100 protein-coding genes, 1 pseudogene and 1 riboswitch (1 of these 102 running past the window's edge) are annotated in these 113,219 nt (G+C 71.4%); of the genes and pseudogenes, 50 read left to right on the plus strand and 51 right to left on the minus strand.

The features are described from left to right. Window positions 1–159: 159 nt before the first annotated feature. The 4 genes from NMN56_RS13940 to NMN56_RS13955 form a co-directional block, all read right to left on the minus strand. Window positions 160–1,443, minus strand: coding sequence for an amidohydrolase family protein (locus tag NMN56_RS13940; RefSeq protein WP_430542578.1), 1,284 nt, complete (start codon window positions 1,441–1,443; stop codon window positions 160–162). A gap of 32 nt (window positions 1,444–1,475) precedes the next feature. Then, on the minus strand, window positions 1,476–2,765 hold the full coding sequence (locus NMN56_RS13945) for an amidohydrolase family protein (protein ID WP_274044604.1): 1,290 nt from the start codon (window positions 2,763–2,765) through the stop codon (window positions 1,476–1,478). Window positions 2,766–2,856: 91 nt separating this feature from the next. Next, complete coding sequence (locus tag NMN56_RS13950; RefSeq protein ID WP_274044605.1) at window positions 2,857–3,741, minus strand: SDR family NAD(P)-dependent oxidoreductase; 885 nt, start codon at window positions 3,739–3,741, stop codon at window positions 2,857–2,859. Beyond that, window positions 3,741–4,541 carry an acetoacetate decarboxylase family protein gene (locus tag NMN56_RS13955; protein WP_274044791.1) on the minus strand — a complete coding sequence of 267 codons (801 nt, stop codon included), beginning with the start codon at window positions 4,539–4,541 and terminating at the stop codon, window positions 3,741–3,743. The genes NMN56_RS13950 and NMN56_RS13955 overlap by 1 nt, the downstream gene beginning before the upstream one ends. Before the next feature lie 100 nt (window positions 4,542–4,641). Between NMN56_RS13955 and NMN56_RS13960 the strand changes: the two genes are divergently transcribed. The 4 genes from NMN56_RS13960 to NMN56_RS13975 all read left to right on the plus strand — a co-directional run bounded on the left by NMN56_RS13960 (window position 4,642) and on the right by NMN56_RS13975 (window position 8,306). Further along, window positions 4,642–5,307: a TetR/AcrR family transcriptional regulator gene (locus NMN56_RS13960; protein ID WP_274044606.1), complete on the plus strand. Its 666-nt coding sequence runs from the start codon at window positions 4,642–4,644 to the stop codon at window positions 5,305–5,307. Between the two features lie 121 nt (window positions 5,308–5,428). Further along, a complete protein-coding gene (locus NMN56_RS13965) occupies window positions 5,429–6,475 on the plus strand; it encodes a DEDDh family exonuclease (RefSeq protein ID WP_274044607.1) in 1,047 nt (348 codons plus the stop codon). Between the two features lie 25 nt (window positions 6,476–6,500). After that, on the plus strand, window positions 6,501–7,496 hold the full coding sequence (locus NMN56_RS13970) for an SURF1 family cytochrome oxidase biogenesis protein (protein WP_274044608.1): 996 nt from the start codon (window positions 6,501–6,503) through the stop codon (window positions 7,494–7,496). A gap of 33 nt (window positions 7,497–7,529) precedes the next feature. After that, entirely contained in the window at window positions 7,530–8,306 is a 777-nt protein-coding gene (locus tag NMN56_RS13975; RefSeq protein ID WP_274044609.1) for an SDR family oxidoreductase, read from the plus strand. Window positions 8,307–8,412: 106 nt separating this feature from the next. Here the strand turns inward: NMN56_RS13975 and amaP are convergent, their stop codons facing one another. From amaP to NMN56_RS14000, 5 genes are all read right to left on the minus strand, one after another. Further along, window positions 8,413–9,009 (minus strand): alkaline shock response membrane anchor protein AmaP, encoded by a 597-nt coding sequence (amaP, locus tag NMN56_RS13980; protein ID WP_274044610.1) that lies wholly within the window; start codon window positions 9,007–9,009, stop codon window positions 8,413–8,415. A 10-nt stretch (window positions 9,010–9,019) separates the two neighbouring features. After that, window positions 9,020–9,676, minus strand: coding sequence for a DUF6286 domain-containing protein (locus tag NMN56_RS13985; RefSeq protein WP_274044611.1), 657 nt, complete (start codon window positions 9,674–9,676; stop codon window positions 9,020–9,022). Beyond that, window positions 9,673–10,086, minus strand: a complete 414-nt coding sequence (locus NMN56_RS13990) for an Asp23/Gls24 family envelope stress response protein (protein ID WP_274044612.1) — start codon at window positions 10,084–10,086, stop codon at window positions 9,673–9,675. The genes NMN56_RS13985 and NMN56_RS13990 overlap by 4 nt, the downstream gene beginning before the upstream one ends. Beyond that, on the minus strand, window positions 10,070–10,258 hold the full coding sequence (locus NMN56_RS13995) for a hypothetical protein (RefSeq protein ID WP_274044613.1): 189 nt from the start codon (window positions 10,256–10,258) through the stop codon (window positions 10,070–10,072). The genes NMN56_RS13990 and NMN56_RS13995 overlap by 17 nt, the downstream gene beginning before the upstream one ends. A gap of 66 nt (window positions 10,259–10,324) precedes the next feature. Further along, on the minus strand, window positions 10,325–10,843 hold the full coding sequence (locus NMN56_RS14000) for an Asp23/Gls24 family envelope stress response protein (RefSeq protein ID WP_274044614.1): 519 nt from the start codon (window positions 10,841–10,843) through the stop codon (window positions 10,325–10,327). Window positions 10,844–11,043: 200 nt separating this feature from the next. On the opposite strand from NMN56_RS14000, the gene NMN56_RS14005 reads away from it, so the two are divergent. Further along, window positions 11,044–11,883 carry a nucleopolyhedrovirus P10 family protein gene (locus NMN56_RS14005; RefSeq protein WP_274044615.1) on the plus strand — a complete coding sequence of 280 codons (840 nt, stop codon included), beginning with the start codon at window positions 11,044–11,046 and terminating at the stop codon, window positions 11,881–11,883. 11 nt (window positions 11,884–11,894) lie between these two features. On the opposite strand, the gene NMN56_RS14010 is transcribed toward NMN56_RS14005, so the two are convergent. The 5 genes from NMN56_RS14010 to NMN56_RS14030 all read right to left on the minus strand — a co-directional run bounded on the left by NMN56_RS14010 (window position 11,895) and on the right by NMN56_RS14030 (window position 17,814). Further along, on the minus strand, window positions 11,895–12,674 hold the full coding sequence (locus NMN56_RS14010) for an enoyl-CoA hydratase/isomerase family protein (protein WP_274044617.1): 780 nt from the start codon (window positions 12,672–12,674) through the stop codon (window positions 11,895–11,897). A gap of 75 nt (window positions 12,675–12,749) precedes the next feature. Then, window positions 12,750–12,971 (minus strand): helix-turn-helix domain-containing protein, encoded by a 222-nt coding sequence (locus tag NMN56_RS14015; protein ID WP_016907245.1) that lies wholly within the window; start codon window positions 12,969–12,971, stop codon window positions 12,750–12,752. Between the two features lie 347 nt (window positions 12,972–13,318). Beyond that, window positions 13,319–14,917 (minus strand): ABC-F family ATP-binding cassette domain-containing protein, encoded by a 1,599-nt coding sequence (locus tag NMN56_RS14020; RefSeq protein WP_274044618.1) that lies wholly within the window; start codon window positions 14,915–14,917, stop codon window positions 13,319–13,321. 172 nt (window positions 14,918–15,089) lie between these two features. Then, window positions 15,090–16,505, minus strand: a complete 1,416-nt coding sequence (locus NMN56_RS14025) for a hypothetical protein (protein WP_274044619.1) — start codon at window positions 16,503–16,505, stop codon at window positions 15,090–15,092. A gap of 154 nt (window positions 16,506–16,659) precedes the next feature. Further along, a complete protein-coding gene (locus tag NMN56_RS14030) occupies window positions 16,660–17,814 on the minus strand; it encodes an alpha/beta hydrolase (protein WP_274044620.1) in 1,155 nt (384 codons plus the stop codon). 365 nt (window positions 17,815–18,179) lie between these two features. On the opposite strand from NMN56_RS14030, the gene NMN56_RS14035 reads away from it, so the two are divergent. The 10 genes from NMN56_RS14035 to NMN56_RS14080 all read left to right on the plus strand — a co-directional run bounded on the left by NMN56_RS14035 (window position 18,180) and on the right by NMN56_RS14080 (window position 31,539). Continuing rightward, entirely contained in the window at window positions 18,180–18,962 is a 783-nt protein-coding gene (locus NMN56_RS14035; RefSeq protein ID WP_347178594.1) for a lysozyme, read from the plus strand. 160 nt (window positions 18,963–19,122) lie between these two features. After that, entirely contained in the window at window positions 19,123–20,427 is a 1,305-nt protein-coding gene (locus NMN56_RS14040) for an inorganic phosphate transporter (RefSeq protein ID WP_274044621.1), read from the plus strand. A gap of 15 nt (window positions 20,428–20,442) precedes the next feature. Beyond that, complete coding sequence (locus NMN56_RS14045; protein WP_274044622.1) at window positions 20,443–20,655, plus strand: hypothetical protein; 213 nt, start codon at window positions 20,443–20,445, stop codon at window positions 20,653–20,655. Between the two features lie 370 nt (window positions 20,656–21,025). Beyond that, window positions 21,026–21,194: riboswitch (cobalamin riboswitch) on the plus strand. Window positions 21,195–21,325: 131 nt separating this feature from the next. Then, window positions 21,326–22,318 carry a cobalamin biosynthesis protein gene (locus tag NMN56_RS14050; protein WP_274044623.1) on the plus strand — a complete coding sequence of 331 codons (993 nt, stop codon included), beginning with the start codon at window positions 21,326–21,328 and terminating at the stop codon, window positions 22,316–22,318. Continuing rightward, window positions 22,315–23,880 (plus strand): cobyric acid synthase, encoded by a 1,566-nt coding sequence (locus NMN56_RS14055; protein WP_274044624.1) that lies wholly within the window; start codon window positions 22,315–22,317, stop codon window positions 23,878–23,880. The genes NMN56_RS14050 and NMN56_RS14055 overlap by 4 nt, the downstream gene beginning before the upstream one ends. A gap of 169 nt (window positions 23,881–24,049) precedes the next feature. Further along, window positions 24,050–26,173 (plus strand): putative cobaltochelatase, encoded by a 2,124-nt coding sequence (locus NMN56_RS14060; protein ID WP_274044625.1) that lies wholly within the window; start codon window positions 24,050–24,052, stop codon window positions 26,171–26,173. Then, window positions 26,173–26,781, plus strand: a complete 609-nt coding sequence (gene cobO / locus NMN56_RS14065; RefSeq protein WP_274044626.1) for a cob(I)yrinic acid a,c-diamide adenosyltransferase — start codon at window positions 26,173–26,175, stop codon at window positions 26,779–26,781. The genes NMN56_RS14060 and cobO overlap by 1 nt, the downstream gene beginning before the upstream one ends. A gap of 7 nt (window positions 26,782–26,788) precedes the next feature. Next, window positions 26,789–28,267 (plus strand): cobyrinic acid a,c-diamide synthase CobB, encoded by a 1,479-nt coding sequence (locus NMN56_RS14070; RefSeq protein ID WP_274044627.1) that lies wholly within the window; start codon window positions 26,789–26,791, stop codon window positions 28,265–28,267. Further along, window positions 28,264–29,865 carry an Rv2231c family histidinol phosphate aminotransferase CobC gene (gene cobC / locus NMN56_RS14075; RefSeq protein ID WP_274044628.1) on the plus strand — a complete coding sequence of 534 codons (1,602 nt, stop codon included), beginning with the start codon at window positions 28,264–28,266 and terminating at the stop codon, window positions 29,863–29,865. Before NMN56_RS14070 ends, cobC begins: the two co-directional genes overlap by 4 nt. Before the next feature lie 360 nt (window positions 29,866–30,225). Further along, window positions 30,226–31,539 (plus strand): alpha/beta fold hydrolase, encoded by a 1,314-nt coding sequence (locus tag NMN56_RS14080; protein WP_274044629.1) that lies wholly within the window; start codon window positions 30,226–30,228, stop codon window positions 31,537–31,539. A gap of 149 nt (window positions 31,540–31,688) precedes the next feature. Here the strand turns inward: NMN56_RS14080 and NMN56_RS14085 are convergent, their stop codons facing one another. The 5 genes from NMN56_RS14085 to NMN56_RS14105 form a co-directional block, all read right to left on the minus strand. Next, entirely contained in the window at window positions 31,689–32,087 is a 399-nt protein-coding gene (locus NMN56_RS14085; protein WP_274044630.1) for a DnaJ family domain-containing protein, read from the minus strand. 44 nt (window positions 32,088–32,131) lie between these two features. Further along, window positions 32,132–32,860: a DsbA family oxidoreductase gene (locus NMN56_RS14090; RefSeq protein WP_274044632.1), complete on the minus strand. Its 729-nt coding sequence runs from the start codon at window positions 32,858–32,860 to the stop codon at window positions 32,132–32,134. A gap of 37 nt (window positions 32,861–32,897) precedes the next feature. Beyond that, window positions 32,898–34,364, minus strand: coding sequence for a carboxyl transferase domain-containing protein (locus tag NMN56_RS14095; protein ID WP_274044633.1), 1,467 nt, complete (start codon window positions 34,362–34,364; stop codon window positions 32,898–32,900). Between the two features lie 238 nt (window positions 34,365–34,602). After that, window positions 34,603–34,998, minus strand: coding sequence for a YciI family protein (locus NMN56_RS14100; protein ID WP_347178596.1), 396 nt, complete (start codon window positions 34,996–34,998; stop codon window positions 34,603–34,605). A 174-nt stretch (window positions 34,999–35,172) separates the two neighbouring features. Next, window positions 35,173–36,264: an amidohydrolase family protein gene (locus tag NMN56_RS14105; RefSeq protein WP_274044635.1), complete on the minus strand. Its 1,092-nt coding sequence runs from the start codon at window positions 36,262–36,264 to the stop codon at window positions 35,173–35,175. Window positions 36,265–36,875: 611 nt separating this feature from the next. Here NMN56_RS14105 and ectA point away from each other — a divergent pair. The 4 genes from ectA to thpD all read left to right on the plus strand — a co-directional run bounded on the left by ectA (window position 36,876) and on the right by thpD (window position 40,325). Further along, the gene (gene ectA / locus NMN56_RS14110; protein WP_274044793.1) at window positions 36,876–37,394 is read left to right on the plus strand and encodes a diaminobutyrate acetyltransferase; all 519 of its coding nucleotides are present in this window, start codon (window positions 36,876–36,878) and stop codon (window positions 37,392–37,394) included. A 112-nt stretch (window positions 37,395–37,506) separates the two neighbouring features. After that, window positions 37,507–38,775 carry a diaminobutyrate--2-oxoglutarate transaminase gene (ectB, locus tag NMN56_RS14115; protein WP_274044636.1) on the plus strand — a complete coding sequence of 423 codons (1,269 nt, stop codon included), beginning with the start codon at window positions 37,507–37,509 and terminating at the stop codon, window positions 38,773–38,775. 145 nt (window positions 38,776–38,920) lie between these two features. Further along, window positions 38,921–39,325, plus strand: coding sequence for an ectoine synthase (locus tag NMN56_RS14120; protein ID WP_274044637.1), 405 nt, complete (start codon window positions 38,921–38,923; stop codon window positions 39,323–39,325). Between the two features lie 100 nt (window positions 39,326–39,425). After that, window positions 39,426–40,325: an ectoine hydroxylase gene (gene thpD, locus NMN56_RS14125; protein WP_274044638.1), complete on the plus strand. Its 900-nt coding sequence runs from the start codon at window positions 39,426–39,428 to the stop codon at window positions 40,323–40,325. A gap of 190 nt (window positions 40,326–40,515) precedes the next feature. Here thpD and NMN56_RS14130 read toward each other — a convergent pair whose 3' ends face one another. Together NMN56_RS14130 and NMN56_RS14135 are read right to left on the minus strand one after the other, a co-directional pair. Further along, window positions 40,516–41,580, minus strand: coding sequence for an aminotransferase class V-fold PLP-dependent enzyme (locus NMN56_RS14130; protein ID WP_274044639.1), 1,065 nt, complete (start codon window positions 41,578–41,580; stop codon window positions 40,516–40,518). 82 nt (window positions 41,581–41,662) lie between these two features. Further along, window positions 41,663–42,136: a MarR family winged helix-turn-helix transcriptional regulator gene (locus NMN56_RS14135; RefSeq protein ID WP_274044640.1), complete on the minus strand. Its 474-nt coding sequence runs from the start codon at window positions 42,134–42,136 to the stop codon at window positions 41,663–41,665. A gap of 219 nt (window positions 42,137–42,355) precedes the next feature. Here NMN56_RS14135 and NMN56_RS14140 point away from each other — a divergent pair, with 219 nt between their 5' ends. The 4 genes and pseudogenes from NMN56_RS14140 to NMN56_RS14155 all read left to right on the plus strand — a co-directional run bounded on the left by NMN56_RS14140 (window position 42,356) and on the right by NMN56_RS14155 (window position 48,477). Further along, a complete protein-coding gene (locus NMN56_RS14140; RefSeq protein ID WP_274044641.1) occupies window positions 42,356–43,834 on the plus strand; it encodes an MFS transporter in 1,479 nt (492 codons plus the stop codon). A 221-nt stretch (window positions 43,835–44,055) separates the two neighbouring features. Continuing rightward, window positions 44,056–45,972, plus strand: coding sequence for a flavin-containing monooxygenase (locus tag NMN56_RS14145; protein WP_274044642.1), 1,917 nt, complete (start codon window positions 44,056–44,058; stop codon window positions 45,970–45,972). Window positions 45,973–46,049: 77 nt separating this feature from the next. Continuing rightward, window positions 46,050–47,713: pseudogene (locus tag NMN56_RS14150) on the plus strand (hypothetical protein). After that, the gene (locus NMN56_RS14155) at window positions 47,710–48,477 is read left to right on the plus strand and encodes an SDR family NAD(P)-dependent oxidoreductase (RefSeq protein WP_274044643.1); all 768 of its coding nucleotides are present in this window, start codon (window positions 47,710–47,712) and stop codon (window positions 48,475–48,477) included. Before NMN56_RS14150 ends, NMN56_RS14155 begins: the two are co-directional and overlap by 4 nt. A gap of 97 nt (window positions 48,478–48,574) precedes the next feature. Here the strand turns inward: NMN56_RS14155 and NMN56_RS14160 are convergent, their stop codons facing one another. After that, window positions 48,575–49,504 carry a LysR substrate-binding domain-containing protein gene (locus NMN56_RS14160; protein WP_274044644.1) on the minus strand — a complete coding sequence of 310 codons (930 nt, stop codon included), beginning with the start codon at window positions 49,502–49,504 and terminating at the stop codon, window positions 48,575–48,577. 98 nt (window positions 49,505–49,602) lie between these two features. Between NMN56_RS14160 and NMN56_RS14165 the strand changes: the two genes are divergently transcribed. Beyond that, complete coding sequence (locus NMN56_RS14165; protein WP_274044645.1) at window positions 49,603–50,442, plus strand: TauD/TfdA dioxygenase family protein; 840 nt, start codon at window positions 49,603–49,605, stop codon at window positions 50,440–50,442. Window positions 50,443–50,556: 114 nt separating this feature from the next. Here the strand turns inward: NMN56_RS14165 and NMN56_RS14170 are convergent, their stop codons facing one another. After that, window positions 50,557–52,062, minus strand: a complete 1,506-nt coding sequence (locus NMN56_RS14170; protein WP_274044794.1) for an aldehyde dehydrogenase (NADP(+)) — start codon at window positions 52,060–52,062, stop codon at window positions 50,557–50,559. Window positions 52,063–52,220: 158 nt separating this feature from the next. On the opposite strand from NMN56_RS14170, the gene NMN56_RS14175 reads away from it, so the two are divergent. From NMN56_RS14175 to NMN56_RS14195, 5 genes are all read left to right on the plus strand, one after another. After that, window positions 52,221–52,991, plus strand: coding sequence for an IclR family transcriptional regulator (locus NMN56_RS14175; RefSeq protein ID WP_274044646.1), 771 nt, complete (start codon window positions 52,221–52,223; stop codon window positions 52,989–52,991). Between the two features lie 191 nt (window positions 52,992–53,182). After that, window positions 53,183–54,388 (plus strand): endonuclease/exonuclease/phosphatase family protein, encoded by a 1,206-nt coding sequence (locus tag NMN56_RS14180; RefSeq protein WP_274044647.1) that lies wholly within the window; start codon window positions 53,183–53,185, stop codon window positions 54,386–54,388. An 80-nt stretch (window positions 54,389–54,468) separates the two neighbouring features. Next, window positions 54,469–55,521, plus strand: coding sequence for a hypothetical protein (locus NMN56_RS14185; RefSeq protein WP_274044648.1), 1,053 nt, complete (start codon window positions 54,469–54,471; stop codon window positions 55,519–55,521). A 110-nt stretch (window positions 55,522–55,631) separates the two neighbouring features. After that, complete coding sequence (locus NMN56_RS14190; protein WP_274044649.1) at window positions 55,632–57,164, plus strand: sensor histidine kinase; 1,533 nt, start codon at window positions 55,632–55,634, stop codon at window positions 57,162–57,164. Window positions 57,165–57,214: 50 nt separating this feature from the next. Further along, on the plus strand, window positions 57,215–57,859 hold the full coding sequence (locus tag NMN56_RS14195; protein WP_274044795.1) for a response regulator transcription factor: 645 nt from the start codon (window positions 57,215–57,217) through the stop codon (window positions 57,857–57,859). A 45-nt stretch (window positions 57,860–57,904) separates the two neighbouring features. Here NMN56_RS14195 and NMN56_RS14200 read toward each other — a convergent pair whose 3' ends face one another. Next, on the minus strand, window positions 57,905–58,759 hold the full coding sequence (locus NMN56_RS14200) for an NmrA family NAD(P)-binding protein (RefSeq protein WP_274044651.1): 855 nt from the start codon (window positions 58,757–58,759) through the stop codon (window positions 57,905–57,907). A gap of 158 nt (window positions 58,760–58,917) precedes the next feature. Between NMN56_RS14200 and NMN56_RS14205 the strand changes: the two genes are divergently transcribed. Then, window positions 58,918–59,520 carry a TetR/AcrR family transcriptional regulator gene (locus NMN56_RS14205; RefSeq protein ID WP_274044652.1) on the plus strand — a complete coding sequence of 201 codons (603 nt, stop codon included), beginning with the start codon at window positions 58,918–58,920 and terminating at the stop codon, window positions 59,518–59,520. Window positions 59,521–59,646: 126 nt separating this feature from the next. Beyond that, entirely contained in the window at window positions 59,647–60,591 is a 945-nt protein-coding gene (locus tag NMN56_RS14210; RefSeq protein ID WP_274044653.1) for a LysR family transcriptional regulator, read from the plus strand. A gap of 36 nt (window positions 60,592–60,627) precedes the next feature. On the opposite strand, the gene NMN56_RS14215 is transcribed toward NMN56_RS14210, so the two are convergent. After that, window positions 60,628–60,993: a VOC family protein gene (locus tag NMN56_RS14215; protein ID WP_274044655.1), complete on the minus strand. Its 366-nt coding sequence runs from the start codon at window positions 60,991–60,993 to the stop codon at window positions 60,628–60,630. Window positions 60,994–61,214: 221 nt separating this feature from the next. Here NMN56_RS14215 and NMN56_RS14220 point away from each other — a divergent pair, with 221 nt between their 5' ends. Both NMN56_RS14220 and NMN56_RS14225 read left to right on the plus strand, forming a co-directional pair. Continuing rightward, entirely contained in the window at window positions 61,215–62,078 is an 864-nt protein-coding gene (locus NMN56_RS14220) for an alpha/beta fold hydrolase (RefSeq protein WP_274044656.1), read from the plus strand. 147 nt (window positions 62,079–62,225) lie between these two features. Beyond that, window positions 62,226–63,695, plus strand: a complete 1,470-nt coding sequence (locus tag NMN56_RS14225; RefSeq protein WP_274044658.1) for a peptidoglycan D,D-transpeptidase FtsI family protein — start codon at window positions 62,226–62,228, stop codon at window positions 63,693–63,695. A 72-nt stretch (window positions 63,696–63,767) separates the two neighbouring features. On the opposite strand, the gene NMN56_RS14230 is transcribed toward NMN56_RS14225, so the two are convergent. Next, window positions 63,768–65,027 (minus strand): hypothetical protein, encoded by a 1,260-nt coding sequence (locus NMN56_RS14230; RefSeq protein WP_274044659.1) that lies wholly within the window; start codon window positions 65,025–65,027, stop codon window positions 63,768–63,770. Continuing rightward, entirely contained in the window at window positions 65,027–66,022 is a 996-nt protein-coding gene (locus NMN56_RS14235) for a 5-dehydro-4-deoxyglucarate dehydratase (RefSeq protein ID WP_274044660.1), read from the minus strand. The genes NMN56_RS14230 and NMN56_RS14235 overlap by 1 nt, the downstream gene beginning before the upstream one ends. A 260-nt stretch (window positions 66,023–66,282) precedes the next feature. Here NMN56_RS14235 and NMN56_RS14240 point away from each other — a divergent pair, with 260 nt between their 5' ends. The 4 genes from NMN56_RS14240 (at window position 66,283) to NMN56_RS43510 (ending at window position 68,509) form a co-directional block, all read left to right on the plus strand. Next, window positions 66,283–67,098 carry an NAD-dependent epimerase/dehydratase family protein gene (locus NMN56_RS14240; RefSeq protein ID WP_274044661.1) on the plus strand — a complete coding sequence of 272 codons (816 nt, stop codon included), beginning with the start codon at window positions 66,283–66,285 and terminating at the stop codon, window positions 67,096–67,098. 61 nt (window positions 67,099–67,159) lie between these two features. Continuing rightward, a complete protein-coding gene (locus tag NMN56_RS14245) occupies window positions 67,160–67,492 on the plus strand; it encodes a GlsB/YeaQ/YmgE family stress response membrane protein (RefSeq protein ID WP_274044662.1) in 333 nt (110 codons plus the stop codon). Window positions 67,493–67,711: 219 nt separating this feature from the next. Continuing rightward, a complete protein-coding gene (locus NMN56_RS14250; protein ID WP_274044663.1) occupies window positions 67,712–68,191 on the plus strand; it encodes a hypothetical protein in 480 nt (159 codons plus the stop codon). 240 nt (window positions 68,192–68,431) lie between these two features. Next, window positions 68,432–68,509, plus strand: coding sequence for a 50S ribosomal protein bL37 (locus NMN56_RS43510; RefSeq protein WP_488199811.1), 78 nt, complete (start codon window positions 68,432–68,434; stop codon window positions 68,507–68,509). A gap of 104 nt (window positions 68,510–68,613) precedes the next feature. On the opposite strand, the gene NMN56_RS14255 is transcribed toward NMN56_RS43510, so the two are convergent. Together NMN56_RS14255 and NMN56_RS14260 are read right to left on the minus strand one after the other, a co-directional pair. Next, window positions 68,614–69,822, minus strand: a complete 1,209-nt coding sequence (locus NMN56_RS14255; protein ID WP_274044664.1) for a TerD family protein — start codon at window positions 69,820–69,822, stop codon at window positions 68,614–68,616. 108 nt (window positions 69,823–69,930) lie between these two features. Next, the gene (locus NMN56_RS14260) at window positions 69,931–70,599 is read right to left on the minus strand and encodes a class I SAM-dependent methyltransferase (protein ID WP_274044665.1); all 669 of its coding nucleotides are present in this window, start codon (window positions 70,597–70,599) and stop codon (window positions 69,931–69,933) included. A 55-nt stretch (window positions 70,600–70,654) separates the two neighbouring features. On the opposite strand from NMN56_RS14260, the gene NMN56_RS14265 reads away from it, so the two are divergent. Both NMN56_RS14265 and NMN56_RS14270 read left to right on the plus strand, forming a co-directional pair. Beyond that, window positions 70,655–70,870 (plus strand): hypothetical protein, encoded by a 216-nt coding sequence (locus tag NMN56_RS14265; RefSeq protein ID WP_274044666.1) that lies wholly within the window; start codon window positions 70,655–70,657, stop codon window positions 70,868–70,870. Between the two features lie 140 nt (window positions 70,871–71,010). Beyond that, window positions 71,011–71,544 (plus strand): DUF1648 domain-containing protein, encoded by a 534-nt coding sequence (locus tag NMN56_RS14270; RefSeq protein ID WP_274044667.1) that lies wholly within the window; start codon window positions 71,011–71,013, stop codon window positions 71,542–71,544. A gap of 172 nt (window positions 71,545–71,716) precedes the next feature. Here the strand turns inward: NMN56_RS14270 and NMN56_RS14275 are convergent, their stop codons facing one another. Both NMN56_RS14275 and NMN56_RS14280 read right to left on the minus strand, forming a co-directional pair. Beyond that, entirely contained in the window at window positions 71,717–73,306 is a 1,590-nt protein-coding gene (locus NMN56_RS14275; RefSeq protein ID WP_430542569.1) for an MFS transporter, read from the minus strand. Window positions 73,307–73,507: 201 nt separating this feature from the next. After that, window positions 73,508–74,797, minus strand: a complete 1,290-nt coding sequence (locus NMN56_RS14280; RefSeq protein WP_274044669.1) for a YeeE/YedE family protein — start codon at window positions 74,795–74,797, stop codon at window positions 73,508–73,510. Window positions 74,798–75,490: 693 nt separating this feature from the next. Between NMN56_RS14280 and NMN56_RS14285 the strand changes: the two genes are divergently transcribed. After that, complete coding sequence (locus NMN56_RS14285) at window positions 75,491–76,339, plus strand: crotonase/enoyl-CoA hydratase family protein (RefSeq protein WP_274044670.1); 849 nt, start codon at window positions 75,491–75,493, stop codon at window positions 76,337–76,339. A 137-nt stretch (window positions 76,340–76,476) separates the two neighbouring features. On the opposite strand, the gene NMN56_RS14290 is transcribed toward NMN56_RS14285, so the two are convergent. Beyond that, entirely contained in the window at window positions 76,477–78,150 is a 1,674-nt protein-coding gene (locus tag NMN56_RS14290) for a hypothetical protein (RefSeq protein WP_274044796.1), read from the minus strand. Between the two features lie 282 nt (window positions 78,151–78,432). On the opposite strand from NMN56_RS14290, the gene NMN56_RS14295 reads away from it, so the two are divergent. Next, complete coding sequence (locus NMN56_RS14295) at window positions 78,433–80,463, plus strand: endonuclease/exonuclease/phosphatase family protein (protein ID WP_274044671.1); 2,031 nt, start codon at window positions 78,433–78,435, stop codon at window positions 80,461–80,463. A 201-nt stretch (window positions 80,464–80,664) separates the two neighbouring features. On the opposite strand, the gene NMN56_RS14300 is transcribed toward NMN56_RS14295, so the two are convergent. The 12 genes from NMN56_RS14300 to NMN56_RS14355 all read right to left on the minus strand — a co-directional run bounded on the left by NMN56_RS14300 (window position 80,665) and on the right by NMN56_RS14355 (window position 90,471). Beyond that, window positions 80,665–81,471: an EI24 domain-containing protein gene (locus NMN56_RS14300; protein WP_274044672.1), complete on the minus strand. Its 807-nt coding sequence runs from the start codon at window positions 81,469–81,471 to the stop codon at window positions 80,665–80,667. 58 nt (window positions 81,472–81,529) lie between these two features. Continuing rightward, entirely contained in the window at window positions 81,530–82,540 is a 1,011-nt protein-coding gene (gene dapD, locus NMN56_RS14305) for a 2,3,4,5-tetrahydropyridine-2,6-dicarboxylate N-succinyltransferase (RefSeq protein WP_274044673.1), read from the minus strand. A 177-nt stretch (window positions 82,541–82,717) separates the two neighbouring features. After that, entirely contained in the window at window positions 82,718–83,260 is a 543-nt protein-coding gene (locus NMN56_RS14310; protein WP_274044674.1) for a TetR/AcrR family transcriptional regulator, read from the minus strand. Beyond that, window positions 83,260–83,580, minus strand: coding sequence for a DMT family transporter (locus NMN56_RS14315; protein ID WP_274044675.1), 321 nt, complete (start codon window positions 83,578–83,580; stop codon window positions 83,260–83,262). Before NMN56_RS14315 ends, NMN56_RS14310 begins: the two co-directional genes overlap by 1 nt. 188 nt (window positions 83,581–83,768) lie before the next feature. Continuing rightward, the gene (locus NMN56_RS14320; protein WP_274044676.1) at window positions 83,769–84,098 is read right to left on the minus strand and encodes a metal-sulfur cluster assembly factor; all 330 of its coding nucleotides are present in this window, start codon (window positions 84,096–84,098) and stop codon (window positions 83,769–83,771) included. After that, window positions 84,095–84,592 (minus strand): Fe-S cluster assembly sulfur transfer protein SufU, encoded by a 498-nt coding sequence (sufU, locus tag NMN56_RS14325; protein WP_274044677.1) that lies wholly within the window; start codon window positions 84,590–84,592, stop codon window positions 84,095–84,097. Before sufU ends, NMN56_RS14320 begins: the two co-directional genes overlap by 4 nt. Before the next feature lie 9 nt (window positions 84,593–84,601). After that, entirely contained in the window at window positions 84,602–85,867 is a 1,266-nt protein-coding gene (locus NMN56_RS14330) for a cysteine desulfurase (RefSeq protein ID WP_274044678.1), read from the minus strand. Next, window positions 85,864–86,628 (minus strand): Fe-S cluster assembly ATPase SufC, encoded by a 765-nt coding sequence (gene sufC / locus NMN56_RS14335; protein ID WP_274044679.1) that lies wholly within the window; start codon window positions 86,626–86,628, stop codon window positions 85,864–85,866. The genes NMN56_RS14330 and sufC overlap by 4 nt, the downstream gene beginning before the upstream one ends. Window positions 86,629–86,635: 7 nt before the next feature. Then, window positions 86,636–86,962, minus strand: a complete 327-nt coding sequence (locus NMN56_RS14340) for a non-heme iron oxygenase ferredoxin subunit (protein WP_274044680.1) — start codon at window positions 86,960–86,962, stop codon at window positions 86,636–86,638. Further along, window positions 86,959–88,140 carry a Fe-S cluster assembly protein SufD gene (gene sufD / locus NMN56_RS14345; RefSeq protein WP_274044681.1) on the minus strand — a complete coding sequence of 394 codons (1,182 nt, stop codon included), beginning with the start codon at window positions 88,138–88,140 and terminating at the stop codon, window positions 86,959–86,961. Before sufD ends, NMN56_RS14340 begins: the two co-directional genes overlap by 4 nt. Window positions 88,141–88,273: 133 nt before the next feature. Next, on the minus strand, window positions 88,274–89,695 hold the full coding sequence (gene sufB, locus NMN56_RS14350; protein WP_274044682.1) for a Fe-S cluster assembly protein SufB: 1,422 nt from the start codon (window positions 89,693–89,695) through the stop codon (window positions 88,274–88,276). Next, window positions 89,692–90,471: a helix-turn-helix transcriptional regulator gene (locus tag NMN56_RS14355; RefSeq protein WP_274044797.1), complete on the minus strand. Its 780-nt coding sequence runs from the start codon at window positions 90,469–90,471 to the stop codon at window positions 89,692–89,694. The genes sufB and NMN56_RS14355 overlap by 4 nt, the downstream gene beginning before the upstream one ends. Window positions 90,472–90,720: 249 nt before the next feature. Here NMN56_RS14355 and NMN56_RS14360 point away from each other — a divergent pair, with 249 nt between their 5' ends. The 3 genes from NMN56_RS14360 to NMN56_RS14370 all read left to right on the plus strand — a co-directional run bounded on the left by NMN56_RS14360 (window position 90,721) and on the right by NMN56_RS14370 (window position 93,632). After that, window positions 90,721–91,647, plus strand: a complete 927-nt coding sequence (locus tag NMN56_RS14360) for an ABC transporter ATP-binding protein (protein ID WP_274044683.1) — start codon at window positions 90,721–90,723, stop codon at window positions 91,645–91,647. Next, window positions 91,644–92,414 carry an ABC transporter permease gene (locus NMN56_RS14365; protein WP_274044684.1) on the plus strand — a complete coding sequence of 257 codons (771 nt, stop codon included), beginning with the start codon at window positions 91,644–91,646 and terminating at the stop codon, window positions 92,412–92,414. Before NMN56_RS14360 ends, NMN56_RS14365 begins: the two co-directional genes overlap by 4 nt. 96 nt (window positions 92,415–92,510) lie before the next feature. Further along, on the plus strand, window positions 92,511–93,632 hold the full coding sequence (locus NMN56_RS14370) for a COX15/CtaA family protein (RefSeq protein ID WP_274044685.1): 1,122 nt from the start codon (window positions 92,511–92,513) through the stop codon (window positions 93,630–93,632). Here the strand turns inward: NMN56_RS14370 and NMN56_RS14375 are convergent. Further along, entirely contained in the window at window positions 93,515–94,717 is a 1,203-nt protein-coding gene (locus NMN56_RS14375; protein ID WP_274044687.1) for an amidohydrolase, read from the minus strand. The two genes, NMN56_RS14370 and NMN56_RS14375, sit on opposite strands and share 118 nt — an antisense overlap. A gap of 116 nt (window positions 94,718–94,833) precedes the next feature. Here NMN56_RS14375 and NMN56_RS14380 point away from each other — a divergent pair, with 116 nt between their 5' ends. After that, a complete protein-coding gene (locus tag NMN56_RS14380) occupies window positions 94,834–95,172 on the plus strand; it encodes a hypothetical protein (protein ID WP_274044688.1) in 339 nt (112 codons plus the stop codon). Between the two features lie 157 nt (window positions 95,173–95,329). Here the strand turns inward: NMN56_RS14380 and NMN56_RS14385 are convergent, their stop codons facing one another. Further along, complete coding sequence (locus NMN56_RS14385) at window positions 95,330–96,451, minus strand: amidinotransferase (RefSeq protein ID WP_274044689.1); 1,122 nt, start codon at window positions 96,449–96,451, stop codon at window positions 95,330–95,332. A gap of 216 nt (window positions 96,452–96,667) precedes the next feature. Further along, entirely contained in the window at window positions 96,668–97,612 is a 945-nt protein-coding gene (locus tag NMN56_RS14390; protein ID WP_274044690.1) for a heme o synthase, read from the minus strand. A 545-nt stretch (window positions 97,613–98,157) separates the two neighbouring features. Here NMN56_RS14390 and tkt point away from each other — a divergent pair. The 5 genes from tkt to pgl all read left to right on the plus strand — a co-directional run bounded on the left by tkt (window position 98,158) and on the right by pgl (window position 104,890). Continuing rightward, a complete protein-coding gene (tkt, locus tag NMN56_RS14395) occupies window positions 98,158–100,233 on the plus strand; it encodes a transketolase (RefSeq protein ID WP_274044691.1) in 2,076 nt (691 codons plus the stop codon). 61 nt (window positions 100,234–100,294) lie between these two features. Beyond that, window positions 100,295–101,413 (plus strand): transaldolase, encoded by a 1,119-nt coding sequence (tal, locus tag NMN56_RS14400; RefSeq protein ID WP_274044692.1) that lies wholly within the window; start codon window positions 100,295–100,297, stop codon window positions 101,411–101,413. Window positions 101,414–101,418: 5 nt separating this feature from the next. Further along, window positions 101,419–102,954, plus strand: coding sequence for a glucose-6-phosphate dehydrogenase (gene zwf, locus NMN56_RS14405; RefSeq protein ID WP_274044693.1), 1,536 nt, complete (start codon window positions 101,419–101,421; stop codon window positions 102,952–102,954). Then, window positions 102,951–104,108, plus strand: a complete 1,158-nt coding sequence (gene opcA / locus NMN56_RS14410) for a glucose-6-phosphate dehydrogenase assembly protein OpcA (RefSeq protein WP_274044694.1) — start codon at window positions 102,951–102,953, stop codon at window positions 104,106–104,108. Before zwf ends, opcA begins: the two co-directional genes overlap by 4 nt. Continuing rightward, window positions 104,105–104,890 (plus strand): 6-phosphogluconolactonase, encoded by a 786-nt coding sequence (gene pgl / locus NMN56_RS14415; protein WP_274044695.1) that lies wholly within the window; start codon window positions 104,105–104,107, stop codon window positions 104,888–104,890. Before opcA ends, pgl begins: the two co-directional genes overlap by 4 nt. Before the next feature lie 276 nt (window positions 104,891–105,166). On the opposite strand, the gene NMN56_RS14420 is transcribed toward pgl, so the two are convergent. The 4 genes from NMN56_RS14420 to pgi form a co-directional block, all read right to left on the minus strand. Then, complete coding sequence (locus tag NMN56_RS14420) at window positions 105,167–106,471, minus strand: MFS transporter (RefSeq protein ID WP_274044798.1); 1,305 nt, start codon at window positions 106,469–106,471, stop codon at window positions 105,167–105,169. Window positions 106,472–107,196: 725 nt separating this feature from the next. Continuing rightward, entirely contained in the window at window positions 107,197–110,961 is a 3,765-nt protein-coding gene (locus NMN56_RS14425; RefSeq protein WP_274044696.1) for a S8 family serine peptidase, read from the minus strand. Window positions 110,962–111,137: 176 nt separating this feature from the next. Further along, window positions 111,138–112,073: a hypothetical protein gene (locus NMN56_RS14430; RefSeq protein WP_274044697.1), complete on the minus strand. Its 936-nt coding sequence runs from the start codon at window positions 112,071–112,073 to the stop codon at window positions 111,138–111,140. Between the two features lie 65 nt (window positions 112,074–112,138). Then, a protein-coding gene (pgi, locus tag NMN56_RS14435) for a glucose-6-phosphate isomerase (RefSeq protein ID WP_274044698.1) crosses the window boundary here: on the minus strand, window positions 112,139–113,219 show its 3' portion. Its footprint extends 569 nt past the window's final position; 1,081 of the gene's 1,650 nt are visible here — the last part of the coding sequence; the start codon falls outside the window, past its right edge; it ends in the stop codon at window positions 112,139–112,141.

Below are 113,219 nucleotides of genomic sequence, written 5' to 3' on the forward strand. Positions count from 1 at the left end.
TTGGGGGGCAGCGCCCCTCGACGCCCGGCCGGCGAGGCCAACGGGGGACAGGGGGCGAAGCCCCCATAGTGAACGGAAACTGGCTTCAAATGACAGGAACCACAACAGGGGGCACGGGGCGCAGCCAGGAAGCGGTGGGGACCACACGCAGGGTGGGGCTCACCAGACGCGGACTCGCCCGCCTGGGGCGAAGGCAGGGCTGGTGGCGTCAGGAGGTGGCTCAGCCAAGGGCTGGGCCACCTCGGCGACGGTGGGCCCAACCCGCGCCGCGACGGCCGCAAGAGCCGCAAGATCGAAGCCGTACAGGCGCGCCGCGTTGCCCCCCACCATCGCCGCGACCTCACCGGCCGGGACCCCCGAGAACGCCGCGCGCAGTGCCTCACGCGAGTACGGACGCGTCCCCTCGTCGTGGGGGTAGTCGCTCCCCCACATGATCTTCTCCAGGCCGATGCGGCCCCGCAGCGGCACCTCGTGCGGGCGCATGAAGCTGGCTCCCACGTAGCAGTTGGCCTGCCACACCTCGCTGGGGCCGCGTCCCATGGAGGCCGCCAGTCCGGCACCGAACTTGGACTCGGCCGTCGCCGCGCGCGAGGCCGCGGAGACGAGACGGCCGTGGTAGTAGTCGAGCATCTCCAGTACGCCCGGTATCCACCCCGATCCCTGTTCGGTCAGGACGAGTTGGAGGTCCGGGTGGCGGTTGAACGCGCCGCCGAAGACGAGGTGCCACAGCGCCCGGTGCGAGAACCACGTGGTCTCGACCATGAATACCGCCCGAGCCGCCGGCTCTTCGCCCAGGGGCGGCGAGGCGGAGCCGCCATGGTGGTTGACGGGCATGCCCAGTTCGGCGCAGACCGCCCACAGCGGGTCGTACGCCCGCGAGTACAGCTCGGGCACTCCGGAGCCCGGCGGTACTCCGGGGAGCAGGATGCCGCCGTGCAGCCCGTTCTCGCGGGCCCAGCGCACCTCGTCGACCGCGTCCTGGACGTCGTTGAGGAGGATCTGCGCGATGCCGGCCCGCCGCCCCGGCGCCTGCGCGCAGAAGTCGGCCAGCCACCTGTTGTGCGCACGCAGCCCGGCCCAGCGGCGCTCGTACTCCTCGCGGGTGGGGATGGGCGCCATGAGGGAGGCGGCGGGGAAGAAGGGCGGAATGGTGTTGGGGAAGAGGACCTCGGCCACGATGCCGTCCGCCTCCAGCTCCGCGAGGCGCCGCGCGGAGTTCCAGTTGCGGTCAGCGGTGTCGGCGAGCAGGTCCTCGTAGGGGTTCACATAGGTCGCGGCCCAGTCGTCGAACGCGTCGTGGTGCCGCTTCTCCAAGTAGGGCCTGTAGTCGAGGAGATCGGCGCCGGCGTGGCAGTCGGCCGAGATGACGGTGTAGCGGCCGGCGGTACCGGGGTGTCCCTCGTCCCCGGTGTGTACGTCGTTCGCGGTGTGTACGTCCTTCATGGCGTGCCCGCCGTTCCTGTGCTGTCCCTCGTTCATGGTGTGTCCGTCCCCAGGACCGGGAAGTCGCTTCCGGTCAGCCAGTGGCGGCCCGTTTCGCGTGAGCGGCGCCAGGAGTCCTCGACGGGTGCCTGGTCCGCCGGCTGGCCCAGATCGGACGGTGTGGGCCCGATACGGCGCGCGAGCGGGGCGAGTGCCTCGGTGTCGAAGCCGAAGACCTCGGCGGCCGACTCGCCGAGCATCCTGCGGGTCTCGCCGACGGGGATGTCGTGGAAGGTGTTCCGCAGCCATTCGCGGGTCTTGGGCCAGGTGCCCTCGGGGTGCGGGAAGTCGCTGCCCCACAGGATGTTGTCGACGCCGATCTCATAGCGCTGCGCGAGTTCGCGGCGCTTGGTGTTGGTCGCGCAGACGAACAGCTGGCGGTCCAGGTATTCGTGCGGAGGGCGCTTCAGTTCGGCGAAGGGCGAGAGTTTCTTGCCGCCGTGCGCGCCGAGGTAGAGCCTGTCCATGAACCACAGGAGGTTCGGCAGCCACCAGCAGCCGGATTCCGCGATGCCGAAGCGGAGTCCGGGGTGGCGCTCGAAGACGCCCGACCACAGGAGGAACCACAGGGGGCGCGCAGGCCACCAGGTGACCTCGCTGACGTAGATGCCCAAGTGGTCACCGTATTCGTGGCGCGGCGCCGCTCCGGAGTGGGTGACCACAGGCATGCCGGTTTCGGCCGCAGCCGCCCAGACGGGGTCGTAACACCGGTCGTGGTAGGGCGCCTTGTCGACCCACATGGAGGGGATCATCAGCGCGCCGAGCCCGGACTCCTTCGCCCGGTGTATCTCGGCGACGACCTTGCCGACCTCGGCCGTGACGGGCAACAGCGCGACGCCACAGTGCCGTTCGGGGTGCTGGGAGCAGAAGTCGGCGAGCCACCGGTTGTGCGCCTGGGCGCCCGCCATGCCCAGCTCGGGGTCCTGGTCGCCGGAGAGGCCGAGGCCCACGCCGAAGGGCGCGGCCGTGCCGCTGTCCACGGCGTCGGCGTCGGGGAAGACGACCTCGCCGGCCACCCCGTCGCCGTCCAGCTCCTTGACGCGCTGTGCGGCGTCCCAGCCGCCGCGCAGCCCTTCCTCGTTGTCCTCGAACCACTTGCGCGCGAACGTCTCGTTCCTGATGCCCAGCCGCGTGGACTCGGCGACGCGCGCGTCGCGCTGCCCGAGGAACTCGTCGAACTCGCGGTGGTACGCGCTGTCCAGGTAGGGCCGGTACTCCTCGGTGGGCAGTCCTGCGTGGCAGTCGGAGGAGATGATCAGGTACGGGTCCTGGGGCTCCTTCATGGTGTCCTCCCGTAAGTTGTCAGGCGGTCGGGACGCTGCGGCCTCCCGGCCGGGCGCACCCCCCGGGCCCCCGGCCGGGCGCAGCGGCCTCTCAGTCCAGTACGAAGCTTTCCAAGTAGCCCGGGTTCGCGCGCTCCAGCATCGACTGGGAGCGGGCCCGGATCTGCGCGTCGCTGTGCTCGCTCTCGGGGAGCATCCAGAAGCGGTCCTCCCTGATGCCGTCCATGACGTGCTCGGCGACCTCCTCGACGGGCGTGAAGCGCACCTCGTGCCCGGCCTCGCGCATCGCCGTCTCCCACTGGTCGAGCGAGCGGTAGGGCTTCTTGCGCGGCCGGGTCTTCGCGTACTTCTCCGGCCGGTTCCGGTAGGACTCCCACAGGCCCGTACGGAGCATGTGGGGCCCGGGGAAGAGCACCGAGGCGCCCACGGGCGCGCCCTCGGCCCGCAGGTGGGCGTAGAGCGACTCGGTCATGGTGACGACCGCCGACTTGGTCACCGCGTACACGGAGGCGGTCGGCAGCGGCGCGATGCCCCCGTCGCCCGAGGAGGTGTTGACGATGTGTCCTGGCTCGCCCGACTCCAGCATCCGGGGCACGAAGGCGCGGATGCCGTGGAAGACGCCCCACACGTTGACCGCGAAGGCCCACTTCCAGTCGTTGATCTCGTGCTGCCACATCCGGCCCTCGGCGCCCGAGCCGACGCCCGCGTTGTTGCACAGCACATGGACGGCCCCGAAGGCTTCCTGTACGGCGTCGGCAAGTTCCTCGACCGATTCGGGCTCGCTGACGTCGGTGACGTGCGCCAGCACCCGCGCGCCGTCCGCGCGGAGTGCGGCAGCAGCCTTCTCCAGGGGGCCGCTCTCGACGTCGGCGAGCGCGACGTTGAGGCCCTCGGCGGCGAAACGGCGTGCCATGGCCAGTCCGATGCCGCTCGCCGCTCCCGTGACGACTGCGGTCTGCCCGCCGCGCAGCCGCATCAGGCGCTCCCCTCCGGCGGCCCGTCGAGCACCTGCGCCGCGTCGTCGTAGCGCTGGTGCACGTACGGCAGCATCCCCTGGGCGCTGACGCGTTCGACGACGCGGCCCTTCTGGTCGCTGGTCTTCTCCCCGACGGTGATCTCGACGAGGCGCCGCACGGGCAGGTCGGCGACGGGGTCGTAGGGCGACTCCTTCAGCACCACGTCGCCTGCGACGGCCTCCAGCTTGCGGACCCGCTCGTGGCGCAGACAGTGCACGAGTACGGGGTCGACGTCGAAGCCCTCGCCGTCGACGCCGGGCAGGAACTTGAAGTAGAAGTCGAGCTTCCGCACCGGTTCGGGCAGCGGGAGTTCGGCGCCCACCGTGCCGGTGATCTCCACGAAGTCGATGCCGTGCCGGGCGAGCCGCGCGTGCAGCGCGCCGCCGGGACCGCGCTCGACGGTGACCTCGCCGAGCTTCTTGGGCTCGCCGAAGACCTCACGCCCGCCGATGAGGGCACGCTCGTGGGTCATCGGCATCACGAGGGGGTACCACCCCTCGGCGCCCGCGTGCCGCGCCGCCACGGCGACGGAGCCGGCGCCGAGCGGGTACCCGGCGAGGTCGACCTTGCTGATGCTGGCCCGTACGAGGGGTTGTTCCGGTGGTTCGAGCGGCGGCGGCAGCACCGCGGCCACCACCTCGGGGTCGGTCTCCCAGAGCGCGAGCACCCCCGTCGACCAGATGTCCGGGAGCTTCGCTCCCGCCTGCCTCGCCTTGCGGATCTCGCTCTCGTCACGCGGGCCGTACCGTACGCGCGTCATGCCGTACCACCCTTCCTCGGTCACGTCCTGACCCTGTAACACTGTTACAACGTGACCCGCGAAGGGTAAAGACATGCGCACGGTCCAGAATGGAGGGATCATGCCGAGCCCTCAGCCATCTCCCGCCTCGCCTTCGCGCCCGCGCCTGTCGCGCGAGACGGTGCTCGCGGCAGCCGCTTCCCTGGTCAAGCAGCACGGCCCCCAGGCGCTCACGATGCGCAAGCTCGCGGCCGAACTGGGCACGGCCGTCACGTCGATCTACTGGCACGTCGGTAATCGCGAGTCATTGCTGGAGGCCCTTGTCGAGCGCACCGTGCGGGAGTTGGGCGACATCCGGCCGCGCGGACGTACGCCGCACGCCCGCGTCGTCTCGATCGCACGCGCTCTCAGACGCGAACTGCGTGCCCACCCGCACCTGATCGCCATGGTGCACGAACGGGGTCTGACGGAACGGATGTTCCTCTCCGCGCAACAGGCGCTCGTGCACGAGGTGCACGCGGCAGGGCTGCGAGGCGCACGCGCCGCCGAGGCCGTACGCGCCGTGCAGTTCTCGGTGATCGGACACGTCCTCGTGGAACGCAACCGCGAGCGCGCCCCCGTACAGCGCCCAGGGGAGCCGGAACTGTGGGGACCCGAGGCCGCCGAAGAAGATCCGGGGCTCGCGCGTGCGCTGGCCCGCGCACCTGATCCCGAGCGGGTGTTCACCGTCTCGGTGCGCGCACTCGTCGACGGACTGCTCGGATTGCCCGATTCGCCCGCACCGTAGGCCCTTTAGCCCCTTCCTCCGCCTAAGGGACGCTCTCCAGGGGCCCGTGGAGCACCTCTGTCAACCACTGAACCGGGCGTGCCTCCAGCACTGTCAGTACCGACCCGTATTCTCTGGAACCATGCTCGAAGACCAGACGGCACGCCCTGACGGGATGTCCCCGCACATCCCCGCGCAGCCAGCCGCCGAAGCCCCCCGGCCCCACACCTGGCCCGAGGGATACCCGGACGGATACGCGGTGGTGGACGTCGAGACCACGGGACTGGCGCGCGACGACCGGATAGTGTCGGCTGCGGTCTACCGTCTGGACGCGCACGGCGAGGTCGAGGACCACTGGTACACGCCGGTCAACCCGCAGCGCGACCCGGGCCCCACCTGGATCCACGGCCTCACCTCCGAGGCCCTCGCCGACGCGCCCCTGTTCCCGGAGATCGCCGACGACTTCGCGGCACGGCTGAGGGGCCGCGTCCTGGTCGCACACAACGCCATCTTCGACTGGTCGATGATCGCCAGGGAGTACGCACGCGCCCAGCTGGAGGCCCCCGTACGCCAACGCCTGTGCACCATCGCGCTCTCCAAGGAGCTGGCCCTCCCCCTGCCCAACCACAAGCTGGAGTCCCTGGCAGCGCACTACGGCGTGGTGCAGCAGCAGGCGCACCACGCGCTGGACGACGCACGCGTGCTGGCCGAGGCGTTCCGGCCGAGCCTGCATCTGGCGGCGAGCCAGGAGGTGCGGCTGCCGCTGCTCGCCTGCCAGCCGCTCAGCGAGTGGTCGGACGCCGTCGTACCGCGCGGCGGTGGCGGGGCCCCCGGCGGGGGCGGCATGAGCGGCTCGTACGGCAGGTCGTGGCGCCCCTCCCGCAAGCGCCCCGCATGCCCGTATCCGAACCCGGGGCGGTACGAACCCGAGGGCCGGCTGGTGCAGGGAATGCGCGTGGCGATCTCCGGGGACACCTCTGTCGACCGGGACCTGCTGGAGGACCGCGCCATCGAGGCCGGACTGCACATCGCCACCAGCGTCTCCCGCCTCACCAGCCTCCTGGTCACCAACGATCCGGACTCCCCCACCTCCAAGGTCGTCAAAGCCCGCTCGTTCGGCACCCCGGTCATCGACGAGGCCGCCTTCAGCCAGCTGCTCCAGGACGTGGCCCCCGCGCCAGAACGCTGAAGGGCTGCGGGTACCGTCAGTAGGCGTGTACCGCTTCCTGTTGACCCGGCAGTGGGTGTTCCTCACCCTGCTCGGCGTCGTGCTCATCCCCACGATGATCAAGCTGGGGTTCTGGCAGCTTCACCGCCACGAGAGCCGGGTCGCACGCAACGAAGAGGTCTCCGCCAGCCTTTCCGCACCCACCGTCCCGGTCACCGAACTGACGGGGAAGGGCCGCGCACCGGGAGACGACGACAAGTTCCGCTCCGTCACGGCCAGCGGTACCTACGACGAGAAGCACGAGGTCGTCGTGCGGCACCGCACGGCGGCCGACGGCGACACCATCGGCTACTTCGTCGTCACCCCGCTGATCCAGAAGGACGGCTCAGCGCTCCTGGTCAACCGCGGCTGGATCGAGTCGGACCGCGACCTGACCTCCTTCCCCAAGGTCCCGGCCGCACCCGAGGGCAAGGTCAAGGTCACCGGCCGGCTCATGCCCGACGAGACGACCGAGGCCAGCGGCATCAAGGACACCAAGGGCCTGCCTGACAGGCAGGTGATGCTGATCAACAGCAAGCAGCAGGCCAAGGCGCTCGGCCGCCCCGTCTACAGCGGCTTCGTACAGCTCACCAAGACCTCGCCCAAGCCGCACGGCCGCCAGCCCGAGGCGCTTCCGGAACCCGACCACGACGGCATCGGCCCGCACATGGCCTACGCGGTCCAGTGGTGGCTGTTCACCGGCGCCGTACCCGTGGGCTGGGTCTTCCTCGTCCGCCGCGAAGTGGCCGAGCGCGCGGCCGACGCGGCGAAGGCCGCAAAGGAAGCGAAGGACGCCCCCACCGAGCCCCCGGCAGGCACCGATGCCGCCGCCGGCCCGGAAGCCGAATCCGGTGCCGGAGCGGAAGCCGCGAGTCCGGAGACCGCGCCCCCCTCGAAGGCGGCAGCGGACTCGCAGGCCCCTGCGGACCCGGAGACCTCCGGGGAAGCGTCCGAGGAAGCGGGAGAAACGGCGGGCAGGGCCGCCGAACCCGTCTCCGACTGAGACACACGCGTGCCACTGCGGCAGACTGCTCCCATGGATCTTGGACTCACAGACCGCGTCTACGTCATCACCGGCGCCACCCGGGGACTCGGCTTCGCCACGGCGGCCCAACTGCTCGGCGAGGGCGCCAAGGTGGTCATCTCAGGGCGTACGGAGAAGGCGGCCGAGGAAGCCGCCGCACGGCTCGGCGCCGAGACCGGTACCGAGGGCAAAGCCCTCGGTGTGGCGGCCGACAACGCCGACCAGCAAACCCCCGCCCGCCTCATCGGTGCGGCACGCGACGGCTTCGGCCGCTTCGACGGCATCCTCATCAGCGTCGGCGGCCCGCCCGCCGGGGTCTCGGCCGACGCCGTGACCGACGAGCAGTGGCAGTCGGCCTTCGACAGCGTCTTCCTCGGCGCCGTCCGCCTGGCCAGGGCCGCCTCGGGCGAGCTGGAGCAGGGCGGCACCATCGGGTTCGTACTCTCGGGCTCCGTGCACGAGCCGATCCCCGGACTGACCCTCTCCAACGGCCTGCGCCCCGGGCTCGCCGGCTTCGCCAAGACCCTCGCCAACGAGCTGGGCCCGCGCGGCATCCGCGTCCTCGGGCTGGCGCCGGGACGGATCGCCACCGAGCGGATGCAGTACCTCGACTCCACCTCGGGCGACGCGGACGCCGCACGCGAGCGCAACTCCTCCGCGATCCCGCTGCGCCGCTACGGCACCCCGGAGGAGTTCGGCCGCACCGCGGCCTTCGCCCTCTCCCCCGCCGCCTCGTACCTCACCGGCGTGATGCTCCCGGTCGACGGCGGCGCACGCCACGGCTTCTGAACCGTAAGACGGCAGCCGGCAGCCGTACGGCCCCACGCGGGTACGGGCCCCAGCGGGGTACGGGCCCCGCCAGGCACCGTACGGCCTGACAGGCGCCCAGGCGGCGTCAGTTCACGCGCTCCGCGCGGTGCCGGGCGCTGCGCAGCCTGACCTCGGCCGGGAGTTCGTCCAGGCCGGCCGAGGTCCGTGCGTGCTCGATCGCCTCGGCACGCAGCCTGCGCACCTCGGGGCCGGGTTGCGCGTGCGCTGCCAGGGTCAGCCCGATACGGGCCCTCGGCTGGGAGCGCCGCCCCGTCAGCGTGACCCGCGCACGGTCGACGCCGGGCAGCGCCTCGGCCTCGGCCGCGATGACGCCTTCCAGCGCACGCGCACGCAGCATCGCGCCCGAGCCGTCCCCGCTGTCGACCAGCACCTCGCCGATCCTGCGGCGCCTCAGCTGCGCCAGCAGCCACCACAGGGTGAGCACGACCAGTACGCCCAGGACCGCGAAGACGACGGGCCACCACCAGCCCTCGCCCCGCCACTGGAGGCGGTCGGCCCGGGTCAGCAGCACGTCGTCGGGCCCCGTCCAGCGCCACCTGGCCGGCAGCGGGAGGCCCCAGCGGCGGGGCAGGTCGAGGCCGCCGACCAGCGCGGCCAGACCGAGGAGGAGCAGGCCCAGCCCGGCCAGTCCGGTGAGCACCCGGTTCACGATCCGCAGCATCGTCCTCGCCTCACCGTTTCGCCGGTCGTCGTACGTGCACGGACAGCCCCAACCGGTGCGCGAGGCCCAGCTGTTCGACGCCCTCGGCCAGTGCCGCTTCCAGGTCGGAGCGCACCTCGTCCAGGTCGCGGAAGTGCGCCTGGGCCCGTGCGACGGCCTTGCGCCGCTTCACCTTGACCCGTGCGGACCGCACTCCTGAGACCTCCATGGCCCGGTCCCGCAGCACCAGCGCGGCGGCCGAACGCTCCAGCCCCGCGCGCACCTGGGGTGCGTCCCGCCGCATCGTCAGCAGCGAGCGCCGCCCCGGTGTCAGTGCCAGTACGAGCAGCCACAGACCGAGCAGCGCGGCGACGGCCGCGCCCGCGAGAACGGGGGCGCTGTCGAGGCGCGTGCCGGCCAGTTCGCCCGCCAGGTTCCTGCGCCAGGCCATGCCGGGCCGGCCTGCCCGTACGGACACCACGTCGTACAGCAGCACGGCCGCGCCCGCGAGCAGGAGCAGCGCGACGATGCCGCCGGGGCCCCTGCGTACCGACCAGAACCTGCCTGCGTGGCCGCCCGCGCCCTCCTGCGGCCCCCCGGCCGCCGCGCTTGTGGTGTCCTGCCCGCTCCCGGCGGGAGGTTCCTTCTCCAGTGTGGTGCGCCCGGCGGTCTCGTGTGCGTCGCTCACGTCACCCTCCCAGGGGTGTCGCCGTTCTGGTGCGCCGAGTGCAGCCGCTCGATGTCGAGTGCCACGTCCGGCACGTCCATACCGACCAATTCACGTACCCGCAAAGCGACTTGTCGACGCACTGCCCCGCACTGCGCCCCGATGTCCGAGGGGTAGGCCAGCTCCAGCGCGACCCGGACCCGCGCCGACTGCTCGCGCACGGTGACCGTGGCCCTGGGCATGGGGCGGCTGCCGTCGGGCAGGGTGCCGCCGCTGGTCCCGTCGGCACGCAATGCCTCGCGTGCCGCCTGCGAGGCGACCTTGGCGACGACCCGGTCGGCGATCCGCGTCTCGCCACGCTCGACCGGGGGCGTCCGCGCGCCCGTCGCGGGTACGTACGCCTCGGTCACCTGCTCACCTGCGGCGTTCATTGTTGCGGGGCCGGAAGAAGTCCCCCGGTTCCAGGTCTCCGTCCAGGAACCTGCCCGCCACGAAGCCGACGGCGCCCAACGCCGCGACCAGCAGGAAGGCCCCGAAGCCGCCGAAATATCCGGCGAAGCCCAGCGCCATACCGGCGATCAAGCCGACAACGGCCATGCTCATCGTGCGCTCCTTCGCTCGGCACCGCGCCAGCCCTGCGCTGCGCGCGGACCCCTCCCCGTCACCCCGTCACTGGAGGCGCGGCTTGTCCTTGTCGCCCTCGCCCGCGTTCTCGTCGTCCTCGTCCTCTTCGTCGGGCAGCTTCACATCGCTGACCGCGATGTTGACCTCGACGACCTCAAGGCCCGTCATCCGCTCGACGGCGGAGATGACGTTCTCGCGTACGGCGCGTGCCACATCGGCGATGGAGACGCCATAGTCGACCACGATCTCCAGGTCGAGGGCCGTCTGCACCTCGCCGACCTCTGCCTTGACCCCGCGCGAGACGGCCTTGCCGCCACCTGGCACCCGGTCGCGCACGGCGCCGAAGGTGCGTGAGAAGCCGCTGCCCATCGCATGGACCCCGACGACATCGCGCGCGGCCAGGCCCGCGATCTTCTCGACGACGCCGTCCGCGATGGTGGTACGCCCCCGGGACGCCGGGTCACCGCCGCCCTTGCGGCCGGTCCCCGTGCCCCCCGTGCTCTCTTCCGTCTCCTTGCCCCCGCCGGAGGTCTCTGAGCGATTGCGCGCCGTGGTGTCGGACATCTCCTGCACCCCTTTCGGACAGTCGGAACGGCCTGCCGCTCCGCTGCCCACACTAAGCGTGCCCAACCGGACATGAGGCGTGCACGCACGCCGAACGAGTGGCTTCGGGCGGCCCGGGGGCCTCCGGTGAGCGAGGGTGGGGAGGAACGGACCCCGGGAGCGGACGCGAACGGCGAGACGGACGATGAGGAGTGAGGCCCATGGCCGCCGACCGGTTGACCCAGGCCGTACGGCACCAGCTGGGGCTGGGGCGGCTGCTGCCGCTGGGCGGCGCCGACGACGGCGCCTGGCTGACGGAGGAGGCGGCCGTCGCGGCACTGCGCGCGGCCGTCGCCGACAGATTCCCCGGCGTACGGCTCAGCGACGTACGCCTCGGTCTCACGGACCCGGAAGCGGCGGCCGAGCCCGCCGTGCAGCCTCCGCCGACCGCACTGACGCCCGGACCGCTGACGCTCACGGCCGACCTGGCCGTGACGGCGGACGAGCCGCTCCCCACCCTCACGGCATCCCTGCGCCATGCCCTCCTGGCGGCGGCCGAACGGGAGTTGGGGCTGGCGCTGAAGACGGTGGATCTGCGGGTGACGGACCTGCTGGAGGCGCCGGAGTCCCCCGGCCCCGCGAACGGGGAGGCGGACGGGGAGGGCCGACCGCCGGAGGGGGACGGCACATCAGGGGAGTCCGAGGGCCCTGGTGAGTCCGGTGACCCGGCAGCGCGGGTGGCCGCGGCCGTGCTCGGCGTCCCCGGCGTCGCGCGGCTCGCACCCGTACTGGGCTCGCCGCTGGCCCTCACATCCGGTGGAACGGCGGCCCGCGCCGTACGGATCACCGGCCCTGCCGAGGACGCCGGCACCGGCGGCGGCCGTCACGTCCTCGTCCAACTGGCCGTCGCACGCGGCCACCGCGCCCTCGACGTGGCCCGTGCGGCACGAGGAGCCGCACGCGAGGCAGCGGAAGCCGGGGACGGGGCGAACGGAAAGGGACGGAAGCGGCCGGACCCTGTGACCGTGGCGGCCCTGGTGACCGCCGTCGGCCTCCCCTGATCGCGCGTGGCTCAGTCGCCGAGGCCCGCCAGGTCGCGCAGGCGCCGCGCCTGGGCACCGCGCTCGGCGGCACGCTGCTCGTCGTACGTCCGCGAGGAGGCGCCGGCCAGCAGCGCCTTGGTCTCCACCACCGCGTCACGCGGGGCCGCGAGCAGCGCGGCGGACAGGTCGCTCACGGCGGCTTCGAGTTCGCCCGGCGGGACGACGAGATTGGCGAGCCCGAGGCGGTCGGCCTCCTCGGCGTGCACGGAGCGCCCGGTGGCGCAGATCTCCAGGGCGCGTGCGTACCCGACCAGGTTCACCAGCGGGTGCGTACCCGCGAGGTCGGGAACGAGTCCGAGGCTGGTCTCCCGCATGGCGAACTCCGCGTCGTCGGCGCACACCCGCAGGTCGCAGGCGAGCGCCAGTTGGAAGCCGGCACCTATGGCGTGGCCCTGTACGGCGGCGATGCTGATGAGGTCGGGGCGGCGCCACCAGGTGAACGCGCCCTGGAACTCCGTGATGGCGGAATCCAGCACCTCGTCGGAGCTCTGCGCGAGCTTGAGGAACGACAGTTCGCCGTCGATGCCGTCAGGTTCGAAAGCGCGCCTGTCGAGACCGGCGGAGAAGGACTTGCCCTCGCCGCGCAGCACAACGACCCGTACACCGCCCGGCAGTACGCGCCCCGCCTCGGCCAACGCCCGCCACATGGCGGGCGTCTGTGCGTTGCGCTTGGCCGGGTTGGCGAGCGTGACCGTGGCCACGTCACCGTCGGCGACGACGTGCACGCCGTCCTTGTCCAGCAGGGTCATCGAGCATCCTCCGGTGGTTACTCCGCAGTTGGTTAACTGAAGAGTAACCACCGTCGATGATGCTCGGAAGCCTCATCAGGACGAGGCGGACTTCTTTCCCCGCGTAGCGCCGCCGCGACCACGAAGGGTCACGCCGGACTCGCTGAGCATCCGGTGCACGAATCCGTAGGAACGGCCCGTCTCTTCGGCCAGCGCCCGGATGCTCGCTCCGGAGTCGTACTTCTTCTTGAGGTCTGCCGCGAGCTTTTCGCGCGCGGCGCCGGTCACCCGGCTGCCCTTCTTCAGAGTCTCGGCCACCCGTGCCTCCTCGTGGGAAGTGCGCTCTGTGACTCTCATGATCACCCCTCCCCCGCCTTCTGGCCACCCATTCGGCAAGGTCCGTGCGAGGAGCTTGCGCCTCAGGGCAGGCCCCGATTCCCATGGAGGAGCCGATTCCGGTGGCCTGGAAGTGGCCACAGGACGGGCACCCAGCAGGGTGAAGGACCAGAAGCGCCAGGTCAGGGGCGCATGCCCGGCGGAGGGACGGAGCACAGGAGGCGCATGCCACAGATCCGCACGCCCGGCGCGGGACCGCGCCGGGGGTACGAGCCGTCCTCACTCAGATGAAGGATCAACCGTCGGCCGAATGATCCATAAGAGATGGATCAAGCTAGGGCGACGAGATCGGCGTAGCCCTGACTCCACAGGTCCTCGACGCCGTCGGGCAGCAGAATGATGCGTTCCGGCTCCAGCGCCTCGACGGCACCCTCGTCGTGGGTGACGAGGACGACGGCGCCCGTGAAGGTGTGCAGCGCGCCGAGGATCTCCTCGCGGCTGGCCGGGTCGAGGTTGTTCGTGGGCTCGTCGAGCAGCAGCACGTTGGCGGACGAGACAACGAGGGTGGCCAGGGCCAGCCGGGTCTTCTCGCCGCCCGAGAGCACGCTGGCCGGCTTGTCGACGTCGTCACCGGAGAAGAGGAACGAGCCCAGCGTCTTGCGGATCGCCACCAGGTCCATGTCCGGCGCCGCCGAGCGCATGTTCTCCAGAACGGTGCGCTCGGGGTCGAGCGTCTCGTGCTCCTGTGCGTAGTAGCCGAGCTTCAGCCCGTGGCCGGGTACGACCTTGCCGGTGTCCGGCTCCTCGACCCCGCCCAGCAGCCGCAGCAGCGTCGTCTTGCCCGCGCCGTTGAGCCCGAGGATGACCACGCGTGAGCCCTTGTCGATGGCCAGGTCGACGCCGGTGAAGATCTCCAGCGATCCGTACGACTTCGACAGGTCCTCGGCCATCAGCGGGGTGCGTCCGCAGGGTGCGGGCTCGGGGAAGCGGAGCTTGGCGACCTTGTCGGCGCGGCGCTCGCCCTCCAGCCCTGCCATCAGCTTCTCGGCCCTGCGTGCCATGTTCTTCGCCGCTACGGCCTTGGTGGCCTTGGCGCGCATCTTGTCGGCCTGGGAGTTGAGCGCCGCCGCCTTCTTCTCGGCGTTGGAACGCTCACGCTTGCGGCGCTTCTCGTCGTCCTCGCGCTGGGTGAGGTACAGCTTCCAGCTCATGTTGTAGATGTCGATCGCGGCCCGGTTGGCGTCGAGACAGAAGACCTTGTTGACCACGGTCGCCACGAGTTCCTCATCGTGGGAGATCACGACGAGGCCACCGCGGTAGGTCTTGAGGAAGTCACGCAGCCAGGCGACGGAGTCGGCGTCCAGGTGGTTGGTCGGCTCGTCCAGGAGCAGGGTGTCCGCGTCCGAGAAGAGGATGCGGGCCAGCTCGACGCGGCGCCGCTGACCGCCGGAGAGGGTGTGCAGCGGCTGGCCGAGCACCCGGTCGGGCAGGCCCAGGCTCGCCGCGATCGTGGCCGCCTCGGCCTCGGCCGCGTAGCCGCCCTTGGTGACGAACTCCGTCTCAAGGCGCTCGTACTTCTTCATCGCCTTGTCCCGGGTGGCGCCCTGGCCGTTGGCGATCCGCTGCTCGTTCTCCTGCATCTTGCGGATCACCTCGTCCAGGCCGCGCGCTGACAGGATCCGGTCGCGCGCGAGCACGTCGAGGTCGCCGGTGCGCGGGTCCTGCGGGAGGTAGCCGACCTCGCCGCTGCGGGTGATGGTGCCGGCGGCCGGGGTGCCCTCACCGGCGAGGCATTTGGTGAGCGTGGTCTTGCCCGCTCCGTTGCGGCCCACAAGGCCGATGCGGTCGCCCTTGGCGACGCGGAAGGTGGCGGACTCGATGAGGATGCGTGCTCCGGCGCGCAACTCAAGACCGGTGGCGGTGATCACGGGAAAACTCCAAGGCAGGCTGAAGGACGTGCGTACGGACGGTGCGGAGCGGCGTACGCACAGCTAATGCACGAGGAGGTGAGGCATACGACCAGTCTAACGGCGGTACGCAAGCGGATTTCCGCCCCGTCCGGCACCGGCAGCGGGATGCGCTCCGCACCCGGTCAGGCGGTCACTCGCCGCCCGTGTGGACCTGGAAGGCGGCCCTGCGTACGGCCTTGGCGAGGGCCGGGTCCGGGTGCGCAGCCGCGAGCGCCACGAGGACCTGCACGGTGCGCGGGTGCCCCGTGGCGCGTACCTCGCGGATCAGTCCGGGCACCGAACTCTGTACGGCTGTGCCGAGGTGGTCGACCAGGAGCCGTTCCTCGCCGTGGTCGGTGACGGCGGCAGCCGTGTCCACCCACAGCCAGGTGGCCTCCTCGCGGGTGAGCACGCCAGGTGCGCCGCCCGCCAGGTCCTCGGGGTCGGTACCGGCCTGCTCGGCCAGCCACAGCAGCGCGTACGGGCGGAGGGTGGGCTCGTCGGCTGCCGCGTTCACGGCCTCCTCCGCCGGAGCGCCGACGACGCGGAGTGCCTCGAAGGCCAGGCCCCTTATGAGCGCGTCCTGACCGCGTGCGGCCTCCAGCAGTTCGGTGACGGCGGGGCCCGTGGGGCGGGCGGCGAGCCATGCGCGGTACTCGTCGCGGGCGGGGCCCGGCGTCATACGGGCGCAGCCGCGCAGCATCTCCTCGGCGGAGCGTTCGATGTTGCCGGCCGGGCTCTGGGCCGCGACGCAGATCTGCTCCAGCTTCGTCCAGACCGCCCAGTTGCCGAGCGGGGTGAGGACGGCGGAACCCTGGCGTGCCCTTCCGGCCTCGCCGTTGCCCGCGCCCGCTCCCGGGTCCTCGTGGACGTCCTCGTCGGGGCAGCGCGTGAGGGCTCCGACGGCGGAGAGCCCGTCCAGCGCCCACTCCAGGAGCCCGGGAAGGGCGACGCCGACGGCCGTACGGGGCTCGGGGTCGCGCTCGGCGCGCAGTTCGGCGATGCGCTGCGCGAGCAGGTCGTGCAGGAGCGGAAAGGTGACGGGGCCGCCGGACAGGTGCATGACGGAGAGGAACTGCGGTACGGCCTCGACGATTTCGGCGACCAGGCCCTGTTCGTGCGGCGCCGGCGGCGGGTGCGCGAGGGACCAGGCGTCGAAGAGTGCGACCCAGCCGCGCAGTACGGCGCTGTCGTCGCGGTCCCAGGCACGCAGCCGCCACCCGGCGCGCGCGATGTCGCCGTGCAGCTCGACGAGGCCGGCGAGGCGTGCCCTGTCCCAGTGCGCGCGGACGAGGTGCACCGGCATACGGAGCGCGGCTGCCGCGTCCTCGGCCTCGGCCGTGGTCCTGAGGGAGGCGTGGGTGTGGGCCGCCCAGCGCGCGAGGCGTACGGCGTCGGCGAGCGAGGCGCGGGCATGCCGCGCGAGCTGCTCGCGCGGTAGCACCCCGTCAGGCGGCCGGGGCGTGCTCCGGGAGCGCCTGGTGGTCACGGTGCGCCGGGCGGCGGCGACAGGCTGTTGGGGGACGAGGCGGAGCCGGGTGTCTCGCGGTGTACGGGACGACGTCACAGGAGCAGTCTTCACGGTGGGCCGGGGAAACCCAAACCTGGGGTGCCTTTTCCGGTCGTTCACCCCCGTGACACGTCCGCCGGAGGCGTTCCGAACGCGCACGGACGCGGCCACACATGAGGGCGGCTCACCTCGGCGCCACCTCACATGAGACTCACATGAGAGGGGTGAGGAAGCGGCGCAGCGCTTCCTCGTAGCCCTGGGGATCGGCGTTCCACATGGCGGCGTGGGGCGCTTCGGGGACCGTGTGCAGGCTGATGAGGTCCTTGCGTGCGTCCGCCAGCTCGCGGGAGCCGTCCCAGGGCGCGATGTGGTCGTCGGGGCCGTGCAGCAGGAGCGTCGGTACGGTCAGCCGGTCGGGGTCGGCGACGGATGCGAGCCGCCCCCCGGAGAGCCCGGTGCGGCCCTGGACCGCGCGCACGGCGAGCGGGAGCAGTGCGCGGGGCACATGGTGTGCACCGGCGAGTGCGCGCAGGGTCCGCTGCCAGTCGAGCACGGGCGAGTCCAGCACGATCCCCGAGATCCGGTCGCGCAGCGCGGAGTTGGCAGCCGCGTGCAGGGCCATGGAGGCGCCGGACGACCAGCCGTGCAGGACCACGCGCCGGGCGCCGTGGCGTACCGCGTAGCGGATCGCGGCGTCCAGGTCGCGCCACTCCGCGTCGCCCAGGTGGCTGATGCCGTCCAAGGGGCGCGGGGCCCCGGGATCGCCCCGGTAGGCGAGGTCGAGCACGGGCAGATGGTGGCGTTGGTAGAACGGGAACATGACCATGGGGTGTTCCCGTGTGGCGCCCAGGCCGTGCGCGGTGATGACCCATGTGGCGCGCGCTCCGGGCACGAACCAGGCGGGCAGGGAGCCGAGTTCGCCGGGGATCTCGACCTCGGCGTACTCCATGCCGAGGGCTTCGCCGGGGTCTCCGACGTGCACCTGCGGGGTCAGCCGTACGGTGCCGCCGACGGTCAACTGGCCGCGCGACACGCGCCGCAGCTCGCGAACGGTGACATGGACGTGCGCGTCCTCGGCCTCCGCCTCCAGCACGCGTCCGACGGCGGCGTGCGCGCCGCGTCCCGTGAGGCCGTAGACGCCGGGCAGGCGCGCGGCCAGTGAGCGGGTCAGGGCGACCCTGCCTTCGCCGTGCGAGTGCACGGTCAGACGCGTGCCCTGGAACCCGGCGGGCGGCTGACCACCGCCGTGCGGCCTCGGGCGCGGGGGCCGCAGAGCGGCATCGGCCGCGTACCGGCCGGCCGCCAGGACGGCCGCTCCGGCGCTCAGTACGGAGGTGGCGGTCAGGGCCGCCGTTCGCAGACGCATCCCGCCCAGTGTCGGCACGAATCGCGCCGGGGGCCAGTGGAGCGCGTCGCCCGGGTGAGAGTGACCGGCGGCGCTCACGGCGCCCCGGAGCGCGGCTGCGGCCCGGCGCCGGCCTCCCGCCGGCGGTCGGGAACGGGCGCCCTTCCCCAAGTCCGCGCCGGACACGGGGCGTTACGGGCGTGAGGGCCGTGACTCCCGGGGTCTGTCCGCGTTCTGTATATGTCGTGGCTCCATCAGGCGCCGTATCGCGAAGCTTTTACCGACGTAGTACCGGGAATAGACCGGATGACCGTCTTCTAGTTTTTTGGACGGAGAGGGGTCTTCTGGGCTGACTCGTCTCCGCGCTCTCCATAGAGGATTTTGTCATGTACTGCTCCATCACCCGCACGGCGCCACCAGGGGGCGACATGGCCCGTGGTCGCCAACCGGCGGTTCGGCGCACACCCGCGCTGACCCTCGCCGCCGCTGCGCTCGCACTGACCGGTACGGCGCTCGCGGACAGGCCGGTCCAGGCCGACACGACGGCGAAACCAAGGGGACACGACGTGTCCTCGTACCAGGGAAAGGTCAACTGGAAGCGGGCGCGCACCGACGGCGCCCGCTTCGTCTACGTCAAGGCGACCGAAGGCACCGCCTACAAGAACCCGCACTTCAAGCAGCAGTACGGCGGTGCGGGGGCGGCCGGAATCCTGCGCGGGGCCTACCACTTCGCGCGCGCCGACGAGTCGTCGGGCAAGGCGCAGGCCGCCCATCTGGTCCGCAACGGCGGGACGTGGCGCGGCGACGGCGCGACCCTGCCGCCCGCGCTCGACCTGGAAGCGGCATACGGCAAAACGTGTCACGGGCTGAGCAGGGCCGGAATGCGCGGCTGGATCCGCTCCTTCAGCAACGAGGTGCGGCGGTTGACGGGCCGGCGTCCGGTCCTCTACACCAGCACCCGGTGGTGGAGGACCTGTACCGGCGACTCGGCGGCCTTCGCCAGGACGCATCCGCTGTGGCTGGCCGACTGGCGCGGCACCCCCGGACCGCTGCCCGGCGGCTGGCACGCCCGCGCCCTCTGGCAGTACGCCAACAAGGGGCGGCTGCCCGGCGATCAGAACCTGTTCAACGGCACGTTGACCCAGCTCAGAAAATTCGCCCGGGGGTGAACGCACCCAGTGCGCACTGGGCCTGGAACGGGCCGTGAGCGATCACTCACAACAGGCGTCGGGGGGTGACACCTCGATGCCTGTCCCAGTTCACCTTCCGTTCACTCACCGTCTTTACGTTCACGACGTCATTGCCCTTCGAACTGATTGTGCCTGGTGAATGGAACACATCACGCTTCTCATCGGGATCGTGATCGTCACGGCCTTGGTGTTCGACTTCACGAACGGCTTCCACGACACGGCCAACGCCATGGCCACGACCATCTCCACGGGGGCCCTCACCCCCAAGGTCGCGGTGGGCATGTCAGCGGCCCTCAATCTTGTCGGCGCTTTTCTCTCCATCGAGGTCGCCAAGACGATCTCCTCGGGAATCATCGATGAAGGCTCCGGTATCCGGCCCGAAGTGATCTTCGCCGGACTGGTCGGCGCGATCATCTGGAACCTGCTGACCTGGCTCGCCGGGCTCCCCTCCAGTTCCTCGCACGCCCTCATGGGCGGTCTGATCGGCGCGACCGTCGCCTCGGTCGGCATGGGCGCCGTGAACGGCGACGTCGTCGTCATGAAGGTGCTCATCCCGGCGCTCGCCGCCCCGCTCGTCGCGGGCCTCGCCTCGCTCTTCGCCACCAGGCTGACCTACCGGGTCGCCCGGAAGGCCGACGAGGAGCGCACGGCCAAGGGCTACCGCACAGGGCAGATCACCTCGGCGGCGCTCGTCTCCCTGGCGCACGGCACCAACGACGCACAGAAGACCATGGGTGTCATCACCCTGGCGCTGGTGACCGGTGGCGCTCTGGCCCCCGGTTCCGACCCGCCGGTCTGGGTCATCGGTTCCGCCGGCCTGGCCATCGCGCTCGGCACGTACCTCGGTGGCTGGCGCATCATCCGCACCATGGGCAAGGGCATCACCGACATCCAGCCCCCGCAGGGCTTCGCGGCGCAGACCAGCGCGGCGGCCACCATCCTGGCCTCCTCGCACATCGGCTTCTCGCTCTCCACCACCCACGTGTGCTCCGGCGCCGTGATGGGCTCCGGCGTCGGCCGCAAGGGCGGCGTCGTGCGGTGGGGCACAGCGGGCCGCATGGTCGTCGGCTGGGCGCTGACCCTTCCGGCCGCCGGCCTGGTCGCGGCGTGCTCGGCGCTCCTGGCCCAACAGGGGGACTGGGGCGTGGCCGCCGTCGCGATTCTGACCGTGGCCATCTGCGGTGCCATCTGGCTCCGTTCACGCCGCGAGCCCGTCGACCACACCAACGTCAACGACGTCGAGCCCGCGGGTGCGGTCCCCTCCGGGAGCACCGCACCGGAACCCGGGCCCGAGCCCGCCGGGGTCGTCACGACCGCCATGCAGGCCGTGGCCCCTCCCCCGGCACCCTCGGGAGCCGCGCTGGGCGCCTCCTCCGACGACAGTTCCAGCAACCAGGACAGCCACGCGGCCAACCGGCCCGCCTCGGCGACCAGCATCTCCTAGGCAGGAAGGACCGCCATGAGCATCGACTGGGCCTCCCTCGGCCAGGTCTTCGGGATCAGCCTCGTCGCGACCGTAGGTCTCGTGGGCGTCTTCACCCTCGGCATCGTCGGCCACTCGGCCCGCGGCGCCAACGGCACCCCCTCGGCACTCGGCCGCCTCGGCGCCTTCACCTGCTACGCGCTGTGCCTGGCCGCCGTGGCGTACGGCATCTACATCATCGCCGCGTAGCGCACGCACCTCGGCAGCTTCAGCGCGTAAGAACGCCCCCAGGGAGGACTCTGGGGGCGTTCTTCGGTGCCGGGCGCCGGTGCCGGGCGCCGGCGGAGCCGTGCGGCATGTGGCGCGTGGCGTGTGGCGTGCCATGCGGGCGGCTTTGAGCGACGTGACGAAAGCATCCCCCAACCCGTCGCCGCACAGGCGGTGCGAAGGCAAGGACCGGTCCGTTCTCCCGTTCTTCCGTCTGGAGTCCCGCACCTGAGTGGGGACGCGAAGGTGGAGGGGTGGGGGTGTGCGGTGCGTGGGAGGGGTGGGGTGGGGGATCGCACAGTCCGGCGTTGCAGGTCATGGGCGAGTTGACGGGGTCACGCGTGCGTGGTGGACTTCCGTTGCCAAACGGCGGCATGGAGAGGAAGCCGGTGCGAATCCGGCGCGGTCCCGCCACTGTCACCGGGGAGCGCTTCCCTATCAGAGCCACGGCCCGCGGGGCTGGAAGGCAGGGAGAGCGTGGATCCGGGAGCCAGGAGACTCTCGCCGCCGGTCGATTCGAGCCAGGGCGAGGACCCTGAGTGAGGACACCTTCATGCGTGGCTCAGCCGCCGTTTCTGCCTTCTCTGTGAGCGCCTCCGCGCCACCTCGTGTGCGCCCTGTGTCCCTGCCAGGCGCCGCGGCACGCTGAGCCATGCGGGCTTCTCACGCTCATGTGTGTGGCACGGCCCTCGGCTTCGCCGCCGACGCGCTGCTGGGCGATCCCCGGCGCGGGCATCCCGTGGCCGCTTTCGGACGCGCCGCCTCCGCCGCCGAGCGCCTGATGTGGCGCGACCACCGGGGTGTCGGCGTGGTGTACGCGGCGCTGTGTGTGGGCGCCGCAGCCGCTGTCGGGGCCGGTTGCGCCAAGGGCGCGGCGCGTACGGGCACTTCGGTGGCCTCGGTGGCCCTGACGGCTTCCGCGGTGTGGACCGTGCTGGGCGGTACCGGGCTGGCGCGCGAGGCGCGCGCTGTCGGAGCGGCGCTGGACGCGGGTGACCTGGAGGTGGCGCGGGAGCGGCTGCCGGGGCTGTGCGGGCGTGACCCGCAGGCGCTGGACGAGGGCGCGCTCGCGCGTGCCGTGGTCGAGTCGGTCGCTGAGAACACCTCGGACGCCGTCGTGGGCGCCCTCGTGTGGGGCGCGCTCGCGGGGGTCCCGGGGCTGCTGGCGTTCCGCGCGGTGAACACGCTGGACGCGATGGTGGGTCACAGGTCGCCGCGTCACCTCAGGTTCGGCTGGGCAGCCGCGCGGCTGGACGATGTGGCGGGCCGGCCAGGGGCGCGGCTGACGGCCGTGCTCGCCGCCGTCGCGGGACCCGGCCGGCGGGACGCCGTACGGGCGTGGCGGGCCGACGCGCACCGGCATCCGAGCCCCAACGCGGGCCCCGTGGAAGCGTCGTTCGCCGGGGCGCTCGGGGTGCGGCTGGGCGGGACGCTCTCGTACGGAGGCCGCACGGAACACCGGCCGGTGCTGAACGGGGCGGGGCGCGAGGTCCGTGCAATGGACATCGACCGCGCGGTGCGGCTCTCGCGTCGTGTCGGCCTGCTGGCGCTCGCCACCACGGCACTCGCGGGCGCCGCGGTACGGGCCGTGGCGGAGAGGGCCGCCGGGTCGGAGAGCGCCGTATCGGAGAGGGGGGCGCGGTGAACGCGCGTACGGGCGGCGGGTTGCTGGTCGCCGGGACCACGTCGGACGCGGGCAAGAGTGTGGTGACGGCCGGCATCTGCCGGTGGCTGTCCCGCCAGGGCCTCTCCGTCGCGCCGTTCAAGGCGCAGAACATGTCCCTCAACTCGTTCGTCACACGGGACGGCGCCGAGATCGGCCGCGCGCAGGCCATGCAGGCAGCGGCGGCAGGGGTCGAACCGAGCGCGCTGATGAACCCGGTACTGCTGAAGCCGGGGGGCGACAGGACGAGCCAGGTCGTACTGATGGGCAAGGCCGTCGGGGAGATGTCGGCGCGCGGCTACTTCGGTTCCGGCACGGGCGACGGCCGGCTCGGCCGCCGCGAGGACCTGCTGGAGACCGTGGTGGGCTGCCTGGAGGAGCTGCGGCGTACGCACGACGCGGTGATCTGCGAGGGCGCGGGCAGTCCGGCCGAGATCAACCTGCGCCGCAGCGACATCGTCAACATGGGCCTGGCGCGCGCCTGCAGGCTGCCCGTCGTGGTCGTCGGCGACATCGACAGGGGCGGTGTGTTCGCCTCGCTGTTCGGTACGACGGCGCTGCTGGCACCCGAGGACCAGGAGCTGCTGGCGGGCTATCTGATCAACAAGTTCCGGGGCGATGTCTCGCTCCTGGAGCCAGGACTTGAGATGCTGCGCGGGCTGACGGGCCGTCCGACGCTGGGCGTACTGCCGTTCCGGCACGGGCTGGGCATCGACGAGGAGGACGGGCTCCGGCTGTCGCTGCGCGGCGCCGTGCGCGAGTCGTCCCTCGCTCCTCCGCTGGGCGCCGACGTGCTGCGGATCGCGGTGCTTCCCGTGCCGCTGATGTCGAACTTCACCGACGTGGACGCGCTCGCGGCAGAGCCGGGCGTCGTCGTGCGGTTCAGCGACAGGCCCGAGGAACTTGCCGACGCCGACCTCGTGGTGGTGCCCGGTACGCGCGGCACGGTCAAGGCGCTGGAGTGGCTGCGCGCACGCGGCCTGGCCGAAGCGCTGGTACGCCGTGCCGCCGAGGGCAGGCCGGTGCTGGGGATCTGCGGGGGCTACCAGCTGCTCGGCGAGCGCATCGAGGACGAGGTGGAGTCGCGCGCCGGCACCGTGGAAGGGCTCGGGCTGCTGCCCGTACGGGTCAGGTTCGCGCCGGACAAGACGCTCGCCCGTCCGGAGGGCGTCGCGCTGGGCGAGACCGTGGAGGGCTACGAGATCCACCACGGGGTCGCCGGTGTCGAGGGCGGCGAACCGTTCCTGACCGGCACCGACGGCAGGCCGCTCGACGGCTGCCGGGTCGGCACCGTACGGGGCACGCACTGGCACGGCTCCCTGGAGTCCGACGGGTTCAGGCGGGCCTTCCTGCGGCAGGTGGCGGCGGAGGCGGGCCGCGACTTCGTACCGGCGCCCGACACGTGCTTCGCCGCGCTGCGCGAGGAGCAGCTGGACCTCCTGGGGGACCTGATCGGGGAGCACGCCGACACCGCGGCCCTGTTGCGGCTCATCGAGAAGGGCGCTCCCGTGGGGCTGCCCTTCGTCGGGCCGGGGGCGCCATGACCCCGCACAGCCGCGGTGCGGGAACCGCCCGCACGACGGACACCGCACGCACCGCACACGGTGCATGCACCACGGACACCCCACACACCGCACCCGGCACACGCACCGCACAGACCCCACACGTTGCATGCGCCGCACGCACCGCCAGCACCGCACGAAAGGACGACGCGTGAGCACTCCCTATCCCTTCACCGCCATCGTGGGCATGCAGGACCTCCAGCTCGGGTTGCTGCTCAACGCGGTGAACCCGGCCATCGGCGGCGTCCTCGTGCGCGGCGAGAAGGGGACGGCGAAGAGCACGGCTGTCAGAGCCGTGGCCGCGCTCATGCCGCAGGTGCGGGTCGTGCCGGGCTGCCGCTTCTCGTGCGATCCGGCCGCGCCCGATCCCGGGTGCCCGGACGGGCCGCACGAGCCCGGCGCCTCCGGTGAGGCACGCGCTGCGCGGATGGTCGAGCTGCCGGTGGGCGCCTCCGAGGACCGGCTCGTCGGCGCGCTCGACATCGAACGCGCCCTGTCCGAGGGCGTGAAGGCGTTCGAGCCGGGGCTGCTGGCCGACGCGCACCGTGGTGTGCTCTACGTCGACGAGGTCAACCTCCTCAACGACCACCTCGTCGACTTCATGCTCGACGCCGCCGCCATGGGCGCCAGCTACGTGGAGCGCGAAGGCGTCTCCGTGCGGCACGCGGCACGCTTCCTGCTGGTCGGGACGATGAACCCCGAAGAGGGCGAGCTGCGCCCGCAGTTGCTCGACCGCTTCGGGCTGACCGTCGAGGTGTCCGCCTCCCGCGAGACGGACGAGCGCGTGGAGGTCGTCAGGCGGCGCCTGGCGTACGACGACGACCCGGAGGGCTTCGCGGGGCGCTGGGCCGAGGACGAGGGCGCGCTGCGGGACCGTATCGCCACGGCGCGGGCGCTGCTGCCCGAGGTGGTGCTGGGGGAAACGGCGCTCCGTCAGATCGCCGCGACCTGCGCGGCGTTCGAGGTCGACGGCATGCGGGCCGACATCGTGATGGCGCGTACGGCGACGGCGCTGGCCGCCTGGGCCGGGCGCACCGATGTGCTGCCCGAGGACGTACGGCAGGCCGCCCTGCTGGCCCTTCCGCACCGGCGCAGGCGCAACCCGTTCGACTCGCCGGGGCTGGACGAGGACAAGCTGGACGAGACGCTGGAGGAGAACAGCGGGGAGACCACCGGGTCCGCTGAGGACGACGACCCGGACCCCGACCCGCCCGAGGGCCCCGGCGGCGGGACCCCTCCCCCGCAGCGCGGCGACGACGGCGGCGCCGGAGAGCAACCGCAGCCCGAACAGCCTTCCGTGCCCGAGCAGTCCCAGCCGGAGCAGCAGCCGCGGCCCGAGCAGTCACAGCCCGAGGAGGGCCCGGCGGGCCAGGCGCCCGGGGAAACGGACGCCTCGGGCGAGCCCGGTGAGCCCCGGCCCGGAGCGCAGGCGCGGGAGAAAGGCGCGGCGTCGGCTGCCGAGCCGTTCAAGACACGCACCCTCACCGTTCCCGGGCTCGGCGAGGGCGGCGCTGAGGGGCGCCGCTCGCGGGCGCGCACGGCACACGGCCGTACGACGGCAGCCCGGCGGCCACAGGGCTCGCTCGGCAAGCTGCACCTGTCAGCGACCATGCAGGCCGCGGCGCCGCACCAGCACGCGCGCGGGCGGCGGGGCGCCGGGCTGCTCGTGCGCAGGGACGATCTGCGGGAGGCCGTGCGGGAGGGCCGCGAGGGCAACCTCGTACTCTTCGCCGTCGACGCGTCGGGTTCGATGGCGGCACGGCAGCGGATGAGCGCCGTCAAGGGCGCCGTGCTCTCCCTGCTGCTGGACGCCTACCAGCGGCGGGACAAGGTCGGCATGGTCACCTTCAGGCAGGGCGAGGCGCAGGTGGCGCTGCCGCCCACCTCCTCGGTCGACACCGCCGCCACCCGCCTGGAGTCGCTGCCGACGGGGGGCCGCACCCCGCTGGCCGCCGGGCTGGTGCAGGCGCGCGAGGTGCTGCGCATCGAGCGGTTGCGCGACCCCGCGCGCCGCCCGCTGCTCGTCACCGTCACCGACGGCCGCGCCACCGGGGGCCCCGAGCCGGTCGTACGCGCGCACCACGCCGCGCGGTTGCTGGCGGGCGACGGCACCGCCTCCGTCGTCGTCGACTGCGAGACGGGGCCCGTACGGCTCGGCCTCGCGGGGCGGCTCGCCGCCGAACTGGGCGGCACGGCGGTCACGCTGGACGAGCTGCGTGCCGACGCCGTCACCGATCTAGTCCGCAGCGCCACGCACTCACGAAAGGCCGCCTGATGCCACAGGGACAGCCGAGCGTCGTTCCCACCGACGGACTCACGACACGGCAGCGCCGCAACAGGCCGCTGGTGGCCGTGCACACCGGCATCGGCAAGGGCAAGTCGACCGCGGCCTTCGGGCTGGCGCTGCGCGCCTGGAACCAGGGCTGGCCGATCGGGGTGTTCCAGTTCGTGAAGTCCGCCAAGTGGAAGGTCGGCGAGGAGCGGGCGCTGCGGGTGCTCGGCGACTCCGGCGAGGGCGGCACCGTCGCCTGGCACAAGATGGGCGAGGGCTGGTCCTGGATCAAGCGGAACGTCCAGGACGGCGAGCAGAGCAGCGAGGAGGCGGCCCGCGAGGGCTGGGAGCAGGTCAAGCGGGACCTGGCGGCCGAGACGTACAGGCTGCTCGTGCTGGACGAGTTCGCGTATCCGATGCACTGGGGCTGGGTCGACCCGGACGAGGTCGTCTCCGTGCTGCGGGAGCGGCCGGGCAACCAGCACGTCGTCATCACCGGGCGGAACGCGCCCGCGCAGCTCGTCGAGGCCGCCGATCTGGTCACCGACATGTCCAAGGTCAAGCACCCCATGGACGCGGGCCAGAAGGGCCAGCGGGGCATCGAGTGGTGAGCGGCGCATGAGCACGTCCGTGCCGCGCCTCGTCGTCGCGGCGCCCTCCTCCGGCAGCGGCAAGACGACGGTCGCCACCGGGCTGATGGCCGCCTTCGCCGCGCGCGGCCTCGCCGTCTCGCCGCACAAGGTCGGCCCCGACTACATCGACCCCGGCTACCACGCCCTCGCCACCGGACGGCCGGGGCGGAACCTCGACGCGTACCTGTGCGGCCCCGAGCGGATCGCACCGCTGTTCGCGCACGGCGCCGCCGGTGCCGGACTCGCCGTCGTGGAAGGCGTGATGGGGCTCTACGACGGGGCAGCGGGGCAGGGCGAACTGGCGTCGACGGCGCATGTCGCGAAGCTGCTGCGCGCCCCTGTCGTCCTCGTGGTCGACGCCTCGTCGCAGTCCAGGTCCGTCGCCGCGCTCGTGCACGGGTTCGCCTCGTGGGACCCCGAGGTACGGGTCGCCGGCGTGGTGCTCAACAAGGTGGGTTCCGCGCGCCACGAGGAGCTGTTGCGCGATGCGCTGGACGCGTCGGGCGTACCGGTGCTCGGCGTGCTGCACAGGACGCGGGTCGTGCGGACGCCCTCGCGCCATCTCGGGCTGATTCCCGTCGCCGAACGCACGGACGAGGCCGTCGCCTCGGTGCGCGCGCTCGCCGAGCAGGTGCGCGCGGGCTGTGACCTCGACGCGTTGCTGGCCGTCGCCAGGAGCGCGCCACCCCTTGCCGACCCCGCCTGGGACCCGCTGACGGAGGTGGGCGCCGCCGCCCCGTACCTTCCATCCTCCGGCTCCGGCTCCGGTCCTGGCGGCTCCGGCCGCAGTCCTGGCGGCTCCGGCCCTGGCGGCCCCGGTCTCCGGCCGGGTGCGAAGGGCGGCACCGCGCGAACCGGCGCACCGCGCATCGCTGTCGCGGGAGGCGCGGCCTTCACGTTCTCGTACGCGGAGCACGCGGAACTGCTGCGCGCCGCCGGTGCCGAGGTAGCCGTGTTCGACCCCCTCAGGGACGAGGCGCTGCCGGAGAACACGGCGGGCCTCGTCATCGGCGGCGGCTTCCCCGAGGTGTACGCGCCGGAGCTGGCGGAGAACGAGCCGTTGCGCAAGGAGATCGCCGGGTTCGGCGGCCCGGTGGCGGCGGAGTGTGCCGGACTGCTGTACCTGGCAAGGGAGTTGGACGGCAGGCCGATGTGCGGGGTGCTGGACGCTTCGGCGCTGATGGGCGAGCGGCTGACCCTCGGGTACCGGGAGGCCGTCGCCGTGGGCGACAGCGCGCTGGCCGTGGCGGGCACGCGGGTACGGGGGCACGAGTTCCACCGCACGTCGCTGGAGCCGGGCGCCGGCCCCGCACCCGCGTGGGGGCTGGTAAGCCCCGAACGGCGTCTGGAGGGGTTCGTGCAGGGTGACGTGCACGCCTCGTACCTGCATGTGCACTGGGCCGCCGCGCCCGGCATGGCGCCGCGGTTCGCCGAACGGTGCGCCGGGTGGGAGCGCGCCTCATGAGCGCTGAGCAGCCGCTGACCGTGGGCGTGGGCGCCTGCGAGGGCGTGGGAGCGGACGAGGTGCTGGACCTGGTGCGCGCGGTGCTCGAAGCGGTGGGCCCGTCGGCCGAGGCCCGGGTGGCCGCGCTGGCGACGGTGGAGGCGCGTGCCGGTGAGCCCGCGCTGGTGGCCGTCGCGGAGAAGCTCGGGGTACCGCTGCGCGCGTACGGGTCCGCGGAGCTGGCCCGGATACGGGTGCCGCATCCCTCGGACTTCTCGCGCGCCGCCATGGGCACGCCCTCCGTCGCCGAGGCGGCGGCGCTGCTGGCGAGCGGGGGCACGCTGCTGGTGCCGAAGACCCGGTCAGCGCCTGCCGACGGGGCACCCGCGCGGGCAACGGCCGCCGTGGCGCTGGGCACCCCGGGCGCGGGGCGGAACGGACAGGACCGGCGGGACGGGGCACGGCGCGCGCAGCACGCGGGCCCGTACGAGCGGTACGGGATACGGGACGCGCAGCACGCGGGCCCGGACGGGCGGCGTGCGGAACAGGCCGGGCGGGAGCCCGATCTGCGGCATCACGGCGACGCCGAAGTGCGGGGCGCGGGCGCGGGGTTGACGGACCTCGCGGTGAACGTCCGTACGGGCACTCCCCCGGCGTGGCTCAGGTCGCGGCTGGCGGAGTCGCTGGAAGGGCTGGCCGCCTACCCCGACGCCGGGGCAGCGCGGCGTGCCGTCGCGGCGCGGCACGGGGTACCGGTGGATTCGGTACTGCTGACGGCGGGTGCCGCCGAGGCGTTCGTGCTGGTCGCACGCGGTATCGAGGCACGCTGTGCGGCGGTGGTGCACCCGCAGTTCACGGAGCCGGAGGCGGCGTTGCTGGACGCGGGGCACGCGGTGGAACGGGTGCTGCTGCGCGCGGACGAGGACTTCGCGCTGACGCCGGGCGCCGTGCCCGAGGCCGCCGATCTGGTCGTGGTCGGCAACCCGACCAACCCCACGTCCGTGCTGCACCCGGCCGCCGCACTGGCCGGGCTCGCGCGGGAGGGGCGCACGCTGGTGGTGGACGAGGCGTTCATCGACGCCGTTCCGGGCGAACGCGAGTCCCTGGTGCCCTCCCTGGGGCTGCTGCCGGGGCGGACGGTGGTACTGCGCAGCCTGACGAAGACGTGGGGCCTCGCGGGACTGCGGATCGGCTACGTGCTGGCCGACCCCGGTACCGTGCGGGCACTGGCACGGCACCAGCCGCTGTGGCCGGTGTCGGCCCCGGCACTGACGGCCGCCGAGGCGTGCAGCACGCCGGGCGCGCTCGCTGAAGCGGAGGCCGCCGCACGGGAGTTCGCGGCCGACAGGGCGTATCTGAGCGGCAGGCTGGCGGAGTTCGGGCACGGGCACGAAGGCTTGCGTACGGCGACGCCGTACCCCGAGGCGCCGTTCCTGCTCGTACGGCACCCGGAGGCGCGTGCCGTGCGCGAGAGGCTGCGCGGCCTCGGCTTCGCCGTGCGGCGCGGGGACACCTTCCCCGGGCTGGGCGAGGACTGGTTCCGTATGGCCGTGCGGGACCGCGCGACAACGGACCGCTTCCTCACGGCACTGGACACGGCGCTCTCGCACCCGACCTGACGCCCGGCGCCCGGCGGCTGATACCCGACGGCTGACGCTCGACACGGAGGCTGAGGCTGACGGCTGACGCTCGACACGGAGGCTGACGGCTGCGGCTGACGGCTCGTAGACATCACGCGCGCCGGCCGGGGGCGGCGGGGGGCGTGGCGGTTCGTGCCGCACGGACGCATGATCGGATGGGTTCCGGCAGACCCGGCCCGTCCGGCCTGCGCACCCCGTCAGAACCCGTTCTCCTCCGCCCCATCACACAGCCGACCCCGTCAGAACCCGTTCCGTTTCCGCCCAAACACACAGCCGACCCCGTCAGAACCCGTCCGTTCCTGTCCTGACGTGTCCCGCCCGCCACCCGAGGAGGTTTCCGTGTCCGTCACCCTGCGGCACCCCGGCACCGTACTGACCGACCACGTCTTTCCCGTACCGCTGGACCACGAGCTGCCCGAAGGCGAGCAGATCGAGGTGTACGCGCGCGAGGTGGTGGCGGCCGGGCGTGAGCACGAGGAGCTGCCCTGGCTGCTGTTCCTCCAGGGCGGTCCCGGCAACCCCTCGCCCCGGCCGCTCGGGCAGGACGCGTGGCTCGGTGCCGCGCTTCAGCACTACCGCGTGCTGCTGCTGGACCAGCGCGGCACCGGCAGGTCGACGCCCGTCAACCGGCAGTCGCTCGCGCTGCGCGGTTCGGCGCAGCACCAGGCGCAGTACCTCGCGCACTTCCGGTCCGACGCGATCGTGCGGGACGCCGAACTCGTCCGCAGGCGGCTGCTCGGTGAGGGCACACGCTGGTCGACGCTGGGCCAGAGCTACGGCGGTTTCTGCACGCTCGCCTATCTGTCGTACGCGCCGGAGAGCATCCGGGAGTCGTTCGTGACGGGCGGGCTGCCGGGGCTGCGGACGAGCGTGGAGGACGTCTACCGCGCCGCCTATCCCCGGGTCGCGGCCAAGAACCGTGCGCACTACGCCCGTTACCCGCAGGACGTCGATGCCGTACGCGACATCGCAGCGCATCTGGTGGAGCACGATGTGCGGCTGCCTGACGGCAGCCCGTTGAGCGTGGAGCGCTTCCAGTACGTGGGCATGCTGCTGGGCCAGGGCAGCGGTTCGGACACGCTGCACTACCTGCTGGAGAACGCGTGGATCCGGGGTGTCTCGGGCCCCGAGCTGTCCGACGTGTTCCTGGAGACCACGCGCTCCCTGGTCTCGGCCGGCGGGGCACCGCTGTTCGCCGCGCTGCACGAGCCGATCTACGCGCAGCGCTCGGTCGACCCCGGGGGCACCAGGTGGGCGGCGCAGCGGGTACGCGGCGAATTCCCCGGGTTCGACGCGGCGGGCGCGCTGGAGAAGGGCGAACCCGTGCACTTCACGGGCGAGATGATCTACCCGTGGATGTTCGAGCAGGACCCCGCGCTGGCGCCGCTGAGCGAGGCGGCACACCTGCTGGCCGACCGCGGCGACTGGCCCGACCTGTACGACACGGCACGGCTCGCCGCGAACGAGGTACCGGTGTACGCGGCGGTCTACCACGGCGACATGTACGTCGACCGCGACCACTCGCTGGCCACGGCCGACGCCGTGCCGCACGTCCGGACGTGGGTGACCAACGAGTGGGAACACGACGCACTGCGCGTCAGCCGGGGCAAGGTGCTGGAACGGCTCATCGGCATGGCACACGGCGAGGTCTGAACCGGAGCGCGGCGCCGGGCGCCTGGCAGTTGTGAGGCGCGGGGCGCCCGGCGGGCGTGAGGCAGGGTGCCTGGCAGGTGTGAGGCAGGGCGCGGGGCGCCGGGGCGGGCCTGAGGCGGCCGGCCGCACAGGGTGCGGCCGGCGGCGGCTCACTTGCGCGCTGCCCGCCACTCGTTGACGGCGGTCTCGATGTCGAACGGTACGAGGCGGTGCGGCGGCCCTTCCGGAGGGTGCCGGATCGCCTCGGCGATCTTCCTGTTGATCTCGCCGAGGATCTCCCGTACCTGCCGCTCCGACCTGGCCGCCGCCGCCTCCTCCCTGGCCTCCTCGGCCTCCTTGCGCAGGGCGAGCGAAGGCGGCAGGTAGGTGAGGTTCTCGTCGCGCATCTTGCGCTCGATCCACCACTGCTCGGTGTAGGGCTTGTCGAGCGCGGGGAGCGGTTTCCCCGCGCCGGGGAGGTTCGCGAAGTCGCCGCGTTCCTCGGCCTCGCGGATCTGCCGGTCCGCCCATGTCTCGAAGCTGACGCCGGGGGGCTTGCGTTCCGTCATGACGCGTTTCCTCTCAGCTCGCCGGGGGCACGTCCCCCAGTTTCTCAGGGGCGCTCCGCCGGCACGTCGCAGGTCCCGTCCTCGCAGACGGGCGCATCGGCGTCCTGCCCCGCGACCTGGACGAGGCCGCCACTCGCCGTGTGCGCCTGCTCCAGTGCCTGGGTGAAGACCTCGGCCGGCTGGCCTCCCGAGACGCCGAAGCGGCGGTCTATGACGAAGAACGGCACGCCCGTGGCGCCGAGTTCGGCCGCCTCGCGCTCGTCGGCCCGTACGTCGTCGGCGTAGGCGTCCTTGTCGGCGAGGACGGCGCTGGTCTCGGCCTCGTCCAGCCCCGCCAGCCTGGCGACGGTCACCACGGTCTCGGGGTCGCCGAGGGGTAGCAGCTCGGCGAAGTTGGCGCGGTAGAAGGCGTCCAGCAGCGCGGCGTGCGCCTCGGGGCCGCGCTTCTTGGCGTGGTGCAGCAGCCGGTGCAGGTCGAAGGTGGAGCCGTTCATCAGGCGGCCGGACTCGTACCCCAGGCCCTCGCTCCTGGCGGCGTCCGCGACGCGTGCCTCAGCTGCCTCGGCCTGCTCGGGCGCGAGGCCGTACTTGTCCGCGAGGAGCTGGACGACGGGCTTGCCGCTGGGCTCTCCCGCCGACGGGTCCAGCTCGAAGGAACGGTGCACCACCTCCACCTCGTCGCGGTGTGCGAAGGACGCGAGGCCCTTCTCGAAGCGTGCCTTGCCGATGTAGCACCACGGGCAGGCGATGTCGGACCAGATCTCTACGCGCATACCGGGAGCAACGGCCCGTACACGCGGCCTATTCCCCTCACGCACCCCCCACCTGCCGCTCCGTGCCGCCCGTCCCGCCCTCGGCGGTGCCGGGGTCACCGGCACCGCCCACGTCGCCCTCCGCGGGCGCCATTCCGCGTGCGACGCCCAGTTCGACCGCGTCCTGGGGGCGCAGCCGCAGCTCCTCCGCCGTCTCAGGGACACGGTCGGCCGCCCGCTTGAGGATGGCGGCTGCGGCCTCGGGCGCGATGACGGAGAAGTAGCTGTCGGGTGTGACCCACAGCCTGCCGGGGGCGGCGAGCGCGAGGGCACCGCCCGAGCCGCCCTCTCCGATGAGCAGCGAGGTGACGGGAACGGGCGCCTCGGCGAGAGCGGTGAAGGCGTCAGCGATGGCGGGCCCCGCGCCCGCGCGCTCGGCCTCGGGCCCGTTGGCTGCTCCGGGGGTGTCGATGAGCGTGAGGACCGGGATGCCGAGGCGCCCGGCCAGGCGGACGAGCCGCGCGGCCGTGCGGTAGCCGGCGGGCAGGGTCGGGGTGCCGCACTGCGCTGCGTAGGCGATCGTGCGCCCGTCACGCAACCCGAAGCCGCACTGGACGCCCGCGTCCACACCGCCGCAGCGGTCGCCCCTGATCTGTTCGCGCAGCTCGAAGTAGGCGTCCAGGTAGGCGGCGGCGCCTGGCCTGCGGTCCGAGCGGGCACGCCGTACCGCCTCCGTACCGGTTTCCGGCGGCCGGGTCCCGTGCGCGCTGCCCGCGACGTGCAGCGCGTAGGGGACGGGCGCGGGCTCGGGCGCCGGGCCACCGCCGACGAGCAGCCCGAGCCAGTGCGCCAGGGTGGAGCCGAGCGCGTGCTCCGGCACGATCTGGTCGATGTGGCCCGCGGCGTGCTGGCCCTCCGCCGTGTAGGCGTCGGGGTCGAGGCCGGCGTCGGACGGCCGTACGCGGGATCCCGCGAACCCGGCCTGCGCGCCGGGCAGTCCGAGCACGACATCGGCGCCGGCCGCGAGGGTGGCCCAGCCGCCGCCCGTCGTCGGATCGCGGACGACGGCGAGCTGGGGCAGTCCCGCACGCCGGGTCAGCGCGGTCTGCCGGGTGACGCGCTGGAGCTGGGTGAGCGCCCGCATGCCCTCCTGCATCCTGCTGCCGCCGGTGGCGACGAGCGAGACGACGGGCAACCTCAGCTCGCGCGCCCTGGTGTACGCCGCCTCGATGCGGTCGCCCGTACGTTCGCCGAGCGAGCCGCCGAGGTAGCCGAACTCGAAGGCGAGCAGCACCACTTCGGACGCGCCGACCCAGCCCGTGCCCCACACGACGGACTCGCTCTCGCCCGTACGTACCTGTGCCCGCGTCCTGGCCTCGTCGTAGCCCTCCCAGCCGAGCGGTCCTCCGTACGGCCCTTCCCCCTCGGGTACGGGACAGGGGAACTCGCTGAAGTCGCGCGCCACCCGCGCGAGTACCGTGCGCGCTGAGCGGACGGGCTCGTCCGTGTGCTGGCTGGGGCTCATGGGTCCAGGCTGCGGTACGCGGTGGGCCCGTGTCAGCCCGGCCGGTCCGCGCGTGCCGGCAGGTAGCGGCGTTCGGGCAGGTTCAGGGTGAGGGTGTCGTCCTCGGCGGGCGCGCGGCTCCCGCCGGGCGGCGTCGAGGTGCCCGCATCCGCGGACGAGCGTGAGCGCGCCGGGGGCCTGCGGCGCCAGGCGGCGCAGCAGGTACTCGGTGGTCTCTCCGCCCGTTACCGGTGCGCGCTCACATCTCGGCGCCGCCGTCCGGGATGGGCCGCACGACGACGGGCGGGTCGACGAAGCCCTCAGGTACGGGGCAGGAGTGGACACGGGCTGCGATCTCGATGGCGCGGGCCTCGTCGGCGACGTCGACGACCCAGTACCCGGCCAGCACCTCCGTGGACTCTCCGTAGAGGCCGTCCGAGACGAGGGGCTTGCCGTCCTCCGCGGTGACGAACTTGGCCTCGGAGGGCGCCGTGAGGCCCTGTGCGTCGACCAGTTCGCCCTTCTCGGCCAGTTCGCTGTTGAGGGCGCCCATGTGCGCGAACATCCCCCGCATCAGCTCCTCGGTCCAGGGTGAATCCGCCGACTTGCCGCTCATGGCGTCGTAGGTGGCCTGGTCGCCCATGATCATCAACATGTACTTCACGGGGATCTCCTCGGTCGTGTGCCGGGTGGCACCCGGGCTGGGCGCCTCCTGCCCGAGACGTCGGAGCCGGAGGCCGTTTCTCGACATCCTCCGCGAGAATGCGCCGCCCGGCGTCCGGAAGAGGCCCGCTCTACGTCCGCTCTACGCCGACTCGACACCCGCTGCCTACCGCATCACGCGCCCCCGCAGCACCACGTGGCGCGGAGCCGTGAGGACGCGGACGTCCGCGCGCGGGTCGGCCGCGTAGACGACGAGGTCGGCCGGGGCGCCCTCGGCCAGCCCCGCGCGTCCCAGCCAGTCGCGGGCCGCCCAGGTGCCGGCGGAGAGCGCGTCCAGTACCGGTATGCCGGCCTTGACCAGCTCGCCGACCTCCTGGCCCACGAGGCCGTGCGCGAGCGAACCGCCCGCGTCGGTGCCGGTGAAGACGGGGATGCCGGCGTCCCATGCGGCGCGCACCGTGTCGTACCGCCGTGCGTGCAGGGAGCGCATGTGCGCCGACCAGCGGGGGAACTTGGCCTCTCCGCCGTCGGCGAGCGCGGGGAAGGTGGCGATGTTGACGAGCGTGGGGACGATGGCGACACCGCGTTCGGCGAAGAGCGGGATGGTGTCCTCGGTCAGGCCCGTGGCGTGCTCGATGCAGTCGATGCCCGCCTCGACCAGGTCGTACAGGGAGTCCTCGGCGAAGCAGTGCGCGGTGACACGGGCGCCCTCCTCGTGTGCCGCCGCAATGGCTTCCTCGATCGCCCAGCGCGGCCAGCAGGCCGTCAGGTCGCCCTCTTCCCTGTCGATCCAGTCCCCGACGAGCTTGACCCAGCCGTCCCCGCGCCGGGCCTCAGCGCGTACGTAGGCGGCGAGGTCGCCGGGTTCGATCTCGTGCGCGTAGTTGCGGATGTAACGGCGCGTACGGGCGATGTGCCGGCCCGCACGGATGATGCGGGGCAGGTCCTCGCGCTCGTCGATCCAGCGGGTGTCGGAGGGCGAGCCCGCGTCGCGGAGCAGGAGCGCGCCCGCCTCCCGGTCGGTGAGCGCCTGCTTCTCGCTGGTGGAGTCGTCGACAGGGCCGTGCGCGTCGAGCCCGACGTGGCAGTGCGCGTCCACGAGGCCGGGCAGGACCCAGCCCTCCAGGGTCGGCGGATCCCCCTGCCCACCGGGGCGTTCATAGGTGATCCGCCCGTCCACGACCCACAGTTCGTCCCTGATGTCCTCGGGCCCCACCAGCACCCGCCCCTTGATGTGCAGATCCGCGCGCTCACTCATGAACCGCACTGTACGAGCCGCCCTCCGCGTGCCGTCCAGAGCGCCCGGCGGGGCCCGCCGGCAGGAGGGGGCAGGAGGGCGGCAAAGGAGGATCGCTCGGGTTCGCGCAGAGTACGGAAACGCATACGGAACACGAACATGTACCGGTTCACGGAAGGTCCGGGGCAATGAACGGAAGACCGCGAGAACGTGAACCCGGGATAAGCATGAACACGCGAAAACACGAAACGGTGAACGCAGCGTAGTGTCGTGGATTAGGCTGCAATTCAGGCAGGTTTTCGAGCACAGGTTCCCGTATTCTTCTGCCCGCTTTCCGTCACCTCAAACGCAAAGATTTCGCTAGCCCCAACCACCGTAATTCGGGCACATCTCGGGACCGTTACGTCACTGTGATGTACTCCACAGCCAGCCCTTAATGCCCGGAAAAAAGCGGATACTCCAGGGCCAAATTGCGAGGCGATGCGCGCCTGCGCGCCCCCGCGCGGTAACACAACACACCTCCCTCATGTAACCCCACACCCCCGTGCGGTTTCGGATTCTGCTGGGTAAATTGAATCCGCATGACCGCCGCACAAGCAGACCATGCACGTGCCCATAGCGATTTCCTGGAAATGCCGGAGGGACTGAAGCTCGACACTCCTCGCGTGGAGGACGGAGCCGCGATCTGGCGCATCGCCCGCGACTCCGGGACGCTCGACCTCAACTCCTCCTACGGCTACCTGCTGTGGTGCCGCGACTTCGCGGCCACCTCGGTCGTCGCCCGTGGCGACGGCGGCGAGCCCGTCGGTTTCATCACCGGCTATGTCCGCCCCGAGCAGCCCCGCACCCTCGTCGTCTGGCAGGTGGCCGTCGACGAAGCCGCGCGCGGTCGCGGCCTGGCGGCGGCGATGCTCGACGGGCTGACGCTCCGTGTCGCCGAGGACTCCGGCATCGACAGCATCGAGACCACGGTCACTCCGGACAACACACCCTCGAACCGCCTGTTCGCCTCCTACGTTCAGCGGCACTCGGCCGCCGTCGTCAAGGACGTGCTGTTCGACGCCGGGCTCTTCCCCGAGGACGGGCACGAGCCCGAGGTGCTGTACCGGATAGGCCCGGTCGTGTTTCCCGGCTCCGCACCGCGGCGCTGACGTACACGGCCATCACCCCCAGGGGCACGCCATCGGCGCCGTGCCCGCACCTCAACAGACTTCTCGCCTACCCCGCGTGATCCTTCACGCGACTCACTCCCAGGAGCAAGCTGTGACCATCACCCAGCCGGACCTCAGTGTCTTCGAGACCGTGGAGTCGGAGGTGCGCAGCTACTGCCGTGGCTGGCCGACGATCTTCGACCGGGCCCAGGGCGCGCACATGTACGACGAGGACGGCCACACCTACCTCGACTTCTTCGCCGGAGCCGGCACGCTCAACTACGGCCACAACAACCCCGTCCTCAAACGCGCTCTGCTCGACTACCTGGAGCGGGACGGCGTCGTGCACGGGCTGGACATGTCCACCAGCGCCAAGCGTGCCTTCCTGGAGACGTTCTCCGAGACGGTCCTCAGCCCGCGCGGCATGAACCACAAGGTGATGTTCCCCGGCCCGACCGGGACCAACGCCGTGGAGGCCGCGCTGAAGCTGGCCCGTAAGGTCAAGGGCCGCGAGTCGATCGTCTCGTTCACCAACGCCTTCCACGGCATGTCGCTGGGCTCGCTCGCCGTCACCGGCAACGCCTTCAAGCGCGCCGGAGCCGGCATCCCGCTGGTGCACGGCACGCCGATGCCGTTCGACGACTATCTCGACGGCGCCACCCCGGACTTCATCTGGTTCGAGCGCCTGCTGGAGGACCAGGGCTCGGGCCTCAACAAGCCCGCGGCCGTGATCGTGGAGACCGTGCAGGGCGAGGGCGGCATCAACGTCGCCCGCGCCTCCTGGCTGCGCGCGCTCGCCGACCTGTGCCAGCGGCACGACATGCTGCTGATCGTCGACGACATCCAGATGGGCTGCGGCCGTACGGGCCCCTTCTTCTCCTTCGAGGAGGCGGGCATCCAGCCGGACATCATCACGCTGTCCAAGTCCATCAGCGGCTACGGCATGCCGCTCGCGCTCACCCTGTTCAAGCCGGAGCTGGACATCTGGGAGCCGGGCGAGCACAACGGCACCTTCCGCGGCAACAACCCGGCCTTCGTGACGGCGACCGCGACGCTGCAGACCTACTGGGCCGACGGCCAGATGGAGAAGCAGACGCTCTCGCGCGGCGAGCAGGTCGAGTCCGCGCTGCGCGCCATCGCCGAGGAGCACACCTCCGACGTGGCCGACTTCCGTGGCCGCGGCCTGGTGTGGGGCCTGGAGTTCCACAACAAGGACCGTGCCAACGCCGTCGCCAAGCGCTGCTTCGAGCTGGGCATGCTGATCGAGACCTCCGGCCCCCAGAGCGAGGTCGTCAAGCTGCTGCCCTCGCTGACCATCAGCCCGGAGGAGCTCGACGAGGGCCTCCGCATCCTCGCCAGGGCGGTGCGCGAGACCGCCTGAGCGGCTGGCGGGTCACCGCGCGGTCGCCACCGCGCGCCAGGTGACCGCCCCACGAACTCGGCCCGCTCCGGTTGCTGCCGGGGCGGGCCGCGTCCGTAATGACAGACCCCTATGGGGTACACAGAGAGAAAGGCACCATCAGACCGTGATCGTTCGTTCCTTCAAGGACATCGAAGACACCGACCGCCACGTCAAGGCGGCTTCGGGCACCTGGGAAAGCAAGCGGATCGTGCTCGCCAAGGAGCGCGTGGGCTTCTCCCTGCACGAAACAACGCTCTACGCGGGCACGGAGACATCGATGTGGTACGCGAACCACATCGAAGCCGTACTCTGCGTGGAGGGCGAGGCCGAACTCACCAACGAAGAGACCGGTGAGAAGCACTGGATCTCTCCCGGCACGATGTACCTCCTCGACGGGCACGAGAAGCACACGATGCGCCCGAAGACCGACTTCCGGTGCGTGTGCGTCTTCAACCCGCCCGTCACGGGCCGGGAAGACCACGACGAGAACGGCGTCTACCCGCTGCTCACCGAGCCCGACGGGGACTGAGCCACAGTTCCAGCCGCGGCTACGGGCCAGTCCACTGGCCCGTTTTCGGCTGTTTCGCCCAATAGGACAGGGCCGTACGAGAGGAGAGGAAGGCACATCCATGACCACCGCACCCGAGCGCACCGCCGACCTGTACCCGACTCGCGGAACCACCGAGGTGGCGACTCCGCGTATGGACCCCGTTGTGTGGTCCGAACCGGGTGCTCCGGGGCCGATCGAGGCCGCGGATCTGGCGGGCTTCGAGCGGGACGGGTTCCTCGCGATCGACCAACTCGTCACACCTGACGAGGTGGACGCGTACCGCGCGGAACTGGAACGGCTCACCTCGGATCCGGAGATCCGCTCCGACGAACGCTCGATCGTCGAGCCGAAGTCAGGGGAGATCCGGTCCGTGTTCGAGGTGCACAAACTCAGCGAGGTCTTCGCCGAACTGGTGCGGGACCCGCGTGTCGTGGGCAGGGCACGGCAGATCCTGGGCTCGGACGTGTACGTCCACCAGTCCCGGATCAATGTGAAGCCGGGCTTCGGCGCCACGGGATTCTACTGGCACTCCGACTTCGAGACCTGGCACGCGGAGGACGGTCTGCCGCGTATGCGGACCGTGTCGGTCTCGATCGCGCTGACAGAGAACTACGACACCAACGGCGGCTTGATGATCATGCCGGGGTCGCACAAGACCTTCCTCGGCTGCTCCGGCGAGACGCCGAAGGACAACTACAAGAAGTCGCTTCAGATGCAGGACGCGGGGACTCCCTCGGACGAGTCCCTCACCAAGTTCGCCGAGGCGCACGGGATCCGGCTGTTCACCGGCAAGCCCGGCTCGGCGACCTGGTTCGACTGCAACTGCATGCACGGAAGCGGTGACAACATCACTCCGTACGCGCGGAGCAATGTCTTCATCGTCTTCAACAGCGTGGAGAACGAGGCGGTGGAACCCTTCGCAGCGCCCGTCCGGCGTCCCGAGTTCGTCGGGGCACGGGACTTCACCCCCGTGAAGTAGTGACGCGGCCGGCCCACTGACCGGGGGCGGGATCGCAGGGCGGTCCCGCCCCTTCGTCATGAGTCACCGTTCGCCGTTCGTCGCGAACCACCTGTCGTCGCGAACCATCTGTCGTCGCGAACCACAGATTGTCCTGAACCGCCGCGCCGCTGCTCTCGCACGGCCACGTTCACCGCACGGCCGCCAACGGCTATGCGGCGTCGAGCAGATCGAGCAGCAGGTCCACGTCGGCCTCCGTGTTGTAGAGGTGGAAGGCGGCGCGCAGGTTGCCGTCCCGCGCCGAGACCACGACACCGGCGTCCTGGAGCCGCGCCGACGCGGCCCCGAGCCCTGGCACGGCGGCGATGGCCGAATCCCCCGGCACCGCCTCGTATCCCTGGCCGATCCTGGCGACGCCCGCACGGAAGCGCGCGGCGAGCGCCCTGTCGTGGGCAGCGATGGCGTCCCTGCCCAGTTCCTCGACCAGTTGGAGCGACCGTACGGCGCCGAGGTACGGGAGGAAGGCGGGGCTCTCCTCGTAGCGCAGCGCGCCGGGCGCCAGCGTGCGGACGGTGCCGTAACACTCCGCCCAGCGGTCCTCCCCCGCGACCCAGCCCGCGTGCCGCGCCAGCAGTGCGCCCGACTCCTGTGCCTCTCGCGAGACGACCAGGAACGAGGTGCCGCGCGGGCACAGCAGCCACTTGTAGGCGCCGCAGACCACGTAGTCGTAGTCGTCGGCCGAGAACGGGAGCCAGCCCGCTGCCTGCGTCACATCCAGCAGCACCCGCGCTCCCGCGCCCCGCGCGGCCTCGCGGATCGCCGCCAGGTCGGCGACCCTGCCGTCGGCCGACTGCACCGCGCTGACCGCGACCAGCGCCGTCGTCGGCTCCACCGCCTCGGCCAGCGACTCCAGCGGGGCCGTACGCAGCTTGAGGTCGTCGCGCATGGCGAACGGATTGACGACGGAGCTGAAGTCGCCCTCGGCGACCAGGACTTCGGCGTCTGCGGGCAGCGAGGTGGCGACCAGTCCCGTGTGCGTCGAGACGGCGCTGCCCGTGGCCACGCGCTCCGGGGTCGTACCGGCGATCCGCGCGAAGGCGGACCGCACCTCGTCGACGGCGGCGAAGTAGGCGGGCTGGCGTATGTGTCCGGCCGCCATCCCGGCGACGGCCTCGCGTACGGCCTCGACCGTACGGGCGGGCAGCAGACCGTGCGAGGCGGTGTTGAGGTAGGTCAGTTCGGGCGCGAACTCGGCGGTGAGCAGGGCAGCATCCATGCCCCAAGTCTCATCCGGCGCACGGCGGTCCGTCCATCGCCTTACGCTTCCCAGCCCTGCAAGGAAGCCTTATCACCCCAGGTCACGCGGGACTTGAAGGCTCAGAGCGCGGCCAGGGACGGCCGCCGAGACGTTCGATGTCAGTGTTGAAGCGCCTCAGGTAGGAGGCGAAGGCCGCGATGTCCTCGTCGGGCCAGCCCACCAGGATCTGGTCCAGGGCGCGGATGATCCCCTCCCGTTCCTCGTCGAGCATCCGCTCGCCCTTGGCGGTGATACGGAATTTACGGGCCATTCCGCCCTCGGGGTCCGGGATGCGTTCCACCAGTCCTGACCGCATCGCCGCCGCCGTCTGCCGGTTGAGCGTGGAGGAGTCGAGCCCGAACGCCTCGCTCAGCTCGCCGATCGACATCGGACCCTCCACGTGGATCCGGCTGAGGAGGATGTAGGCGCTGCGCTCCAGCGCCCCGTCCTTGCGTCGCCCTCCTCGCTGGTGCATGAACGTATGGCGACTGAGCATCATCTGCTCGTATTCGACCTCGTGCGTCGGCCTGGCCATGTGCCCCGCCACCTCCCGCTTCCTGTGTACCGCCGAAGCATTGTGCCCGAAGGTCCGGCCTCCTCACCTTCTCATGCGTATGCATCGACCACACAATAGGCTCGATGCACATGATATGCATGATGCACATCGGCTGATCGGACCCGGCACGGCCGCACTCGGCACGAGTGCACTCGGTTCGGTCGCCCTCGGCCTGAACGCACCCAAGGAGTCCCCGGCATGAACGCCTCCCGGTCCCCGTCCCGCCCAGGCGGCGCCGTCGCCACGCTGGCGTTCGCCGGCATCACTGCGGCGATCATGCAGACACTGGTCACTCCGCTCATCGCGGAGCTGCCGAAGATCCTCAACACCGCGCCCTCGAACGCCGCTTGGGTGATCACCATCACGCTGCTCGTCTCGGCGGTCTGCGTACCGGTCTCCGGGCGGCTGGGCGATCTGCTCGGCAAGCGCAGGATGCTGCTCGTGTGCGCCGTGCCGCTGATGGGTGGCTCAGTGGTGTGCGCGCTCTCGTCCTCCGTCGGCCCCATGCTCGTCGGGCGCGGTCTGCAGGGCATGGGGATGGGCATGGTGCCGCTGGGCATAGCGCTGCTGCGGGACGTCGTACCCCCGGAGAAGCTCAGCTCCTCCATCGCGCTGGTCAGCGCGTCCATGGGCATCGGCGGTGGCCTCGGTCTGCCGATCGCCGCAGCCGTCGCGCAGTACACGAACTGGCGGGTGCTCTTCTGGGGTTCCGCCGTCCTGGCCGCTGCGGTCGCCGTACTGATCTGGTTCCTGATCCCCGACGTCCCGGCCGGCGCCAGGGGTCAGCGCTTCGATGTGCCCGGCGCGCTCGGCCTCGGCGCTGGGCTGGTCTGTCTGCTGCTCGCGGTCTCCAAGGGCGCCGACTGGGGCTGGAGTTCGGGCACCACGCTGGGCCTGTTCGCGGCCACCGTCGTGGTGCTGCCGGCCTGGGGACTGTGGGAGCTGCGCACGAAGGAGCCGCTGGTCGACCTGCGTACCGCGGCCCGTCCCCGCGTGCTGCTGACCAACATGGCCTCGGTCTTCGTCGGCTTCGGCATGTACGCGGGCATGCTGATCATGCCGCAGCTGCTGCAGTTTCCCGAGGCCACCGGCTACGGTCTTGGCCAGTCGATGCTGGCTGCCGGACTGTGGATGGCGCCGGGCGGCATCATGATGATGATCGTCTCCCCGCTCGGCGGGAAGCTCACCGACGCACGCGGCCCGAAGTTCACGCTGATCTGCGGCGTCCTGGTCATCGCGCTGGGCTACGGCCTGTCACTGGCGCTGATGGGCACCGCCTGGGGTCTGATGCTCGTCGGCATGGTGATCAACAGCGGTGTGGGCCTCGCCTACGGCTCGATGCCCGCGTTGATCATGGGTTCCGTACCGCTCTCCGAGACCGCGGCGGCCAACGGCTTCAACACGCTCATGCGTTCGCTCGGCACCTCGGTCGGCGCCGCCGTCGTCGGTGTCGTCCTCGCCCAGATGACCACCACGCTCGGCGGCCACAGCTTCACCTCCGAGAACGGCTTCCGCACCGGCCTGCTCATCGGCTGTGGTGTCGCCCTGGTCGCGGCGGCGATCGCGGCCGTCATCCCCGCCGGACGGCGCGCGAAGGCCGGGACGGAAGAAGAGGGCGACACCGGGGGAGAGACCGGCACGCCCGCGCTGACAGGCCAGTCCGAGGCGCGGGTCTGACGGCCGCGGCGCGGACGGGGCGCCGGCGGCGGGTCCCGCTTCCGGCATTCCGCTCCCAGCTCCCAGCTCCCAGCTCCCGACACACCTTCCGCGATGGGCGAGCCACAGGCACACATCCGCGCTGAACGAGCCCACGCCACATGTCCGCGCTCAGCGACCCCAACACCACCGCACGGCAACGCAGTCCGCAGAGCAGTCCACAGAGAGGAAGAGGCACGTCGATGTCCTCCCCCCACGGCGCAGCGGCACCCACCTCCGCCGCCTCGGCCACCGCCACCTCGGCCACAACCGCCGCTTCGGCCACCGCCACCAACACCTCAGCCACCGTCCCGCAGGAAGCTGGGTTCGACCCCGAAGCGCTGCGGGCCCGCTACCGCGCCGAGCGGGAGCGCCGGATACGGCCCGAGGGCAGCGCTCAATACCAGGGCGCCACCGGCCGGTTCGGGTACTACGACGAGGATCCGTACGCCGGGCCTGCTCCGTTCCGTGAGCCGCTGCATGACGCGGTCGACGTGCTGATCGTCGGCGGCGGTTTCGGCGGACTGCTCGCGGGTGCGCGGCTGCGGCAGGCCGGTGTCGAGTCCATCCGGGTCATCGAGAAGGGCGGCGACTTCGGCGGTACGTGGTACTGGAACCGGTACCCGGGCATCCACTGCGACATCGAGTCGTACATCTACATGCCGCTGCTGGAAGAGCTGGGCTACATCCCGAAGTGGCGGTACGCGCCGGGTGAGGAGATCCGGCAGCACGCGCGGGCGGTGGGCCGGGAGTTCGATCTGTACCGCGACGCCTGCTTCCAGACGCAGGCCACCGAACTGCGCTGGGACGAGGCCGCGTCGGAGTGGCTGGTGAGCACGGACCGGGGCGACCGCGTACGGGCACGGTACGTGGTGACGGCCAGCGGCACGCTGAGCCAGACCAAGCTCCCGGGCATTCCGGGGATCGAGACCTTCAGGGGACACACGTTCCACACCAGCCGCTGGGACTACGCCTACACAGGCGGTGACGCGGGCGGCGGCCTGCACAAGCTCGCGGACAAGCGTGTGGCCCTGATCGGCACGGGTGCGACCGCCATCCAGTGCGTACCCCATCTGGGCGCCGACGCACGGGAGTTGTACGTCTTCCAGCGCACCCCCTCCTCGGTCGACGCGCGCCGCAACCGGCCGACGGACCCCGAGTGGGCCGCCTCCCTGGCCCCGGGCTGGCAGCGGCGCCGCAGGGAGAACTTCCTCCGCCTCATCACCGGCGGCCGGGTCGAGGAGGACCTCGTCGACGACGGCTGGACCAGCAGCGCCCGCCTCCAGCAGAAGCTGATCCCGAGCGACAGCTACCGTGACATGGCGCCCGAGGAGCGGGAACGGGCCTATGAGCTGGCCGACTTCCAGAAGATGAACGAGATCAGGGAGCGGGTCGAGGCACTCGTCACCGACCCGGAAACGGCCGAGAAGCTCAAGCCCTGGTACCGCTACATGTGCAAGCGGCCCACGTTCAGCGACAGTTACCTCCAGACCTTCAACCGGCCCAACGTCACCCTGGTCGACACCGCCGACAGCCACGGCGTGGAGAGGATCACGGAGAACGCCGTCGTCGTGGGCGGCACCGCGTACGAGGTCGACTGCGTCATCTTCGCCACCGGCTTCGATGTCGGTGTCTCGGGGGTCACCTCGGGGCGTCTCCCCGTACACGGCAGGGACGGTCTCACCCTCACCGAGGCGTGGAAGCACGGCCCCCGCACCCTCCACGGCTTCTGCACACACGGCTTCCCCAACCTCTTCCAGCTCGGGCCCGTACAGAACGCCAGCTCTGTCAACTACCTTCACGTGCTGGACGAGCAGGCGACCCATGTCGCGGAGGTCGTGGCCGAGGCGCGCAGGACAGGGGCCAGGTATGTGGAGCCCACGGCACAGGCCGAGGCCGACTGGGTCACGACGATCCGGGAGAAGGCAGCCGACCTGTACCGGTTCCACGCCGAGTGCACGCCCGGCTACTACAACAACGAGGGCAGGCCCAGGCAGCGCAGCGAGTCCTACGGGGACGGGCCCGTCGCCTTCCACTCCCTGCTGCGCGAGTGGCGTGCCGACGGCGGCATGCGCGACGTCCTCGTCGATCCCGTCCGTACGGGACGAGGCGGGGTCTGAGCGTGGAGGAGGCAGCGAAGGACCACCCCAGCCGCTACGGGCCCGCTTCGGCTCCGCTCTCCCGTACCCGCTGGGACATCCGCAGGCTCAACGCGCCCAATCCGCTGTGGGGTTCGAACGGGGTCGCGTTCGGGCCCGACGGGCGGCTGTACGCGGCGCAGTTCCTGGCGGGCGTGATCAGCGCGGTGGACACCGCCACGGGAGAGACCGAGGTGGTGGTGCCGGGGGACGGGCCGGTGCAGTCACCCGACGACCTCGCCTTCGGCGCCGACGGGTCCATGTACATCGCGGACCTGGTGCCGGGGCGCGTGTGGCGCCGCAGCCCCGAGGGCGCGTACACGCTGGTGTCCGACCAGGTGAAGGTGCCCAACGGCATCACCTGTGTCGGGGACCGGCTCTTCGTCAACGAGATGAGGATGAACGGCAGGCTGCTGGAGCTGTTCCCCGGCGGCGGCGAACCGGTGGTGCTCACCGAGGGCCTGGCGCTGGGCAACGCGATGCAGCTCGGGCCCGACGGGCGGCTGTACTACCCGCACATGGTGACCGGCGAGATCTGGTGCGTGCCTCCCGACGGCGGGGACCCGGAGCTGGTCGCGCGCGATGTGCACGAACCGGTCGCCGTCCGCTTCGACCAGGGCGGCGCCCTGCTGGTGCTGTCCCGGGGGCAGGCCGGCCTGGTGACCCGTGTGGATCTGTACGGGACCGGCTCCAGGACCGTACTGACCAGCGGTCTCGCCGGGTTGGACAACGCGGCGTTCGACGCGGAGAACCGGATGTTCGTCTCCAGCTTCGCCAGCGGCGGTGTCACCGAGCTGCACCCCGACGGCCGGACGCGGGAGATCGTGCCCCGTGGCCTCGACGGCCCGTTCGGGGTGACCGTCGACCTGGCGGGCACGGTGCACGCGGCCGACCACTACCGGCTCGCGGCGGCCGACCGCCCGGCGGGCAGCACGGACGACGGGGCGGCGGGCGGGGCTGACGGCGGGCGGCGCACGCGCTGCGGCCGTTCACCCATGGCGTCGCAGCCGACGGCCGGCTGCTGCATCTCACGTCGCAGTACGGCGAGGTGCGGACCTACGACACCGAGAGCGGGTCGACCCGCGTACGCGCGAGTGGGCTGCGGCAGCCCGCCGGCGTCTCCGTAGGCCCCCAAGGAGCGCTGGCCGTCGCCGAGACGGGTGCCGGCCGTGTGCTCGCGCTCGAAGCGGACGACACCGTCACCGTGCTCGCCGAGGGACTTGAGCATCCCGTGGACGTGGCACACGACGCCGCGGGCCGCTGCTACGTGAGCGACGACCGGCTCGGTGCGGTGCTCAGGATCGAGGACGGGCACGCGGTCACCCTCGCCGACGGGCTCGAAGCGCCGCAGGGCCTCGCGGTGTTGGGCGACGAGGTGTTCACGGTGGAGACCGGCGCACGGCGGCTGCTGGCGCTCTCGCTCACCACGGGAGAGCGCAGGACCGACGCCGAGAACCTGGCCGTGGGGCCACCCCCGGGCACGGGCCACCGCACCCAGCCGGCGCTGTTCACCCACGGCATGCCCGGTGTGCCGGTCCCGTTCGCCGGTCTCAGCGCGGCTCCCGACGGCTCCCTGCTCCTCTCGGCCAACGGGGAGGGGACCGTACTGCGCCTCTCGCCCCGGAACACGGGAGCGCCCCGGAACACAGAGGTGCCCAGGAACACAGAGGCGGCTCGCGCTGACCCGCGCACACAACGCACAACGGAGAGGCAGAAGTCATGACGAGCACAGGTATGGCAGGACGCGGCGTCGTCGTCACCGGGGCAGCTTCCGGTATCGGACGGGCCACGGCCCTGATGTTCGCGCGGGAACACGCCAGGGTCCTGGTCGCCGACCTCGACACGGCCGGAGCGCGGAAGGTCGCCGACGAGATCGAGTCGGGCGGGGGCACGGCCCTCGCCGTCGGGGGCGACCTGAGCGAGCAGCACGTGGTGGACACGGTGGTCGAGCGGGCCGTCGAGACCTTCGGGGCGCTGGACGTCCTGGTGAACAACGCCGGGGTCATGGACCGTATGTCGGCGCTCGGGGAGACCGAGGACGCCGAGTGGGAGCGCGTCATCCGCGTCAACCTCACGGCGCCCTTCCAGCTGACCCGTGCGGCGCTGCCCCACATGCTGGCCGCGGGGCGTGGCTCGATCGTCTTCACCGCCTCCGAGGCGAGCCTGCGGGGCGGCGCCGCCGGTGCCGCCTACACCGCCTCCAAGCACGGCGTGGCCGGCCTGGTCAAAAGCCTCGCGGTCACCTACCGCAAGCAGGGCATACGGGCCAACGCGATAGCTCCGGGCCCCACCCGCACCGGCATCCAGGTCGACGCGGACCCGGAAGCTCAAGGGCCGCCCCTGATCGGCCAGTTGATCGGCGCGACCATCGGACGGCTGGGCAGCGCCGAGGAACAGGCGGCTGCCGTGCTCTTCCTGGCCTCCGACGCCGCGGCGTTCGTCAACGGCGCCATCCTCCCGGTCGACGACGGCTGGTCAGCCGTCTGACCCGACGCCGGCCCACTGTGCGCCCGGTGCCGAGGACATGGGCCGGCCTTCCGGCACCGGGCCCGCACCCGGGTGCGGGTGCGGGCCCGCACCACGCCTAGCGCCGGACGTCTTCCTCCCCTTGGCTGGAGACCGTTTCCCTCAGCCATGCCCTGAAGCGCTGGAACCCGGCGTCGCGCGTGAGCGCGGGAGGCCACTGCAGGAAGTAGCCCCGGCCCGGCACCGTGACCACGGGGCCCACTTCGCGCAGCAGTCCGCGCCGCAGGTGATCACCCATGAGCGTGCGCCAGCTCAGCAGCACGCCGTTGCCGCTGATGGCGAGCGGGACCGCGCTCCCGTACGTCGGGTAGACGACGGTGTGGGCTGGAGCGGTGTGGGCCAGCCCGTTCCCGGCGAACCACGAGGCCCAGTCCTGCCAGCTCCGGCCTGTCTGGTCCACGTGCAGCAGGGGCGCGGAGAGCAGAGCTTCGGCCTCGGAGCGCGGTGTGAGGCCCAGCCTGCCGGCCAGCTCGGGCGAGGCGACAGGGACCACCGCCTCGGTGACCAGCTGCTCCGAGCGCAACCCGGGCGAGGGGCCGTCTCCGAACCGCACGCTCACATCGTGGTCGATGTCGGCGGGCTCGTGCTCGGAGTCGAAGATGGTGAGTTGTACGTCCGTCGGTGCCACCGCGGCCCGCATGTCCGCCAGGCGCGGCACGAACCAGCTCTCGGCAACCGACGGCTGTACCGCGACGCGCAACTGGTCGGCGCGCCCCCGCAGCCGGGACAGCCGGGCCTCCAGGATGTCGAACGCCTCGGTGACGGTCTGGTGGAGCAACGCACCGTCACGTGTCATCCGCGACCGGTTGGTCCCCCGCTCGAAGAGCCCCGTACGCAACGAGCCTTCCAGCGCCTTCATCTGCTTGGAGACCGCGGGCTGGGACATGCCCAGCTCGGCGGCTGCGGCGGTGAAGCTGCCCAGACGCCCCACCGCTTCGAGAACGACGAGCCGCTGCAGCTGTCGGACATCGCGGACCAGCAGGCGCACAGCACCCTCCCATCTGACGTTCACCCCAACCTCTGGTTGGGCCAGGCCAGCCAACCGATGTCTGTCGGTGCCGCCACCGGCCTCCTAGCGTCCACATCATGAAGCTTTCCTGTACTCGACTCACACCCGCACTCGGCGCTACCGCGACACTGCCGCCGCTGGAGAACGGCGACATCACCGAAGAGGCAGCCGACATGGTGCACTCCGCCCTCACCGAGCACTCCGTCCTGGTCTTCCCGGACGCCGGCCTCGACGCGCGGCGCATGGTGCGGCTCGGAGAGGCACTGGGCACCCTCGGCGCCCGCCACCACTCCTACACGACCCATCCGGACTTCGAGGACGTCGTCGTACTGACGTGGGGAGGCGAAGCGAAGCCGGACGCCGCCGAGTGGCACTCCGACATGACCTACCGGCGCCAACCGCCGTTCGCCTCGATATTGAAGGCGGTCGAGGTTCCTCCCGTGGGCGGCGACACACTCTGGGCGAGCATGTTCGCCGTGCACGACGCCCTGGACCCGGGGCTGCGGCGCGACCTCGAACAGCTCGAAGCCGTCCACGACATGGGCGCCTTCAGGACCGGCGCGTACCGGCAGGGCGGCGACGAGGGGATCAGCGAGGCACTCACGCGGGCCGGAACGGCCGTGCATCCGGTGATCGCGCACCACCCCGTGAGCGGACGCCCCTACGTCAACGTGAGCGAGTCGCTCACGCGGTTCGTGATCGGCCTTTCGGCTCCCGAGAGCGCCAGGATCCTGACCTACCTGTTCGACCTCATCAACCGGCCCGACTTCCACGTCCGCGTCAAGTGGGAAGCGGGCACGGTCGTCCTCTGGGACAACCGCGGAACGCAGCACTACGCGGTCGCCGACTACCTGCCCCACCGGCGGGTCATGCACCGCGTCGCGGTGACGACCGACACACGCACACCGGTCGGCTGAACCCTCGGCCCTCCACTGACGCCGGCCTCGGAGGTGTCCCCGGCGTCCGGCGGTCTCCCCTGCCCCTCGGCGGCCGTGGGAGACCGCCGGACGACTGCGGCTTCCTCTACGCTCCTAGTCCACCCGGCGGGGCAGGCCCAGCGGGTTGGCGTCGCGCAGTTCCGGGGGGAGCAGCGGCTCGGGGGTGTCCTGGTAGGCGACGGGACGCAGCCAGCGTTCGACGGCGGTGGCGCCGACCGAGGTGGAGGTCGAGGTCGTGGCGGGGTAGGGCCCGCCGTGGTGCTGTGCGGGCGCGACGGCGACGCCGGTGGGCCAGCCGTTGACGAGCACGCGCCCCGCGAGCAGCGTCAACCGGGACAGCAGCGCGGCGGCGGCGCCCCCGGTACCGTCCTGCGCCTCGGAGGAGGCGACATGCAGCGTCGCGGTGAGGCTTCCCGCGAGCCGGCCGAGTACGGCGTCGACGTCCTCTTCGCCGCCGTAGCGCACGGCCACGGTCACCGGTCCGAAGCACTCTTCGAGCAACAGCTCGTGCTTTCCGTCGAGTTCGCGCGCTGAGACGGTGAGAAGCCCGGGGCGCACGCTGCGCGGGTCCTCGTCCCCCACCCCCGCCGCCACGGGCACCTCGACCTTGTCGAGCGCGCCGCGCGCCGCGACCCCGCTGAGATACGCGTCGCGCATCCGGTCGTCGAGGAGATATCCGGGCGCCGTGGCCCTGAGGCTGTCGGCGAGTACGCCGAGCATCCGGTCGCCGTCGTCGCCCTCGGGAACGAGGACGAGTCCTGGCTTGACGCAGAACTGGCCGGTGCCGAGCGTCATGGAGCCGCCGAGACCCGTGCCGATCTCCTCGGCACGTTCCGCGGCTGCCGCCGGGGTGACGACGACGGGGTTGAGGGAGCCGAGTTCACCGTGGAAGGGGATGGGGCGGGGGCGTGCCGCCGCGGCGTCGTAGAGGGCGCGGCCTCCGCGTACGGACCCGGTGAATCCGGCGGCGGCGACGAGGGGGTGCTTGACGAGTTCGACGCCCGCCTCGAAGCCGTGCACGACGGAGACGGTGTCCTCGGGAAGCCCGGTGGCGACGGCTGCGGCACGCAGTGCGGCGGCGCACAGTTCGGAGGTCGCGGGGTGGTCGGGGTGCGCCTTGACGACGACGGGGCAGCCGGCGGCCAGGGCGCTGGCGGTGTCGCCGCCGGGCACGGAGAAGGCGAGGGGGAAGTTGGACGCCGCGTAGACGGCGACGACACCGAGCGGCACCTTGTAGCGGCGCAGGTCGGGGCGGGGCGGCGTGAGGGAGGGGTCGGCGTGGTCGATGATGACGCCGAGGTAGCCGCCGTCCTCGATCTCGTCGGCGAAGGCACGCAGTTGGGCCGTGGTGCGGCCGAGTTCGCCGGTGATACGGGGTATGCCGAGGGCGCTCTCCTCGTCGGCGACGCGGATGATGTCCTCTCCCCCGGCCTCCAGCCTGGTGGCGGCCTCGCGGAGGAAGGCGGCACGCCGGGTGCGCTCGGCGAGCGCGGGAAGCGCTTCGTGCGCGGCCCGTACGGCGGCGTCGACGGTTGCGGGCGTGGCCTCGTCGGTCACGCGCTCTCGGCGCTTCCCGGTACGGGGGTCCACGCTCCACACTGGTACTGCCGTCACGGGGGTCCTCCTGCCGGGCTGTCTGTTCCGCGCATTCCGTGCTCTCATCCGGAGAGCGTTCGGTATGCTGAACACCATCCCTGTAAGTGAATTCAGCGATCAGCAGGGACTCTAGGACTGCGCGAACAGAGGGGTCAAGGTCGATGTCTGGTGCCGAGGCGGGGGGTTCGCAGGTCAAATCGGCCGTGCGGACGGTGGAGTTGCTGGAGTTCTTCGCCGGAAGGCCGGGCATGCACGCGCTCGCCGCCGTCCAAGAGGCGGTCGGATACCCGAAGTCGAGCCTCTACATGCTGCTGCGCACGCTGGTGGACCTCGGCTGGGTGGAGACGGACGCCACGGGCACGCGCTACGGGATCGGGGTAAGGGCGCTGCTCGTCGGCACCTCGTACATCGACGGCGACGAGGTGGTGGCAGCCGCCAGGCCGACACTCGACCGGCTCTCGGACGACACGACCGAGACCATCCACCTGGCACGCCTGGACGGCACCAACGTCGTCTATCTCGCCACCCGCCAGTCGCAGCACTATCTGCGCCCGTTCACACGCGTCGGACGCCGCCTGCCCGCGCACTCCACCTCGCTGGGCAAGGCGCTGCTGGCGACGTACTCCGACGAGCAGGTGCGCAAGATGCTGCCGGAGACCCTGCCGCAGCTGACCGAACACACGCTCACCGACCGCGAGAAGCTGATCGAGGAGCTGCACGTCGTACGGGAGAGCGGCTGCGCCGTCGACCGCGAGGAGAACACGCTGGGGCTGCGCTGCTTCGGTGTGGCGATCCCGTACCGGACCCCCGCGCGGGACGCGATCAGCTGCTCCGTCCCGGTGGCCCGGCTGACGCCCGCACACGAGCAGATGATCAAGGACGCCCTCTTCGACGCACGGGACCGCCTCCTGCACGCCACCCGGAGGCTGTGACACATCCCCGGCGGCCCGGACACGGTTCAGCGGCCCGGGCGGACTCGGCGGCCCGGGCGGACTCGGCGGCTCGGGCCGGGCTCGGAGGCCCGGGCAGGCTCGGAGGCTCAGGCGACGTGGGCTGCTCCGACGGCCTCGGCGGCTCGGCGCGGAACCTTTTCTTCGGGTTTGTCCGCTGATCCAATCCCGGTATGCGGAAACCAGACAGGAAGACGGGCACGTCGCGTGCCCGCTGCACCGTCGTGGGCTGCGCGCTCGCGCTCCTCGGCACCGCGCTGCTCCCGGCACACGCCACAGCAGGCCCCGCAGGCCCCTCCCCCGCCGCAAGGCCCGGCACACAGCCACCCGCGGCTGCGCCCGCTGCGGCTCCGGCACCCACGGCGATGCGGGGCGCCGAGGGGGCACGGGACGCCGAGAAGGTGCGGGGCGCCGAAGACGTGCGGGTGCTGTCCTGGAACATCCGCCACGGCGGCAAGGACAAGAAGCTGGGCGGGGCGCGGAACCTCCCGCTCCTTCTCGACCAGCTCGTCAGCCTCGCCCCCGACGTGTTCTTCGCGATCGAGACCTACGGCGCGGGCGACGCCATCCGCAGGGCGCTGACGGAGCGCGCGGGCAAGGGCACGTACCGGGCCGTGCAGGTCACCCCCGGCAAGCACGGGCCGAGCCGGGACAACCTGTGGATCTTCACCCGGTACCGGGTGGTGAAGAGGTTCCCCGTCCAGCGCAAAGACGACGACGAGCACGAGCACGACGACGACCGCGTGTCCGTCAGCGGCTTCAACACCGGCGGCGCCCGCGTCCGGCTGCCGGGCGGACAGCATCTGAACCTCTTCGACACCTGGCTGTCCTTCTCGCACCCCTGGATCGGCCACATGATCAACGCCAACGCCAGAGCCGCGAAGAAGGGCGCTTCGCTGCCTCACTCGCGCGAGGACATCACCGAGGCCGAACAGGAGCGCCAGGTACCGCAGTTGCGCGAGATCCTCGACCGGCGTGTCCCCGCTATGCTCGACGGCGACACCTCGCCCACGCTGCTCGCCGGTGACCTCAACACCGTTCCGGCCTCCGACTGGAGCGGGGCCTGGGCCCGGTGCCCGCGCAAGTACGGGCTCTCCTACGACCTGCGCACGACCCGCATGATCGAGGAGGCGGGCTTCCGCGACACCTACCGCGAGGCTCACCCCGACGTGTGCGCGGAACCGGGCAGCACCTGGAGCCCCCTCGCCAGGAACCGCAGCGCCACGCCTGCGCGCATCGACTTCGTCTTCGCCAGAGGGCGGCAGCTCGCGGTGAACCGCTCGTTCACGGTCGGCGAGCGGCTCGCCTCCCACCCGCCGGGGCGGTTCTACTCCGACCACGCCGCCGTCGTCACCGATCTGAAGGTGGCGCGGGTCTGAGACCGTCTCCGCCGCGCGGCGTAGGCGGATCGTCACCCGGCAGGAAGCGCGGGACGGCAGCGGCGGGAAACGTGGTGCGCATGCGAAGGACCAAGACTCTCCTCGCGGCGCTCACCGTGGCCGCCTGCCTCCCCTATCTGGCGCTCAAACTCACCTGGCTGTCCGGAGGAACGACCGGCATCCCGGAGGGAAGCACGCTGCGGGACAGCGGCGACACCCTGTGGGTGCTCAACGCGGTGACCGTCGCGATGGACGCCACCGTCGTCCTCCTGGTGTTCGCACTCACCCGCGCCTGGGGCAGGCGCCTCCCCGCCGCACTGCTCGCACTCCCGCTCTGGGCCGCCACCGGACTGCTGGGACCGATCGTGGTCGCCTTTCCGGCACAGGCGCTGTACGGCGCGGTCTCCGGCGCGGACAGCACGGGCGGTGTGCGCGGTACGGACGCCGCCGACATGCTCGACGGCTGGGTGTGGACGGTGGTCTATACGGGCTTCTCCGTCCAGGCGCTCGCCCTGGGCGGGCTGTTCGTGCTGTACGTGCGCGATCGCTGGGGCACCCTGCTCCGTACCCGCCTCGGCGCGCTGCCCGTGCCCCCACGCGTACGGGCGATCTGGCGTCCCGCCTTCGCGGCCGGCGCACTCCTCGCGCTGGCCTCGGCCGTACCGCACCTCCTGTGGGCCGTCGGCGCCGGCGCCGACGTGGGCCCGTGCCCGACGCGCGGTGCGGAGCAGAGCGCCGACAGCCGCCTCGTGGAGGGGGCGTTCGCCCTGTTCACGCTGGTCGCCGTCGCGGGCCTCCGGCAGCTCACCCGGGGGAACCCGCAGCTCACCCCGGGGGAAACGGGGCGGCGGAGTCCCCGGCTGGGCATGCCGCTGGCCGCCGCGTGGATCGGTACGGGCGTCATGACGTGCTGGGCGCTCTGGCTGCTCGTCGGCGCGCTCACGGGAGGCGGCCGGGCGGTCGGCCAGCGCGCGTCCGGCTGCACGGAGCTGGTCACCACGGGCCAACTGGTCGCCGGCCTGCTGCTGACGCTGCTCGGCGCGCACGCGCTGCGGCAGCGCGCGAACGCCTCCGGCACGGCCCAGGACCGCACGGCCCCGGACCGCACGGGAGGCGGCGACGTGACGGTGTGACACGGTCGCGGGACGATACGGGCGCGGCCGTACGGGACGCCGGCACAGAGGCGGTACCGGGCAGCACTGATGCCGGCCTGCGAGGCCGAACGGGGAAAGCGGGGTGGCGGATGGGGTGGCGAGGGCGCGTGGCGCTGCTGGGTTCGCGGTGGCTGCATCTGTTGCAGGGCGGCGCGCTGTTCATGCCGTTCTTCCTGCTGGCCGCGGTGGGGGTAAGCCTCGTGTACCCGCGGACGAGGCCGTTCGGGCCGCCGATGAGCGGGCAGTTCACGGCGTACGCGCTCGCGCTGCCGATCGTGGCACTCGCCGGGCTGCTGCCGCTCATCCGGTCCCTGGAGACGGCGGCCGTGCGGACCCTGTGCGGTGTACCGGCGAGTGCGCTGGCCCCTGGCCCCGCCGTCTCGTGGGCGGCGCGACGGCGTACGACGGTGTGGTTCACGCTGCATGCGGGCCTCGGCGCGCTCGTCAGCGGCGCCTCGCTCGCCGTACCGCCGATGGCGATCGCCCTGCTCGCCTTCCCCCTCTCGCCCTGGCTGCGGGAGCACACGCGGGCCTGGCCTTGGGACCACGGCGGCAGCGCACTGTGGACGGCACCCGTCGCCGGACTGGCGCTGCTCGCCGCCCTGGTGACCGTCGTGCACGGTGCGGGGACCGTGCTCGCGCGCTGCGCCCCCGTACTGCTGGGGCCCACGCCCGCCGACCGGCTCGCGGCGGCCGAGCGCCGCGCGGCGGAGCTGGCCGCCCGCAACCGCGTCGCACGCGAGCTGCACGACTCCGTGGGCCACGCGCTCAGCGCTGCCTCGCTCCAGGCGAGCGCGGCACAACGGGTCCTGGACTCCGACCCGGACTTCGTACGGGAGGCGCTGGCCGCCATCGAGGAGACCACCCGCGGGGCCGTCGCCGAACTCGACACCGTGCTGGGCGCCCTGCGCGAGGACGGCCCAGGCGACGACGGGCCACGGGAGGACAGCCCACGCGGCGCCGGCCCACGTGGTACCGGCCCGCACGACCCCCCGCACGCGACGGCGGCCGGCGGGACGGGCCCGGACACGTCAGCCGCGACGGGCGCGACAGCCACGACAGGCACGAACGGCACGGGCGGCCCGACAAGCACAGGCAGCCCAGACCCAGCCCCAGACCCGGCCCCAAGCCAAGGCCAAGGCCCAGACCCCCAACCCGACCCAGGACCCGGACCCGGCCAGGACCGCGCGCCCACCCTCGGCACGGGCCTCGCCGCGCTCCTGGCCCGCTGTCGGGCGACGGGTACCGAGGTGGAGCTGTACGAGGGCGAGGGCCTCGGCCCGCTGGGGCTGCTGCCGCCGGGGCTCTCGTCGGCGGCCTTCCGTATCGTGCAGGAGGGCCTCAGCAACGCACTGCGCCATGCGCCCGGCGCCCCCGTACGGGCCTGGCTGGAGCGTCAACAGGCCCCGGAAAACGAGGAGTTGGTGATCACCGTGGAGAACCGGGTCGCGCCGCCCGAAGCGCGGGCCCGCACGCGTACGCAGCCCCGTACGGCGGGCGGGCGCGGGCTGTCCGGCGTCAGCGAGCGTGCCGCGCTCCTCGGTGGCACCGCACACGCGCACGACCGGGACGGCGTATGGCGCCTCACCGCACGCCTCCCGCTGACGGCGGCCGGCCGGTGAGCCCCGCAGGAGAAGCCGCGCGACCGGCCGCCCACGGTTCGGACACGGGGCTGCGCGTCGTGATCGCGGACGACGAGCGCATGGTGCGTACGGCGCTCCGCGCGATCCTCGGGGCCGAGACCGGCATCGAGATCGTGGGCGAGGCGGCGAGCGGCAGCGAGGCCGTCTCCACCGTGCGGGAACTGCGGCCCGACCTCGTCCTGATGGACGTACGGATGCCCGGGGTGGACGGCATCCGCGCGACCGAGCTGATTCTCGCCACGATGGGCGATGCGGCACCGCGCGTCCTGGTGCTGACCACCTTCGAGAACGACTCCTACGTCTACGACGCGCTGCGCGCCGGGGCACACGGCTTCCTGCTGAAGCGATCCACGGCGGACGAACTGGTGGCCGCCGTACGGGCGTTGGCGCACGGGGACTCGCTGCTCTACCCCTCGGCGCTGCGCGCGCTCGCGGCGCACCACGCGAGGGACCGGCGTGCCGCCCGGCTCACGGAGCGGCTGACCGAGCGGGAGACGGCGGTGCTGCGGCTGATGGCCGAGGGCCTGACGAACGCCGAGATCGCGGCGCGGGCTTCCGTCGCACCCGCGACGGCCAAGACGCATGTCGCCGCCGTCCTCACCAAGCTCGGCGCCAGGGACCGCACCCAGGCCGTGATCATGGCGTACGAGCACGGCTTCGTGACCCCGCGCTGAGGTGCCACGGAACGCCGCGGTTCCCCGGGACGGCGGGGACGGGGATCACTGCCCGATGTGGGCTGCGAGCCGGTCGGCGGCGGAGCGGGGCTCGCGGCCGAGGAGTTCGGCCAACAGCGGGTCCGCTTCGGCGAAGTAGCCGGCGCGGGCCGCCTGGTACCAGGTGAGCAGGAGTCGGGCCATCTGCTCCGGGACGCCGACCGCGATCTGTTCGGCGACCCACTGCTCGTCGTCCACGACGATGCGCTTGATGGTGCGGCCTGTGAGGTCAGAGACGATCTTGGCGAAATCGTCGAAGGTGACGGCGGTCGGCGCGGTCAGGGTGACAGGACCGTCGAAGGAGCGGTCACCGGCGAGGATGACCGCGGTGGCCTCGGCGATCTCGTCACGGTCGGTGAACGGGATGGGACCGTCTTCCGGCTGAGCGATCACGCCGGTCCGCTGCCACGGGCCGAGCACCTGGTCGAGCGGACCGTAGGCGCCGTTGCGCAGTGCGGTCCAGTCGGTGCCGGAGTCGCGGAGGATCGCCTCGGTGGCGATGTGGAATTCCGACGGCCCGTACGGGTTGCCGGGGACGGCGGCCTGCTGGCTGGTGTAGAGGATCCGCCGGGCGCCGGCCGCGACCGCGGCTTCGACGGCATTGCGGTGCAGGCCGACCATGTCGGCGGCCGGGTCGTTGCCGGACACCACAAGGACCTGCTCGGCACCGGCGAATGAGTCGCGCAGCGCTGCCGGGTCCTCGTAGGAGCCCTGCCGCACGCGCACGCCGCGGTCGGCGAGGTGCTGCGCCTTGGCGGTGTCGCGGACGCTGACGCCGATCCGGTCGGCGGGTACGCGGTTGAGGAGGTGCTCGACGGTGGCGCCGCCCAGCCCACCGGTAGCGCCGGTGACAACAATCATGTTCTTGACCTTCCTGAGAGCCCACGGTGCCCGTCTTGGCGGTGGGCGGAACCATAAATTGACCAAGCAGGTCAGTTTCTCTTCCGACTGCGACCGTAGGTAAACTGACCCTGCGAGTCAAATTCGACGGTGAGCGACAGGAAGAGACGGTGAGAGCCATGGCCGGTGCGGTGCCTTCGCAATCCCCGCTGCGCGCCGACGCCCGGCGCAATTCCCAGCAGATCCGCTCGGCCGCGATCGGCGCCTTCCAGGGAGAGGGCCTGACGGTGCCGCTGGAGGAGGTCGCGAAGGCAGCGGGGGTGAGCAAGGCCACGATCTTCAACCGGTTCGGCGGGCGGATCGGCCTCATCGAAGCCGTCATCGAAGAGGTCGTGGCGAGTGAGCTGTTCGCCGTCATCGACCGCGCTCGGACCGTCGACGACGACGGCGAGCGGATCGCGTACTACCTCACCGCGATCCGCGACCTCCAGTACCGCCAGCCCGCCTTCAACGACGTCCTGTTGCAGACATATCCGCACTCGCAGCAGCTCATGGAGATCTGCCGGGTCGGAAGCGAGGCCAACGAAGAGCTGATCGCGGCGGCACGGACCTCCGGCGCGCTGCGGCCGGAGTTCACGGCTGACGACCTCCACGCACTCGTCCTCGACAACGCCCTCGCACTCAAGCACGGCAAGCGGCCCTCCCGGGACGACTACGACCGCCGCACCATGTACCTCCTGGACGGAATCCGAGGGCCCTCCTCCGCCTCCGGCGGACACTGACAGCGCCCTCGCCCTGGTGACCCGCGTCGTCCTCCGGGGCTCGTCTCGCTCCGGGACAGCACGAAGACCGTGCGTAGGCCGCGAGAGCACTCTCGGGCCGCCGCTCCGCCGATGCGATGATCAGGCATGCCCGAGCCCATGAAGCACACGCCGTGGACACTGCTGAACGTCCGCCAGCTCGCCTACCTCCTCGCCGTCGTGGACGAGGGCTCGTTCACGGCGGCGGCGCAGCGGCTGCACCTGTCGCAGCCCGCACTCTCGCGCCAGGTGCGCGAGCTGGAGCAGCACATCGGGGGTGCGCTGCTGGAGCGCAGGCGCGGAGGTCTCGTGCCGACGGCGACGGGGCGTGCCTTCCTGCCCGAGGCGCGTGCGGTCGTGGCGGCGGCCGAGCGTGCCATGCGGGTGGCCCGCGACTCGCTGGGCCTTGAGGGCGGCACGCTGGAACTGGCGACGCTGGCCACGCTCGCGAGCGGCAGACTGCTGCCGGCGCTCAGCGAGTGGCGGCGGCTACACCCCCATGTGCGCACGCGGCTGCGGGAGTTCACGTTCCGCGGGGAGCTGGAGGAGTACGTCGCGGGCGGCGGCGGTGACCTGGCCATCGGCACCCTCTCGCAGCCGTGGGACGGACCGGCCGTCTCGCTGGGCTGGGAGGAGTTCGTCCTGGTGCTGCCGCCGGGCGACCCGCTGCTGGAGCGGCCGGGAGCCGTGGCGCTCGACGCGCTCGCCGAGCGTGACTGGGTGGGCTACGACCCGCAGCAGGGCCTCGCCCGGCTGATGGGCGCCGCCTGCGCCGCCGCCGGGTTCGAGCCGCGCGAGGCGGTGCGTACCAGCCAGGTCGAGGCGGCTGCACGGTTCGCTGCCGCCGGGCTGGGGCTTGCCCTGGTCCCCGCCGGCACGGTGCCGGGCGACCTCGCCGCGTGCGCGCGGCGGCTGGACCCGCCGGTGGCCTGGGAGATATCGGCGTACGCGCGAACCGAACTGGACCACGCCGCCCAGTCGTTCATCGCCCTGGCCACCGCCACCGCCTCCTCCCCGCGTCCCCACGGAGCGCTGGAACTGACCGACCGGTGATCCGGTCAGGGGAGAGCGGCAAAGCGCGGGCGGGGTCTACTCGGTGTGGCAGACGGCCTCGACGTTGTTCCCGTCCGGGTCCCGTACGAACGCGCCGTAGTACGAGGCGTGGTACTCCGGCCGCACACGTGGCGCGTGCAGCGACTCAGCGCCGGCCTCCACCGCCGCAGCGTGGAAGGAGTCGACGGCCGCGCGGTCGGCAGCCGTGAACGCCAAGTGCAGCTCACGGGGCTGCCCCTCCCCCGTCATGGGGATGAGCCACAGCGTGTGTCCGGTGGTGCCGAAGCTGACGAACTCGCCGAACTCCTTCGTCCTGCCTGCCCCGAGCGGGGCGAGAACCGTTTCGTAGAACGCCGCACTCGTGGCGACGTCCCGTACCTGGACCGCGATGTGATCGAGCATGCCGCCACCCTTCCATCGCCGCCCGGACCTGTCGCCACGTTTTCCCCGCCCCCCCGCCTGTCTCCTGGGCCCTGTCCCTGCCTCGCCCGTGCCCGGCCCATGCTCTCCGAGCATGGAAAGCATGAGGAAGATGTCTTGGACACATCCTCCGAACCCGGCCTAGTTTTCCGGGAGTTCACCGTCGGCAGGCGGCGGCGTCTTCGGCAGGGAAGAGAGCCACCATGCGCAGTCACAGCGTCCGTCACGGCTACCTCGTCGGACCCGGCGGTGGGCGGCTGCACTACCTCGACCACTGTTCCGACCACGACGGCACCAGCAGTACCGGCAGCACTGACGGGACCGGCGGAACCGGCGGCCCCCGCGAGACGCTCGTCTGCCTGCACGGGGTCACCGACTCCGCCTGGGTCTGGCACGACGTCGCTGCCGCGCTCACAGGGCGCTGCAGGGTCATCGCGCTCGACCTGCGCGGGCATGGCGACAGCCAGTGGTCTGCCGCGCACGAGTACGGCACGGCCGAGCACGCCGCCGATCTCGCCGCGCTGCTCGGCCACCTCGGCGGCGGCCCCTTCCACCTCGCGGGTTCGTCCTGGGGCGCGCTGATCGCGCTGTCCCACGCGGCGGCGCTGCCCGAGCAGGTGCGTTCGCTCACGCTCGTCGACATCGAGCCGTCCTCCGGGCGGAGCGAGACGGACGTACCGCCCCGCCCCGCCTCCTTCGTGCGGCACTCCGCCGTCGCCGCCTGGGAACGCGCGTACGCTCCGCACGCGCCGGCCCTGCTCACCGAGCTGATCGCCGCACAGAGCGTGCGGCCGGGGCCACGCGGGCTGCTCTACCGCAAGCACAACCCGTACTTCCTGTCGCGCTGGCCCTTCCGCTCCGACGACCACTGGGCGGAGCTGGACGCGGTCACCTGTCCTGCGCTGGTCGTCCAGGCCGGCAAGACGTCCGTACGCCCGTCCGTCACCCGGCGCATGGCCGCACGCCTGCGGCACGGCGCCCACACCGAGATCCCCGAGTCCAACCACACCGTCCCCACCGACGCACCGGACGCCCTGGCCGGCGCCCTGCGCGCCTTCCTCGCGTAGGCCCGGCGTGCTCGTGCGGGCGCGGCGCCCTGTCCTCTCGGCCCCCGTGGTGACGCGCGGTGGTCGGGCAGGGCCGCGACATGAGAATGACCTGAGAAACACCACAGAACGGAACCTGTCGCCGCGCGCGACGCGTTCTTGTACAGGATGAACAGGACAATCAGACGGGCGGGCACCGTCACTCTGCTCCTGGTGATGGCGCTGATGGTGCGGCTCACCTGGGTGCAGGTGGTGCACGGCGAGGCGCTCGCGGACAGCGAAGACAACCGGCGGAACACCATCGAGCAGTACGCGAACCCGTTCGGCGACATCATCGTCGGCGGCAAGCCCGTCACGGGCTCGAAGCGTACGGACGACGGTGACCTGCACTATCAGCGCACGTACACGGACGGGCCGCTGTACGCGCCGGTGACCGGCTTCAGCTCACAGGTGCGCGGGTCGACCCAGCTGGAGGGCATCTACCAGAGCGTGCTGGACGGCACGGACGACCGGCTCAAGAACCCGGCCGACCTGCTGATGGGCAAGAAGGCCAAGCCCGGCAACGTCCTGACCACGATCGACCCGGGCGTACAGCGCGCCGGCTACAAGGCGCTCGGCGGCAAGAAGGGCGCGGCCGTCGCGATCGACCCGGCCAACGGCAAGATCCTCGGTGTGGTGAGCACGCCGTCCTTCGACCCGTCCACCTTCGCGGGCAGCGGCAAGGACGACGCGAAGGCGTGGAACAAGCTGAACGCGCGCAGCGGCGGCGACAAGAACGACGACCAGCCGACGCTGAACCGCGCGCTGCGCCAGCCCGTACCGCCCGGCTCGACGTTCAAGCTGGTCGTCGCGGCGGCGGCGCTGGAGGACGGGCTGTACTCGTCGGTCGACGTACCGACCCGCAGCCCCGACCCGTACACGCTCAAGGGCACCTCCACAGTGCTCAAGAACGAGAACGAGGCCGCGCCCTGCAAGAACGCCACCCTGCGTGACGCGCTGCGGTACTCGTGCAACAACGTGTTCGCGAAGCTGGCCACCGACCTGGGCAAGGACAAGGTACGCGCGCAGGCCGAGAAGTTCGGCTTCAACGACAGCAAGCAGGACGTGCCCGTACGCGCGACGAAGAGCGGCTACCCGGAGAAGATGGACGAGGCGCAGACCGGCCTGTCGGGCATCGGGCAGTACGACGTGACCGCGACACCGCTCCAGATGGCGATGGTCACGCAGGCCATCGCGCACGGCGGCGAACTGGTCGATCCGCACATGGTCTCGCAGGTCCAGGACTCGGGCGGCGGCGCACTGCGCTCGTTCGAGGACCCGGCCTCGCACCGCGTCATGAGCGAGTCGAACGCCGAACAGTTGCGCTCCGCGATGGAGACGGTCGTCGAGCAGGGCACAGGCAGCAACGCGAAGATCCCGGGCGCCACGGTCGGCGGCAAGACCGGCACGGCCCAGCACGGGGTCGACAACAGCGGTACGCCGTATGCCTGGTTCACGTCCTACGGCGAAAGCTCCTCGGGCAAGCAGGTCGCTGTGGCCGTCGTGGTGGAGGACTCGGACGCGGCCCGCGCCGAGGTCAGCGGCAACGGACTGGCTGCGCCCATCGCCAAGAGCATGATGGGGGCCGCGCTGGGCTAGCCTGCCCGTCCTGCCGGTGGGCTGCGCCCCTGTCCACGCCCCTCTCGGGCCCTCTCAGGCCGCAGGCCGCCGTTACGCCTTCAGGTGGTCCCGTACCGTCTCCAGGTCCAGGGCCGAGGCGAGGCCCGCGTGGTAGAGGCGTAGTTCGGTGGCGCCGAGTGTGCGGGCGTGTGCGGCGTCTTCCGCGAGGGTGTGCGGGGAGCCGCCCATGCCGGTGACGACGCCGAAGTTGGCCGCGAGGGTGCTCGCTGTGCCGGTGTGCACGGCGAACGGTCCGAGGGCTGCGGCCCGTTCGGTCGCCCCGCCGGGGCCTCCGGGGCACGGGACGACGACGCCGTCGGCGTGGGCGAGCACATCGGCGGGGTCGGCGCCCGCGTTGGCGCCCGTACGGTGCGGCGCGGGGTCGGCGTGCAGCAGTACGCGGAAGTCCGGTCCCGCCTCGGCACGTACGGCGGCCACCGCCTCCCGCTGGAGGGTGCGTGCCGCGCTGTCGCGCCACGCGGCGAACAGTGCGGCGTCGGCCGTGCCGAGCAGCGCGTCGATGGCGGTGCGCTCCCCCGCCCTGACGCCCCGCATCCCTGCGCCGGCGCTCGCGGCTGCCCCCTCGGCTGCCCCCGTACCGGTGGCCTCACCGCGCCACACGGGCTCCAGCGCGCCCCGTACGGCGGCGCGCAGCCGCGCGGGGTCGGCGCCCAGCGCCGCGTACCCCTGCTCGCAGGTGTCGCAGAAGCACAGGGACATCAGGTAGGCGGCGGCGCCGCTGAGGCCCACACCCGCGATCTTGTCGTGTGCGTGCAGATGCGCGAGCCCGTACCAGCCGCAGGACTCCAGCTCGGTGCCGCGCGTCCCGGTTCCGGGGCGTACGGCGGCCTCGGCGGCGAGCGCGGTGAGGTAGCCGCGCACGTCCCGGCGTGCCGCACAGGGCGCCCACGGGTAGCGGTCGCCGTAGGCGTTGCGGACGCTGGTGTGCGGAAAGTCCTCGCCCATACGGGAGTTGTGCGCGAGGACGACCCAGGAGTGCACCTCCAGGCCGGCGCCGGTGAGCGCCAGCGCGGCCTCGGCGTACGGCCCGCCGGGGTCGTCGCTCACGGTCCAGCTCTGCTCGTACGGGTGCGGCGCCGTGCGTGGCCAGCGTGCGGGGTCGGGCGGGTAGAGCACAGCCGAGTGCCGCGCGGTGACGACGCGGTGGTGGGGGTGGCGCGGGGTGAGGGCGCGCGTGGAGTGGTAGGCGGAGGCGAGGGTGACCTGCTCGACGCCGAGCGCGGCCAGGCGCGCGGGTGCCTCGGGGTCGCCCACGACGTCCCAGGGGTAGACGAACGCTGAGGCCCGCATCAGCCGTTGCCGTCCCGCACCGCGTCGGCGGGTGCGCCGACCAGCTCAAGGCCCCTGTCGATGAGCGCGGCCAGCTCCTTGAGGTGTTCCGGCGTCGGCTCGGACAGCGGCGCGCGCACCCCGCCCACGTCGAGCCCCCGCAGCCGCACACCGGCCTTGACGAGCGAGACGGCATAGCCGTTGCCCTGGTTGCGCAGTTCGACCAGGGGCACGTAGAAGCCGTCGAGCAGTTCGCGCACGGTCTCGTCGTCACCCGTCGCGAGTGCCCTGTGGAAGGCGAGCGCGATCTCCGGCGCGAAGCAGAAGACGGCGGAGGAGTAGAGGAGCACGCCGAGGACGCGGTAGGCGAGCCCCGTCAGTTCCGCCGTGGGCAGGCCGTTGAAGTACAGGAAGTCCCGGTCCAGGCCCGCGCTCCGCACGGCGGTGATGATGCGCTGCATCAGGTCCGGGTCGCCGTGCCCGTCCTTGAGCCCGACGATGCCGGGGTGCCTGGCCAGCTCGACGACGGTACGGGGCGTGAAGACGGCGTTGTCGCGCTGGTAGACGACGACGTCGAGCGACGTGGCCTCGGCGAGCGCCGTGTAGTGCCGTACGAGCCCTTCCTGGCTGGGCACGACGAGGTAGGGCGGCATCGCCAACAGCCCGTCGGCGCCCGCCTGTTCGGCCCGCAGGGCGAACTCCCTGGCGAGCGCGGGCCCGTACCCCGTACCGGCGACGACGGGCACTCTCCCCTCCGCCTCCTCGACGGCGGCGGCGACGCAGCCCTGGAACTCCTCCGGGGAGAGCGCGTGGAACTCTCCCGTTCCGCAGCAGGCGAAGACGGCTCCCGCACCTGCCTGGACACCGCGTCGCACGTGGGTGCGGAAGGTGTCGAGGTCGAGGGAGCCGTCCGGTGCGAAGGCCGTGACCGGGAAGAAGAGCAGCCCGTCGAGCCGCTCGGCGAGCGGCGGAGCTGACGGGGAAGCGGGGTGGGGCGAGGGCTCGGACGAGGGCATGCAGCGCTCCTTGGAGGGCCGGGTGACGCATCAGCCCCCGACCGTGCACGTTTCTGATTCACGTCTATATTCCTGAACGATCGCCACGCTAAGGCAGCGCCTCATCACCGGTCAAGGCCGAAGTCCCGCCACAGCGAGCGGATTTCGGCACTCCACAGCATCCGCCGCGCGCTGTGGCGCCGCTCCCTTGACGGCACGGAGGGCGCTCCCTAGCGTCTCTCCTCATATATGAATCGCGTCTACGAATGGAGACCGTGCCGATGCCCGCACCCCGTACCGTCCTGCTCACAGGCGCCACAGGCGGCCTCGGCACCCTGATGCGCGGCCTGCTGCCCTCGTACGGATACGCGCTGCGGTCACTCGACCTGCGACCGGTCGAGGGCGACCCCGAGGCGGTCGCCCTCGACCTCGGCACGGCGGACGAGGAGGCCCTGCGCGCGGCGGTGAGCGGCGTCGACGCGATCGTGCACCTCGCGGGCATCTCACTGGAGGCCCCGTTCGAGAAGATCCTCGCCGCCAACATCCGGGGCACGTACGCGCTGTACGAGGCCGCACGGGCCGAGGGGGTGCGCCGCATCGTGTTCGCCTCGTCCAACCACGCGGTCGGCTTCACCCCCGTGCCCGCCGAGGGAGCGCCGCCGATCCCGCTCGGCACCCCGCGCCGCCCCGACACCTTCTACGGGCTGTCCAAGTCCTTCGGCGAGGACCTCGCACAGCTCTACTGGGACCGGCACGGCATCGAAACCGTCTCCGTACGCATCGGCTCCTGCTTCCCCGAGCCGACCTCCGTACGGATGCTCTCGATCTGGATGAGCCCGGCCGACGGCGCGCGCCTCTTCCACGCGGCGCTCACGGCCGCTGACGTCGGCCACACCGTCGTCTACGGCTCCTCGGCCAACACCCGCCTGTGGTGGGACCTCTCCTCGGCGCGCGCCCTCGGCTACGAGCCGCAGGACGACTCCGAACCGTACGCCGCCGAACTCATCGACAAGTATGGAGAGTTGGACCCCGCCGATCCGGACCAGGCCCACCTGGGCGGCCACTTCTGCACGCACCCGCCCCTCTGGCCACACTGACCCGAACGGCACCAGGCATGATGGGACCGCAACCGATCAACCACGGGGAGGCCCCTGCCGTATGCTCGCCGCTCAACTCGCCGAATCGGAAACGGACACGAAGCTCTCGGACCTCGCCAGCTCGGGCGTCGTGAGCTGGATCATTCTGGGCCTGGTCGCGGGCACCATAGCCAAGATCCTGCTACCGGGCCGCGATCCGGGCGGCATCGTCGGCACGGTGCTCATCGGTATCGCGGGTGCCTTCCTCGGCGGCTGGCTCTCCGCGACCTTCCTCGACCGCCCGATAGAGAACAACTTCGTCGACCCCAGCCTCTGGGTCGCCGCCGTCGCCGGCTCCCTCGTCCTCCTCATCGCCTACCGCATCTTCTTCGGCAACAGCCGCGGCCGGCGCTGACGCCTGGCCCCGTCGGCCCCGGGCCGGGGCCGGGAACGCCCGGCCGCTCCCGTGCGGCCGAGGCTCCGCCCGCCGGGCAAGGCCACTGCCGCACACGCTGTTTCGGGCACGGCCGAAACCCTGGCGAGGCGGAGCGCGCACCCCCCACTGTGGGTGGCGATCTGCTGTACGGGGGATGCGTCGCCCCCGGGGAAGCGGCGCGGAATCGGGGGAAGACAGATGCGTGCGCGACGACTGTTCGTCACGGCGGCCGGCACCGGGATCATGGCGCTGGCCATCGCGGGACCCGCTGCGGCCCAGCCCGCCGGCGCGGCGAGCCAGGCCCGGCCCGCCGGTACAGCCGAAGAGGTCAGGCCCATGGACGGATGCACCTTCTTCTGGTGCGGCACCGTCGGCAATGGGACCAAGACCCGCGTCAAGATCTGCGAGTCCTGGGGCAAGGACGGCGCCAACCAGGCATACCAGAAGAAGGCGGCCTGCAAGTCCGGCCGCACGTCGTACGTGAAGCCCGGGCAGACCCGCGGCACGGACACCGACGAGGACCTGGACGCCCTCTACGTACCGAAGGGCAAGACGTTCAAGGGCTCCTACGTGTGCACGTTCGGCGGCTCCAAGGGGAAGATGACCTGGACCCACAAGAAGAGCGGCTGGTGGAAGTTCGGCACCGACTGCGAGGTACTCGTCCGCTCGGTCTCCTAGCTCAGGCACCAGCGGCTTTCACCGCTTTGACGTGCGGCTTCGCGGATGACATTGCCGCACGTCAGAGCGGTGGAAGGCGCGTTGTGCCACTGGTCAGGCAGCCGTCCAGGCACGCGTCGGCGCGCGGACCCACGGCGGTGGGCCGCACGTGTGATCGCGTCGGACGGGGCGCTTGTGAAAGGGTGGACAAGCGGTGCTGGACACCGTGGCACGAGTACCCCGATGTGTAAGGAGGCGCCCATGTCGTCCAAGCGACGCCGTAAGAAGAAGGCCCGCCGTAGCAACGCGGCCAACCACGGTAAGCGGCCTCAGTCCTGAACGCCGTTCCCGCGTGCCCCACTTCCGTGCGGCACGCGGGAACCGCTTCCCCCCGCCGGGAACGGCAGCCGGACCGGCGCAGCGGGGCCCCGTCATGAGACGGGCTACAGCACGGAAGCACCCGGCTTCACCATGCCGCGCACCGTGCGCGAATCGACGTACTCGCCGAGCGCCGTCATCTCCCACTCTCCGGAGAACTGGCGGATCAGCTTGGCCATCAGCACGCCCGTACGGGACTCGGACTGCGTGAGGTCGAAGCGGACCAGCTCGGCCCCCGCGCCGTCGAGGAGCCGGCAGTACGCCTTGGCGACATCGGTGAACTTCTGGCCCGAGAACGAGTTCACCGTAAAGACGAGCCCCGTGACCTGCGGCGGGAGGTCGCCGAGGTGGACGGTGATGGCCTCGTCGTCGCCGGCGCCCTCTCCCGTGAGGTTGTCGCCCGAGTGCTGGATGACGCCACCGAGGATGGCGAGCTTCCCGAAGTAACAGGCGTCGATCTTCTTGCGGTTGGAGTCGTACGCGATGACCGAGGCATCGAGGTCGATGTCCTTGGCCCGCTTGCCCGCGCGGAAGACCGGCTCCCAGCCGAGGCCCATACGTACGGACGACAGCAGCGGCTGGCCGCCCTTGACCAGCGAAACGGTCTGGTTCTTCTGGAGGCTGACCTTGCCCTTGTCGAGATTGATCTTGCCGCTCGCGGCGGGAGGCGCGGGAGCAGCAGGCGCCACCGGAGCAGCGGGGGCCGCCGGGGCCGGCGCGGGTGTGGGCGCTGCGGGTGTGGGGGCAGCGGGTGTGGGGGCAGCGGGCGCTGCGGCGGGCGGCGGCTCTTCGACGTTGACGCCGAAGTCGGCGGCGATACCGCCGAGCCCGTTCGCGTACCCCTGGCCCACGGCGCGCACCTTCCACGCGTCGCCCCTGCGGTACAGCTCGACCACGAGCAGCGCGGTCTCCGTGCCGAGCTGGGGCGGCGTGAAGGTGGCCAGCACCGCGTTCGTCGCGGTGTCGCGGACCGTTGCCGTGGGCACCGTGCCCGCGAAGGTGGCGCCGGTGTCCAGGCTGGCGGTGACGACGACCTTGGCGATCTCGGCGGGGACCGCGCCGGTCTCCACGGTGATGGTGTCGGCGGGACCGGTGCCGTGCGTCACGCCGGGCGCGCTCGGCTGGTTGTAGAAGACGAAGTCGTCGTCCGAGCGCACCTTGCCCTCGGGACCCAGCAGGAGCGCCGAGATGTCGAGCTTGTTGGGTGCGGTCACATCCACCGCCACGCGCTGCGCGGTGAGTGGAAGGTTCGAGCCGGGAGTCATTGCCGTCATGACGGGGGTAACGACCGGCTTCGCTTTGCGGTTCCTTTGCCGAGCCGGGGGTCCTGCTGCGCCGCTCCCCCGGAACGGCCCCGGCCGGCCTGCGTCCCGCCGCCCCGACTACGCGGCCACGCGCCGGTGGGCGACGAGCTGGAGGTTCTCGGCGCGGAACCCATGGAGCGTGGGGGCCGTACCGGGGCGCTCCTCGGTGACGGTGAAGCCGTGGTCGTCCAGGAGCGCCCGCAGGTGTTCCGGCGTGTGGTGGCGGAAGAGACCGCCGTCGGGCGTGGTGAACGTGCCGTGCGGGCCGGAGCCGGGCCCGCGGTCGTAGGCGTCGTAGCGCTCCGCGTTGCGTGCGTCGCGCTGGATCGGGACCTCGCTCACGTACAGCACACCACCGGGCCGCAGCACCCGGGCCAGCTCGGCGACGGTCGCGTGCTGCGCCGCGTCGTCCGGCATGCAGGTGAGGACGGCGAACAGCAGCGCCGCGTCGAACGTCCCGTCCCGCTCCCGCAGCGGAAGCTCCACCTGGTGCACCAGCTCAAGGCCGGGGTGCTCCCCGAGCCCGCGCTCGATCATCGCGCGCGAGGGGTCGACACCGACCACCCGCGCGTACCCGGCCTCCGTGAGCCGCGCGGTCAGGCGCCCGTATCCGCACCCGTAGTCCAGAATGCGGGCGCCATGTGAGACGTACGCCTGCAGCAGGGCGGGGTCGAGCTCGTGGGTGAACGTCTTCGTCGCGCCTTCGGCTTCCCAGAAGCCGTGCACGTCGGGGCGGACAGCTGCCATGGACCGACCGTACCCCCGACATGCGGCGCCGCCGTGCCTGTCGCAGCCTGGAAACATGAGTGCGCCCATCGTCGTCCATCCCCCAGCGCCCGAGGGCGGTCGCCACGTCACCGCGTACGGCGAGTCGCTGGGCACCGCCTACGGCCTGACCGACCTCATCGAGTTCCTGGAACGCACCGATATCGACGTCGCCTCCCTCGACCTGGAGGACGAGACCGTCATCGAGTGGAAGGGCGGCACCCACGAGGTGTGGGGGCGGCTCGCGGGCTGACCCGTTCCCGTCCGGTCAGGACCGTTTCGTCCACCGCAGTCGGGGCAGGCGACTCTTGATCATCAACGGGTGATCATCAACGGGCCGGGCGGGCGCCCCGGATCAGCGGCGCCGGCCCACGAGGGAGCAGGGGGCATCACGTGGGTGGGGGCGCGAACGGGAGATTCCCGTGGGGGTGGCTGGCGGCAGGGCTCGTCATCCTGGCAGGGCTGACGGTGTGGGGGGTCGTGGCGTATCCGGACCTGCCGGACCGGGTTCCCCAGCACATGGGGAGCGGAGGGGTCGACGAATGGGCGGACAAAACCGTCGGCAGCGTCTTCCTCCCCGTGTTCGTGTACGCGGGCACCCTGGCCGTGATGGCGGCCACGACGGTTCTCACGCTCCGGGTACGCCCGACCTCCGAACTCGCCCCAGGTGAGCAGGTGTCCAGTCTGATCAACCGCCCGAGCACACCCGCCGGAGCGCTGCTCCTCGCGCGGGCCCAGATGCTCCTCGCCTGCGGCGTAGGCGCGGGCCTCGCGGGCGCGTGCACGGCGATGTGGAGCACCACACCCCAGAAGGACGCCGACTCCCCCTGGACACTGCCCCTCACCCTCGCCCCCATCGCCCTGGGCACATTCGCGGTCCTAGGAGCAGCGCTGAAGGACAAGAGCACAGGCCGGAAGACCACCTGATACGCCCTACGCCCCGTCAGGGGCGTCAGGGGCGCGGGGAACTGCGCGACAAGCCACGAACAACCCGCGGCCCGCAACGCACGACCAGAGGCACGACCTCCCCGGCGACGCAAGGACGCGGGGACGCGGGGACTCACGGCCACGGCGGCCGGTCGGCCGGCCGCCGGAACCGTCAACTCTGCGAAGACGACCCGGAGTCGCGGGACGACGACGACCCGGACCCGCGTCCGAGCGTCTCAAGCTGCTCGGACGTGGAGATCAGCTCCTGCGCCTCCTCCTCGGAACTCACCATCGGCTGCGACCCGTGCAACGGCACGCCCGCGCTCTCCGGCATGAAGTGCACCGCGACCAGGCCGATCAGGCCGCTGGCGATCAGATAGACGCCGGGCGTCAGGTTGTTCTGCGAGGAGGCCACAAGGCTCTCCGTGACCAGCGGCGTCGTACCGCCGAAGGCAGCGACGGAGAAGTTGAAGCCGATGCCCATGGCGGCGTACCGCACGCTGGTCGGGAAGAGCGCGGGCAGCGTGGAGGCCGAGGGCGCGGCGAAGCCGGCGAGGAGGGTGGCGAGTACCAGCACGCCGAGCCCCGGCAGCACCAGCCCGTCCGAGCGCAGCAGCATGAAGGCGGGGACGCCGAGAACGATCTGGCCGATCGCGGCAGCGCGGTAGACCGGGCGGCGTCCGACATGGTCGCTGAGCCTGCCGATGAAGGTGATCAGCAGTACGACCCACACCATGCCGACCAGTACGAGCACGTCGGCGGTATGGCTGGAGCGGCCGAGCACCTCGGTCTGGTAGGTGGGCAGATAGCCGGTGACCATGTAGTTGGTGACGTTGTAGAGCAGGACGAGTCCCACGCAGATCAGCAGGGGCTGCCACTGGCGCGTGAGGATCGTACGGAACTCGTGGCGGCTGGTCTCGCGTTGGGCGACGAGTTGGTCGTGCTCGTCCAACTGCTGCTGGAAGGCCGGGGATTCCTCCAGTTTGAGCCGCATGTAGAGGCCGATGATGCCGAGCGGGCCCGCGACGAGGAACGGAATACGCCAGCCCCAGCTGATCATCTCGCTCTCCGTCAACAGGAAGTTGAGCAGGGTGACGAGCGCGGAGCCGAGCGCGTAGCCGGTGAACGTGCCGAAGTCGAGCCAGCTGCCGAGGAACCCACGCCTGCGGTCCGGTGAGTACTCCGCGATGAAGGTGGTGGCGCCGCCGTACTCGCCCCCGGTCGAGAAGCCCTGGAGCATACGGGCGAAGAGCAGCAGTACGGGAGCGGCCAGGCCGATCGTGGCGTAGCTGGGGATGAAGCCGATCATAAAGGTGCCGCAGGCCATCAGGATCATGGTGGTCGCGAGCACCTTCTGCCGTCCGACCTTGTCGCCGAGCGGCCCGAAGAAGAGGCCGCCGAGTGGTCGCACGACAAAGGCGGCTGCGAAGGTCGCGAAGGAGGCGAGAAGCTGCGCGGCATCGGAGGCGCCGGGGTAGAAGACCTTGCCGATGACGGCGGCGAGATAGCTGTAGACGCCGAAGTCGAACCACTCCATGCAGTTGCCGAGCGCCGAGGCCGTGACGGCCCGCTTGAGCATGGGCTCCTTGACGACCTGCACATCGCCCTCGGTGAACGCGCCGCCCTTGCGCCGCAGCCGCCGCACCAGCTCGTCGCGCACCTGGCGGGGCAGCGCGGCGACGGCACGCGGCACCTGCTTCGCCGCCGTCGCCCTGCTGCCTCCCGAACCTTTTCCAGGCGTCTCTGTCACGTCGGCCCTCACACCCTTTTGTTCCCTATGACCGAAAAGCTGGATCTGCCCGATCGTACGGAGCAGGTCCCGGAACCGGGTTGCCGGACTCGCCGGACCACACACACGGCGGCGGAGGTGCGGATTCAGCGCGGGTTCGGTGCGGGTGACAGGTGGGGGTCCCCCGGCCGGGGAGAGGGCTGGAAGACCCCGGACGGAGGCAGGGAGAGAGGGTCAGCAGACCCCGTCCCCCGGCTTGGGGTTGCCCAGGCCGAAGTACGGGCGCAGCCGCAGCCCCACCCATGTGCCGCCCAGCGCGACGGCGCCCCAGACCCAGCCGTGCAGGCTGCCGGAGCCGATACCGGCGAGGTAGGCCCCGATGTTGCAGCCGCCCGCCAGCCGCGCGCCGATGCCCATCAGCACGCCGCCGAGCACCGCTGCGCCCGCCGTACGGAGCGCGACACCCCTGTGCAGCGTCCAGACCCCGCCGGCGGCGGCGGCCACCGCGGCGCCGATCATGATGCCGAAGTCGGTGAGGCTGGTCTTGTCGGCCAGTACGGGCCCCGCGAGCTGCTGCGCGTTCTTCGGCTCCTGCCAGAACGCCCAGGTCTCGGGCGAACCGCCCAGCGCGCCCACCAACTTGGAACCCCACAGCGCGAAGGCGCTGGTGATGCCCCACGCGCCACCCGAAACCAGCAGCACGGCAGCACCGAGCACCGCCAGCGCCAGCGCGCCTGCCGCCAGCGGCCACGAGCCCCGCACGACGCGGGCCCACGTGCCACGCGCCGACGGCGGGGCGCCCACGGGCGGCGGGTTGCGCCGCGCCTGCACCCGCCGCGAGACCAGCACCACGAGCGCGAGCAGCACCAGCGTCACGACGAGGGAGCCGCCCCAGCCGACATGGTCGGAGAAGAGCACGGGGTCGAAGGCGGGCAGCTCGCTCCACAGCCCGTACTGCCAGGCCGCGAGGGTCGAACCGACGATGAAGCCGCCGAGCGTGAGCACGATGGTGCTCTGCCCCGAGCCCACAGCGAACAGCGTGCCCGAGGCGCAGGCACCGCCGAGCTGCATGCCGACGGCGAAGAGGAAGGCCCCGATCAGCAGGCCGACGCCGAGCGGCCCCGCACTGGGCGCGGGCGCCGAGCCGAACAGCCCGGTGCCCGTACCGATGATCAGCGCGAAGAGCGCGGCCGTCGCACCGAGCAGCAGCGCGTGGGCCCGCAGCCCCGTGCCGTTGCCGACCGCGATCAACTGCCGCCAGGCGGAGGTGAATCCGAACCGGGAGTGGAAGAGGCCGACACCGAGCCCGATGCCGAGCAGCAGCAGGACGCCGGGCTTGGCGCCGTGCGCCGACCACACGTACGCGGTCAGCGCCAACCCGGCCACCAGCGCGACACCGAGCGGCAACCACCGCACAGCGGGCGCCGGCGCGGCCTCGGGCCGGGGCGAACGGGTGGGCGAGGGGGCCAACGCACCCCGCGAGGGGGGTTGCTGCTGCGCCTCTGCGGGTGGAGCAGTCGTCACGTGGATCTCCGAGGGGGGTACGTACGCGGGCGGTTGCTCCGCCTGCACGGAGTGCTCTTCCGCCTGCGCGGAACGGGGGTGGCTCCGCCATGCGCGGAACGGGTGGCTCCGCCTGTGCGGAACGGGGTGCCGGAGTGCTGCGGGGCAGCGGGCAGGGGCGGCCGAGGCCGCGGATACGGGGTACCGGGGAGCCCCCCGGAGAAGAGTCAGCGGCGACAGAGCGCGTCGTCGACGCTCCACGCCGTGGCCGCGAAGAGCGCGAGTGCCAGCAGGCGTGCGGGTCCGAACATGCATGTCACGGTAATCCACTTCCGGCCCCCGACAACCTCCCGTCTCACATCCCGAGACCCCATTCTGAGACGCCCTGTCTGTCCGCGTACGCCGCCAGGGGCGAGTCCGGGGGCTGGGGGCGGTGGCGGACCGCTCCTCCAAACCGCCGCAACGGCGAGACGCCCCACGGCGCAGCCCGGCGGTGCCACATCCACGGGAACGGCCGGTTCGGCACCGCCGGATACGTCTCGCGTGGTGCGCGCCGTCGCGGCGGGAAGAGATGGCGGGAAGAGGCGGCGCGCAGAGGCGGCGGGAAAAGGTGGCGGGGCCGTGGGGCGCAGCAACGTAGCCGGGGCCGCGCGGTCGCGCCTAGGCTCGCTGCCTCAGGACCGTACGCGCCGCTCCCGGGAGGGCCGATTCGCCGTGACCAGTTCGTCCGTACGTTCCGTGCGCTCCGAGCGCGCCGGCGCCGTCACCACCGTCGTACTCTCACGTCCCGAGGCCCGTAACGCGGTGGACGGGCCGTCGGCCGCCGCGCTCGCCGACGCGTTCCGCGCCTTCGAGGCCGACCCCGAGGCCCGTGCGGCCGTGCTGTGGGGCGAAGGCGGCACGTTCAGCTCCGGCGCCGACCTCAAGGCGTTCGGGACCGAACGGGGCAACCGGCTCGCCCCGGACGGCGACGGGCCCATGGGGCCCACCCGCCTCAAGCTCACCAAGCCCGTGATCGCGGCGGTCAGCGGACACGCGGTCGCGGGCGGTCTCGAACTCGCGCTCTGGTGCGATCTCCGCGTGGCCGAGGAGGACGCCGTCTTCGGCGTCTTCTGCCGGCGCTGGGGCGTACCGCTCATCGACGGCGGCACCGTACGCCTCCCCCGCCTCGTCGGCGCGAGCCGCGCGGCCGACATGGTGCTCACGGGGCGCGCCGTGCCCGCCGTCGAGGCGTACGACATGGGGCTCGCCAACCGCCTGGTACCGACAGGCGAGGCACGCGCGGCGGCCGAGGAACTGGCCGCGACCCTCGCGCGCTTCCCGCAGACGTGCCTGCGAACCGACCTCGCGTCGCTGCGCGCGCAGGAAGGGCTGACCGAAAAGGACGCCATGCTGGGCGAGTTCGCGCACAGCCAAGCGGCACTGGCCGAGGCGGGGGACGGCGTGGCCCGTTTCACCGCAGGCGCGGGCAGGCACGGCGACTTCGCAGAAGACCCCGACAACACAGATAACGCAGACAGCGCAGACGGCTCGGACGGCTCGGACGGCGCCGAGCTTCACTGACTCCACCGACCGACAGCACCGACCGCACCGACCGCACCGACCGCCCGGTCACATCAACACAGGGCATCCCGCACGGGAACCCGCACAAGGCACCCTGCACGGGCACCCCGCATAGGGAACCCGCACGGGGAACCGGTTCAGCGGGAGCGTGCCTTGAAGGCTGCCTTGCGGGCGGCCTTGGCGACCTGCTTGTCGGGGTGCACCCTGCCCATGGCCTCCAACACCTCGCCCGTGGCGGGGTGTTCGACGCGCCACGCCTTGTCGAAGAAGCCCGTGTGCTGATCCACCAGGCCCCGTACGAGGTCCTGGAGTTCCTCGGGTTCACCGGCGGTGGCGAGCTGCGCAGCGATGGTGTCGACGGTCAGCCAGAAGACCATCTCCTCGTCGGGCTGCGGCACATCGGCCGCGCCGCGCTCGGCGAGCCACACCCGCGCGAGCCCGCCGAGCTGCCGGTCCTCCAGGACCTCACGCAGCGCGGGCTCCGCCTCGGGCCCTGCGAGCGAGAGCGCCTGCTGACAGGCGAGGCGGCGTACGGGGCCTTCCTCGTCGCCCCCGCGCGCAGCGGCCAGCAGTTCGCGTGCCGCGCCGACGGTCGCGCTCTCCGCGCTCCCCGAGCCTCCGGGGCCACCGGACTCGCCGGAGTCACCCGAGACGCCGGGCCGCGCGGCGAACCAGCTCTCGATCTCCGTACGCGCGTTGTCCTCCGTGTACGCGGGCAGCGCTGCCAGCAGCACGTCAGCGCCGGCGCCCGCCAGGTCGCCCACGGCCGGCGCCTCGATCCCGGCGTCCTTCATGCGGACGCGCACGCCGTGCAGACCGAGCGGGGTCAGCCGCACCATCCCATAACGTGAGACGTCTTCTTCCAGCTCGGCATCCAGCTCGGATCCCAACCCGTCGCCTTCCAGGCCCTCTTCACCCTCCTCGGCCTCACGGGTGAGGGCCTCGTCCACGGGCTGGTACGCGACGAGGCCCGTCGGCTCCAGCATCCTGAACTGCTCGTCGAGCCGCATCATCGCCGAGGAGACCTCCTCAAGGATCTCGTCGGTCGGCTCGTCCATCCCCTCGGGGACGATCATCGAGGCGGCCAGCACCGGCAGCGGCACCATCGCGCCGCCCGCGACGGCGGCGTCGGTGGCGGTCAGCAGATAGAGGTTGCCGAGCGCGTTGTCGAGGAAGTCGGCCTCGTCCTCGGGGTTCCAGTCCATCGCGTCGAGGTCGATGGAGTCCGGGTCGATCTGGCCGTCCTCGCCGAACGCGTTCTCGATCCCGCCGAGCAGGTCCTCGAAGCTGGGCGTGGCGGCGTCGGCGAGCACGGTCTCCAGACCGTTCTGCCACACCTCCAGCACCTCGGCGGGAACGGGGGTGCTGCCCGTGCCCGCCCCGCCGGTCAGGCCGTCCATCTCCTCCTCGGGCAGGGCGACGCCCACGGGCTCGTCGCTGCCGGGGCCGCCGTCCTCGCTCGTGCCGTCGTTGTCGGCGCTTCCTTCGTCGCTCTCGTCCTCTTCGTACTCGTCCACGGCCAACAGGCCCGTGTCAACGGCGAAGTTCCAGGCGTCGGCCGCGAGCACGGGCGCGTCCTCGTCGCCTTCCAGGCCGAGGTGTGCCGCGGCCTCCTTGAGCTGTTCGGACAGCAGCTCGCCGCCCGCTCCGACCGGGATCCCCGCGCCTTCTGTGCCGCCCCCTTCGCGCGCCCAGCGCGTGAGCTTCACCGCGCGCGAGAAGAGCGGCGCGGCCAGCGCGTCCCGCGCCAGTTCGGCGTCGGAGGGCAGCCTTACGGGCGGCATGGTGGGACGGTCGTCGTCACCGGTCATGTGCGCGTTCATCTCCTACGAGTCCTACGGTGTGCCGGACGGTGCAAGGCCCCCAGCGTAGACGGGTTCTGTCCCCGGCTGCCCGAATCGTGCACCCCACACGTAACGGGAGCGCGCCGCGTCCCGCTCCCCCTGCGACACACGGTTGACAACTCCCGTTCCCCCGCCAGACTTTACGCGCGTAGAGAATGCCGTCCAGCCGTCCGGCGGTACCCCGGTGCCGCCGTCCCGCAGCCCTTCCCTCCGCCACCGTACGGAAGGGCCAGATCTCCGGAGGCTTCCGTGCCGATACGTACCCCTCAGCGCCCCGGCGCCCGCACCCCCAGACCGACCCGCACCGCCGGCCCGACCCGGCCTGCCCGTACCGCGGCGCTGACCGTGGCGGCCGTCTGTTCCACCCTTCTCGTCCTGCCCGCCACCCCGGCAGGCGCCGGCACATCTGCCTCGGGCGGCGGCACATCTGCCTCCGGCGGCGGCACGTCCGCCTCCGGCGGCGGCACGTCCGCCTCCGGCACCGGCACGGAGGCGCGCGCCGCAGCGGGCGCCGTCCGTATCCACGACATCCAGGGCGCCACCCGCCTCTCCCCGTACGCGGGCGAGCGCGTCACGGACGTACCCGGGATCGTCACGGGCGTACGGGACTTCGGTGCCGCGCGCGGGTTCTGGCTCCAGGACGCCAGGCCGGACAAGGGTCCGGGAAGCGAGGCCACCAGCGAGGGACTCTTCGTCTTCACCGGCAAGGAGTCCCCGGGAGTCGCAGCGGGTGACGACCTGCGGGTGACGGGCAAGGTCAGTGAGTTCTACCCGGGCGGCAAGGAGGCGGGCGGCCAGTCCGTCACCCAGCTGACGGGCGCCACCTGGAAGGTCGCGGCACCCTCAGCCGAGCGCGGCGGCAAGCTGCCGCCCGCTTTCAGGCTGACCCCGCGCACCGTGCCGAGCGCCTACGCGCCCCGTGCGGGCGGCGACAGCATCGAGAACCGCCGCCTGCGCCCCGGCCGTTACGCGCTGGACCGCTACGAGTCGCTGGAGGGCATGCGCGCCTCGGTCTCCGACGTACGGGTCACGGGCCCCACCTCGCGCTACCACGACCTGTGGGTCACCACGGATCCGCGCCAGAACCCGACCCCGCGCGGCGGCACGCTCTACGGCGGTTACGACGAGCACAACGGCGCGCGCGTCAAGGTCTCCTCGCTGCTCGACCTCGACGAGCACCCCTTCCCCGTGGCGAACGTCGGCGACCGGCTGCGCGGTACCACCGAAGGGCCCCTGGACTACGAGCAGTTCGGCGGCTACACCCTGCGGGCCACCACGCTGGGCGAACACCAGGACAGGGGCCTCCAGCGCGAACGCACGCGCCCGCAGCGCCCCGACGAGCTGTCGGTGGCCACGTACAACGTCGAGAACCTCTCCCCCAAGACCGAGCCCGCCAAGTTCGACCGGCTGGCCGAGGGGCTGACCACCAACCTGTCCTCGCCCGACATCGTCACCGTCGAGGAGGTGCAGGACGACACGGGCCCCACCGACGACGGCACGGTCGGCGCAGGCAAGACCCTGGACATGCTCACCGAGGCCATACGGAAGAAGGGCGGCCCCTCCTACAAGTGGCGGCAGATCGACCCGGCCGACAAGGAGGACGGGGGCCAGCCGGGCGGCAACATCCGCGTCGCGTTCCTCTACAACCCCGAACGCGTCTCCTTCACCGACAGGCCAGGCGGCGACGCGACCACCCCCGTCGAGGTCACGGAGAAGGACGGCAAGCCCGCACTCTCCGCCTCACCGGGCCGCATCGCACCGCAGGACCCCGCGTGGAAGGCCAGCCGCAAGCCGCTGGCCGGGGAGTTCCGCTTCAAGGGACGTCAAGTCTTCGTCGTCGCCAACCACTTCAGCTCCAAGGGCGGCGGCGACCTGGAGGGCGATCAGCCCATGGAGGGCCGGTTCCAGCCCCCGGCCCGGCACTCCGAGCCGCAGCGTGTCGAGCAGGCGAAGCTGCTCAACTCCTTCGTACGGGACGTACGCGCGCTCGACCGGGACGCGGTCGTCGTCGCGGGCGGGGACTTCAACGACTTCCCCTTCTCCCCCGCACTCGAAGCGCTGCGCTCGGGCCGCGCGCTCACCAGCCCGATGGACCGGCTGCCACGGAACGAGCGCTACGGCTACGTCTTCAACGGCAACTCACAGACGCTGGACCACCTGCTGACCAGTCCGGGCGCGGGTCGTCCCGAGTACGACATCGTGCACATCAACGCCGAGTTCGCCGATCAGTCCAGCGACCACGACCCCTCGGTCGTACGGGTGTCAGCGCCCTGGCGTTGAGCGGTTCCTTGTTGGAACGTCGCGTTGAGCGGTTCGGAGCGTCGCGTTGAGCGGTCCGTGAGTGCCCCTGTCGGAGCGTCGCAGGGTGCGGCTGTCCCCGCCCTCGCGCTGAGCGGTCCGTGAGTGCCCCTGTCGGAGCGTCGCGGGACGCGGGTCGGACGTGGTTTGTCGCGCAGTTCCCCGCGCCCCTTCGGAGGCGCGTCAGGCCGGGGCGCCGTAGTGGTTCTGCGGTGCCCCGGGACGCGTCCGGGCGGGGGGCTGTGGGGTGTTTTCGCCCATGAGGTCTCGTACGAGGAGCGCGGCGCCTGCTACCGCGCCGGGCATCAGGGGGACGGCCAGGAAGGGGACCAGGAAGCACAGCACCAGGGGGACGCCGAATCCGAGCGCGAGGGCCTTGCGGCGGCGCAGCATGCGGAGGCGTTCGCGTACGGGGATGCCCCTGCGCTGCATGGCGACCGAGGCCAGTTCCAGGGTGAGGAAGAAGCCCGAAACGCAGAAGCCGACCACGGGAACGATCGTCTGCCCGACGAAGGGCACGAAGCCCAGGAAGAAGAGCGGCACCGTGAACAGCAGGGCGCGGCCCACGACATAGAGGCTGTCGCACAGGGAGATCCACAGCTCGCGCCAGAGGGGAAGATCGAGCGCGCCCTCGGGCAGCCCGCCCTCGGACTCCTCGACCTGCTCCGACAGCTTCTCGTAGAACGGGTCACCGATCAGCAGCGCGACGGCGGCGAAGCTGATCACCGCGAGCAGCAGCACACCGAGCCACAGCAGGACGGCGAACACCGTCCGCAGCACGCCCTGCCACGGCGAGCCCCAGTCGTCGGCGAACGGAGTCGCCCACGTGGCGAGGTCGTCGGCCCAGAAGGCCAGTCCCGTCAGCGCCGCCGCGTAGAGGATGAGCGCGATCAGCGCGGGCAGCAGCCCGAACCCGAACCACCGTCCGTGCCCCAGCACCCACCGCTGTCCCCGCCCCAAGTACCGCACACCGGCCACAAGATCGCGCATGCCCGTAAGCCTATGGCCTACGGGCATGCGCGGAGAGCCGGTCGTGGGGGGCCGGGACTCAGTTGTGACTGTGCAGTGCCGCGTTGAGACCGCCCCAGGAACCGCTGCGCTGAAGGGCCTCGACGGCGCCGGTCACGGAGTTCCTGCGGAAGAGCAGGTTGGTGGCGCCTGACAGGTCCAGCGCCTTGGCGATCTTGCCGTCGGGCAGCGTGACGCGGGTGCCCGCCGTGACGTACAGCCCGGCCTCCACCACGCAGTCGTCGCCCAGCGAGATGCCGATACCGGCCTCGGCGCCGATCAGGCAGCGCTCGCCGATGGCGATCGTCTGCTTGCCGCCGCCGGAGAGGGTGCCCATGATCGAGGCGCCGCCGCCGAGGTCGGTGCCGTCGCCCAGTACGACACCCGCGCTGATACGGCCCTCGACCATGGAGGTGCCCAGGGTGCCGGCGTTGAAGTTGCAGAAGCCCTCGTGCATGACCGTGGTGCCCTCGGCGAGGTGGGCGCCCAGGCGCACGCGGTCCGCGTCGCCGATGCGCACGCCCTTGGGCATGACGTAGTCGGTCATGCGCGGGAACTTGTCGACGCTGGTGACGCTCAGGTGGGTGCCGCTCGCGCGTGCGGCGAGGCGGACCTTGTCCAGGGAGTCGACGGGCACGGGCCCGAGGTTGGTCCAGGCGACGTTCGCCAGGAACGCGAACTGGCCCTCCAGGCTCAGCCCGTGCGGGCGGACGAGGCGGTTGCTGAGCAGATGCAGCCGGAGGTACACGTCGTGCGCGTCCAGCGGCTTGTCGTCCAGCGCCCCGATGACCGTGCGGACGGCGACGACCTCGACACCGCGGCGCGGGTCCGCACCGAGTGCCTGCGGCGCCGTCTCACCGAGCAGCTCGGCCGCGCGCTCGGCGCTCAGCCGCTCGGTGCCCGCGGGGCCGGGGTCCTCCACGAGTTCGGGGTTGGGGAACCAGGTGTCGAGGACAACGCCTCCCCCGGACTGGGGGGAGTCCCCGACGGCGATGGTGGCGAGCCCGGCGGCGACGGCGCCGGTGGTACGGGATGTGGGTGCATCGGTCATGCTCGAACGCTATCCGGATTTTCCCCGCGATGACGAACCGGTCCCGCACCGCGAAACCGCCCCGCGCGCCCCCGTTCCGTGCCGGACAAGCGCGTCAGCGCCGGCGCCCCCACGCGCCCCCGTTCCGTGCCCAGTGAGCGCGCCGGCCCCGGCGGCCCCCGTGCCCCGCGAACGGCGTCAGCGCTCGCCCATGGCCCGGGCGAGCGCCGAGCGCACTTCCTCGCGGTCGAAGGGCCGGTCCGTGAGCAGGAACTGCAGCAGAAGTCCGTCGATCAGGCCGACCAGCGCACGCGCCGTGCGGACGTCGGTGTGCCGGGACAGCAGCGTGACCATGCCGTCGATCCACTCGGCCGCGAGCGGCTGGAGCAGCGGGCGGCGCAGCGCGGCGAGGTACAGCTCGTACTCCAGCCTGATGCGTCCGCTGTCGCCCGACGCGTAGTCCTCCATGATCCGGGTCAGCGCGTCCACCAGCGGCGCCTCGCCCTCCAGCCCGTCGCTCCAGCACTGGATGGCGGTCTGCGGCTCGCAGTTGACCTGTTCCAGCGCGGCGACGAGCAGGTCGTCCAGGCTCGCGAAGTGGTACGTCGTGGAACCCAGCGGAACATCTGCCTCAGCGGCCACGGTGCGGTGGCTGAGGGCGTCGATGCCCTTCAGCTCCACGAGCCTGATCGCGGCGTCGATGATCCGCTGCCGCCGCTCCGGGTCGTACCGGCGTGCCATCAATGCGCTCCTCCCAGGTTCAGCACCACGACCCCCGCGATCACCAGGAGCAGGCCCAGGATCCTCGCCATGGTGACCGCCTCGCCGATGAACACCATCCCGATCAGCGCCACCACGGCCGTCCCTGCCCCGGACCAGATCGCGTAGGCGGTGCCGACGGACATGGTCTTCAGCGTATGCGCGAGCAGCACGAACGCGATCACGTAACCCACCGCCGTGAACAGCGACGGCCACAGCTTGCTGAAGCCGTCGCTGTACTTCATCGAGGTAGTCGCCAGAATTTCGGCGAAAATCGCTCCTCCGAGCGTTACGTAGACCATGAGTACGAGCGTACACAACGTTGCGTACGCCCGTACATAGATCCCTGCCCGCAACGAGCCCGAAGCCGCCGGCCGGGCTCGACGGGCGGGGCGCCCCGGGTCCTGCGACGGAAAACAGTCATGCCCGCCGGCATCGCTGGCGGGCATGACTGTTTCGAGCGGTCTTGCCGACGGGGCGCGCGCTCGGCTCAGACGTTGAAGCCCAGCGCCCTGAGCTGCTCGCGGCCGTCGTCGGTGATCTTGTCCGGGCCCCACGGGGGCATCCAGACCCAGTTGATCTTGAGTTCGTTGACGATGCCCTCGGTCGCGGACATGGCCTGGTCCTCGATGACGTCGGTCAGCGGACAGGCCGCCGAGGTGAGCGTCATGTCGATGGTCGCGATGTTCCCGTCATCGACGTGGATCCCGTAGATGAGGCCCAGATTGACGACGTCGATACCCAGCTCGGGGTCGACGACATCCATCAGCGCCTCGCGGACCTCTTCCTCGCTGGCGGGCTTGATGCTCGTCTCGGTCATGGTGTCGTCTCCTTGGTCGGCGGGTCGCCCAGTGCCTGCGTCGCGGCCTCCGCCTCGCCGAACGCCTGCGCCGTAGCGTCCTTCCAGGCCATCCAGCTCAGCAGGGCGCACTTCACCCGTGCCGGGTACTTGGAGACCCCGGCGAACGCGACGGCGTCCTCCAGAAGGTCTTCCATGGTGTCGTCGGGCTCAAGCCGGCCCCGGGACTGCATCAGTTCCAGGAAGCTCTCCTGGATCTTCCGCGCCTCGCTCAGCTCCTTGCCGACCAGCAGGTCGTTCAGCACCGAGGCGCTGGCCTGGCTGATCGAGCAGCCCTGGCCCTCGTACGACACATCCCGGATCGTGTCGCCCTCGTACCGCACACGCAAGGTGATCTCGTCACCACACGTCGGGTTGACGTGGTGCACCTCGGCATCGCCGTCGCGCAGCCCGCGCCCGTGCGGATGTTTGTAGTGGTCCAGGATCACTTCCTGGTACATCGAGTCCAGCTTCACCGACAGCCCCTAAGCGAAGAAGTTCCGTACGTGCTCCAGCCCATCCGCCAGGGCATCGACCTCGGCGGGCGTGGAGTACAGATAGAACGACGCTCGCGTCGTCGCGGGAATTCCGTACCGCAGGCAGACGGGCCGTGCGCAGTGGTGTCCCACGCGGACCGCGACGCCCTGCTCGTCCAGGACCTGCCCCACGTCGTGGGGGTGGATGTCACCGAGCGTGAAAGAGATCGTGGCTCCGCGGTCCTCGGCCGTGGGAGGGCCGATGATCCGCAGACCCGGGATGTCCTGGAGCCGTCCCACCGCGTACTCGGTCAGCGCGTGCTCGTGCTCCTGGATACGGTCCATGCCGATCGCCGTCAGATAGTCGACGGCCGCACCGAGCCCGACCGCCTGCGCGATCGGCGGGGTGCCCGCCTCGAACTTGTGCGGCGCCGGAGCGTACGTCGACGAGTTCATCGTCACGGTCTCGATCATCTCGCCGCCGCCGAGGAACGGCGGCAGGTCGTTGAGCAGCTCCTGCCGTCCCCACAGCACGCCGATGCCGGTGGGCCCGCACATCTTGTGCCCGGTGAAGGCCACGAAGTCGGCCTGGAGCGCCTGTACGTCCAGCGCCATGTGCGGGGCCGCCTGCGAGGCGTCGATGACGACGAGCGCCCCGACCTCCTGCGCACGGCGCACGATCGACTCGATCGGGTTGAACGTGCCCATGATGTTGGAGACCAGCGTCAGCGAGACGACCTTGGTCTTCTCCGTGATGAGCTGCTCGGTGCCCGTCAGGTCGAGCCGGCCGTCGTCGGTCAGCCCGAACCACTTCAGCTTCGCGCCGGTGCGCTGCGAGAGCAGCTGCCACGGAACGATGTTGGAGTGGTGCTCCATCTCCGTGATGACGATCTCGGTGTCACGCTCGACCCGGTAGGGCTCGTCGGCCCAACCCAGCATGTTGGCCACGAGGTTGAGCGATTCCGAGGCGTTCTTGGTGAAGATCACCTCATCGCGGCTGGGCGCGTTGATGAACGCGGCGACCTTGTCGCGCGCGCCCTCGTACAGCGCCGTGGCCTCCTCGGCGAGTACGTGCACGCCGCGGTGGACGTTGGCGTTGTGCCGCTCGTAGTAGCCGGAGAGCGCGTCGAGCACCTGGGTCGGCTTCTGCGAGGTCGCCGCGTTGTCCAGGTAGACGAGCTTGTGCTCTTCATGGACCAGGCGGTCCAGGATCGGGAAGTCCTTGCGGATCGCGTCCGTGTCGAGGAGACCGGAGAGCTGAGGGGAGGCTGTCACGCAGTGGCACCACCCTTCACGTACTCCTCGTAGCCCTCTTCCTCCAGCTTGTCGGCCAGCTCGGCGCCGCCGGACTCGGCGATGCGGCCCTTGGCGAAGACGTGGACGAAGTCGGGCTTGATGTACCGCAGGATGCGCGTGTAGTGGGTGATCAGCAGGGTGCCGACGTCGCCGCCCTCACGGACCCGGTTGACGCCCTCGGAGACCACGCGCAGCGCGTCGACGTCGAGGCCGGAGTCGGTCTCGTCGAGGATCGCGAACTGCGGCTTCAGCAGCTCCAGCTGGAGGATCTCGTGGCGCTTCTTCTCACCGCCGGAGAAGCCCTCGTTCACGTTGCGCTCCGCGAAGGCCGGGTCGATGGAGAGGCGCTCCATGGCCTCCCTGACCTCCTTGACCCAGGTGCGCAGCTTCGGGGCCTCGCCACGGATCGCGGTGGCCGACGTACGCAGGAAGTTGGAGACCGAGACGCCGGGGACCTCGACCGGGTACTGCATGGCGAGGAAGACGCCGGCGCGGGCGCGCTCGTCGACGGACATCTCCAGGACGTCCTCGCCGTCGAGCTTCACGGAGCCGCCGGTGACGGTGTACTTCGGGTGACCCGCGAGCGAGTAGGCGAGCGTGGACTTGCCCGAGCCGTTGGGGCCCATGATCGCGTGCGTTTCGCCCTGCTTCACGGTCAGGTCGACGCCGCGCAGGATTTCGGTGGGGCCGCCGTCGGTCTCGACGGTGACGTGCAGGTCGTTGATCTCAAGCGTTGCCATGGGGACTTCAGGACTCCTGTGTGACGGAGACGAGAACATCGTCCCCTTCGATCTTTACGGGGTATACGGGTACGGGCCGGGTGGCGGGCAGTCCGGAAGGCTTGCCCGTCCGCAGGTCGAAGCGCGAGCCGTGCAGCCAGCACTCGATGGTGCAGTCCTCCACCTCGCCCTCGGAGAGCGAGACGTTGGCGTGCGAGCAGATGTCGTTGATCGCGAACACCCCGTCCTCCGTGCGGACGACGGAGACCGGCACACCGGCCAGCTCCACCCGCAGCGGAACGTCCTCTTCGAGGTCGCTCAGCGTCGCGGCGCGTACGAAACCTTCGGCACTCATGCGACCGACGCCGCCAGCTCGGTCTCGATCTTGGTGATGAGGCGCTCCTCCAGCTCGGGCAGCCCGATCTGCTGGACCAGCTCGGCGAAGAAGCCGCGCACGACGATGCGGCGTGCCTCGCTCTCCGGAAGGCCGCGCGCCATCAGGTAGAAGAGCTGCTCGTCGTCGAAGCGGCCGGTCGCCGAGGCGTGCCCGGCGCCGACGATCTCGCCGGTCTCGATCTCCAGGTTGGGCACCGAGTCGACGCGCGCGCCGTCGGTGAGCACGAGGTTCCGGTTCAGCTCGTAGGTGTCCGTACCGGTGGCCGCCGCCTGGATGAGCACGTCGCCGATCCACACCGCGTGCGCGTCCTCGCCCTGGAGCGCGCCCTTGTACGCCACATTGCTGCGGCAGTTGGGCGCGTCGTGGTCCACCATGAGGCGGTGCTCCTGGTGCTGGCCGCTGTCGGTGAAGTACAGCCCGTACAGCTCGGCCTCGCCACCGGGCCCGGCGTAGTTGACGCGCGGGTTGAGGCGCACGACGCCGCCGCCGAAGGTCACGACGACCGACTTGAAGGTGGCGTCCCGGCCGATCAGCGCGTTGTGCTGCGAACAGTGGACGGCGGAGTCGTCCCAGTCCTGCACGGACACGAAGGTCACCTTGGCGCCGTCACCGAGCACGAACTCGACGTTGGCCGAGCGCACGGCGTCACCTGTGTGGTCGATGACGATGACGGCCTCGGCGAAGGCGCCGATGTCGAAGACGGTGTGCCCGTAGGTCACGCCGCCCTCACCGTGCAGATGCACCGTGACCGGCTCGGTGAGCACGGCCTCCTTGGGCACCGTGACAACGGTGGCCTTCTCGAACGAGGAGAACGCCTGCGCCGCGACCCTGTCGATGGGCTTGCCGGCACGCCCGATTCGCGCGTCGTCGCGGGGGACGGACTCCACCGTCACGCCGTCGGGCGCCGACACGTCGGTCTTGATCGTGCCGGTCGCCTGCGCCGTGCCGTCGTGCAGGCCCTTGAGCCGGTCGAGAGGAGTGAACCGCCACTCCTCCTCGCGGCCGTGCGGTACCGGGAAGTCCGCCACGTCGAAGGACGGCGGTGCGCTCATCCTCGTGGCGGTGGTGGACTCAGCGGCCACCGCGATCGCTCCGGTGGTGTTCGAGCCAACCGGAAGGTTCTGGGCCTCAGCCATGGCTGTCGTAGTGCTCGCTTTCTGGGTCAAGTCCAAATCTTTCCCCGGCCGCGGCGGCGACCAGCCGCCGCGGCGAGGGTTCGGCCGCATGCACACGGCCCTCGGAAGGAGTGTTCGGTACCAGCCGGAACGGCTAGCCCACCGCACCTTCCATCTGCAACTCGATCAGCCGGTTCAGCTCCAGCGCGTACTCCATGGGCAGCTCCTTGGCGATCGGCTCGACGAAGCCGCGCACGATCATCGCCATCGCCTCGTCCTCGGACAGGCCGCGGCTCATGAGGTAGAAGAGCTGCTCGTCGCTCACCCGGGAGACGGTCGCCTCGTGGCCCATCGTCACGTCGTCCTCGCGGACGTCGACGTACGGGTACGTGTCCGAACGCGAGATCGTGTCCACGAGCAGCGCGTCGCACAGCACGTTGGACTTGGAGCCCTCGGCGCCCTCACCGATCTCGATCAGACCGCGGTAGGACGTACGGCCACCGCCGCGCGCCACCGACTTGGAGACGATGTTCGAGGACGTACGGGGCGCCATGTGCACCATCTTGGCGCCGGCGTCCTGGTGCTGGCCCTCGCCCGCGAAGGCGACGGAGAGCGTCTCGCCCTTGGCGTGCTCACCCATGAGGTAGACCGCCGGGTACTTCATCGTGACCTTGGAGCCGAGGTTGCCGTCGACCCACTCCATGGTCGCGCCCTCGTAGGCCACGGCGCGCTTGGTGACCAGGTTGTAGACGTTGTTCGACCAGTTCTGGATCGTCGTGTAGCGGCAGCGGCCACCCTTCTTCACGATGATCTCGACAACGGCCGAGTGCAGCGAGTCCGAGTCGTAGATCGGCGCCGTGCAGCCCTCGACGTAGTGGACGTAGGCGTCCTCGTCGACGATGATCAGCGTCCGCTCGAACTGGCCCATGTTCTCGGTGTTGATCCGGAAGTACGCCTGGAGCGGGATGTCGACGTGCACGCCCGGCGGCACGTAGATGAAGGAACCGCCCGACCACACCGAGGTGTTGAGCGCGGCGAACTTGTTGTCACCGGCCGGGATGACGGTGCCGAAGTGCTCCTGGAACAGCTCCGGGTGCTCACGCAGCGCCGTGTCGGTGTCCAGGAAGAGGACACCCTTCTCCTCCAGGTCCTCGCGGATCTGGTGGTACACGACCTCGGACTCGTACTGCGCGGCGACACCGGCGACGAGGCGCTGCTTCTCCGCCTCGGGGATGCCGAGCCTGTCGTACGTGTTCTTGATGTCCTCGGGCAGGTCCTCCCAGGACTGGGCCTGCTTCTCGGTGGACCGGACGAAGTACTTGATGTTGTCGAAGTCGATGCCCGACAGGTCCGAGCCCCAGTTCGGCATGGGCTTCTTGCGGAAGAGCTTGAGGCCCTTCAGCCGCAGCTTCAGCATCCAGTCGGGCTCGTTCTTCTTCCCCGAGATGTCTCGCACGACATCCTCGGAGAGGCCGCGCTTGGCCGCGGCTCCGGCGGCGTCGGAGTCGGCCCAGCCGTACTCATACTTGCCCAGCCCGTCGAGCTCGGGGTGAGCAGTCTCCGTAGGAGCGGTCATGCGGGGTTCCTCCCGGCCTCGTTCACATTGGTGGCGTTGCTGGTGTTGCTGTTCTTCACAGTTCGCCCTGGTTTCTTCGGCTGCGCCGTAGGGATGAACGTGGTGCACACCCCGTCCCCGTGCGCGATGGTCGCCAGCCGCTGGACGTGGGTGCCGAGCAGCTGGGAGAAGACCTCGGTCTCCGCCTCGCACAGCTGCGGGAACTTCTCAGCGGTGTGCGCGACGGGGCAGTGGTGCTGGCACAGCTGCTCCCCGGCCGAGGACGGTGCGCCGCGCGCGGTGGCAGCGTACCCGTCCTCTGTCAGGGCCGCGGCAAGGGCGCTGGTGCGTTCCTCGGGAGGGACGCTCTCCAGCGCCGCGTGGTACTTCTCCGCCTGTGCCGTGATGCGCGCTCGCGCGAAGGCGGCAACGGCCGCCTCTCCGACCTCTCCGCCGCCCGCTGTCTGGGCGATCCAGTGGAGAGCTTCGGCCGCGAGCTGGTCGTATGCCTGGTCGAAGGCGTCCCTGCCGCAGTCCGTGAGGGCGAAGACCTTGGCGGGCCTGCCCCTTCCACGCGAGCCGTAGACCCGCTGGTCACGGGGCTCCACGATGCCGTCGGCCGCGAGCGCGTCGAGGTGGCGGCGCACCGCTGCCTGCGTCAGCTCCAGCCGGAGCGCCAGCTCGGCCGCCGTGGACGGGCCGTGGTCGAGAATGGAACGTACGACCTTGTTCCTCGTGCCGTTCTGTTCGTCGGGGACCTGCGCAGCGGTCGGTGTGCCGGTGACCTGTGCGGCCATCGTGCGGTCCTCCCGAGCTGCGTCCCTGTTTTTCACAACGCCATTGTTGCTTAATTCATCGGAGCCCGGCAAGCGGGGTCGGTGACCAGCGTCGATGGGGTACGTCACGTAAGGCGCCCCTTACCGGCCGTGCTCGCGGAACCCCGCCGTCCGTGCGAGCGGGCTCCAGCGCCCGTGCGAGCGGGTCTCACCAGGGAGGCGAGCGGGCCCCGGGGCAGGGGGTCCGGCGCGGCTCCTTAGACTTCCCCCATGCGAAGTTCAGCGGCTGTGGAAGTCGCGGGGCTGGTGAAGAGGTACGGAAGCAGGACCGCGGTGGACGGGCTCGACCTGACCGTCGCACGCGGCACCGTCACCGCCTTTCTCGGCCCCAATGGAGCGGGTAAGACCACCACCATCGAGACCTGCGAGGGCTACCGGCGCGCGGACGCGGGCACCGTACGCGTCCTCGGTCTCGACCCCGTCGCCCAGAGCGCGGAGCTGCGCCCCCGTATCGGGGTGATGCTCCAGAGCGGCGGGATCTACCCCACGGCGCGCGTCGGGGAGACGCTGCGCCACATGGCGACGCTCCACGCGCACCCGCTGGACGTGCCCGCGCTCATCGAGCGCCTCGGCCTGGGCGGCTGCGGACGTACGCCCTACCGCAGGCTGTCCGGCGGCCAGCAGCAGCGGCTCGCGCTCGCGCTCGCCCTGGTGGGCCGGCCCGAGCTGGTCTTCCTCGACGAGCCGACCGCGGGCCTCGACCCCCAGGCCCGGCACGCCACCTGGGACCTGGTGCGCGACCTGCGCGCCGACGGCGTGACGGTGCTGCTGACCACGCACCACATGGACGAGGCCGAGGAACTGTCCGACGACGTGGCCATCGTGGACGGCGGAAAGGTCATCGCGCAGGGCGCACCCGAGGTGCTGTGCAAGGGCGGCGCCGAGAACACCCTGCGCTTCGGCGGTCGCCCGGGGCTCGACCTCAAGTCCCTGCTGAAGGCGCTCCCTTCGGACACCCTCGCCGTCGAACTCAGCCCCGGCAGCTACCGCCTGACCGGCACCGTCAACCCCCAGCTCCTCGCCACCGTCACCTCCTGGTGCGCACAGAACGGCGTCATGCCCGACCGCATCTCGGTCGAACGCCGCACCCTGGAGGACGTCTTCTTGGAACTCACAGGGAAGGAGCTGCGCTCATGAGTGCCACGGGTACGTACGCACCGGCGCCCGGTGGTGCGCCGCTGTCGCGGATGGTGCGGGCGCAGGCGGCGCTGGAGACCAGGACGCAGCTGCGCAACGGTGAGCAGCTGCTGCTCACCGTCGTCATTCCCACACTGCTGCTGGTGCTCTTCAGCGCCGTCGACATCGTCGACACGGGCGCGGGCTCACGGGTGGACTTCCTGGCGCCCGGCATCCTCGCGCTGGCCGTGCTCTCGACGGCGTTCACGGGGCAGGCCATCTCCACGGGGTTCGAACGGCGCTACGGGGTGCTCAAGCGGCTCGGTTCCTCGCCGCTTCCCCGGTGGGGGCTGATGACGGCGAAGACGTGCTCCGTCCTGGTGATCGAGGTCCTCCAGGTCGCCCTGCTGACCGTCGTCGCGCTCGCTCTGGGCTGGTCCCCGCACGGGAACCCGGCGACGGTTGCGCTGCTGCTCCTGCTGGGCACGGCCACGTTCTCCGGGCTCGGGCTGCTGATGGCCGGGACGCTCAAGGCCGAGGCGACGCTGGCCGCCGCGAACCTCGTGTTCATCCTGCTGCTGGTCGGCGGCGGCGTGATCGTTCCCCTGGACAAGTTCCCCGGGGCGGCGCAGAGCGTGCTGCACCTGCTGCCGATCTCGGCGCTCTCCGACGGCCTGCGTGACGTGCTCCAGCACGGCGCCGGCTTCCCCTGGGGCGACCTCGGCATCCTCGCGGTGTGGTCGGTGCTGGGACTGACGGCGGCTGCGCGCTTCTTCAAATGGGAGTAGCAGCTTCAAGTGGGAGCAACGGCACGCGAGTAGTGCGTGCCAGGCCCGGACGATGCGCGCCGGGGCCCGAACGGGGCGGATCGGGCCCCCTCGTGAATGCTTGCACAAGCGTCGGCCTACGATGTCCCCGTGCCGAAACTGCTCGAACTCGTACGCAACCCCATCGCGTACATCGCCGCGCGCTGGACCCCTACGCAGCGCACCCTCCAGCGTGCTGCCTTCACCGCGCTCCTGATGAGCGTCTTCATCGTGGTGACCGGCGGGGCCGTGCGGCTCACCGGGTCAGGGCTCGGATGTGACACCTGGCCCAAGTGCAGCAGCGAGAGCCTCACCGCCACCTCCGAGATGGGCATCCACGGCGCCATCGAGTTCGGCAACCGCATGCTCACCTGGGTGCTGTCGGCCGCCGTCGGCTGGACGATCATCGCCGTACGCTCGGCCAAGCCCGCGCGCAAGGGGCTCAGCAAGCTGGCGTGGGCACAGTTCTGGCTCGTGATGAGCAACGGCATCGTCGGCGGTGTCACGGTCCTCACGGAGCTGAACCCGTACACCGTCGCGGGGCACTTCATCGCCGCGACCGCTCTGCTGACCGTCACCACGGTCACCTGGCTGCGTACGCGCGAGGGCGACGCGCCGCCGCGCCCCCTGGTCGGCAAGCCGGTGAAGAAGCTCGGCGCGGCGCTCGTCTTCTTCTCGGCCTGCCTCGTGGTGGCGGGCACCGTCGTCACGGGCGCCGGGCCGCACGCGGGTGACAGCAGCGAGGTGCCGCGCATGCCGGTCGAGGTGAAGCTCGCCGCGCAGACGCACGCGACCTTCGCCTGGATCGTTGTCGTACTCGCCGTGGCCCTGTGGTTCATCCTCCGTGCCATGGACGCTCCCGCCGGACCGCGCCGTGTCACGGGTGCCTTCGTCCTCGTCCTGCTCTCGCAGGGCGTGATCGGGTACGTGCAGTACTTCACGGACATGCCCGAACTCCTCGTCGGGCTGCATCTGTTGGGCTCGACACTGGTGTGGGCCGGGGTGCTGCACGTCGTGCTCTCGATGCGGGAACGCGGCCTGCCGCAACCTATGGAGGCACCCGTTCCGGTGACCGCCTCCGCTCAGGGCCCGTCCACGCCGGCACCCACACCCGAAGGCCCCACGCCCGAAGGCCCCTCGTCCGGCCCGTCAGCACCCGCGCCCGGCGAGGAAGCCCCCTCCCCCGCGCCCAGCCGGTAGAGGCGCCGCGCGTTCGCGTACCCGACGCACCCGGCGATACGGGCCGCGTCGGCGCCGGAGCACACACCCTCCCTTGTCCACTCGGCCAGCAACCGTTCCAGCGCGCCCGTGAACGCGCGCGCCCGCACGACGTACAGCTCGGGCAGGGCGCGGGCGCGGGTCGTGAAGAGGAGCTTCGCGAAGGGTGCCTCGGCCAGCGTCTCGGCCGGGCGGGGCCCGATGTCCGCGTACACGTGGGGGAAGGCGGCGGCGAGCCGCGCCGCCGCGGCGTGATGCGGGTTCTCCGGCAGCAGCACCAGTCTGGTGCGCGGCCCCGCGGCCTCGCGCAGGAAACCGGCCAGCGGTACGGGGTCGGCGCAGCGCAGCTGGAGCGGTCGGCCGGTCACCAGCGCGCTCCACAGCAGGTGACGGACGAGCGCGGGCTCGCGGCCCAGCCCGCTCCCCCGTATCGGCTCGCCGCCGCGTGCCCGGTGCGGCGCGCGTGCCCTGAACCACCGGTCGGCCGCCCTGTGCACCTCGCGCAGATCGGGCGGCTCGCGCTCGCGGAAGGCCGCCTCGCACACGAAGGCGGCGGCACGGCATGCCGCCCCGTGCAGCGCCTCGGCTGTGTTGGTGACGAAGGAGCGAACGGTCCCCGAGGTGTCCGCGATCTGCGCGGCGAGCACCTCCAGCCCGACCGTCTCCCGTACGGACGCCTCGCAGAGCGTGGCCAGCTCGGCGGGTGAGGTGAGACCGGGTGTGCAGGCGCCGGGCGCGTGCGGTGCGCTCTCCGTCAGGAAGCAGCCGATACCGCTCCCCCGCAGCAGCGCGCGGGCACTGGTGTACGCACCGAGTTCGCGGCGCCGTGCGAGATAGCGGGCAGGCGCGCAGTGCGGTTCGAGACCGAGGAGCGGAGGGCACCAGCGGCGCAGCGCCAGCCCCGCGCCGCTGTCGTAGAAGGTGCCGTGCGCGGGCGGGCGGGCACCGAGCGCGGCTGCCAGGTGCGTCTCGAACGTGCCGAGGCCCAGTTCAGCGTGGAGCACCCCGTGTCCGTGCTGGTCGACCAGCGGGACCGGAGCGCGCGCTCCCCGTGGGTCACCGGCCATGCGCTGTCTCCTCTCCCCCTGCCGGGTCTAACGCCCGGAAGGGGCCCGGGTGGCGGTCGACGGGAGATCGCGGGGGCCCGTCGCCAGAACGCTTACCCGCCGGTAGCATCAGCGCCATGGCAGCAGACACGAGCAAGCGTGCGGCCCGGCTCGCCCGGCAGATCGAGACCTTCGCGCGCAAGAACGGCGGCAGCGCCGAGGGACAGATCTCCTACGTGGGCCAGGTCGGCTTCCGTATCGTCCTGGTCGGCTCCGACGGGGGCTGGGGCGACCTGATGGCACCGTCCAAGGAGGTCGCGGACGAGGCCGTGGAGCGCGCCGGCATCCCGCTGCGCGAGAACTTCGACGGCGAGATGGCGGACCGGGTCCTTACCGGCCCCTACGAGTGGGACCGGATGGCAGGCGTCCAGCTCGGCGGCCCGGCCAACGCCGCGCAGGCCGCGCAGGCCGCATAGGCCGCGTTCGCGGAACATGCGCGGGAAGGGTGTGCCTCTGCCCTCCGTGCCTGGCGGGCTGCGGGCTGCGGGCTGCGGGCTGCCCGGAGCCTCTTCGAGCAGGGCGAGGCACACCCCGGTGGCTGGTCACGCCCGCACGGCGATCGCACCGCCCTGATCAGTCGACGTACGACTGGAGCGTGCCGCGGCGGCGGATGTCGAGCGTCGCGCAGTGGAACGAGCCGCCGAACGGCGCGTAGTGCAGCAGGTCGCACGGGATGGGCTCGAAGCCCCATCCTTCGAGCGCGCGCAGCATGTTCGTGTGGTGCCGCTCGGCGATCACCCGTTTGTCGTCGATCATGAGAATGTTCATGCTGAGCCACTTCCCGCACATCGACGTGATCCTCAGCAGGCGCTCCTCCACCGGATCGGGCTCGGGGGCGACCAGGATGTCCCAGGAGTTCAGGACCTCGGGCAGCCGGTCCACGTCGATGTACTCGGGATTGACCAGCGCCTTGCCCGGCGCGAGCACGAGGAACGTCGTGTCGATGTGCATGGGCGTGCGGCAGCGGCTCTCGATCTCGTGGATGCGGTAGCCGGGGCCGAGATGGCGGCGCAACCAGTCGATGCCCATGCGGTTGGTGACATTGCTCCGGGTGACGAACAGGTCGCGTCCTGCGCGTACGAAATCGGCCGCGTCGAAGACCGGCTCGAACTCGGTGAGGATGTAGCGCATGGGCTCGCCGGCCCCGGGGACGCGGTAGTCCGGGTCGAACAGCGCGTCGGTGAGCTGCGGTCTGGGCGCCGCCGTCCAGCGGGCGCCGCGCCGGAAGTAGTCCTTGAGAACCGCCCGGTAGGAATGGGTCTCGAAGTACCGGCACGGCCAGGCCATCGGGGCCTCGATGATCTCGTCGCCGATCACGAGCATGCTGTCGCGGGGACAGGTGTTGCAGAACCCGCGCGACGACCAGTCGGGGGCACCGAAGTGCTGCCCGTGGTCGACAACGTCCGGGCGCGTGACCGTGATGCCGAGGGAGCGCAGGAGAGCGATGAACTGATCGAGTTCGTGCTGCGCCCGCTCGATCAGCACACGCGGATAGCGGAAGCCTGCGGCAAGCCCCTGCAAGCGCGCAGCCCACGGTGGGATGTTGCAGGCCACGACCGGATGGTGGGAGGGAATCCGCGCGCCGTCGAGACGCCCGACGAGGATCTCCTCCAGCGGATCCCACTCGTTGTGGGAGTTGACCGGCGAAACGAGAGGTTCCGCGGCGTTGGCCTTCTCATCAGGGGATGCGGACATGACCGCTTTCGCTCGCAGAAATGAGTGACTCGGGACCCCCGATACGTTACCCAAAGCGCACGTAAGGGGCCGGACGGTAGCGGGCGAGCGGCCTCTCACGACGTGGCCATCGCGCGGAAGGGCCCCTTCCCTCCCGCTCGGCGGGGGAGGAAAGGGGCCTTTCTCGTATGCGGCGGGTCTCGGTGCGCGGCTGGTGCGGAGACGGCGGAGCGGGGCTCAGCGCAGGAACGGGTCCACGGCTACGGCCACGAACACCAGCGACACGTAGGTGATCGACCAGTGGAAGAGCCGCATCTCCTTGAGCTTCGCGCCCGTCAGACCGGCACGGGCGCGGGCACGCAGCGCGTGCGCCTCCCACAGCCACCAGCCGCCCGCGATCAGAGCGACCACCGGGTAGAACCAGCCGACGTAACCCAGCGGCCACAGCAGCAGGGAGACGAGGACCATCGCCCAGCTGTAGACGACGATCTGGGTGGCGACGGTGACGTTGCTGGCGATGGCCGGGAGCATCGGCACGCCGGCCCGCTGGTAGTCCTCCTTGACCTTCATCGACAGCGGCCAGTAGTGCGGCGGCGTCCAGAAGAACATGACGAGGAAGAGGATCACGGAGGCCCAGCTGACCTCGTTGGTGACCGAGGACCAGCCGATGAAGACGGGCATGCAGCCGGCGATGCCGCCCCACACGATGTTCTGCGACGTGCGCCGCTTGAGGATCATCGTGTAGACGACGACGTAGAAGAGGAGCGCGCCCAACGCCAGTGCGGCGGAAAGCCAGTTGACGAGGAAGCCGAACAGCAGGGTGGAGACGATGGCGAGGCTGATGCCGAAGACGAGGCACTCACGCGGACTGACCATGCCGGTGACCAGCGGTCGCCGCTCGGTCCTGTGCATCAGCGCGTCGATGTCCCGGTCGAGGTACATGTTCAGCGCGCTGGCGCCACCGGCCGACAGATAGCCGCTGAAGCAAGTGATCAGCACCAGCTTCAGGTCGGGGACACCCTGCGCCGCCAGGAACATGACCGGGATCGTGGTCATGAGAAGCAGCTCGATGATCCGTGGCTTGGTCAGTTCGATGAACGCCTTCACACGGGCCCCGAACGGTCGGTGGCTGCTGTTGTCCAGCGCCCCCGCAGGACGGGATTCGACGGCCGTCACGGACACCCCTGATCGCCTAAGGAACCTGCGAGCCGTCAGGCATGCGGCCAGTTGTGCAGGCCCGGTCAAGCTCGCGCGTACCACGCCACTTTAGACGTTGGCGATACATCGCCAGTCATGGGGGGTCGCTCGTGTTGGGCCCCGTTGTCCCCGGGTCCCCGCTGGTCGGCGCGCTCCCGCGCGGCCGGCGCGGGAGCGCGCCGGAGGCACGGAAAGGTGCCCGGACGGGGCCGGGACCGGGCGGGGAGGGGACACGGCACAGGGATTCGGCGGATGTTCGCGGTCGCTCACCGTGTTCGGGAGGCGGATCGGGTGCACACGCGGCAGCCTGGAGGTGCGCACCGGTGGACACCCGTCCCCTGTCCCCCGCGGGCGCTCGCAGGGAATAGCACATATCAGTCGTTAGTTGCCGCGAAAGAGGGCCGACAGGCGGGGACGGCCAGACAGTGAACGCGCGAAAACCGCACGTCCCACCAGAGGTACGCTCGACACCGCCCGGTGAGCGCACACGCACCGGCCATCGAACATGTGGAGAGGAGCCCTGACGCAGGGTGAGCAGCAAGCCGACCACCACAGATCTTGAGTGGACCGATCTGGATCAGCAGGCCGTGGACACGGTAAGAGTCCTGGCCATGGATTCCGTGCAGAAGGTCGGCAACGGCCATCCCGGAACGGCCATGAGCCTCGCTCCCGTCGCGTACCTGCTCTATCAGAAGCTGATGCGCCACGACCCGACCGATCCCGAGTGGGCGGGACGCGACCGCTTCGTCCTCTCGGCCGGGCACTCCAGCCTGACGCAGTACATCCAGCTGTTCCTCGCGGGCTACGGCCTGGAGATGGACGACCTCAAGGCGTTCCGTACCTGGGGCAGCCGCACGCCGGGCCACCCGGAGTACGGGCACACCGTCGGGGTCGAGACGACCACGGGCCCGCTGGGCCAGGGTGTCGCCAACGCCGTGGGCATGGCGATGGCGGCGCGTTACGAGCGCGGCCTGTTCGACCCCGAGGCGCCGCAGGGCGAGTCCCCGTTCGACCACACCATCTGGGTCATCGCCGGTGACGGCGACCTGGAGGAGGGCATCTCCTCCGAGGCGTCGTCGCTCGCGGGACACCAGAAGCTCGGCAACCTCGTGATGCTGTGGGACGACAACCACATCTCCATCGAGGGCGACACCGAGACCGCCATCTCCGAGGACACCCTCAAGCGTTACGAGGCGTACGGCTGGCACGTTCAGCGTGTCGAGCAGCTGGAGAACGGCGACCTGGACCCCAAGGCGCTCTACACGGCGCTGCGTGCCGCGCAGGCCGAGACCGAACGCCCCTCGTTCATCGCGGCCCGCTCGATCATCGCCTGGCCCGCGCCCAACGCGCAGGACACCGAGGCGGCGCACGGCTCGGCACTGGGTGCCGAAGAGGTCGCCGCGACCAAGAAGATCCTGGGCTTCGACCCGGAAAAGGACTTCTTCATCTCGGACGAGATCCTCTCCCACGTACGCGAGGCCGGCGACCGCGGCCGTGCAGCGCACGCGGAGTGGGACAAGCGGCTCGCCGAGTGGCGCGCCGCCAACCCGGAGCGCGCCGCCGAGTTCGACCGCATCGCGGCGGGCAAGCTGCCCGAGGGCTGGGAGAAGGCGCTTCCCGCCTTCCCCGCAGGCGAGTCGGTCGCGACCCGTAAGGCGTCGGGCAGCGTCCTCAAGGCGCTCGGCCCCGTCCTTCCCGAGCTGTGGGGCGGCTCGGCCGACCTCGCGGGCTCGAACAACACGACGTTCGCCGACACCTCCTTCCTCCCGGAGGGCAATCCGCTCCCGAACGCCGACAAGTACGGCCGTACGGTGCACTTCGGCATCCGTGAGCACGCCATGGGCTCGACCATGAACGGCATCGCGCTGCACGGCAACACCCGTGTGTACGGCGGCACCTTCCTGGTGTTCTCCGACTACATGCGCCCGGCCGTGCGGCTCGCCGCTCTGATGAAGGCGCCCGTGACGTACGTGTGGACGCACGACTCCATCGGCCTCGGTGAGGACGGCCCGACGCACCAGCCGGTCGAGCACCTCTCGGCGCTGCGCGCCATTCCGGGCCTGAACATCGTCCGCCCCGCCGACGCCAACGAGACGGCGATCGCCTGGGGCGAGATCGTGCGCCGCCACGAGACCAATCCGGCGCCGCACGGCATCGCGCTCACCCGCCAGGGTGTGCCGACGTACGAGGCCAACCAGGCGGCGGCGAAGGGCGGTTACGTCCTGTTCGAGGCCGAGGGCGGGCACCCGCAGGTGATCCTGATCGGCACGGGTTCCGAGGTGCAGCTCGCCGTCGAGGCGCGTGAGCGGCTGCAGGAGCAGGGCGTACCCACGCGGGTCGTCTCGATGCCGTCCGTCGAGTGGTTCGAGGAGCAGGAGCAGGCGTACCGCGACAGCGTGCTGCCGCCCGCCGTCAGGGCGCGGGTGGCTGTCGAGGCCGGTATCGGCCTGACCTGGCACCGGTTCGTGGGCGAGGCCGGCCGGATCGTATCGCTGGAGCACTTCGGCGCCTCGGCCGACGGCAAGGTCCTCTTCCGGGAGTTCGGCCTCACCGCCGAGGCCGTGCACCTGGCGGCCAAGGAGTCCCTGGAAGCCGCAGCGCGGTGACATCGGTGCCGGGAAACCGGCACCACCACAAGCCTCAACAAGCACTGGAGATGCAAATCCCATGACAGACGCACTCAAGCGCCTCTCCGACGAAGGCGTCGCGATCTGGCTGGACGACCTGTCGCGCAAGCGCATCACCTCGGGCAACCTCGGCGAACTCGTCGACGAGCAGCACGTGGTGGGTGTCACGACGAACCCGTCGATCTTCCAGAAGGCCATCTCGGCCGGCGACGGCTACGAGCAGCAGGTCACCGACCTGGCCACCCGCGGCGTCTCGGTCGACGAGGCCGTCCGCATGATCACGACCGCCGATGTACGGGACGCGGCCGACATCCTCCGCCCGGTCTTCGACGCGACCGAGGGCAAGGACGGCCGCGTCTCCATCGAGGTGGACCCGCGCCTGGCGCACAACACGCGTGCCACGATCGCCGAGGCCCGCCAGCTCGCGTGGCTGGTGGACCGCCCCAATACGCTGATCAAGATCCCGGCCACCGAGGCGGGGCTTCCGGCGATCACGGAGACGATCGGCAAGGGCATCAGCGTCAACGTCACGCTGATCTTCTCGCTGGAGCGCTACCGCGCGGTCATGGACGCCTACATGGCGGGCCTGGAGAAGGCGAAGGCCCTGGGCATCGACCTTTCGCAGATCCACTCGGTGGCCTCGTTCTTCGTCTCCCGCGTGGACACCGAGATCGACAAGCGGCTCGCCGCCGTCGGCACGGACCAGGCCAAGGAGCTGAAGAGCAAGTCCGGTATCGCCAACGCGCGGCTGGCCTACCAGGAGTACGAGAAGGTCGTCGCCTCCGACCGCTGGCAGGAGCTGGAGAAGGCCGGTGCGAACGCGCAGCGTCCGCTGTGGGCCTCGACCGGCGTGAAGGACCCCGCGCTGCCCGACACCCTGTACGTCACCGAGCTGGTCGCGCCGAACACGGTCAACACCATGCCGGAGGCCACGCTGGAGGCCACGGGCGACCACGGCGAGATCACCGGCGACCGGGTGCGCGGCACCTACAAGGACGCCCAGGCCGTACTGGACGACATCGCCCACCTGGGCATCTCCTACGACGACGTCGTGAAGGTGCTGGAGGACGAGGGCGTGCAGAAGTTCGCGGACTCCTGGGACGACCTGCTCAAGTCCACCGAGGCAGAGCTTCAGCGCCTCGCTCCGAAGGAGGCGTAAAGGCATTGAGCATCGTCAGCAGCACGGGCAACCCGCTGCGTGACGCTCAGGACCGACGGCTCCCGCGTATCGCGGGGCCGTCGGGCCTGGTCATCTTTGGCGTCACGGGTGATTTGTCACGTAAAAAGCTGATGCCTGCCGTCTACGATCTCGCGAACCGCGGCCTCCTCCCCCCGGGGTTCTCGCTCGTCGGCTTCGCGCGGCGTGACTGGGAGGACGAGGACTTCGCCCAGGTGGTGCACGACGCGGTCAAGGAGCACGCGCGTACGCCCTTCCGCGAGGAGGTCTGGGAGCAGCTGGCCCAGGGCATGCGGTTCGTACCCGGCGAGTTCCACGACGACGAGGCGTTCGAGACGCTCAGGTCGACCATCGAGGAGCTGGACAAGTCCCGTGGCACGGGCGGCAACTTCGCCTTCTACCTCTCCGTTCCCCCCAAGTTCTTCCCCACGGTCGTCTCGCAGCTCAAGAAGCACGGGCTGTCCGACGCCGGCACCGACTCCTGGCGCCGCGCCGTCATCGAGAAGCCGTTCGGGCACGACCTGAAGTCGGCGCAGGAGCTGAACGCGGTCGTCCACGAGGTCTTCCGCGCCAGCGAGGTCTTCCGTATCGACCACTACCTCGGCAAGGAGACCGTCCAGAACATCCTGGCCGTGCGCTTCGCCAACACGCTCTTCGAGCCGCTGTGGAACCGCAGTTACGTCGACCACGTACAGATCACGATGGCCGAGGACATCGGCATCGGCGGCCGTGCCGGCTACTACGACGGCATCGGCTCGGCCCGCGACGTCATCCAGAACCATCTGCTCCAGCTGCTCGCGCTGACCGCCATGGAGGAGCCCACCTCCTTCGACGCCAAGGCGCTGGTCACCGAGAAGCTGAAGGTACTCAACTCCGTCCGCCTCCCCGACGACCTGGGCAAGCACACCGTGCGCGGCCAGTACGCCGCGGGCTGGCAGGGCGGCGAGAAGGTGCAGGGCTACCTCGACGAGGAGGGCATCGACCCCAAGTCGAACACCGACACCTACGCCGCGATCAAGCTGGAGATCGACAACCGCCGCTGGGCGGGCGTCCCCTTCTACCTGCGTACGGGCAAGCGTCTGGGGCGCCGCGTCACCGAGATCGCGGTCGTCTTCCAGCGCGCGCCGCACTCGCCCTTCGACGCGACCGACACCCAGGAACTGGGCCAGAACGCGCTCGTCATCCGCGTCCAGCCGGACGAGGGCGTGACGATCCGCTTCGGCTCCAAGGTGCCGGGCACGCAGATGGAGATCCGGGACGTGACCATGGACTTCGCCTATGGCGAGTCCTTCACCGAATCCAGCCCCGAGGCGTACGAACGCCTCATCCTCGACGTGCTGCTGGGTGACGCGAACCTCTTCCCGCGGCACCAGGAGGTCGAGCGGTCCTGGGAGATCCTCGACCCCGTCGAGGAGTACTGGGACAAGCACGGCAAGCCCGAGCAGTACCCCGCCGGGACCTGGGGTCCCCAGGCCGCCGACGAGATGCTCGCACGCGACGGACGGAGCTGGCGTCGGCCATGAACATCGACCTCACGGACACCACGTCCAGCCGCATCAACGCCGAACTGGTCAAGGCACGCAGAGCCCTCGGCTCGCCGGCCACCGGCATGGTGCTGACCCTCGTCATCGTCACCGACGAGGGCAACCACTACGACGCGCTGAAGGCCGCCAGCGGCGCTTCCAAGGAACACCCCTCACGCATCCTCGTGGTCGTACGCCGTCCAGGGCGCTCCCCGCGTGACCGCGCACAGCACAGGCTCGACGCCGAGCTGCGGATGGGCAGCGAGGCCGGTTCCGGCGAGATCGTCATCCTGCGGCTGCACGGCGAACTGTCCTCGCACTCGCACAGCGTGGTCCTCCCACTGCTGCTGCCCGACGCACCCGTGGTGGTGTGGTGGCCAGAGGACGCGCCCGAGAACCCTTACCAGGACATGCTCGGCAAGCTGGCGCAGCGCCGTATCACCGACGCCGCGGCGACCGAGGACCCGGTGGGCGCGCTCGGCCTGCGTGCCGAGACCTACGCGCCCGGCGACACGGACCTGTCCTGGACCCGCATCACGCCCTGGCGCAGCATGCTCGCCGCCTCGCTCGACCAGAAGCACTCCACGCTGGAGTCCGCCGTCGTCGAGGGCGAGGAGTACAACCCGTCGAGCGAACTGCTCGCGCTGTGGCTGGCAGAGCGGCTGCGGATCCCGGTGGAGCGCAAGATCTCCGACGGGCCCGGCATCACGGCCGTACGGCTGGAGACGGCCGACGGACAGATCTGTCTGGACCGCGCCGAGGGCGACCTGGCTGAGCTGGCCGTACCCGGCCAGCCCGACCGGCATGTGGCGCTCCAGCGGCGCAGCACCGTCGAGTTGATCTCCGAGGAGCTGCGCCGTCTGGACCCGGACGAGGCGTACGCGGAAGCGATCGGCTACGGCGTGAACAAGCTCGCCACGCCAGATCCCGTACACCCCACCCCGGCGGCGACGCCCTCGGCCGGCACCGAGGCGCAGGCTCAGCAGCAGACGCAGGAGCAGGCCCAGGCGCAGACCGCCGAAGCGGTGCCGGCGAAGGGGAAGGACGCCAAGGGGGCAGGTCCGGCGAAGAAGCCGGCGGCCAAGCAGCAGGCGCCCGCGAAGAAGTCCCCCGCCAAGGGGCAGCCGACCGCGAAGAAGGCGGCAGGACAGTGACCTCCGAACCCCAGGTCCTCGTCCACCGGGACAAGGAGGAGCTGGCCGAAGCCGTCGCGGCACGCCTGATCACCCGCGTCGTGGACGCGCAGTCCGCACGCGGCAGCGCCTCGGTGGTCCTCACCGGCGGCAGGAACGGCAACGGCCTGCTCGCCGCGCTCGCCTCCTCCAAGGCACGCGGCGCGATCGACTGGTCCCGGCTGGACCTGTGGTGGGGCGACGAGCGTTTCCTCCCCGAGGGCGACCCGGAGCGCAACGCCACCCAGGCACACGAGGCGCTGCTCGACGCCGTTCCGCTGGACCCCGCGCGGGTGCACACCATGGCGGCCTCCGACGGGGCCTACGCAGGTGACGTGGAGGCGGCGGCCGAGGCGTACGCCACCGAACTGGCCGCCGCCGCACGTCCCGAGGACCACGCGCGCGTGCCCTCCTTCGATGTGCTCCTGCTCGGCGTCGGCCCGGACACCCATGTCGCCTCGCTCTTCCCCGAGCACCCGGCGCTCCACGAGACGGAGCGCACGGTCGTCGGCGTACACGGTGCTCCCAAGCCGCCGCCCACGCGGATCACCCTCACGCTCCCCGCGATCCGCGCGGCGCAGGAGGTCTGGCTGCTGGCCGCCGGCGAGGACAAGGCCGACGCCACGGCACTCGCCCTCACCGGCGCGGGTGAGCTGCAGGCCCCCGCAGCCGCTGCTCACGGCCGTCGCCGCACACTCTGGCTGCTGGACGAGGCCGCCGCGGGGCGGCTGCCCCGCGCTCTGTATCCGCGGGCGCTCTCGTAGCACGCCGGTGCCCTGCCCGTGCGCGGCACGCGCAGGGACCAGGGGCGCGGCAGGCGCCCGGACACGTAACGCGGCAGGCGCCGGTTGCCGCCGGTAGGGCGTGACCGTACGCCAGGGCCCGGCCGTACGTTTCCCGTTCACGGGGGCGTACGGCCGGGCCCTCAGCGTTGGCCGCCGGACTCCCTGAGCCCGTCGGCCGGTTCGGGGAACGCCTCGCGCTCGTAGCATGCCCCGCCGCGGCGAGCGCCTGTGCGAAGGCCGAGCCCGTGAACCGGCCTACGACGAGGCCGGGTCGGCTGCCTGAGCGGCAGGTGGCGGGGCCGGCAGGGTCTTCCCGAGACGGGCGAGCGGAGACAGGGCCAGGCACAGCGGGGACAGCGCCACACCGGCCGCAGCCGCCACCAGGCCGGCGCGCAGCCCCCACTGCTCGGCCAGAAAGCCGCCGAGCAGCGAACCGAACGGCATCGTCCCCATACCGGCGACGTTGATGGTCGCCACCACACGGCCCTGCATACGGACCGGTGTGAGGACCTGCCGTACGGCCATGATCGTGACGTTGACCGTCTGGCTGAAGACCCCGAACGCGAAGTTGACCGCCATGAGCGCGCAGACCGTCACGGCGGAGGAGCCGTGCAGCGCGGGAACGAGGAACAGCACGGCGTCAGCGAGCGCGGCCGAGGTGACCAGCACGACGCCGTGGCCGAGCCGGCCCGGCAACCTCGCGGCCAGCAGCGAGCCCACGATCGCGCCCGGTCCCATCGCCGCGAGCACCAGTCCGACGGCAGCACCCGACAGGTGCAGTCCGCGCGGCAGGAAGAGCAGGTAGACGGTCATCAGCGCGGCGAACGAGAACTGGTAGGCGGCCGAGGCCAGCCCCACGGCCCGCAACGAGGTGTCACGGGCGACGAAACGGAGCCCCTCCCGAATCCGCGGCCAGATCCGCGCCGACCGCTCACCCCCGCCCCCGGCACCGGCGCCAACGCCCCCGCCGCCGCCCTCCCCGTCGGCCGCCGCCTCAGCGCCGCGGATGCGGCGGATCGACACGAAGGAGAGCACGAAGAAGAGCGCCCCGGCCACGACGGCGACCGGAGCCGAGAACAGCGAGACCAGCCCGCCACCGAGCGCCGGACCACCGACCTGCGCCGCTGACCTGCTGCCCTCAAGCGCGCTGTTGCCCGCGACCAACCGCTCGCGCTTCACCAGCCGTACGAGTGAGGCGTGGTACGCCACATCGAAGAACACGGAGAGCACACCGACGAGGAACGCCACAACGAGCAGCAGGGGAACGCCCAGCACCCCGAACAGATACGCCACGGGAATCGCTGCCAGAGCGAGCGCCCGTCCCGCGTCCGCCAGCACCATCACGTCGCGGGTCCGCCTGCGGTCCACCCAGGCGCCGACCAGGAGCGAGAACAGCAGGATCGGCGCCTGTTCGACGGCGCGCAGCGCACCGAGTTGGCCCGCGCTCGCGTCCAGTGCCAGAACGGCGATGAGCGGCAGAGTGGTCAGACTGGCCTGCTCCCCGAGCTGGGAGGCGGTCTGCCCCGCCCAGAGCCTCCGGAAGTCGGCGTCACGCCACAGGCCGGCCGAGGAAGCCGGACGCCCCGAACGGGCGCGCCCGGCCGCCGAGTTCGTACGGGTGTGGCGGCTGTTACCGGCACGACTGCGGGCACTGCGGACGGGCAGGCGGACACGACCGCGGGCACGGCTGCGGGCGCGGAGAAAGAGGCGGGACGGCACAGGGACCCCTTGATACGGAGGAAGACGCCCGCGCCGGGCACGCGAGAAGCGCACCGGCGACGCAGGCGGAAGAAGGTTCGCTGTGCCGCGGAACAAGGGCAGCACGCGATGACGGGCCGCTCAGCGGCCCACAACGTCAGCGCGTGCGGGCGTAACCGGGCATTCCTCAGCTCCTCAAGGTCCGGCAAGGGGTCCTTCGCTGTCGGAGGCTAGCCGTCGGCCGCCCCTCGCGGAAGCGATTTACGACGCCAACGAGGAGGGGAGGAAGGGAGGAGGGGAGGAGGAGCCGCCGCCGCCCGAGGCTCAGCCCCCGTAAAAACCTCAACGCCCACGCGGCTCACCCGCACGCTCCCAGCCGTCCGCCGGCAGAGGCACGGCCCCGGCCTACCCACGTACGGCGCAGGCACGGCAGCGACCTGCCCACGTACGGCGGAGGCACGGCAGCGGCCAACTCACGTACGGCGCAGGCACGTTGGCGGCACGACGCCCCCGCTGGACCGCGCACGCACGGGCGGGTGAGGGCACAGCCGGCCCTCACCCGCCCGCCCGTCGTCACACCGCCGAGGTCACTTCACCCCGACGGCCCTGACGAGTTCCTGCTTCACCGCTCCGCCGCGGTCGTCCGTGACGGAGGCGCGCAGGGAGACATGGTCGGCGCCCTTCGGCACGGACAGCTTCCCCTTCCACGACGCCTTCCCATGGGATGCCTTGAGCTTCACGCTCTGCCATGTGGCGCCGTCGTCGTAGGAGACCTCCAGGGTGCCCGCCTTGATCGTGCCGGTGTCCGCGGCTCCCTCCACGTACTCAGCGAAGATCCGTACGGGCAGCTTCCGGCCGCCGCGCACGTCGCCGTAGCCGTCCGTCTCCACGTCGTAGCCGAGGTTGAGCAGTGGCAGCTTCGTCTCGGACGTCGCCGGGGTCTCGGCCGACCGGAAGGTCCACTCGGAGTGGCCCTTGGTGGCCAGCCGCCATCTGTCCGCGTCCATCGTGGTGTCGGTGGTGACCTTGTACGTGCGCTCCTCGGGCGAGGCGTCCCAGGCGTAGGCGCCCGAGCCCTTGGACTTTCCGACCAGTTCGCCGTCCGCGTAGACGGCGGTCTCCTGGGTCATGGAGTCGCCGCTCCACACGTCGCCGAAGCCGGTGTGGTCGGGCCCGGAGTCGCCCCAGCCCGGGGTGTTGAACTTCAGGTCGTTGCCCGAGCGCGTCTGTCCCCAGCCCAGGCCCGTGCCGAGCCAGGGATGCCACACGGGCTTCAACCAGTCCAGCGAGTGCCGGCTGCCCGCCTTGTAGGCGGGAACACCGCTGCGCTGTTCGATGTCGCTGGGCCCGGTGTACACGGTCTCGTGCCATCGCTGCCCCTTGTCGGCCGTGACGTAGTCCGTGCGCTTCGCCGGATACCGCACCGCCTCGGGGCCGCCGACGCCCACCGGGAAGGTGTCGGTGATGCCGTAGCGGAACTCGCCGCCGTCCTCGGTACGGCCCGAGGGCGCGTGGAACGAGGTGTCCAGCGTGGCGAGTTCCTTCTTGCCGGGCGCGTAGGTGAGCGGCCTGTCCGGTATGCCCTGGGTGTAGGCGTGCGAGAGGTCATAGACGTACGGCGTGAACCGTGTCCCCTCCAGCCTGAGCTTCTTACGTCCGGAGGCGGCGGCGGTCAGGAGCTTCGCGTCGGCCTGGCCGACCGTCGCCACCTGAAGAGGGCTGTCCCCGTCTTCGCCACCGAAGTACTTCATCAGCCGTCCGGGTTCCCCGTCGGTGACGAACAGCGCGGCGGCACCCGCCTTCTGAGCCGCGTCGGCGAGCTGCGGCGGTGTCGGTGAGTCCCCGCCGCCCCGGCGTACGAGAACGGCTTTGCCCTTCACGTTCTTGCCCGCGTACTCACCGGGCGTACCGGTTCCCACGTCGACGACGGACAGGGTCCGCCGCCCCTCCAGCATGGTGGATCCGGCCTGCATCGCCGGGTCGCTGAGGCGCTTGCCGCCCGCCTCCACATCCAGGAACGGCTTGCCCAGGCGCCAGTTGGTGCGGTACTCGAAGGAGCCGCGCGCCGGCTTCTTCAACGGCTGCGCGAACACGCTGTCGTACGTGAGCGGCACCTGATAGGTACTCGTCAAGGCGACGTCGTTCAACTCGCGCTTGTAGCGCATCAGAAGCTGCCGCGTCCCGGTGTCCCTCGGCACCCGCGCGGTGATCTCGCGCAGCGTGCGCGCGTCCAGGGTGATCTCGCGGTCACGGTCGAGGGTGATCTCCGGCTCACCGAGCATCCCGACCCCGAGCGAGTCGGCGCCGTGGCTGCCCGGTACGTCCAGGAAGGACATCGCGGAGTACGTGCCCGGCGCGAGCCGCAGCTTCAGCGTGCCGCTCCCGCCGACCTCCGCGACATACGGATCGCTGTTCTTCGCGTACCGCTGCATCTGAAGCTGCCCGGAAGTGGGCTTCCCCGCACGGTCCTTGAGGCGGACGGTGAGCGTGTAACGCTCCTCCTCCTTGATCATGCCGTACGCCGTGTGCGCGACCACCTTCCCGTCCGCATCGCTCGCGGTGACGGCGCCGCCGGTCCTGCCGACCGCCGCCTTGGCACCGTCCCCGGTGAGCGTGGTGGAGGCGGTGCCGTGCGCGGGCACGGTCAGGCTGCTGTCCGCGAGCTTCACGACGCCGTCGGGCGCCTTACCCGTGTCGGCCAGTGCGAGGGTGACGGGCTCGTCGCCGTGGTTGGTGTAGGTCAGCTTCCGGCTGACGGGCTCGTTGCCGCCGTAGGGCCAGCGGTAGAAGCCGAGGTCGGCGCTGCCGGTCGCGGTGACCTGCGCGGAGACTGCTGAGGCCGCGTCCAGCCTGCCGGCGCCGAGTGTGTAGGGCGAGTCGCCGAGCCGCTGGGACGTGCTCATCAGCGCGGTCTTGAGCTGTTCGCCGTTCCAGTCGGTGTGCCGCTGAGCGAGCAGCGCGGCGACGCCCGCGACGTGCGGGGTGGCCATCGACGTGCCGCTCATCTCCTGGTAATAGCCGCTGCCCTCGGTGAGCTGGGAGCGCGCTGCGAGGATGTCGACGCCGGGCGCCGAGAGGTCGGGCTTGAGCGCGTTGTCCGAGATCCGGGGTCCCTGGCTGGTGAAGGGCGCCGCCTTGTCACCCGCGTCCACGGCGCCGATGGTGAGCGCCGCGTCAGCCGCTCCGGGCGAGCCTATGGAGGAGGGTGCTCCGGTGTTGCCGGCCGCGATGACGAACAGCGCTCCGGTCTCCGCCGAGAGCTGGTCGACGGCCACCGCCATCGGGTCGGTGCCGTCGCTGGCCTCCCGCGAGCCCAGGCTCATGCTGACGACCTTGGCACCGATGTCACGCGAGGCCCACTCCATGCCGGCGATGACCTCGGACTCGGTGCCGGAACCCTGGTCGTTGAGTACCTTGCCCGCGTAGAGCCGCGCGTCCGGCGCCACGCCCTTCTCCTTGCCGTCGGAAGCGGTGCCGCTGCCGCCGACCGTGGAGAGGACATGGGTGCCGTGCCCATTACGGTCCGCGATGTCCTCGCCCGCGATGAAGCTCTTCGAGCCCGCCATACGTTCCGCGAGGTCGGGGTGGGTGGCGTCCACGCCGGAGTCCAGCACGGCGACCTTGACGTCCTTGCCCGTGTACCCGGCCTCCCAGGCCTTCGGGGCGCCGATCTGCGCGTTGCTCTCCGCCATGTCGGCCTCGACCCGGCCGTCGAGCCACAGCTTCTCCAGGCCACCGGCGAGCTTGCCGTCCTTGTCGGTCGCGGCGTCCCAGAAGCCGGTGGCGCTCTTGGCGCCCCTGCCCACACTCAGCGCGGCGCCGTCAACGCTCGGCAGAGCGCGCTCGCGTGCGGCCCCGCGCGGAACGGCCTGCCGCGCGGCACTCCCGCGCTTGCCGTATGTGGCGATCAGGGGCAGCCGCTTCACCGAGCCGTCGTCCAGCCCTTGCGCGATCAGCGCGCTCACGTCGAACAACCGCCTGTCCAGCGCACCGCTCGCGAGGTACGGGCGTGCCTCGTCGGGCACCACCGTGATACCGCCCCCGGCCGTGTCCGTACGGACGCCTCCCGTGGCGCCGTCCGGGCGGTCGACGGCAACGGTCTTGCGCCCGCCCCCGAGCACGGTGACGGTCACCTTGTCGCCGGTCACGAGGGTGACGGTGTGCGCCCGTCGGCCCGCGGCCTGCTTCGCCTTCCCGTGCGCCTTCCCGTGCGCCTTCGCGGGGCCGCCGCCGCCGCCGTCACCGGCGGCGAAGGCAGCCGTGGTCGGCAGCAGCGCGAGCGCCACAACCGCGGTCAGCAGCCGTCTGGCCCGCTGCGGGGCTGGTCTGGAGCGTCTGAGGGGTCCGGTCATGAGTACCTCTCTTCCGGTGATGTCCGGAAGAGTCTGGGCCTGCGGCTGTGACGTACGGGGTGTCCGTGAAGGGCGGGTCTCCGCCATGTCGGAGTTCCGCCATCCACTTGCCCGCCCCTTGCCAGACGACGTGCACCCGGTGTGCTCCGTCGCTCACCCCCGGCGGGAGCGGCAGCTCAGGCCCAGTCCCGATGCCGTGCGTGCCACCCGAGTTGGGCGCGGGTGCTGACTCCGGCCCGGTCCATGAGGGTGCGTATACGGCGCTGCACACTGCGCGTGGACAGGTCGAGCTGGCGCCCCACGGCCTCGTCGGTGAGCCCCGCGAGCATCAGGTGCAGCAGCCGGGTGTCCAGCGGGTCGAGCCCGTCGCCCGGCTGCCGGTAGGGCCGGGCCCGCTGCCATACGGACTCGAACAGCGCGAGCGCCAGGCGGGCCAGCGCACCGTGCACCAGCAGCGTCTCGCTGTGCCCGGCGCCGACGGGAACGAGGGCCACGTTCCGGTCGGTCACCAGCAGCTTCATCGGTACCGAGGCTGCCACCCGTATCTCGGCGCCCTGTGCGACGGCGAGTTCGACGGAGGCGGCGCCGTTGGGCTGGCGCAGAAAGTGCGCGTCGATGACGGCGCGCATGGTGACACCGCGTTCCAGCGCCACCGGCTCCGTGGCGTTCTCCGAGTGGTGCACGACGCGGTTGTCGGCGGTGATGAACGTGTCGATGGAGTGCCGGGCGCCGAGCTGGAGCTGCCCGAAACGGCGGGCGATCTCGGCCCGCCCCTCCACGGTCTCCACCAGCTCGGCGAACCCCGTTCCCCGCCCGGCACTCTCATGCTGCGCCGCCAGCTCGGCGACGGCCCGTTCGGCCAGGCGCAGTCTGTCGTGACGGCCGAGGAGTTCGGCCATCAGCGCGAGCCCCGGGTCGACCACGGTGTACCGCACCGTGTCACCGTCGGCGACCCGCGTCACCAGGCCACGCTCCGCCAGCCCCGCCAGCAGCTCGGCGGTGCGTCGTACGGGCGTTCCCGCCGCCAGCTCGCCCGGCACGGCTCCCGGACGGCCGACGAGCGCGCGGTAGACCCGCTCCTCCTCGGGGCCCAGCCCCAGCTCCTCCAGCATCGAACATCCGCTCCTCTCGGCGGACTTCGATTATCCGGCAGAAGCCGGGGTCAGCCCCGTACGGATCAACGCCCGCGCAGGTCCCGGTACTTCGTGACCAGCGCCTCCGTGGAGGCGTCGAGGCCCTCCACCTCGGCGCCCTCGGTCAGCGCGGGCTCCAGGCGCTTGGCGAGGACCTTGCCCAGTTCGACGCCCCACTGGTCGAAGGAGTCGATGTCCCAGACGGCGCCCTGGACGAAGACCTTGTGCTCGTAGAGCGCGACGAGCTGCCCGAGGACGGAGGGGTTCAGCTCCTTGGCCAGGATCGTGGTGGTCGGCCGGTTGCCCGGGAAGGTGCGGTGGGGCACCTGCGCCTCGGGCACGCCCTCGGCGCGCACCTCGTCCTCGGTCTTGCCGAACGCCAGTGCCTGGCCCTGCGCGAAGAGGTTGGCCATCAGCAGATCGTGCTGGTCACGCAGCGGGCCGAGCTCGTCCAGCGGCCTGGCGAAACCGATCAGGTCGGCGGGGATCGTCTTCGTGCCCTGGTGCAGCAACTGGTAGTACGCGTGCTGCCCGTTGGTGCCCGGCGTGCCCCAGACGACGGGCCCCGTCTGCCAGCTGACGGGGCGCCCCCCGCGGTCGGTCGACTTGCCGTTCGACTCCATGTCCAGCTGCTGGAGGTACGCGGTGAACCGGGAGAGGTAGTGGCTGTAGGGCAGCACGGCATGCGACTGCGCGTCGTGGAACCCGCCGTACCAGACCCCCAACAGCCCCAGCAGCATGGGCACGTTGGACTCGGGCGGCGCGGTGCGGAAGTGCTCGTCGACGAGGTGGAAGCCGGCCAGCATCTCGCCGAAGTGCTCGTAACCGATCGCCACCATGAGGGAGAGCCCGATGGCCGAGTCGTACGAGTAGCGCCCGCCGACCCAGTCCCAGAACTCGAACATGTTGTCCGTGTCGATGCCGAACTCGGCGACCTTCTCCGCGTTGGTCGACACCGCGACGAAGTGCTTGGCCACGGCCTCAGCGTCTCCCCCGAGCCCCTCCAACAGCCAGGCGCGCGCGGCCTTGGCGTTGGTGATGGTCTCGATCGTGGTGAACGTCTTGGAGGCGACGATGAAGAGGGTCTCGGCCGGGTCGAGGTCGTGCACGGCCTCGTACAGGTCC

It is taken from the genome of Streptomyces iconiensis, from assembly GCF_028657195.3.
GTDB lineage: Bacteria > Actinomycetota > Actinomycetes > Streptomycetales > Streptomycetaceae > Streptomyces > Streptomyces iconiensis.

Excerpts from the sequence above, each read along its gene's own strand:
- NMN56_RS13940 (WP_430542578.1), bottom strand. The coding sequence starts at position 1,443 with ATGAAGGACGTACACACCGCGAACGACGTACACACCGGGGACGAGGGA.
- NMN56_RS13945 (WP_274044604.1), bottom strand. The coding sequence starts at position 2,765 with ATGAAGGAGCCCCAGGACCCGTACCTGATCATCTCCTCCGACTGCCAC.
- NMN56_RS13950 (WP_274044605.1), bottom strand. The coding sequence starts at position 3,741 with ATGCGGCTGCGCGGCGGGCAGACCGCAGTCGTCACGGGAGCGGCGAGC.
- NMN56_RS13955 (WP_274044791.1), bottom strand. The coding sequence starts at position 4,541 with ATGACGCGCGTACGGTACGGCCCGCGTGACGAGAGCGAGATCCGCAAG.
- NMN56_RS13960 (WP_274044606.1), top strand. The coding sequence starts at position 4,642 with ATGCCGAGCCCTCAGCCATCTCCCGCCTCGCCTTCGCGCCCGCGCCTG.
- NMN56_RS13965 (WP_274044607.1), top strand. The coding sequence starts at position 5,429 with ATGCTCGAAGACCAGACGGCACGCCCTGACGGGATGTCCCCGCACATC.
- NMN56_RS13975 (WP_274044609.1), top strand. The coding sequence starts at position 7,530 with ATGGATCTTGGACTCACAGACCGCGTCTACGTCATCACCGGCGCCACC.
- amaP (WP_274044610.1), bottom strand. The coding sequence starts at position 9,009 with ATGCTGCGGATCGTGAACCGGGTGCTCACCGGACTGGCCGGGCTGGGC.
- NMN56_RS13990 (WP_274044612.1), bottom strand. The coding sequence starts at position 10,086 with ATGAACGCCGCAGGTGAGCAGGTGACCGAGGCGTACGTACCCGCGACG.
- NMN56_RS13995 (WP_274044613.1), bottom strand. The coding sequence starts at position 10,258 with ATGAGCATGGCCGTTGTCGGCTTGATCGCCGGTATGGCGCTGGGCTTC.
- NMN56_RS14000 (WP_274044614.1), bottom strand. The coding sequence starts at position 10,843 with ATGTCCGACACCACGGCGCGCAATCGCTCAGAGACCTCCGGCGGGGGC.
- NMN56_RS14005 (WP_274044615.1), top strand. The coding sequence starts at position 11,044 with ATGGCCGCCGACCGGTTGACCCAGGCCGTACGGCACCAGCTGGGGCTG.
- NMN56_RS14010 (WP_274044617.1), bottom strand. The coding sequence starts at position 12,674 with ATGACCCTGCTGGACAAGGACGGCGTGCACGTCGTCGCCGACGGTGAC.
- NMN56_RS14030 (WP_274044620.1), bottom strand. The coding sequence starts at position 17,814 with ATGCGTCTGCGAACGGCGGCCCTGACCGCCACCTCCGTACTGAGCGCC.
- NMN56_RS14035 (WP_347178594.1), top strand. The coding sequence starts at position 18,180 with ATGTACTGCTCCATCACCCGCACGGCGCCACCAGGGGGCGACATGGCC.
- NMN56_RS14040 (WP_274044621.1), top strand. The coding sequence starts at position 19,123 with ATGGAACACATCACGCTTCTCATCGGGATCGTGATCGTCACGGCCTTG.
- NMN56_RS14045 (WP_274044622.1), top strand. The coding sequence starts at position 20,443 with ATGAGCATCGACTGGGCCTCCCTCGGCCAGGTCTTCGGGATCAGCCTC.
- NMN56_RS14050 (WP_274044623.1), top strand. The coding sequence starts at position 21,326 with ATGCGGGCTTCTCACGCTCATGTGTGTGGCACGGCCCTCGGCTTCGCC.
- cobO (WP_274044626.1), top strand. The coding sequence starts at position 26,173 with ATGCCACAGGGACAGCCGAGCGTCGTTCCCACCGACGGACTCACGACA.
- NMN56_RS14070 (WP_274044627.1), top strand. The coding sequence starts at position 26,789 with ATGAGCACGTCCGTGCCGCGCCTCGTCGTCGCGGCGCCCTCCTCCGGC.
- cobC (WP_274044628.1), top strand. The coding sequence starts at position 28,264 with ATGAGCGCTGAGCAGCCGCTGACCGTGGGCGTGGGCGCCTGCGAGGGC.
- NMN56_RS14085 (WP_274044630.1), bottom strand. The coding sequence starts at position 32,087 with ATGACGGAACGCAAGCCCCCCGGCGTCAGCTTCGAGACATGGGCGGAC.
- NMN56_RS14090 (WP_274044632.1), bottom strand. The coding sequence starts at position 32,860 with ATGCGCGTAGAGATCTGGTCCGACATCGCCTGCCCGTGGTGCTACATC.
- NMN56_RS14095 (WP_274044633.1), bottom strand. The coding sequence starts at position 34,364 with ATGAGCCCCAGCCAGCACACGGACGAGCCCGTCCGCTCAGCGCGCACG.
- NMN56_RS14100 (WP_347178596.1), bottom strand. The coding sequence starts at position 34,998 with ATGTTGATGATCATGGGCGACCAGGCCACCTACGACGCCATGAGCGGC.
- NMN56_RS14105 (WP_274044635.1), bottom strand. The coding sequence starts at position 36,264 with ATGAGTGAGCGCGCGGATCTGCACATCAAGGGGCGGGTGCTGGTGGGG.
- ectA (WP_274044793.1), top strand. The coding sequence starts at position 36,876 with ATGCCGGAGGGACTGAAGCTCGACACTCCTCGCGTGGAGGACGGAGCC.
- thpD (WP_274044638.1), top strand. The coding sequence starts at position 39,426 with ATGACCACCGCACCCGAGCGCACCGCCGACCTGTACCCGACTCGCGGA.
- NMN56_RS14130 (WP_274044639.1), bottom strand. The coding sequence starts at position 41,580 with ATGGATGCTGCCCTGCTCACCGCCGAGTTCGCGCCCGAACTGACCTAC.
- NMN56_RS14135 (WP_274044640.1), bottom strand. The coding sequence starts at position 42,136 with ATGGCCAGGCCGACGCACGAGGTCGAATACGAGCAGATGATGCTCAGT.
- NMN56_RS14140 (WP_274044641.1), top strand. The coding sequence starts at position 42,356 with ATGAACGCCTCCCGGTCCCCGTCCCGCCCAGGCGGCGCCGTCGCCACG.
- NMN56_RS14145 (WP_274044642.1), top strand. The coding sequence starts at position 44,056 with ATGTCCTCCCCCCACGGCGCAGCGGCACCCACCTCCGCCGCCTCGGCC.
- NMN56_RS14155 (WP_274044643.1), top strand. The coding sequence starts at position 47,710 with ATGACGAGCACAGGTATGGCAGGACGCGGCGTCGTCGTCACCGGGGCA.
- NMN56_RS14165 (WP_274044645.1), top strand. The coding sequence starts at position 49,603 with ATGAAGCTTTCCTGTACTCGACTCACACCCGCACTCGGCGCTACCGCG.
- NMN56_RS14175 (WP_274044646.1), top strand. The coding sequence starts at position 52,221 with ATGTCTGGTGCCGAGGCGGGGGGTTCGCAGGTCAAATCGGCCGTGCGG.
- NMN56_RS14180 (WP_274044647.1), top strand. The coding sequence starts at position 53,183 with ATGCGGAAACCAGACAGGAAGACGGGCACGTCGCGTGCCCGCTGCACC.
- NMN56_RS14185 (WP_274044648.1), top strand. The coding sequence starts at position 54,469 with ATGCGAAGGACCAAGACTCTCCTCGCGGCGCTCACCGTGGCCGCCTGC.
- NMN56_RS14190 (WP_274044649.1), top strand. The coding sequence starts at position 55,632 with ATGGGGTGGCGAGGGCGCGTGGCGCTGCTGGGTTCGCGGTGGCTGCAT.
- NMN56_RS14200 (WP_274044651.1), bottom strand. The coding sequence starts at position 58,759 with ATGATTGTTGTCACCGGCGCTACCGGTGGGCTGGGCGGCGCCACCGTC.
- NMN56_RS14205 (WP_274044652.1), top strand. The coding sequence starts at position 58,918 with ATGGCCGGTGCGGTGCCTTCGCAATCCCCGCTGCGCGCCGACGCCCGG.
- NMN56_RS14210 (WP_274044653.1), top strand. The coding sequence starts at position 59,647 with ATGCCCGAGCCCATGAAGCACACGCCGTGGACACTGCTGAACGTCCGC.
- NMN56_RS14215 (WP_274044655.1), bottom strand. The coding sequence starts at position 60,993 with ATGCTCGATCACATCGCGGTCCAGGTACGGGACGTCGCCACGAGTGCG.
- NMN56_RS14220 (WP_274044656.1), top strand. The coding sequence starts at position 61,215 with ATGCGCAGTCACAGCGTCCGTCACGGCTACCTCGTCGGACCCGGCGGT.
- NMN56_RS14225 (WP_274044658.1), top strand. The coding sequence starts at position 62,226 with ATGAACAGGACAATCAGACGGGCGGGCACCGTCACTCTGCTCCTGGTG.
- NMN56_RS14230 (WP_274044659.1), bottom strand. The coding sequence starts at position 65,027 with ATGCGGGCCTCAGCGTTCGTCTACCCCTGGGACGTCGTGGGCGACCCC.
- NMN56_RS14235 (WP_274044660.1), bottom strand. The coding sequence starts at position 66,022 with ATGCCCTCGTCCGAGCCCTCGCCCCACCCCGCTTCCCCGTCAGCTCCG.
- NMN56_RS14240 (WP_274044661.1), top strand. The coding sequence starts at position 66,283 with ATGCCCGCACCCCGTACCGTCCTGCTCACAGGCGCCACAGGCGGCCTC.
- NMN56_RS14245 (WP_274044662.1), top strand. The coding sequence starts at position 67,160 with ATGCTCGCCGCTCAACTCGCCGAATCGGAAACGGACACGAAGCTCTCG.
- NMN56_RS14250 (WP_274044663.1), top strand. The coding sequence starts at position 67,712 with ATGCGTGCGCGACGACTGTTCGTCACGGCGGCCGGCACCGGGATCATG.
- NMN56_RS43510 (WP_488199811.1), top strand. The coding sequence starts at position 68,432 with ATGTCGTCCAAGCGACGCCGTAAGAAGAAGGCCCGCCGTAGCAACGCG.
- NMN56_RS14255 (WP_274044664.1), bottom strand. The coding sequence starts at position 69,822 with ATGACGGCAATGACTCCCGGCTCGAACCTTCCACTCACCGCGCAGCGC.
- NMN56_RS14260 (WP_274044665.1), bottom strand. The coding sequence starts at position 70,599 with ATGGCAGCTGTCCGCCCCGACGTGCACGGCTTCTGGGAAGCCGAAGGC.
- NMN56_RS14265 (WP_274044666.1), top strand. The coding sequence starts at position 70,655 with ATGAGTGCGCCCATCGTCGTCCATCCCCCAGCGCCCGAGGGCGGTCGC.
- NMN56_RS14290 (WP_274044796.1), bottom strand. The coding sequence starts at position 78,150 with ATGACCGGTGACGACGACCGTCCCACCATGCCGCCCGTAAGGCTGCCC.
- NMN56_RS14300 (WP_274044672.1), bottom strand. The coding sequence starts at position 81,471 with ATGCGCGATCTTGTGGCCGGTGTGCGGTACTTGGGGCGGGGACAGCGG.
- dapD (WP_274044673.1), bottom strand. The coding sequence starts at position 82,540 with ATGACCGATGCACCCACATCCCGTACCACCGGCGCCGTCGCCGCCGGG.
- NMN56_RS14310 (WP_274044674.1), bottom strand. The coding sequence starts at position 83,260 with ATGGCACGCCGGTACGACCCGGAGCGGCGGCAGCGGATCATCGACGCC.
- NMN56_RS14315 (WP_274044675.1), bottom strand. The coding sequence starts at position 83,580 with ATGGTCTACGTAACGCTCGGAGGAGCGATTTTCGCCGAAATTCTGGCG.
- NMN56_RS14320 (WP_274044676.1), bottom strand. The coding sequence starts at position 84,098 with ATGACCGAGACGAGCATCAAGCCCGCCAGCGAGGAAGAGGTCCGCGAG.
- sufC (WP_274044679.1), bottom strand. The coding sequence starts at position 86,628 with ATGGCAACGCTTGAGATCAACGACCTGCACGTCACCGTCGAGACCGAC.
- NMN56_RS14340 (WP_274044680.1), bottom strand. The coding sequence starts at position 86,962 with ATGAGTGCCGAAGGTTTCGTACGCGCCGCGACGCTGAGCGACCTCGAA.
- sufD (WP_274044681.1), bottom strand. The coding sequence starts at position 88,140 with ATGGCTGAGGCCCAGAACCTTCCGGTTGGCTCGAACACCACCGGAGCG.
- sufB (WP_274044682.1), bottom strand. The coding sequence starts at position 89,695 with ATGACCGCTCCTACGGAGACTGCTCACCCCGAGCTCGACGGGCTGGGC.
- NMN56_RS14355 (WP_274044797.1), bottom strand. The coding sequence starts at position 90,471 with ATGGCCGCACAGGTCACCGGCACACCGACCGCTGCGCAGGTCCCCGAC.
- NMN56_RS14360 (WP_274044683.1), top strand. The coding sequence starts at position 90,721 with ATGCGAAGTTCAGCGGCTGTGGAAGTCGCGGGGCTGGTGAAGAGGTAC.
- NMN56_RS14365 (WP_274044684.1), top strand. The coding sequence starts at position 91,644 with ATGAGTGCCACGGGTACGTACGCACCGGCGCCCGGTGGTGCGCCGCTG.
- NMN56_RS14370 (WP_274044685.1), top strand. The coding sequence starts at position 92,511 with ATGCTTGCACAAGCGTCGGCCTACGATGTCCCCGTGCCGAAACTGCTC.
- NMN56_RS14375 (WP_274044687.1), bottom strand. The coding sequence starts at position 94,717 with ATGGCCGGTGACCCACGGGGAGCGCGCGCTCCGGTCCCGCTGGTCGAC.
- NMN56_RS14380 (WP_274044688.1), top strand. The coding sequence starts at position 94,834 with ATGGCAGCAGACACGAGCAAGCGTGCGGCCCGGCTCGCCCGGCAGATC.
- NMN56_RS14385 (WP_274044689.1), bottom strand. The coding sequence starts at position 96,451 with ATGTCCGCATCCCCTGATGAGAAGGCCAACGCCGCGGAACCTCTCGTT.
- tal (WP_274044692.1), top strand. The coding sequence starts at position 100,295 with ATGACAGACGCACTCAAGCGCCTCTCCGACGAAGGCGTCGCGATCTGG.
- opcA (WP_274044694.1), top strand. The coding sequence starts at position 102,951 with ATGAACATCGACCTCACGGACACCACGTCCAGCCGCATCAACGCCGAA.
- NMN56_RS14425 (WP_274044696.1), bottom strand. The coding sequence starts at position 110,961 with ATGACCGGACCCCTCAGACGCTCCAGACCAGCCCCGCAGCGGGCCAGA.
- NMN56_RS14430 (WP_274044697.1), bottom strand. The coding sequence starts at position 112,073 with ATGCTGGAGGAGCTGGGGCTGGGCCCCGAGGAGGAGCGGGTCTACCGC.